The organism is Sphingomonas melonis, from assembly GCF_013409985.1.
GTDB lineage: Bacteria > Pseudomonadota > Alphaproteobacteria > Sphingomonadales > Sphingomonadaceae > Sphingomonas > Sphingomonas melonis_A.
In genome coordinates this window covers 228,234-341,929 of record NZ_JACCBY010000002.1, presented here as the reverse complement: position 1 = coordinate 341,929, position 113,696 = coordinate 228,234, and the positions used below count along the sequence as shown (strand labels likewise).

106 protein-coding genes and 2 tRNA genes (2 of these 108 cut by a window edge) are annotated in these 113,696 nt (G+C 67.8%); 67 read left to right on the top strand and 41 right to left on the bottom strand.

The window, feature by feature from the left end:
- Together HD841_RS08255 and HD841_RS08250 are read right to left on the bottom strand one after the other, a co-directional pair.
- On the bottom strand, positions 1 to 586 hold the start of the coding sequence (locus tag HD841_RS08255; RefSeq protein ID WP_179508409.1) for a 3-hydroxyacyl-CoA dehydrogenase NAD-binding domain-containing protein. 1,427 nt of this gene lie to the left of the window's left edge; only the first 586 of its 2,013 coding nucleotides appear in the window; its start codon is at positions 584 to 586; the stop codon falls past the left edge of the window.
- Between the two features lie 21 nt (positions 587 to 607).
- On the bottom strand, positions 608 to 1,828 hold the full coding sequence (locus HD841_RS08250; protein WP_179508408.1) for a serine hydrolase domain-containing protein: 1,221 nt from the start codon (positions 1,826 to 1,828) through the stop codon (positions 608 to 610).
- A gap of 127 nt (positions 1,829 to 1,955) precedes the next feature.
- Between HD841_RS08250 and HD841_RS08245 the strand changes: the two genes are divergently transcribed.
- The 4 genes from HD841_RS08245 (at position 1,956) to HD841_RS08230 (ending at position 5,532) form a co-directional block, all read left to right on the top strand.
- The gene (locus HD841_RS08245; RefSeq protein ID WP_179508407.1) at positions 1,956 to 3,719 is read left to right on the top strand and encodes a class I adenylate-forming enzyme family protein; all 1,764 of its coding nucleotides are present in this window, start codon (positions 1,956 to 1,958) and stop codon (positions 3,717 to 3,719) included.
- Positions 3,720 to 3,998: 279 nt separating this feature from the next.
- On the top strand, positions 3,999 to 5,234 hold the full coding sequence (locus HD841_RS08240) for an AI-2E family transporter (protein ID WP_179508406.1): 1,236 nt from the start codon (positions 3,999 to 4,001) through the stop codon (positions 5,232 to 5,234).
- A 52-nt stretch (positions 5,235 to 5,286) separates the two neighbouring features.
- Positions 5,287 to 5,363 (top strand) — tRNA-Asp (locus HD841_RS08235).
- A 92-nt stretch (positions 5,364 to 5,455) separates the two neighbouring features.
- Positions 5,456 to 5,532 (top strand) — tRNA-Asp (locus HD841_RS08230).
- Positions 5,533 to 5,618: 86 nt separating this feature from the next.
- Here HD841_RS08230 and HD841_RS08225 read toward each other — a convergent pair.
- The 4 genes from HD841_RS08225 to HD841_RS08210 all read right to left on the bottom strand — a co-directional run bounded on the left by HD841_RS08225 (position 5,619) and on the right by HD841_RS08210 (position 7,258).
- Positions 5,619 to 5,825, bottom strand: coding sequence for a DUF2842 domain-containing protein (locus HD841_RS08225; RefSeq protein WP_179508405.1), 207 nt, complete (start codon positions 5,823 to 5,825; stop codon positions 5,619 to 5,621).
- Complete coding sequence (locus HD841_RS08220; protein WP_179508404.1) at positions 5,822 to 6,358, bottom strand: 5-formyltetrahydrofolate cyclo-ligase; 537 nt, start codon at positions 6,356 to 6,358, stop codon at positions 5,822 to 5,824. The genes HD841_RS08225 and HD841_RS08220 overlap by 4 nt, the downstream gene beginning before the upstream one ends.
- A 376-nt stretch (positions 6,359 to 6,734) precedes the next feature.
- Complete coding sequence (locus HD841_RS08215) at positions 6,735 to 7,040, bottom strand: cell division protein ZapA (RefSeq protein ID WP_179508403.1); 306 nt, start codon at positions 7,038 to 7,040, stop codon at positions 6,735 to 6,737.
- The gene (locus HD841_RS08210; protein WP_257015359.1) at positions 7,040 to 7,258 is read right to left on the bottom strand and encodes a hypothetical protein; all 219 of its coding nucleotides are present in this window, start codon (positions 7,256 to 7,258) and stop codon (positions 7,040 to 7,042) included. Before HD841_RS08210 ends, HD841_RS08215 begins: the two co-directional genes overlap by 1 nt.
- A 139-nt stretch (positions 7,259 to 7,397) precedes the next feature.
- Between HD841_RS08210 and gap the strand changes: the two genes are divergently transcribed.
- The 3 genes from gap (at position 7,398) to HD841_RS08195 (ending at position 10,195) form a co-directional block, all read left to right on the top strand.
- Positions 7,398 to 8,408: a type I glyceraldehyde-3-phosphate dehydrogenase gene (gene gap, locus HD841_RS08205; RefSeq protein WP_179508402.1), complete on the top strand. Its 1,011-nt coding sequence runs from the start codon at positions 7,398 to 7,400 to the stop codon at positions 8,406 to 8,408.
- Between the two features lie 4 nt (positions 8,409 to 8,412).
- Positions 8,413 to 8,889 carry an MOSC domain-containing protein gene (locus HD841_RS08200; protein WP_179508401.1) on the top strand — a complete coding sequence of 159 codons (477 nt, stop codon included), beginning with the start codon at positions 8,413 to 8,415 and terminating at the stop codon, positions 8,887 to 8,889.
- A gap of 112 nt (positions 8,890 to 9,001) precedes the next feature.
- Positions 9,002 to 10,195 carry a phosphoglycerate kinase gene (locus HD841_RS08195; protein WP_179508400.1) on the top strand — a complete coding sequence of 398 codons (1,194 nt, stop codon included), beginning with the start codon at positions 9,002 to 9,004 and terminating at the stop codon, positions 10,193 to 10,195.
- Between the two features lie 94 nt (positions 10,196 to 10,289).
- Here the strand turns inward: HD841_RS08195 and HD841_RS08190 are convergent, their stop codons facing one another.
- Entirely contained in the window at positions 10,290 to 10,796 is a 507-nt protein-coding gene (locus HD841_RS08190; RefSeq protein WP_179508399.1) for a TlpA family protein disulfide reductase, read from the bottom strand.
- A gap of 120 nt (positions 10,797 to 10,916) precedes the next feature.
- On the opposite strand from HD841_RS08190, the gene HD841_RS08185 reads away from it, so the two are divergent.
- From HD841_RS08185 to HD841_RS08050, 28 genes are all read left to right on the top strand, one after another.
- A complete protein-coding gene (locus tag HD841_RS08185) occupies positions 10,917 to 11,141 on the top strand; it encodes a ribbon-helix-helix protein, CopG family (protein WP_179508398.1) in 225 nt (74 codons plus the stop codon).
- Positions 11,132 to 11,458: a type II toxin-antitoxin system PemK/MazF family toxin gene (locus HD841_RS08180; protein WP_373562964.1), complete on the top strand. Its 327-nt coding sequence runs from the start codon at positions 11,132 to 11,134 to the stop codon at positions 11,456 to 11,458. The genes HD841_RS08185 and HD841_RS08180 overlap by 10 nt, the downstream gene beginning before the upstream one ends.
- Before the next feature lie 26 nt (positions 11,459 to 11,484).
- Positions 11,485 to 12,408 carry a class I fructose-bisphosphate aldolase gene (locus HD841_RS08175; RefSeq protein ID WP_179508397.1) on the top strand — a complete coding sequence of 308 codons (924 nt, stop codon included), beginning with the start codon at positions 11,485 to 11,487 and terminating at the stop codon, positions 12,406 to 12,408.
- 1 nt (position 12,409) lies between these two features.
- Complete coding sequence (locus HD841_RS08170) at positions 12,410 to 12,943, top strand: hypothetical protein (protein WP_179508396.1); 534 nt, start codon at positions 12,410 to 12,412, stop codon at positions 12,941 to 12,943.
- Entirely contained in the window at positions 12,940 to 13,620 is a 681-nt protein-coding gene (thiE, locus tag HD841_RS08165; protein ID WP_179508395.1) for a thiamine phosphate synthase, read from the top strand. The genes HD841_RS08170 and thiE overlap by 4 nt, the downstream gene beginning before the upstream one ends.
- A gap of 214 nt (positions 13,621 to 13,834) precedes the next feature.
- A complete protein-coding gene (locus tag HD841_RS08160) occupies positions 13,835 to 14,845 on the top strand; it encodes a L,D-transpeptidase family protein (RefSeq protein ID WP_179508394.1) in 1,011 nt (336 codons plus the stop codon).
- A gap of 256 nt (positions 14,846 to 15,101) precedes the next feature.
- Complete coding sequence (locus HD841_RS08155; RefSeq protein ID WP_179508393.1) at positions 15,102 to 15,689, top strand: M23 family metallopeptidase; 588 nt, start codon at positions 15,102 to 15,104, stop codon at positions 15,687 to 15,689.
- 64 nt (positions 15,690 to 15,753) lie between these two features.
- Positions 15,754 to 16,317 carry an elongation factor P gene (gene efp / locus HD841_RS08150; protein WP_037530700.1) on the top strand — a complete coding sequence of 188 codons (564 nt, stop codon included), beginning with the start codon at positions 15,754 to 15,756 and terminating at the stop codon, positions 16,315 to 16,317.
- Positions 16,318 to 16,447: 130 nt separating this feature from the next.
- Positions 16,448 to 17,260 (top strand): inositol monophosphatase family protein, encoded by an 813-nt coding sequence (locus HD841_RS08145; RefSeq protein ID WP_179508392.1) that lies wholly within the window; start codon positions 16,448 to 16,450, stop codon positions 17,258 to 17,260.
- A 407-nt stretch (positions 17,261 to 17,667) separates the two neighbouring features.
- Complete coding sequence (locus HD841_RS08140) at positions 17,668 to 18,042, top strand: NADH-quinone oxidoreductase subunit A (RefSeq protein ID WP_038660330.1); 375 nt, start codon at positions 17,668 to 17,670, stop codon at positions 18,040 to 18,042.
- A gap of 5 nt (positions 18,043 to 18,047) precedes the next feature.
- On the top strand, positions 18,048 to 18,599 hold the full coding sequence (locus HD841_RS08135; RefSeq protein ID WP_179508391.1) for a NuoB/complex I 20 kDa subunit family protein: 552 nt from the start codon (positions 18,048 to 18,050) through the stop codon (positions 18,597 to 18,599).
- The gene (locus HD841_RS08130) at positions 18,596 to 19,450 is read left to right on the top strand and encodes an NADH-quinone oxidoreductase subunit C (protein ID WP_179508390.1); all 855 of its coding nucleotides are present in this window, start codon (positions 18,596 to 18,598) and stop codon (positions 19,448 to 19,450) included. The genes HD841_RS08135 and HD841_RS08130 overlap by 4 nt, the downstream gene beginning before the upstream one ends.
- A gap of 59 nt (positions 19,451 to 19,509) precedes the next feature.
- Positions 19,510 to 20,721: an NADH-quinone oxidoreductase subunit D gene (locus HD841_RS08125; RefSeq protein WP_179508817.1), complete on the top strand. Its 1,212-nt coding sequence runs from the start codon at positions 19,510 to 19,512 to the stop codon at positions 20,719 to 20,721.
- A complete protein-coding gene (locus HD841_RS08120) occupies positions 20,718 to 20,945 on the top strand; it encodes a hypothetical protein (protein WP_179508389.1) in 228 nt (75 codons plus the stop codon). Before HD841_RS08125 ends, HD841_RS08120 begins: the two co-directional genes overlap by 4 nt.
- Positions 20,945 to 21,613: a complex I 24 kDa subunit family protein gene (locus HD841_RS08115; protein WP_179508388.1), complete on the top strand. Its 669-nt coding sequence runs from the start codon at positions 20,945 to 20,947 to the stop codon at positions 21,611 to 21,613. The genes HD841_RS08120 and HD841_RS08115 overlap by 1 nt, the downstream gene beginning before the upstream one ends.
- Positions 21,613 to 22,917, top strand: coding sequence for an NADH-quinone oxidoreductase subunit NuoF (gene nuoF / locus HD841_RS08110; protein ID WP_179508387.1), 1,305 nt, complete (start codon positions 21,613 to 21,615; stop codon positions 22,915 to 22,917). The genes HD841_RS08115 and nuoF overlap by 1 nt, the downstream gene beginning before the upstream one ends.
- Positions 22,917 to 24,920, top strand: coding sequence for an NADH-quinone oxidoreductase subunit NuoG (nuoG, locus tag HD841_RS08105; RefSeq protein WP_179508386.1), 2,004 nt, complete (start codon positions 22,917 to 22,919; stop codon positions 24,918 to 24,920). Before nuoF ends, nuoG begins: the two co-directional genes overlap by 1 nt.
- A gap of 26 nt (positions 24,921 to 24,946) precedes the next feature.
- Positions 24,947 to 25,972 carry an NADH-quinone oxidoreductase subunit NuoH gene (gene nuoH, locus HD841_RS08100; RefSeq protein WP_179508816.1) on the top strand — a complete coding sequence of 342 codons (1,026 nt, stop codon included), beginning with the start codon at positions 24,947 to 24,949 and terminating at the stop codon, positions 25,970 to 25,972.
- A 124-nt stretch (positions 25,973 to 26,096) separates the two neighbouring features.
- Complete coding sequence (gene nuoI, locus HD841_RS08095; protein ID WP_179508385.1) at positions 26,097 to 26,582, top strand: NADH-quinone oxidoreductase subunit NuoI; 486 nt, start codon at positions 26,097 to 26,099, stop codon at positions 26,580 to 26,582.
- 43 nt (positions 26,583 to 26,625) lie between these two features.
- Positions 26,626 to 27,237, top strand: coding sequence for an NADH-quinone oxidoreductase subunit J (locus HD841_RS08090; RefSeq protein WP_179508384.1), 612 nt, complete (start codon positions 26,626 to 26,628; stop codon positions 27,235 to 27,237).
- Entirely contained in the window at positions 27,234 to 27,539 is a 306-nt protein-coding gene (gene nuoK / locus HD841_RS08085; protein ID WP_179508383.1) for an NADH-quinone oxidoreductase subunit NuoK, read from the top strand. Before HD841_RS08090 ends, nuoK begins: the two co-directional genes overlap by 4 nt.
- 6 nt (positions 27,540 to 27,545) lie before the next feature.
- Positions 27,546 to 29,687: an NADH-quinone oxidoreductase subunit L gene (nuoL, locus tag HD841_RS08080; protein WP_179508382.1), complete on the top strand. Its 2,142-nt coding sequence runs from the start codon at positions 27,546 to 27,548 to the stop codon at positions 29,685 to 29,687.
- Entirely contained in the window at positions 29,684 to 31,216 is a 1,533-nt protein-coding gene (locus HD841_RS08075; protein ID WP_179508381.1) for an NADH-quinone oxidoreductase subunit M, read from the top strand. Before nuoL ends, HD841_RS08075 begins: the two co-directional genes overlap by 4 nt.
- A complete protein-coding gene (gene nuoN, locus HD841_RS08070; RefSeq protein ID WP_179508380.1) occupies positions 31,216 to 32,670 on the top strand; it encodes an NADH-quinone oxidoreductase subunit NuoN in 1,455 nt (484 codons plus the stop codon). The genes HD841_RS08075 and nuoN overlap by 1 nt, the downstream gene beginning before the upstream one ends.
- Positions 32,667 to 33,380 (top strand): biotin--[acetyl-CoA-carboxylase] ligase, encoded by a 714-nt coding sequence (locus HD841_RS08065; RefSeq protein WP_179508379.1) that lies wholly within the window; start codon positions 32,667 to 32,669, stop codon positions 33,378 to 33,380. Before nuoN ends, HD841_RS08065 begins: the two co-directional genes overlap by 4 nt.
- A 2-nt stretch (positions 33,381 to 33,382) precedes the next feature.
- Positions 33,383 to 34,165: a type III pantothenate kinase gene (locus HD841_RS08060; protein WP_179508378.1), complete on the top strand. Its 783-nt coding sequence runs from the start codon at positions 33,383 to 33,385 to the stop codon at positions 34,163 to 34,165.
- 57 nt (positions 34,166 to 34,222) lie between these two features.
- Positions 34,223 to 35,878, top strand: a complete 1,656-nt coding sequence (locus HD841_RS08055; protein WP_179508377.1) for a ribonuclease J — start codon at positions 34,223 to 34,225, stop codon at positions 35,876 to 35,878.
- 6 nt (positions 35,879 to 35,884) lie between these two features.
- Positions 35,885 to 36,169, top strand: a complete 285-nt coding sequence (locus tag HD841_RS08050) for a DUF1467 family protein (protein ID WP_179508376.1) — start codon at positions 35,885 to 35,887, stop codon at positions 36,167 to 36,169.
- 45 nt (positions 36,170 to 36,214) lie between these two features.
- On the opposite strand, the gene HD841_RS08045 is transcribed toward HD841_RS08050, so the two are convergent.
- Entirely contained in the window at positions 36,215 to 38,503 is a 2,289-nt protein-coding gene (locus tag HD841_RS08045; protein WP_179508375.1) for a hypothetical protein, read from the bottom strand.
- 111 nt (positions 38,504 to 38,614) lie between these two features.
- Between HD841_RS08045 and HD841_RS08040 the strand changes: the two genes are divergently transcribed.
- The 4 genes from HD841_RS08040 (at position 38,615) to HD841_RS08025 (ending at position 42,636) form a co-directional block, all read left to right on the top strand.
- On the top strand, positions 38,615 to 38,905 hold the full coding sequence (locus HD841_RS08040; RefSeq protein WP_179508374.1) for an Hpt domain-containing protein: 291 nt from the start codon (positions 38,615 to 38,617) through the stop codon (positions 38,903 to 38,905).
- 116 nt (positions 38,906 to 39,021) lie between these two features.
- Positions 39,022 to 40,152: a hypothetical protein gene (locus tag HD841_RS08035; RefSeq protein ID WP_257015357.1), complete on the top strand. Its 1,131-nt coding sequence runs from the start codon at positions 39,022 to 39,024 to the stop codon at positions 40,150 to 40,152.
- A 34-nt stretch (positions 40,153 to 40,186) separates the two neighbouring features.
- Positions 40,187 to 41,284, top strand: coding sequence for a DUF2336 domain-containing protein (locus tag HD841_RS08030; protein ID WP_179508372.1), 1,098 nt, complete (start codon positions 40,187 to 40,189; stop codon positions 41,282 to 41,284).
- Positions 41,281 to 42,636 carry a sensor histidine kinase gene (locus HD841_RS08025; protein ID WP_179508371.1) on the top strand — a complete coding sequence of 452 codons (1,356 nt, stop codon included), beginning with the start codon at positions 41,281 to 41,283 and terminating at the stop codon, positions 42,634 to 42,636. The genes HD841_RS08030 and HD841_RS08025 overlap by 4 nt, the downstream gene beginning before the upstream one ends.
- Positions 42,637 to 42,729: 93 nt before the next feature.
- On the opposite strand, the gene HD841_RS08020 is transcribed toward HD841_RS08025, so the two are convergent.
- Genes HD841_RS08020 through gltX form a run of 3 tightly spaced genes read right to left on the bottom strand, consistent with a single transcriptional unit; the run spans position 42,730 to position 45,639 of the window.
- Positions 42,730 to 42,933: a hypothetical protein gene (locus tag HD841_RS08020; RefSeq protein WP_179508370.1), complete on the bottom strand. Its 204-nt coding sequence runs from the start codon at positions 42,931 to 42,933 to the stop codon at positions 42,730 to 42,732.
- Complete coding sequence (locus tag HD841_RS08015) at positions 42,933 to 44,216, bottom strand: citrate synthase (RefSeq protein WP_179508369.1); 1,284 nt, start codon at positions 44,214 to 44,216, stop codon at positions 42,933 to 42,935. Before HD841_RS08015 ends, HD841_RS08020 begins: the two co-directional genes overlap by 1 nt.
- A 16-nt stretch (positions 44,217 to 44,232) precedes the next feature.
- Positions 44,233 to 45,639: a glutamate--tRNA ligase gene (gltX, locus tag HD841_RS08010; protein ID WP_179508368.1), complete on the bottom strand. Its 1,407-nt coding sequence runs from the start codon at positions 45,637 to 45,639 to the stop codon at positions 44,233 to 44,235.
- Between the two features lie 80 nt (positions 45,640 to 45,719).
- Here gltX and HD841_RS08005 point away from each other — a divergent pair, with 80 nt between their 5' ends.
- Both HD841_RS08005 and bla read left to right on the top strand, forming a co-directional pair.
- On the top strand, positions 45,720 to 47,816 hold the full coding sequence (locus tag HD841_RS08005) for a ComEC/Rec2 family competence protein (RefSeq protein WP_179508367.1): 2,097 nt from the start codon (positions 45,720 to 45,722) through the stop codon (positions 47,814 to 47,816).
- 135 nt (positions 47,817 to 47,951) lie between these two features.
- Complete coding sequence (gene bla / locus HD841_RS08000; protein ID WP_179508366.1) at positions 47,952 to 48,824, top strand: subclass B3 metallo-beta-lactamase; 873 nt, start codon at positions 47,952 to 47,954, stop codon at positions 48,822 to 48,824.
- Here the strand turns inward: bla and lexA are convergent.
- Genes lexA through HD841_RS07970 form a run of 6 tightly spaced genes read right to left on the bottom strand, consistent with a single transcriptional unit; the run spans position 48,815 to position 53,556 of the window.
- Positions 48,815 to 49,498 carry a transcriptional repressor LexA gene (lexA, locus tag HD841_RS07995; RefSeq protein WP_179508365.1) on the bottom strand — a complete coding sequence of 228 codons (684 nt, stop codon included), beginning with the start codon at positions 49,496 to 49,498 and terminating at the stop codon, positions 48,815 to 48,817. The two genes, bla and lexA, sit on opposite strands and share 10 nt — an antisense overlap.
- Before the next feature lie 58 nt (positions 49,499 to 49,556).
- Positions 49,557 to 50,738: a molybdopterin molybdotransferase MoeA gene (locus HD841_RS07990; RefSeq protein ID WP_179508364.1), complete on the bottom strand. Its 1,182-nt coding sequence runs from the start codon at positions 50,736 to 50,738 to the stop codon at positions 49,557 to 49,559.
- 4 nt (positions 50,739 to 50,742) lie between these two features.
- On the bottom strand, positions 50,743 to 51,210 hold the full coding sequence (gene moaC / locus HD841_RS07985) for a cyclic pyranopterin monophosphate synthase MoaC (protein WP_179508363.1): 468 nt from the start codon (positions 51,208 to 51,210) through the stop codon (positions 50,743 to 50,745).
- The gene (gene trpC, locus HD841_RS07980; RefSeq protein ID WP_179508362.1) at positions 51,207 to 51,983 is read right to left on the bottom strand and encodes an indole-3-glycerol phosphate synthase TrpC; all 777 of its coding nucleotides are present in this window, start codon (positions 51,981 to 51,983) and stop codon (positions 51,207 to 51,209) included. The genes moaC and trpC overlap by 4 nt, the downstream gene beginning before the upstream one ends.
- The gene (trpD, locus tag HD841_RS07975) at positions 51,980 to 52,975 is read right to left on the bottom strand and encodes an anthranilate phosphoribosyltransferase (protein WP_179508361.1); all 996 of its coding nucleotides are present in this window, start codon (positions 52,973 to 52,975) and stop codon (positions 51,980 to 51,982) included. The genes trpC and trpD overlap by 4 nt, the downstream gene beginning before the upstream one ends.
- Positions 52,972 to 53,556, bottom strand: coding sequence for an anthranilate synthase component II (locus HD841_RS07970; RefSeq protein WP_179508360.1), 585 nt, complete (start codon positions 53,554 to 53,556; stop codon positions 52,972 to 52,974). The genes trpD and HD841_RS07970 overlap by 4 nt, the downstream gene beginning before the upstream one ends.
- A gap of 152 nt (positions 53,557 to 53,708) precedes the next feature.
- Between HD841_RS07970 and HD841_RS07965 the strand changes: the two genes are divergently transcribed.
- A complete protein-coding gene (locus HD841_RS07965; RefSeq protein WP_179508359.1) occupies positions 53,709 to 54,131 on the top strand; it encodes a hypothetical protein in 423 nt (140 codons plus the stop codon).
- A 39-nt stretch (positions 54,132 to 54,170) separates the two neighbouring features.
- On the opposite strand, the gene trpE is transcribed toward HD841_RS07965, so the two are convergent.
- Both trpE and HD841_RS07955 read right to left on the bottom strand, forming a co-directional pair.
- A complete protein-coding gene (gene trpE, locus HD841_RS07960) occupies positions 54,171 to 55,661 on the bottom strand; it encodes an anthranilate synthase component I (RefSeq protein WP_257015355.1) in 1,491 nt (496 codons plus the stop codon).
- Positions 55,662 to 55,674: 13 nt separating this feature from the next.
- Positions 55,675 to 57,636: a peptidylprolyl isomerase gene (locus HD841_RS07955; RefSeq protein WP_179508357.1), complete on the bottom strand. Its 1,962-nt coding sequence runs from the start codon at positions 57,634 to 57,636 to the stop codon at positions 55,675 to 55,677.
- 110 nt (positions 57,637 to 57,746) lie between these two features.
- Between HD841_RS07955 and tpiA the strand changes: the two genes are divergently transcribed.
- Both tpiA and HD841_RS07945 read left to right on the top strand, forming a co-directional pair.
- Complete coding sequence (gene tpiA / locus HD841_RS07950; protein WP_179508356.1) at positions 57,747 to 58,493, top strand: triose-phosphate isomerase; 747 nt, start codon at positions 57,747 to 57,749, stop codon at positions 58,491 to 58,493.
- Positions 58,494 to 58,542: 49 nt separating this feature from the next.
- Entirely contained in the window at positions 58,543 to 59,307 is a 765-nt protein-coding gene (locus HD841_RS07945) for an energy transducer TonB (RefSeq protein WP_257015354.1), read from the top strand.
- A 6-nt stretch (positions 59,308 to 59,313) separates the two neighbouring features.
- Here HD841_RS07945 and HD841_RS07940 read toward each other — a convergent pair whose 3' ends face one another.
- From HD841_RS07940 to rimO, 5 genes are read right to left on the bottom strand one after another with little or no spacing between them, the layout of a single operon-like run.
- Positions 59,314 to 59,823, bottom strand: a complete 510-nt coding sequence (locus HD841_RS07940; RefSeq protein WP_179508355.1) for a DUF2867 domain-containing protein — start codon at positions 59,821 to 59,823, stop codon at positions 59,314 to 59,316.
- Entirely contained in the window at positions 59,820 to 61,205 is a 1,386-nt protein-coding gene (locus tag HD841_RS07935) for a leucyl aminopeptidase family protein (protein ID WP_179508354.1), read from the bottom strand. The genes HD841_RS07940 and HD841_RS07935 overlap by 4 nt, the downstream gene beginning before the upstream one ends.
- 1 nt (position 61,206) lies before the next feature.
- Positions 61,207 to 62,595 (bottom strand): serine hydrolase domain-containing protein, encoded by a 1,389-nt coding sequence (locus tag HD841_RS07930; protein WP_179508353.1) that lies wholly within the window; start codon positions 62,593 to 62,595, stop codon positions 61,207 to 61,209.
- A gap of 45 nt (positions 62,596 to 62,640) precedes the next feature.
- Positions 62,641 to 63,825: an AAA family ATPase gene (locus HD841_RS07925; RefSeq protein WP_218845463.1), complete on the bottom strand. Its 1,185-nt coding sequence runs from the start codon at positions 63,823 to 63,825 to the stop codon at positions 62,641 to 62,643.
- 53 nt (positions 63,826 to 63,878) lie between these two features.
- A complete protein-coding gene (rimO, locus tag HD841_RS07920) occupies positions 63,879 to 65,204 on the bottom strand; it encodes a 30S ribosomal protein S12 methylthiotransferase RimO (RefSeq protein ID WP_179508352.1) in 1,326 nt (441 codons plus the stop codon).
- Positions 65,205 to 65,344: 140 nt separating this feature from the next.
- Between rimO and HD841_RS07915 the strand changes: the two genes are divergently transcribed.
- Positions 65,345 to 66,430 carry an anhydro-N-acetylmuramic acid kinase gene (locus HD841_RS07915; protein ID WP_179508351.1) on the top strand — a complete coding sequence of 362 codons (1,086 nt, stop codon included), beginning with the start codon at positions 65,345 to 65,347 and terminating at the stop codon, positions 66,428 to 66,430.
- A 447-nt stretch (positions 66,431 to 66,877) separates the two neighbouring features.
- On the opposite strand, the gene HD841_RS07910 is transcribed toward HD841_RS07915, so the two are convergent.
- The 5 genes from HD841_RS07910 to HD841_RS07890 form a co-directional block, all read right to left on the bottom strand.
- Positions 66,878 to 67,108, bottom strand: a complete 231-nt coding sequence (locus HD841_RS07910; protein WP_179508350.1) for a hypothetical protein — start codon at positions 67,106 to 67,108, stop codon at positions 66,878 to 66,880.
- Positions 67,109 to 67,159: 51 nt separating this feature from the next.
- Entirely contained in the window at positions 67,160 to 68,338 is a 1,179-nt protein-coding gene (locus tag HD841_RS07905; protein WP_179508349.1) for a vWA domain-containing protein, read from the bottom strand.
- A gap of 31 nt (positions 68,339 to 68,369) precedes the next feature.
- Positions 68,370 to 68,933 carry a CHAP domain-containing protein gene (locus tag HD841_RS07900; protein ID WP_179508348.1) on the bottom strand — a complete coding sequence of 188 codons (564 nt, stop codon included), beginning with the start codon at positions 68,931 to 68,933 and terminating at the stop codon, positions 68,370 to 68,372.
- Positions 68,934 to 69,153: 220 nt separating this feature from the next.
- Positions 69,154 to 69,999 carry an AAA family ATPase gene (locus HD841_RS07895; RefSeq protein ID WP_179508347.1) on the bottom strand — a complete coding sequence of 282 codons (846 nt, stop codon included), beginning with the start codon at positions 69,997 to 69,999 and terminating at the stop codon, positions 69,154 to 69,156.
- An 81-nt stretch (positions 70,000 to 70,080) separates the two neighbouring features.
- Complete coding sequence (locus tag HD841_RS07890) at positions 70,081 to 70,737, bottom strand: DUF6975 family protein (RefSeq protein WP_218845462.1); 657 nt, start codon at positions 70,735 to 70,737, stop codon at positions 70,081 to 70,083.
- Between the two features lie 227 nt (positions 70,738 to 70,964).
- Between HD841_RS07890 and HD841_RS07885 the strand changes: the two genes are divergently transcribed.
- The 3 genes from HD841_RS07885 (at position 70,965) to HD841_RS07875 (ending at position 75,241) form a co-directional block, all read left to right on the top strand.
- Positions 70,965 to 73,181, top strand: coding sequence for a S9 family peptidase (locus HD841_RS07885; protein WP_373562963.1), 2,217 nt, complete (start codon positions 70,965 to 70,967; stop codon positions 73,179 to 73,181).
- Positions 73,182 to 73,432: 251 nt separating this feature from the next.
- A complete protein-coding gene (locus HD841_RS07880; RefSeq protein WP_179508345.1) occupies positions 73,433 to 74,149 on the top strand; it encodes an MgtC/SapB family protein in 717 nt (238 codons plus the stop codon).
- A gap of 63 nt (positions 74,150 to 74,212) precedes the next feature.
- Positions 74,213 to 75,241, top strand: a complete 1,029-nt coding sequence (locus tag HD841_RS07875) for an aspartate-semialdehyde dehydrogenase (RefSeq protein ID WP_179508344.1) — start codon at positions 74,213 to 74,215, stop codon at positions 75,239 to 75,241.
- A 63-nt stretch (positions 75,242 to 75,304) separates the two neighbouring features.
- Here HD841_RS07875 and HD841_RS07870 read toward each other — a convergent pair whose 3' ends face one another.
- Both HD841_RS07870 and HD841_RS07865 read right to left on the bottom strand, forming a co-directional pair.
- A complete protein-coding gene (locus HD841_RS07870; protein ID WP_179508343.1) occupies positions 75,305 to 75,928 on the bottom strand; it encodes a YitT family protein in 624 nt (207 codons plus the stop codon).
- 108 nt (positions 75,929 to 76,036) lie between these two features.
- Positions 76,037 to 76,315 carry a hypothetical protein gene (locus HD841_RS07865; RefSeq protein WP_179508342.1) on the bottom strand — a complete coding sequence of 93 codons (279 nt, stop codon included), beginning with the start codon at positions 76,313 to 76,315 and terminating at the stop codon, positions 76,037 to 76,039.
- 191 nt (positions 76,316 to 76,506) lie between these two features.
- On the opposite strand from HD841_RS07865, the gene HD841_RS07860 reads away from it, so the two are divergent.
- Both HD841_RS07860 and HD841_RS07855 read left to right on the top strand, forming a co-directional pair.
- On the top strand, positions 76,507 to 77,268 hold the full coding sequence (locus HD841_RS07860) for an alpha/beta fold hydrolase (protein WP_179508341.1): 762 nt from the start codon (positions 76,507 to 76,509) through the stop codon (positions 77,266 to 77,268).
- A gap of 74 nt (positions 77,269 to 77,342) precedes the next feature.
- Positions 77,343 to 79,166, top strand: a complete 1,824-nt coding sequence (locus HD841_RS07855) for a M2 family metallopeptidase (RefSeq protein ID WP_179508340.1) — start codon at positions 77,343 to 77,345, stop codon at positions 79,164 to 79,166.
- A 340-nt stretch (positions 79,167 to 79,506) separates the two neighbouring features.
- On the opposite strand, the gene HD841_RS07850 is transcribed toward HD841_RS07855, so the two are convergent.
- The 3 genes from HD841_RS07850 to HD841_RS07840 all read right to left on the bottom strand — a co-directional run bounded on the left by HD841_RS07850 (position 79,507) and on the right by HD841_RS07840 (position 82,363).
- A complete protein-coding gene (locus HD841_RS07850) occupies positions 79,507 to 80,058 on the bottom strand; it encodes a hypothetical protein (protein ID WP_179508339.1) in 552 nt (183 codons plus the stop codon).
- Positions 80,059 to 80,140: 82 nt separating this feature from the next.
- Entirely contained in the window at positions 80,141 to 81,577 is a 1,437-nt protein-coding gene (locus HD841_RS07845) for an AMP nucleosidase (protein WP_179508338.1), read from the bottom strand.
- Between the two features lie 306 nt (positions 81,578 to 81,883).
- Positions 81,884 to 82,363, bottom strand: a complete 480-nt coding sequence (locus HD841_RS07840) for a peroxiredoxin (protein ID WP_179508337.1) — start codon at positions 82,361 to 82,363, stop codon at positions 81,884 to 81,886.
- Positions 82,364 to 82,485: 122 nt separating this feature from the next.
- On the opposite strand from HD841_RS07840, the gene HD841_RS07835 reads away from it, so the two are divergent.
- From HD841_RS07835 to trxA, 9 genes are all read left to right on the top strand, one after another.
- Positions 82,486 to 83,046 (top strand): YqgE/AlgH family protein, encoded by a 561-nt coding sequence (locus HD841_RS07835; RefSeq protein WP_179508336.1) that lies wholly within the window; start codon positions 82,486 to 82,488, stop codon positions 83,044 to 83,046.
- 100 nt (positions 83,047 to 83,146) lie between these two features.
- Positions 83,147 to 84,583: an adenosylhomocysteinase gene (ahcY, locus tag HD841_RS07830; RefSeq protein ID WP_179508335.1), complete on the top strand. Its 1,437-nt coding sequence runs from the start codon at positions 83,147 to 83,149 to the stop codon at positions 84,581 to 84,583.
- Positions 84,584 to 84,790: 207 nt separating this feature from the next.
- Positions 84,791 to 87,142, top strand: coding sequence for a sensor histidine kinase (locus HD841_RS07825; RefSeq protein WP_257015351.1), 2,352 nt, complete (start codon positions 84,791 to 84,793; stop codon positions 87,140 to 87,142).
- A 28-nt stretch (positions 87,143 to 87,170) separates the two neighbouring features.
- Complete coding sequence (gene tsaE, locus HD841_RS07820) at positions 87,171 to 87,617, top strand: tRNA (adenosine(37)-N6)-threonylcarbamoyltransferase complex ATPase subunit type 1 TsaE (protein ID WP_179508334.1); 447 nt, start codon at positions 87,171 to 87,173, stop codon at positions 87,615 to 87,617.
- Positions 87,614 to 88,579: an aminoglycoside phosphotransferase family protein gene (locus HD841_RS07815; RefSeq protein WP_179508811.1), complete on the top strand. Its 966-nt coding sequence runs from the start codon at positions 87,614 to 87,616 to the stop codon at positions 88,577 to 88,579. Before tsaE ends, HD841_RS07815 begins: the two co-directional genes overlap by 4 nt.
- Positions 88,576 to 89,331 carry a nucleotidyltransferase family protein gene (locus HD841_RS07810; protein WP_179508333.1) on the top strand — a complete coding sequence of 252 codons (756 nt, stop codon included), beginning with the start codon at positions 88,576 to 88,578 and terminating at the stop codon, positions 89,329 to 89,331. Before HD841_RS07815 ends, HD841_RS07810 begins: the two co-directional genes overlap by 4 nt.
- Positions 89,324 to 92,290 (top strand): double-strand break repair protein AddB, encoded by a 2,967-nt coding sequence (addB, locus tag HD841_RS07805; RefSeq protein WP_179508332.1) that lies wholly within the window; start codon positions 89,324 to 89,326, stop codon positions 92,288 to 92,290. The genes HD841_RS07810 and addB overlap by 8 nt, the downstream gene beginning before the upstream one ends.
- Complete coding sequence (addA, locus tag HD841_RS07800) at positions 92,277 to 95,699, top strand: double-strand break repair helicase AddA (RefSeq protein WP_179508331.1); 3,423 nt, start codon at positions 92,277 to 92,279, stop codon at positions 95,697 to 95,699. The genes addB and addA overlap by 14 nt, the downstream gene beginning before the upstream one ends.
- A gap of 59 nt (positions 95,700 to 95,758) precedes the next feature.
- The gene (gene trxA, locus HD841_RS07795) at positions 95,759 to 96,082 is read left to right on the top strand and encodes a thioredoxin TrxA (protein WP_179508330.1); all 324 of its coding nucleotides are present in this window, start codon (positions 95,759 to 95,761) and stop codon (positions 96,080 to 96,082) included.
- A 945-nt stretch (positions 96,083 to 97,027) separates the two neighbouring features.
- On the opposite strand, the gene HD841_RS07790 is transcribed toward trxA, so the two are convergent.
- On the bottom strand, positions 97,028 to 97,825 hold the full coding sequence (locus tag HD841_RS07790; protein WP_179508329.1) for an inositol monophosphatase family protein: 798 nt from the start codon (positions 97,823 to 97,825) through the stop codon (positions 97,028 to 97,030).
- Between the two features lies 1 nt (position 97,826).
- Entirely contained in the window at positions 97,827 to 99,053 is a 1,227-nt protein-coding gene (gene argJ, locus HD841_RS07785) for a bifunctional glutamate N-acetyltransferase/amino-acid acetyltransferase ArgJ (protein WP_179508328.1), read from the bottom strand.
- A gap of 40 nt (positions 99,054 to 99,093) precedes the next feature.
- Here argJ and HD841_RS07780 point away from each other — a divergent pair, with 40 nt between their 5' ends.
- The 3 genes from HD841_RS07780 to secA all read left to right on the top strand — a co-directional run bounded on the left by HD841_RS07780 (position 99,094) and on the right by secA (position 102,830).
- Positions 99,094 to 99,654, top strand: a complete 561-nt coding sequence (locus HD841_RS07780; protein WP_179508327.1) for an energy transducer TonB — start codon at positions 99,094 to 99,096, stop codon at positions 99,652 to 99,654.
- A gap of 72 nt (positions 99,655 to 99,726) precedes the next feature.
- Entirely contained in the window at positions 99,727 to 99,981 is a 255-nt protein-coding gene (locus HD841_RS07775) for a hypothetical protein (RefSeq protein ID WP_179508326.1), read from the top strand.
- A 101-nt stretch (positions 99,982 to 100,082) separates the two neighbouring features.
- Positions 100,083 to 102,830: a preprotein translocase subunit SecA gene (secA, locus tag HD841_RS07770; RefSeq protein WP_179508325.1), complete on the top strand. Its 2,748-nt coding sequence runs from the start codon at positions 100,083 to 100,085 to the stop codon at positions 102,828 to 102,830.
- Positions 102,831 to 103,628: 798 nt separating this feature from the next.
- Here secA and HD841_RS07765 read toward each other — a convergent pair.
- Together HD841_RS07765 and HD841_RS07760 are read right to left on the bottom strand one after the other, a co-directional pair.
- Complete coding sequence (locus HD841_RS07765; RefSeq protein WP_179508324.1) at positions 103,629 to 104,219, bottom strand: CC0125/CC1285 family lipoprotein; 591 nt, start codon at positions 104,217 to 104,219, stop codon at positions 103,629 to 103,631.
- Positions 104,220 to 104,329: 110 nt separating this feature from the next.
- Entirely contained in the window at positions 104,330 to 104,746 is a 417-nt protein-coding gene (locus HD841_RS07760) for a secondary thiamine-phosphate synthase enzyme YjbQ (RefSeq protein WP_179508323.1), read from the bottom strand.
- 85 nt (positions 104,747 to 104,831) lie between these two features.
- Here HD841_RS07760 and HD841_RS20720 point away from each other — a divergent pair, with 85 nt between their 5' ends.
- Positions 104,832 to 104,957, top strand: coding sequence for a hypothetical protein (locus HD841_RS20720; protein ID WP_257015348.1), 126 nt, complete (start codon positions 104,832 to 104,834; stop codon positions 104,955 to 104,957).
- Between the two features lie 25 nt (positions 104,958 to 104,982).
- On the opposite strand, the gene HD841_RS07755 is transcribed toward HD841_RS20720, so the two are convergent.
- Positions 104,983 to 105,183 (bottom strand): hypothetical protein, encoded by a 201-nt coding sequence (locus tag HD841_RS07755; RefSeq protein ID WP_179508322.1) that lies wholly within the window; start codon positions 105,181 to 105,183, stop codon positions 104,983 to 104,985.
- 452 nt (positions 105,184 to 105,635) lie between these two features.
- On the opposite strand from HD841_RS07755, the gene HD841_RS07750 reads away from it, so the two are divergent.
- Complete coding sequence (locus HD841_RS07750) at positions 105,636 to 107,114, top strand: acetyl-CoA hydrolase/transferase family protein (RefSeq protein ID WP_179508321.1); 1,479 nt, start codon at positions 105,636 to 105,638, stop codon at positions 107,112 to 107,114.
- A gap of 96 nt (positions 107,115 to 107,210) precedes the next feature.
- Here HD841_RS07750 and HD841_RS07745 read toward each other — a convergent pair whose 3' ends face one another.
- Both HD841_RS07745 and HD841_RS20715 read right to left on the bottom strand, forming a co-directional pair.
- Positions 107,211 to 109,442, bottom strand: coding sequence for a TonB-dependent receptor (locus HD841_RS07745; protein WP_373562962.1), 2,232 nt, complete (start codon positions 109,440 to 109,442; stop codon positions 107,211 to 107,213).
- On the bottom strand, positions 109,411 to 110,001 hold the full coding sequence (locus tag HD841_RS20715; protein ID WP_257015347.1) for a TonB-dependent receptor plug domain-containing protein: 591 nt from the start codon (positions 109,999 to 110,001) through the stop codon (positions 109,411 to 109,413). The genes HD841_RS07745 and HD841_RS20715 overlap by 32 nt, the downstream gene beginning before the upstream one ends.
- 530 nt (positions 110,002 to 110,531) lie before the next feature.
- Between HD841_RS20715 and cyoA the strand changes: the two genes are divergently transcribed.
- The 3 genes in view from cyoA to cyoC are tightly spaced (each overlapping or abutting the next) and all read left to right on the top strand, a layout consistent with a single transcriptional unit that may run on beyond the window.
- Positions 110,532 to 111,425: a ubiquinol oxidase subunit II gene (gene cyoA / locus HD841_RS07740; RefSeq protein WP_373562961.1), complete on the top strand. Its 894-nt coding sequence runs from the start codon at positions 110,532 to 110,534 to the stop codon at positions 111,423 to 111,425.
- Positions 111,422 to 113,434 carry a cytochrome o ubiquinol oxidase subunit I gene (gene cyoB, locus HD841_RS07735; RefSeq protein WP_218845459.1) on the top strand — a complete coding sequence of 671 codons (2,013 nt, stop codon included), beginning with the start codon at positions 111,422 to 111,424 and terminating at the stop codon, positions 113,432 to 113,434. The genes cyoA and cyoB overlap by 4 nt, the downstream gene beginning before the upstream one ends.
- Positions 113,431 to 113,696: the 5' end (the start) of a cytochrome o ubiquinol oxidase subunit III gene (cyoC, locus tag HD841_RS07730; RefSeq protein ID WP_179508319.1), read on the top strand. The gene runs 358 nt beyond the window's last position; the window shows 266 of its 624 coding nt (coding positions 1-266); it begins with the start codon at positions 113,431 to 113,433; its stop codon lies beyond the right edge, outside the window. Before cyoB ends, cyoC begins: the two co-directional genes overlap by 4 nt.

Genomic DNA, 113,696 nt, shown 5'->3' with positions numbered 1-113,696 from the left:
TCGGGCGCTTGGCCTTGATCTCGCGCGCGAAGGCGATCGCATCGGCTTCGAGTCTGTCCTCGCCGACGATCCGGTCGATCAGCCCGGCCTCGTGCGCCTGTTTCGCCGAGATCGGGTCGCCCTTGGCGGTCAGTTCGAGCGCGACACGGACGCCCGCGATCCGCGGCAGCCGCTGCGTGCCGCCCGCCCCGGGCAGCAGGCCGAGCTTCACCTCGGGCGTGCCGATCTTGGCCGAGGGCACCGCGACGCGATAATGGCAGCCGAGCGCCACCTCGCAGCCGCCGCCGAGCGCGGTGCCGTGGATCGCCGCGACCACCGGCTTGGTCGATGCCTCGATCATGTCGACCACCGCGGGCAGGCCCGGCTCGATCATCGGCTTGCCGAATTCGGTGATATCGGCGCCGGCGAAGAAGGTGCGACCGTCGCAACGGATCACCATCGCCTCGATCATGTCGTCGGCGACGCCCTCCTTGATCGCCCATTCGAGCCCCTGCCGCACCGCCGCGCCCAGTGCGTTGACCGGCGGATTGTCGGCGATGATGACGAGCACGTCGCCATGGCGTTCGAGGCGGATCGGTGAAGTCATAGGATTGTCCTTCGCTAATCGTCAGTTGAGCGCGGCGTAGATCATCGTCTTCAACTCGCGGCGGATCGGATAGAGGCTTGATGGCGTGAACTGCGTCATGAACACCATGTGCAGCCGCTCGACGGGATCGATGAAGAAGGCGGTCGAGAACATGCCGCCCCAATAATATTCGCCGCGCGAGCCCGGGATCATCGTCTTCGCTACGTCCTGCGTCACCGCAAAGCCGAGCCCGAAGCCGGTGCCGGCATTCTGCGCCTCGCTGAACAGCGATCGCGACAGGCCGGCGAGGTCCTGACCACCGGGCAGATGGTTCATCGTCATCAACTCGATCGTCTTGCGCCCGACGATCCGCGCGCCTTCCAGCGTGCCGCCATTCTCGCACATCCGGCAGAAGCGGTGATAATCGCGCGCGGTCGAGACCAGCCCGCCGCCCCCCGACAACAGCTTGGGCGGCCGGCTCCACGCGCTCGCCTCGCCGCGGTCATAGATCACGCGCGTCCCGTCCTGGTCGAGCGCGTAGCAGTCGGTCAGCCGGTCGATCCTGTCCGGCGGCACGTGGAACAGGGTGTCGGTCATGCCGAGCGGCGTGAAGATCCGGCTCGTGAAGAAGTCGTCGAGCCGCTGGCCCGACACCCGCTCGATCACCGCGCCGAGCACGTCGGTGGCGACCGAATAGATCCAGCCTTCGCCCGGCGCATATTCGAGCGGCAGCTCGGCCAGCGCCGCGACGAACCCGTCGAGGTCGCGATCGCCATGCCAGCGCTCGATCTTCGATTCGCGATAGGCGGCGTCGATGTTCGAGCGGTTCTGAAAGCCATAGGTCAGCCCGGCCGTGTGGCGCAGCAGGTCGAGCATCCGCATCGGCGCCGCGGTCGGCCGGGTGACGAACGGCACCCCGCCACCGCCGCTATGATAGACTCCGAGACCCTCGAATTCGGGAAGCACGTGATGGACCGGCGTATCAAGGGCGACCAGCCCGGCCTCGACCAGCATCATGAACGCGATCGAGGTGATCGGCTTGGTCATCGAGGCGATGCGGAACAGCGACCCTTCGTCCAGCGTGGCGCCGCCCTCGCGCGCCGGCCCCTGATGCGAGAAATGGACGATGTCGCCGTCGCGCGCGATCAGCAATTGCGCGTGCGGCAACCGGCCGGTGTCGAGATAGCGCGCCTTCACAAAGGCATCGATCGCCGCCAGCCGTTCGGGGGCAAAGCCGTGCGTGCCTGGGGTCGTGCCTGTCATCGTTCTGCCATACCCCAACCTCTAACTTCTACTCCATATCGCCTTGAGTGGCGCCGGAATCAACAGTAACCTTTCATCGAAACCGAAGGTCGGCGGCCGGTGGCGGCGATCAAGGAAGGACCTTTCCATGGCAAGTGATCCGCTGATGACGCCCATTGTGCCGCTGCCCGCGGGATGGCCGGCGCTGTCGATGGCAGAGGTGCGGGAGCGGCTCACCGCGCCGGGCGCCCGTTTCGAGATGGAAGAGGCCGTGATCGACGGCGTACCGACGCGGGTGTGGAAGAACGCGCCGCCGACGATGCGCCACCTGATCGAGGCGAGCCGCGGCCATGGCGACCGCCTGTTCGTGATCCACGAGGACGAGCGGGTCAGCTATGCCGCGCATCATCGGGCGGTCGCGGCGCTGGCGGCGCATCTGGTCGCGCTCGGCGTCGGCCGCGGCGACCGGGTCGCGCTGGCGATGCGCAACCTGCCGGAATGGCCGGTCGCCTTCTTCGCCGCTGCATCGATCGGTGCGATCATCGTGCCGCTCAACGCGTGGTGGACGGGCGCCGAGCTGACCTATGGGCTGCGCGATTCGGGCACCAGCGTGCTGATCGCCGATGGCGAGCGCCACGCCCGGCTCGAGCCGTCCTACGACGCGCTGCCCGACCTGCGCCACGTCATCGTCGCGCGGGCGACGACGCCGCTCGCCGCATCGACGGTGCGATGGGACACGCTGGTCGGCACGCCGCACGACTGGGCTGCGCTGCCGGAGCGCGACCTGCCTGATGCTGCCATTGCGCCCGACGACCTCGCCGCGATCTTCTACACCAGCGGCACCACCGGTTCGCCCAAGGGCGCGGTCGGCACGCATCGCAACTTCATGACCAACATCATGTCGAGCGGCTATGCCGCGGCGCGCACCTGCCTGCGGCGTGGCGAGACGCCGCCCGAGCCGGCGCCGCGCGTCTCGCTGACCGTGATCCCTTTGTTCCACGTCACCGGCTGTTCGGCGGGGATGATGGGGACGATCGCGACCGGATCGGCGATGGTGCTGCTGCGCAAATGGGATGCGACGCGCGCGCTCGAACTGATCGAGCGCGAGAAGGTCAACATGACCGGCGGCGTGCCGACGATCGCCTGGCAGCTGCTCGAGCATCCTGACCGCGACCGCTACGATTTGTCGTCGCTCGATACGATCGCTTATGGCGGCGCGCCCTCCGCGCCGGAGCTGGTCCGCCGTATCCATGCCGAATTCGGCGCGCTGCCCGGCAACGGCTGGGGGATGACCGAGACGACCGCGACGCTGACCTTCCACAGCGGCGAGGATTACCTCAACCGCCCCGACAGCGCCGGTGCGCCGGTCGCCACTGCCGATATCGCGATCCGCGGCGAGGACGGCGTCACCGTCCTGCCGCCGAACACAATCGGCGAATTGTGGGCGCGCGGGCCGATGGTGGTGAGGCGCTATTGGAACCGCCCCGAGGACAGCGCGGCGACCTTCGTCGACGGCTGGGTGCGCACCGGCGACATCGCGCGCATCGATGAGGAGGGCTTCCTGTTCATCGCCGACCGCGCCAAGGACATCATCATCCGCGGCGGCGAGAACATCTATTCGATCGAGGTCGAGAACGTCCTCTACGCGCATCCATCCGTCACCGACGCCGCCCTGGTCGGCATTCCGCACCGCACGCTCGGCGAGGAGCCGGCCGCGGTCGTCCATCTCTGCCCCGGCTGCGAGGCTACGGAGGCGGAGTTGCAGGCCTTCGTCCGGGCGCGACTCGCGGGGTTCAAGGTGCCGGTCGCGATCCGCTTCCTGCCCGATCCGCTGCCGCGCAACGCCAATGGCAAGATCCTCAAGCGCGACCTCAAGGCGCTGTTCGCCGAGCGGGTCGCAACCGCCGCTTGACGTGCCTGATAGACGCTAGGCGACCGCAGGTGCGCGTCTTTATGGGTGTGTCGTGGCCCAAACCCAGCCGTCACCCCGGACTCGTTCCGGGGTCGACTCTGCGGCGAGGAGAAAGGCTTGAGCCTACACCGTTCTCTTGCGGCCCGGTGGACTCCGGAACGGGTCCGGGGTGACGAATTGGATGGGGAAATCCACCGAGCCCCATCGCCTCGGCCCCATGCGACAATCCCGCTGCAAGAAGCAGGATGGCGGCGGCTGAAAATGCGCTAGAGCAGTCGGATGGCCGACGCTCCTGACCTTGTCCCGACCCCGATCACGCCCGAGGAACAGGTCGCGCTCGGCGCCCCCCTGCTGCCCAGTTCGCGCACCGAGATCGGGCGGATCGCGCAGCGTCGCGACCGCCTGCTCGCCGCGCTGACGCTGATCGCCGGCATCGGCCTGACGCTGGGCACGCCGTTCGCGCTGAAATCGGGCGCGGAATTCTTCATGCCGCTGACCGTCGCGCTGGTCATTGCGATCGCGTTGGTGCCGGTGCTCGAATGGCTGGAGCGGCGGCGCATCCCGTCGGCGATCGCGGCGCTGTTCTGCGTCCTCGTCTTCCTGATCATCGCCAATGTCGTGATCGCGGCGATCGTCGTTCCGGCCACCGATTTCTTCCAGCTGCTGCCGAGTCGGATCAGCCGCATCCAGCACAATCTGTCGCCGCTGCTCGACCTGTATTCGACGCTCGAAAAGTCGGTGAACAAGATGTTCCGGCAGATCGCCTCGACCCCGGTCCGCCAGCCGCAGACCGCGGCGGTCGCGCCGCCTAGCTCGATCCTCGAACTCGCCGCCACCTCGGCACCGACGGTGATCGTCCAGTTCTTCTTCGGCATCCTGATCGTCTTCTTTTTCCTCGCCGGCTGGACGGGCATGCGCAAGAAGACGATCACCGGCCGCACCAGCTTCGACGGTGCGATGGCGACCGCGCGGGTGATCCAGGATGTGGTCGACGACGTCTCGGCCTATCTCGGCACGATCACGCTCATCAACCTGACGCTCGGCGGTATCGTCGCGGCGGTGCTGTACTTCATCGGCATGCCGTCGCCGTTGATGTGGGGCGGGATCGTCGCGCTGCTCAACTACATTCCCTATTTCGGGCCGATCATCGCCGCCTTCCTGCTCGCGATCGGCGGGATGATGACCTTCACCGACATCTGGGTGGCGATGCTGCCGCCCGCGGTGATGATCGGCTGCCACCTCGTCGAGGCGAATGCGATCACGCCGCTCATCGTCGGGCATCGGCTGACGATCAGCCCGCTGATGATCCTCGTCTCGATCAGCTTCTGGGGATGGGTGTGGGGGACGGCGGGGGCGCTGCTCGCGGTGCCGCTGCTGATCATCATCCAGACCGTCCTCGGCGCTGCGGGCAAGCCGGACATCGCCGGATTCCTGTTTGAACATGGCACGCTGGTGCAGCAGGAACGGGCGCGGCGCCGGCGCAATGAGGACGACAGCGACCGGACGAACGATTAGGCCGTTGACACCCCGGAACGGCTCGCCTAGTTGGCGCGCCTCAACGCTTTCAGCGGGTGTAGCTCAGTTGGTTAGAGCGCCGGCCTGTCACGCCGGAGGTCGCGGGTTCGAGCCCCGTCACTCGCGCCACTTCCCTTCCAGGAAGCGGGAAAGTCTATCGGAACATGCGGGAGTATGTCGCGTCGCCATCGGGCGGACGATCTGCTCCGACCGCGTTATACGCGGGTGTAGCTCAGTTGGTTAGAGCGCCGGCCTGTCACGCCGGAGGTCGCGGGTTCGAGCCCCGTCACTCGCGCCATCCGGCATACGGATGATGCATCCCCTTTGAACGTCCGGCCCCGCCGGCCCCTCGGTCTTACCGAAAGCGAGCGGCGCAGCGCGCGGCTATCGCCAGCGCCCGGTCTCCATCCAGAGCAGCAGCGGCTTCATCGGCATGATCCACACGATGCCGGTCACCAGGTAGAAGGGCAATTGCAGCCACCACGGCCAATTGCCGACGAGTCCCGACGCGCTGACGATGATCGCGCACCACAGGCCGATCAGCATGAGGATGAGCAGCACGCCTGCCGGTTTGCGCCAACTGGGGGTCATGGGACGATCCAATCCGATTCGGTAGCGATGGCGTGCAGCGGCACGTCCCACGGGTCGGCAGGGCAGGCGTCGACCTCCTGCACCGACCAGGCGATGCCGACGCGCCATGCGTCCGGCAATGACGCGAAGGCGCGATCGTAATAGCCCGCACCTTGCCCAAGACGGTGGCCGGCGCGGTCGAAGCCGACGAGCGGCGTCAGTACGATGTCCGGACGTAGCGCGGCGGCGTCGTCAGCGGGTTGCAGCAGGCCGTAGGGCCCGGCGACGAGCGGCGCCTTCCCGTCCCAGGCGAGGAAGCGCATCGGCGCGCTGCGGCTGGTGACATGGGGCAGGGCGAGGCGGCATCCCGCCTCGCTGGCGGCGGCGGCCAGCGGCGCGGGGTCGGCCTCGCTGCCGAACGGCATATAGGTCGCGACGATCGGCCCCGCGTGCAGCCGAGCGCGAAACGCGTCGGCCACCACGATGCGGCCATCCCGCGCGAAACCGTCGCGGGCGGCACGCAGGCGGGCGCGGAGGGCGAGCTTGTCGGTCATCGCTCCGGTTCGCGGGATCGGGAGGGAAGGGGCGGGTGGCGGGACCGCCGTGGCCGTGTGCCAAAATATCCACCGACGCCCAGTAACGTCAGGTGGGGACCATGTGCGTCGGACCAGGGTCCGGGCAGGGACAGCCCCCTTGGATGATGAATAGCCTCAGGGATAAAGTAAGGCTCGTACCGGGCAGAACCCGCCACGGACTGATTTAGTGCGTCGCACGGACGGTGGCAATGGGTGCGGCCTCGCATCCCTGCCTTATTCGTCATCCCGGCGAACGCCGGGACCCATGGTCACGGTGTCTCTGATGGTTGTGCGCGACCTCTGGCACCATCGTATCCCTGGGTCCCGACTTACGTCGGGATGATGAAAGGGGCGATCACCCCGCCGGATCGCGCTCCAAAGCGTTGGCCAGCGCTTCCAGCCGGTCGGCGATGCGCGCCAGCGCCGGCTCGCTCACCGCCGCGCCCTCGGGCGGACGGTGCTGGATCTCGTCGAGGTCGTCCGCCAGCATCAGCGCGACGAACAGCATCGCGCGCTCGCCCGGGATATTCGCCGCCGCCCGCAGCGCCGTCGGCCAGCGTTCGTCGAGCATCCGCCCGAGCTGTTGCAGCCGGGCTTCCTCGCCGTCGCGACAGGCGACGGTGAACGGCCGGGTGCCGATCGTCAGCGTGACGTTGGCCATCAGGACGCCGAGCCGCGCGCGATGACGTCATCCAGCGCCGCCACCGCCTCGGCCATCCGCGCCTTCAGGGCAGCATGACGGCGGGCGAGCGCATCCCCGGCCCGGGCGCGGGCGTCGATGGCGGATTCGATTCGGGCGATCGCGGCATCGATGCGATCGACCGCACTGGGAGTGTCGGGCATGGCAGGGGACGTAGGCGCGGCCGTGGCGAGCGGCAAGCCGGCAAAACCTGTCCCGCAATCGGCCGGGCGCATGCCGCGCGCGGTTGACAGACCGGGGCGTGGCCTCGCAAAGGCTGGCGCGCCCGGCGCGGCCCGATGTCGTCGCGCAGCTCATGCACACGCGAGGAGAGACCAGATGACGGTGAAGGTTGCGATCAACGGTTTCGGACGCATCGGACGCCTGGTGGCGCGCGCGATCATCGAGCGGAACGCCGGCGCGCTCGAACTGGTGGCGATCAACGACCTGGCCGACGCCAAGTCGAACGCCTGGCTGTTCAGCCGCGACAGCGTCCACGGCAAATATCCCGGCACCGTCACCGCCGAGGGCAACGACCTCGTCATCGACGGCAAGCGCATCCGCGTCACCGCCGAGCGCGATCCCGCCAACCTGCCGCACAAGGAATTGGGCGTCGATCTGGTGCTCGAATGCACCGGCTTCTTCACCGACAAGGCCGCCTGCCAGAAACATATCGACGCCGGCGCCAAGAAGGTGCTGATCTCGGCGCCCGGCAAGGGCGTCGACCTGACCGTCGTCTATGGCGTCAACCATGACAAGCTGACCGCCGAGCACACGATCGTCTCGAACGCCTCGTGCACGACCAACTGCCTCGCGCCGGTCGCCAAGGTACTCAACGACGCGATCGGCATCGAGCGCGGCCTGATGACCACGGTCCACGCCTATACCAACGACCAGAAGATCCTCGACCAGATCCACCCCGACCTGCGCCGCGCCCGCGCCGCCGCCATGTCGATGATCCCGACCACCACCGGCGCTGCCCGCGCGGTCGGCGAGGTGCTGCCCGAGCTCAAGGGCAAGCTCGACGGCTCGGCGATCCGCGTGCCGGTGCCCGACGTCAGCCTGATTGACCTGACCTTCACGCCGAAGCGCGACACCACCAAGGACGAGGTCAACGCGATCCTCAAGGCGGCGTCGGAAGACGGCCCGCTCAAGGGCGTGCTGGTCTATTCGGACGAGCCGCTCGTCTCGATCGACCTGATGCACTCGCCGCAATCGTCGACCGTCGACAGCCTCGAGACCGCGGTGCTCGACGGCAAGCTGGTACGCGTCGTCAGCTGGTACGACAATGAATGGGGCTTCTCCAATCGCATGGTCGACACCGCGACCGTGATGGCGAGCTTCCTCTAAGCCGATGGCGACGGTGGGCGGCGTGCTGGTCGGGATCGCCCGGCACGCGCGGCCCAAGGGGCCGATGGAGCTGCTGGAGGCGGTCGCGGTGACCGTCGAAGGCGGCCTCGACGGCGATTGCCGCGGGCGGGTCAAGCCCAATGGCCGCGGCCGGCGTCAGGTGACGATGATGGAGCGGCGCGACTGGGATGCGGCGATGGCCGAACTCGGCCAGGCGATACCGTGGCAGGAGCGGCGGGTGAACCTGCTGCTCGGCGGTATCGACATCCCGCAGGTGCCGGGAACCCGGATCCGGATCGGCGCGGTCGAGCTCGAGATCACCGTCGAATGCGATCCTTGCTTCCGGATGGAGGCGGTCGCGCCCGGCCTCGAAGCCGCGCTGACGCCCGACTGGCGGGGCGGCGCCTGTTCGCGAGTCAAGGTGGGCGGGCGGATCGCCATTGGCGATGCGGTGACGGTGATCCCGCCCAGCATCGTATAGCGCGCGTTGTTCCACCGTTCGCCCTGAGCTTGTCAAAGGGCATTGGGACTCACCGTACTTCGACAAGCTCGGTACGAACGGGTCCATAGTTCAAGAGATGAAGGAAGACGATGTGACCAAGGCCTTCAAGACGCTCGACGATATGGGTGAGATCAGCGGCAAGCGCGTGCTCGTCCGCGAGGATCTGAACGTGCCGATGGCGGATGGCGCGGTGACCGACGATACGCGGCTGCGCGCGACGCTGCCGACGGTCAGTGAACTCGCCGACCGCGGCGCGATCGTGCTGATCCTCGCCCATTACGGCCGGCCCAAGGGCGTGCCGAGCCCGGACATGTCGCTGGCGATGCTCGCCCGGCCCTATGGGAACGTCCTCGGCCGCCCGGTCCGCTACATCGATTGGGAGGGCGCCGACGAGGCGGTCGCGACGCTCCAGCCCGGTGACATCGCGATCCTGGAGAACACCCGCTTCTTCGGCGGCGAGGAGAAGAACGATCCCGCCGTCGTCGCGCGCTTCGCCAAGCTCGGCGACCTCTACGTCAACGACGCCTTCTCCGCCGCGCACCGCGCCCATGCCTCGACCGAGGGGCTGGCGCACGTCCTGCCCGCCTTCGCCGGCCGCGCAATGGAGGCCGAACTCGACGCGCTCGAAAAGGCGCTCGGCAAGCCCGAGCATCCCGTCGCGGCTGTGGTCGGCGGCGCCAAGGTCTCGACGAAGCTCGACGTGCTGAAGCATCTCGTCACCCGGGTCGATCATCTGATCATAGGCGGCGGCATGGCCAACACCTTCCTCGCCGCGCGCGGGGTCAATGTCGGCAAATCGCTGTGCGAGCACGATCTCACCGGGACGGCGGACGAGATCCTGGAGGCGGCGGACCGCGCCAACTGCACCGTTCACCTGCCGTATGACGTCGTGGTGGCAAAGGAATTCCGCGCCAATCCGCCGGTCCGCACGGTCAACGTCCACGAAGTCGCCGCCGACGAGATGATCCTCGATGTGGGGCCGAGCGCGGTCGAGGCGTTGGGCGACGTGCTCAAGAACTGCCGCACCCTGGTGTGGAACGGTCCGCTCGGCGCCTTCGAGACGCCGCCGTTCGATGTCGCCACCGTCAGCCTCGCGCGCACCGCCGCGGCACTGACGCAGGACGGCAGCCTCGTCTCTGTGGCGGGGGGCGGGGATACCGTCGCCGCGCTGAACCAGGCGCATGTCGCGGATCGCTTCACCTTCGTCTCGACCGCCGGCGGCGCCTTCCTCGAATGGATGGAAGGCAAGGACCTGCCCGGCGTCGCCGCGCTGATCGCCCGCTAGGCGGCTCCGCCCGCGCCCGGCTTATCGACCGACGAAGAGGCTCAGGCCCGTCGGCAGAATGGGCGAAGGGCGGGGCAATACGACAGGGCGCCGCTCAGGCGGGCGGCGCCTCTTTGAGCAGCGGCGTCAGGATCGTGTTGAGGTCGTCGAGATCGAACGCCGCCGCCTTGGCGTAGCGGACGATGCCCGCGCGATCGATGACGTAATTGGTCGGTACGGCGTTGCCGATCAATTCGTAATGGCCCTTGACCCGCTTGGTCGGCGTGATCGCCATCGCTGCGAACAGCGGCTTCATGAGCCTCGGCGGCACCGAATCCTCGGTCGTGACCGCGAAGACGCGCAGGCCATGCTGTTTCTGCAGCCGGTAATAACCATCGAGCAGCGGCAATTCGCGCCGGCATGGCACGCACCACGTCGCCCAGAAATTGAGCACCACCACCTGACCGCGCAGATCGGCCAGCCTGACCTTGCTGCCGTCCATCAGCGTCAGCTCGAAGTCGGGCGCCGGCTTGCCGATGATGCTCGACGGCCGCGCGGCGTCGGCTGCGACGGCCGGCGTCAGCGACAGCACCGCGGCAAGGGCGAGATGGATTAGGCGCATGATGATCGTCCCCGCCGCGGGTTGATCACGACCCGCCGGTGAGCGTCAATATCGCCCACCTAAGCGGTTGATCGCACGGCCTGTCGCCGCTATGTTTAACGCGTTTAACAGGCAGGTGGCATGCTCGGCGTACGACTCGACACGGAATTGGAAGAGCGGCTCGCCGCGGTCGCGCGCACCCAGGGGCGCAGCAAGAGCGATATCGCACGCGAGGCGGTGCGCCGCTACGTCGATCTCCACGACGAAGCCTATCGCCGCGAGGCGCGCCGCCAGTCGACCCGCGCCTCCGCCCGCGCCTCGATCGAGGACAGCGTGTTCTGGCAGGATGCCGCGGCGTGGAGATAGCGCACGGCGCCATCGTGCTGGTCGATGGACCCGCCGGTGAACCGCAGCGCCCGTGCGTCGTTGTCCAGTCCGACCTGTTCAATGCGACGCATGCGACGATCACCGTCTGCCCGCTGACCAACGTCATTGGCGGCGAGGCCTTGTTCCGGGTGGTGATGTCGCCGCGTGAGCACAACGGCCTGACCGCCGAATGCGAGGTGCAGATCGACCGTATCTCCAGTGTCGCCCGCGAGCGGATCACCACCGTGATCGGCCATGCCAGTCCCACCCGTATGGAGCAGATCGACCAGGCGCTGCGCCGCTGGCTGATGCTCTGACCCTATCCGACCCAAGGAGCCGACCCATGACCACCACCGTCACGCCCGCCGTCAAGGCGATCCTCGACAAATATGAAGCGACCAGCCCCGCGGTAAAGGCGAACCTCGCCCGCATCCTGATGCAGGGCAAGCTGGGCGGCACCGGCAAGCTGGTGATCCTGCCCGTCGACCAGGGCTTCGAGCACGGTCCGGCGCGCTCCTTCGCGGTCAACCCGCCCGCCTACGATCCCCATTACCATTATCAGATCGCGATCGACGCGGGCCTGTCCGCCTATGCCGCACCGCTCGGGCCGCTCGAGGCGGGCGCGGACACCTTCGCCGGCCAGATCCCGACGATCCTCAAGGTAAACAGCTCGAACAGCTGGGCGACCAGCATCGACCAGGCAGTGACCGCCAGCGTCTCGGACGCGCTGCGCCTCGGCTGCGCGGCGATCGGCTTCACCATCTATCCTGGCTCCGACGGCATCTTCGAGCAGATGGAAGAGATCCGCGAACTCAGCGAGGAGGCCAAGTCGGTCGGCATCGCCACCGTCATCTGGAGCTATCCGCGCGGCGGCAAGCTCAGCAAGGACGGCGAGCTGGCGCTCGACGTCGGCGCCTATGCCGCGCACATGGCGGCGTTGCTCGGCGCGCACATCATCAAGGTGAAGCTGCCGTCGGCGCATATCGAGCAGGAAGAGGCCAAGCGCGTCTATGAGGGCACCGACTGGTCCAACCAGGCCGATCGCGTCCGCCACGTCGTCCAGGCGAGCTTCGCCGGTCGCCGCATCGTCGTCTTCTCGGGTGGTGCCGCCAAGGGCGCCGACGCGGTCTACCAGGACGCGCGCGACATTCTGGCGGGCGGCGGCAACGGCTCGATCATCGGCCGCAACACCTTCCAGCGCAGCCGCGAGGACGCGCTCGACATGCTCGGCAAGCTGATCGCCATCTATCGCGGCGAAGCGGCCTGATGTGATGGACGGCGCGACGCCGCGGCCGGACATCGTTCCACCGGGCGTCGCGCCGCCGATCCTGCCGCTCCGCTTCTCCTATCATCGGGCGGTCGCGCCTCTGGTATGGGCGCTCGTGGCCGTCGGGGTGGTCGAGCTGGCGGTGACGCATCTGCTGGTCGCGCTGTGGCATCCCGCCGCGGCGGTGCTCGTGTCGCTGTTGACGCTCGGCGGTCTGCTGTGGCTGATCCGGGCGGTGCTGATGATGAAGCACCGGCCGGCGTTGCTGGACCGCGAGCGGCTGGTGATGCAGGTCGGCACGATCCGGCGTGTCGCAATCCCGCTTCGCAACATCGCCGGATTGCGGCCGTCGATCGACTCGAGCGCGATGAAGCAACGTTCGGTGCTCAACCTCGCGCTCCTCGCTTATCCCAATCTGGTCGTTGATCTCGTCACGCCCTTGCCCGGCCGGCGCAACGTCACGACGATCGCGCACCGGCTCGATGATCCGGCGGCTTTCGTCGCGGCGTGGAAGGCGCTAGGCGCTGGCGGATGACCGAAGACGATCCGCTTGGCCCCCTCGACCCCGATTTCGCTGCAAACTTCCAGCGCAACGACCGCCGGCCGCCGTGCCAGCTGTATCTGATCTCGCCGCTCGACGTGACCGGTGGCTTTCCCGACCGGCTGGCGCGCGCGCTCGACGCGGGGCCGGTTGCCGCCTTCCAGTTTCGCGTCAAGGACGTCGACCAGCATGTCGCCGCCAAGCTCGCCGAGCCGTTGCAGCGTATCTGCGCCGACCGGGAGGTCGCCTTCATCGTCAATGACAGTATCGCGCTCGCCAAGCGGCTCGGTGCCGATGGCGTGCATCTGGGCCAGGAGGACGGCGACCCACGCGAGGCACGCGACGCGCTCGGTCCGACGGTGCAGATCGGCGTGACCTGCCACGACAGCCGGCATCTCGCGATGGAAGCGGGCGAAGGCGGCGCGGACTATGTCGCCTTCGGCGCCTTCTACCCGACGACGACCAAGGCGGTCGAGCATCATCCGGACCCCTCGATCCTGTCGTGGTGGGCGTCGATGTTCGAGCTGCCGAGCGTCGCGATCGGCGGCATCACGCCGGTCAACGCGCCGCCGCTGATCGCGGCCGGCGCGGACTTTCTCGCGGTGTCCGGCGCAATATGGGCCGGCGACGAGGCGGCCGCGGTGCGCGCGTTCGCCGGAGTGCTCGGCTGACGTCGCCGATGACGCCGGAGCGTCTGCGCCGTTCGTTCGTCCCGAGCTTTTCGAAGGGCAGGTGAGCGTGCCGGTGCGTCGGCGGACGACTGACGGCAGGGCCGGTCCACAGGTTCGTCCCGCCTGCATTCCCCGCACAAAAATGCCGCCCACGAAACCACATGCGCTGCGATCCGTTTGATCCACCAGCGTAACGGTTAAAGGGAACGGCGATATGAAGATGGTTCTGGCAACGGCGCTGCTCGCGGGCGCCTCGCTCGCCGCTCCGACGATCGCGCAGCAGGCGACGGTCCAGTCGGCGGCACCGACCGTCGACCGCAACATCCTCCACGTACAGGTGATCCTCGATTCGCTCGGCTTCGGTCCGGGCGTACTCGACGGCAAGGGCGGCCAGTCGCTCACCGCCGCGCTCAAGGGCTTCCAGGAGGCGAAGGGGCTGCCGCGCACCGGCAAGCCCGATGCGGCGACGCTGCAGGCTTTGTACCCCTATCGCGCCAAGCGCCCGACGACGCGCTTCGTGCTGACCCGCGAGGCGCTCGCCGGGCCGTACTATAATCCGCTGCCGAAGGATTATGGCGAGCAGGCCAAGCTGCCCAGCCTCGGCTATGCGACGCCGATGGAGAAGCTGGCGGAGATGTTCCACACCCAGCCCGCCGTCTTGATCGCGCTCAACTCGCCCGACACGCGGCTCAAGGTCGGCAATGCGATCATCGTGCCCAACGCACTGCCCGCCAGCCGCGCCTATGATCCCAAGCTGCCCGATCACTGGCGCCAGACCCTCAACATGCTCAACGTCGATGCCAACCAGCCGGTCGCCGACCATATCGTCGTCGACAAGTCGGAGAAGGTGCTCCGCGTCCTCGACAAGGACGACAAGCTGATCGCGCAGTTCAGCGCGACGATGGGCTCCGAACACGATCCGCTGCCGCTGGGCACGTGGAAGATCTATGGTGCGGACTATAATCCCAAGTTCCACTATAATCCGGCGCTGTTCTGGGACGCCAAGAAGGGCGACCAAAAGGAGATGCTGCCGCCGGGGCCGAATGGTCCGGTCGGCGTCGTCTGGCTCGACCTGTCGAAGGAGCATTACGGCATCCACGGCACGCCGCATCCCGAGCTGATCGGCCGCACCGAGAGCCACGGCTGCATCCGCCTGACCAACTGGGACGTGGCGCGTCTGGCGCAGATGGTGAAGCCGGGGACCAAGGCGGTGTTCCAGGCGTGAAGCCGGGGAAAGAAAGCCAATTCCCTGCTCGCGCAACCGGAGAGGGGGACTGCCGGCCGATGGCCGGTGGTGGAGAGAGGGTCTACGCATACGGCCAGTTTCGCCGCATCCTCCCCCTCCGGCACGCCTTCGGCGCGCCACAGTGCCGGGCCGGTCATGCTCCCGGCATGACCTTGAACGACCGGGGGCCGTTCAACTCGGCACTCCCTGGCGGGGGAGGAATGTGGCTTCGCGCGCCGGCGATGAGCCCGCGCCTATGACCCGGCTCGGCTGGATCATCCTCGCCTTCGTCGTCCTGCTCGGCGCTGGCTTTGCGGCGCTGACCAGTTTCGGCACCGCCCCGCGCTCCGCCGCGCCGCGCGCCGACATCGCGGTCCGCGAGCCTGATAGGCGCGACGACGCGCCGCTCGCCGTGCCCGTCGCCGGCGTCCGCCGCGAGGCGATCGTCGACAGCTGGATGGACCCGCGCGGCGGTGGCAGCCGCGGGCATCACGGTACCGATATTCCCGCTGCCGCCGGTACGCCGGTGATCGCGGCCGCCGACGGTACCGTCGAGAAGCTGTTCCAGTCGAACCTCGGCGGCACCACTGCCTATATCCGCTCGCCCGACCGCCGCTGGATCTATTATTATGCGCATCTCGCCGGCTACGCGCCGGGTCTGCGCGAGGGCCAGCCGATCAGGACCGGACAGGCGATCGGCTATGTCGGCGATACCGGCGATGCCGGGGCCGGCAACTTCCATCTCCATTTCGGCCTGCAACGGATGCAGCCGGGCGAGCGCTGGTACCAGGGCGAGGACGTCAATCCCTTCCCCATGCTTGCCGCCCGCGCGCGGGGGCGGTAAAGGGGCGCCACCGGGCGTGCGTCAGCCGCGCGCCTATCTCGCTCTTTCCAGTAGGTTCAGATCCATGAAGATCAGCGGCGTGGACATCCGTCCCGGCAACATCATCGAATATGAGGGCGGCATCTGGCGCGCCGTCAAGATCCAGCACACGCAGCCCGGCAAGGGCGGTGCGTATATGCAGGTCGAGATGAAGAACCTGATCGACGGGCGCAAGAACAACGTCCGCTTCCGCTCCGCCGAGACGGTCGAGCGCGTCCGCCTCGACACCAAGGACTTCCAGTTCCTGTTCCGCGACGGCGATGCGCTGACGTTCATGGACAAGGACAATTACGAGCAGATCACGCTCGACGCCGGCATCCTCGGCGATGCCGCCGCCTTCCTGCAGGACGGCATGGACGTGGTGCTCGAACTCTATGACGAAAAGCCGATCTCGGTCGAACTGCCGAGCACGATCGAGGCGATGATCGTCGAGGCCGATGCCGTCGTGAAGGGGCAGACCGCTTCGTCGAGCTACAAGCCCGCGATCCTCGACAATGGCGTGCGCGTTATGGTCCCGCCGCATATCGGCGCGGGCACGCGCATTGTCGTCGACGTCTACGAACAGACCTACGTCCGCCGCGCGGATTGACCTGCTGAAAGCCCCTCCCCTTCAGGGGAGGGGTTGGGGTGGGACAGTGGGGCATATTCCGCCCAGGTCCTCATCCCGGATTTCCCCACCCCAACCCCTCCCCTGAAGGGGAGGGGCTAGAAAGCCTGCCATGCCCTCCCATTCCGGCCTCTTCACCGTCATCGAGCGTGCCGCCCGCAAGGCCGGCACGGCGCTGCGCCGCGACTTCAACGAGGTCCAACACCTGCAGGTCAGCCGCAAGGGGCCGGCCGACTTCGTGTCGATCGCCGACAAGCGCGCCGAACAGACGCTGTTCGACGAGCTGCGCCGCGCCCGTCCCGACTGGGGCTTCCTGATGGAAGAGGGGGGTGAGGTCGCGGGCGATCCCGACAAGCCGCGCTTCATCATCGATCCGCTCGACGGCACCTCGAACTTCCTCCACGGCATCCCGCATTTCGCCATCTCGATCGCGGTCGAGGAGCCGACCCCGTCGGGCAAGCGCGAGATCACGACCGGTCTCGTCTATCAGCCGCTGACCGACGAAAGCTTCTGGGCCGAGAAAGGCCGCGGCGCCTGGCTTACCGACCAGCGGTTGCGCGTATCGGCGCGCCGCGACCTGTCGGAGGCGCTGATCGCGACCGGCATCCCGTTCCTCGGCCACGGCGATTTCGTCCAGTGGAGCCGCATCTTCGGTGCGATCGCACCGGAAGTCGCCGGCATCCGCCGCTTCGGTGCCGCCGCGCTCGATCTCGCCTGGGTCGCGGCCGGCCGCTTCGATGGCTATTGGGAATCGGGCCTCAAGCCGTGGGATACGGCGGCCGGCATGCTGCTCGTCAAGGAGGCCGGCGGCTATGTCACCGATTTCCGCGGGGCCGACAAGGCGATGGAGCGCAACGAGTTCCTTGCTGCCAACGACGGTCTCCACGTCAAGCTGCACAAGCTGGTCGCGGGCGCGCTGCGCTAGGGCCGGCTCGTCGTTCCGTCAGCGAACTGTGAAACGTCCTCCCCTGGCGGGCAGGGCTGTCGCATATGGACGCTCCTGCGAGCCTGCATCTTCCAAGTCCACCCCGTCACCCAGGACTTGGTCCGGGGTCCACCTTGCGGCGAGGAGAAAGGCTTGATTCGTCACCATTCTCTCGCGGCCCGGTAGATCCCGCACCAAGTCCGGGGTGACGAATTCGATAGGGAAACCGATCGAGCCTCATGACCGCAGCCATATGCGATAGCCATGCCCAGGCGGGGGCGGAATGACGTGCTGACGCTGAACGCTGCCACCAATTGAGAGTGATTCTCACACCCTTCGCGGCCTTGCCCGTGCCCGTCCACGGGCCTAAAGCGACCCCCACATCCTTCGCACCTGCGAGAACCCCATTGGTCGATCTGTCGCAATATCTGCCTATCCTGCTGTTCCTGGGTGTCGCCCTGGCGCTGTCGAGCACCTTCGTGTTCCTGCCCATGGTCGTCGCCCGACTGACCGGCACCAACAAGCCCAACGAGCAGAAGCTGTCGGAATACGAATGCGGCTTCCCCGCCTTCGAGGACCCGCGCAGCCAGTTCGACGTGCGATTTTATCTGATTGCCATCCTGTTCATCATCTTCGATCTCGAAGCCGCCTTCCTATATCCTTGGGCAGTATCGGTTTTCAGCATCGGCTGGACCGCATGGATCTCCATGATGATCTTCATCGGCGAGCTTGCCCTGGGCCTCGTCTATGCCTGGAAAAAGGGAGCGTTGGATTGGGAATGACCCCTATGTCCGGACCTGTCGAACTCGAACGCCCGGCGACCGCCACGTCGCTGGTGCCGCCCGATCAGGGCTTCTTCGACAGCCTCAACGGCGAACTGAACGACAAGGGTTTCCTCGTCACCTCGACGGAGGAGCTGTTTCAGTGGGCGCGTACCGGCTCGCTGTGGTGGATGACGTTCGGCCTTGCCTGCTGCGCGGTCGAGATGATCCACGTCAACATGCCGCGCTACGATCTCGAGCGGTTCGGTGCCGCGCCCCGCGCATCGCCGCGCCAGTCGGACGTGATGATCGTCGCGGGGACGCTGTGCAACAAGATGGCGCCGGCGCTGCGCAAGGTCTACGACCAGATGTCGGAGCCGAAGTACGTCGTCTCGATGGGCAGCTGCGCCAACGGCGGCGGCTATTACCATTACAGCTATTCGGTGGTGCGCGGCTGTGACCGCGTCGTGCCGGTGGACATCTATGTCCCCGGATGCCCGCCGACCGCCGAGGCGCTGCTATACGGGATCATGCAATTGCAGCGTAAGATTCGCCGTCAGAGGAGCATCGAACGGTGAGGGCGCCTGCTCCTGCCTGGGCTGCCGACCTCAACGGCGAGACGATCGAGATCGTCCGCGCGACGCTCGGCTCTGCGCTGCTCGATGCGGTCGATCAGGTCGGCGAGGTCGCGCTCTACGTCGAACGCACCGCGATCGTCGATGCGCTGACCAAGCTGCGCGACACGCCCGGCCTGGAATATCAACAGCTGATGGAGATCGCCGGTGTCGACTATCCGGATCGCGCCGAGCGGTTCGAGGTCGTCTATTGCCTGCTGTCGCTGACCCGCAACCACCGCCTGCACGTCCATGTCGCCACCGACGACGTCAAGCCGGTGCCGTCGGTGACCGGCATCTGGCCGGTCGCGGGCTGGCTCGAGCGCGAAGTGTACGACATGTATGGCGTGCTGTTCACCGGCAACGCCGATCTGCGGCGTATCCTGACCGATTACGGCTTCCGCGGCCACCCGCAGCGCAAGGACTTCCCGCTCTCGGGCTTCGTCGAGATGCGCTATTCGGAAGAAGCCAAGCGGGTGATCTACGAGCCGGTCAAGCTGGCGCAGGATTTCCGCAACTTCGACTTCCAGAGCCCCTGGGAGGGCGCGGCCTATGTGCTGCCCGGCGACGAGAAGGGCATGCTGCCCGAGGCCAAGGGCGCACCGACGCCGCTGAAGGCGGACGACATCGCCAAGGCCGATGCCGCGCGCTCGCCGACGCAGTCGCCGAAGGCGGGCAGTGAGCCCTATGCCAAGAATGACTCGACCGGTACCGCCAACACCGGCGCTGGCGATGCCGGCCCCGGCAATGCGCGGCAGGACAAGCCCAAGGACTCGGACGTCGTGCCGACCAAGGGCGGAGGACAGAATCAGTGAGCCAGGACCCGCACCTCGCGCCCGCCACCACCACGGTCGATCCCTATGTCGACGAGCTGATGCACGCCACCAGCCCGGCGCATCCGACCGAGGGTGACGTCACGATCCAGAACTATACGATCAACTTCGGTCCCCAGCACCCCGCCGCGCACGGCGTGTTGCGGCTGGTGATGGAGCTGGACGGCGAGATCATCGAGCGGATCGATCCGCACGTCGGCCTGCTGCATCGCGGCACCGAAAAGCTGATCGAGTACAAGACCTACGCGCAGGCGATCCCCTATTTCGATCGCCTCGATTATTGCTCGCCGATGTGCATGGAGCACACGTTCGTGCTCGCGATCGAGAAGCTGCTCGATATCGAGGTGCCGCTGCGCGCCCAGTATCTGCGCGTCTTCTTCGCCGAACTGACCCGCATTTCGAACCACATGCTCAACCTCGGGTCGCACGTCATGGACGTCGGCGCGATGACGCCGAACCTGTGGATGTTCGAGATCCGCGAGGATTGCTACAACTTCCTCGAGCGTGCCTCGGGCGCGCGGATGCACCACAATTACATGCGGCCGGGCGGGGTCCACCAGGACGTGCCGCTCAAGCTGCTCACCGACATCGCCGACTGGCTCGACACGCGCCTGCCGCGCCTGTTCGAGGATGCGATCAGCCTCGTCGCCGACAACCGCATCTTCAAGCAGCGCAACGTCGATATCGCGACGGTGAGCCGCGAGGATGCCATCGCATGGGGCTTCTCGGGGCCGATGATCCGCGCCGCGGGCATCCCCTGGGATTTGCGCAAGTCGCAGCCTTACGACGTTTATGACCGGATGGAGTTCGACATCCCCGTCGGCACCCGCGGTGATTGCTACGATCGCTTCATGGTGCGCGTGGAGGAGGTCCGCCAGTCGGCGCGGATCATGAAGCAGTGCCTGCGCGACATGCCGGAGGGGCCGATCGCCTCGACCGATCGCAAGGTGGTGCCGCCCAAGCGCGCCGAGATGAAACAGTCGATGGAAGCGCTGATCCATCACTTCAAGCTGTACACCGAGGGCTATCACGTCCCCGCCGGCGAAGTGTATGTCGCGACCGAGAGCCCGAAGGGCGAGTTCGGCGTGTTCCTCGTCTCCGACGGCTCGAACAAGCCCTATCGCTGCAAGATCCGGCCGACCGCGTTCAGCCATCTCCAGGCGATGGACTTCATGAGCCGCGGCCACATGCTGGCCGACACCACCGCGATCCTTGGCGCGATGGATATCGTGTTCGGCGAGTGCGACCGGTGACCGACAATGTTGAAAACCTGATCCTCGAGCGGCTGCGCCGTATCGACGATCGTCTCGCCCATATTGAAGGCGACATGCATGACATCAAGTTGCGCATGACCGTCACCGAAGAGCATTTGGATAACATGGTATTGTCGATGTCGGGTTTGAACGCCCGCATGGATCGCTTTGACGAGCGACTGACCCGTGTGGAGCGCCGCATGGAATTGCGGGGTGGAGAATAATGGCTGAAGCACCGCAGATCCCTGACGAAGCCGAAACCCGCGCCCGCTGGGGCGGCTTCGCTTGGAACGAAGAGAACCAGAAGAAGGCGAACGAAATCCTCGCGCGCTACCCCAAGGGCCGTGAGCAGTCCGCGTCGATCCCGTTCCTCGACCTTGCGCAGCGTCAGGTCGGGGCGGAGACGCAGACGCAGGGCTGGCTGCCTGTGCCGGTGATCGAGTTCGTCGCGCGCCAGATCGGCGTGCCGTACATGCGGGTGTTCGAGGTCGCGACCTTCTACACGATGTTCAACCTCGCGCCGGTCGGCCGCTATCACGTCCAGGTCTGCGGCACGACACCGTGCATGCTGCGCGGGTCGGATGATGTGCTGGCGGCGTGCAAGAACCGCGGGCTGGTCAAGGGCGGGACGACGCCGGACGGCATGTTCACGCTGACCGAGGTCGAGTGCCTGGGCACTTGCGCCAACGCGCCGATGGTCCAGATCAACGACGACAATTACGAAGACCTCGATTACGACCGCACCGTCGCGGTGCTCGAAGCGCTCGCCAATGGCGAGACGCCCAAGGCCGGGTCGACGATCGGTCGCCAGACCAGCTGCCCCGAAGGCGGCCCGACGACGCTGACCGCGATGGTCGACGCCAACCACGATTATCGGAGCGAGTGGGCCTGATGCTGGCTGACAAGGACCGCATCTTCACCAACGTCTACGGGTTCCAGCCTTGGAACCTCGACGCGGCGCTGAAGCGTGGCGACTGGGACAACACCAAGGCGCTGATGGCGCTCGGCCAGGACGCGATCATCGACGTCATCAAGGCAAGCGGGCTGCGCGGCCGTGGCGGCGCGGGCTTCCCGACCGGCACCAAATGGTCGTTCATGCCCAAGGAGCCCAAGCCCGACCGGCCGAACTTCCTCGTCATCAACGCCGACGAATCCGAGCCCGGTTCGTGCAAGGACCGCGAGATCATCCGCCACGATCCGCACAAGCTGATCGAGGGCGCGCTGATCGCCGGCTATGCGATGCGCGCGCGTGCCGCCTACATCTACATTCGCGGCGAATATATCCGCGAGGCCGAGACGCTATTCGCGGCGGTCGCCGAGGCGTATGACAAGGGCCTGATCGGCAAGAACGCCAGCGGCTCGGGCTATGACTTCGACGTCTTCGTCCACCGCGGCGCCGGCGCCTATATCTGCGGCGAAGAGACCGCGATGCTCGAAAGCCTCGAGGGCAAGAAGGGCCAGCCGCGGCTCAAGCCGCCATTCCCGGCGGGTGCGGGCCTCTACGGCTGCCCGACGACGGTCAACAATGTCGAATCGATCGCGGTCGCACCGACGATCCTGCGTCGCGGCGCGTCGTGGTTCTCCAGCTTCGGCCGCGAGAACAACAAGGGCACCAAGCTCTACCAGATCAGCGGGCATGTGAATCGACCCTGCGTGGTTGAGGATGCGATGGGCCTGTCGTTCCGCGAACTGATCGAGACGCATTGCGGCGGTATCCGCGGCGGCTGGGACAATCTGCTGGCGGTGATCCCGGGAGGCTCGTCGGTGCCGCTGGTGCCGGCCAAGGACATCATCGATGCGCCGATGGACTTCGACGGCCTCAAGGCGGTCGGCTCGGGCCTCGGCACCGCGGCGGTGATCGTCATGGACAAGTCGACCGACATCGTCCGCGCGATCAGCCGTATCTCGTACTTCTACAAGCACGAGAGCTGCGGTCAGTGCACGCCGTGCCGCGAAGGCACCGGCTGGATGTGGCGCGTGATGGAGCGGCTGCGTACCGGCGACGCCGACGTCGCCGAGATCGATACGCTGCACCAGGTCACCAAGCAGGTCGAGGGTCACACGATCTGCGCGCTCGGCGATGCCGCGGCATGGCCGATCCAGGGTCTCATCCGTCACTTCCGCCCCGAGCTGGAGCGCCGGATCAACGAACGTAGCGGCGGCGACATGACGCCGATGCAGGAAGCTGCCGAATAATGCCGAAGCTGAAAGTAGACGGGATCGAGGTCGAGGTGCCGCAGGGCGCGACGGTCCTCCAGGCATGCGAAGCCGCGGGCAAGGAAATCCCGCGCTTCTGCTACCATGAGCGGCTGTCGATCGCCGGCAATTGCCGCATGTGCCTCGTCGAGGTGAAGCCGGGGCCGCCCAAGCCCCAGGCCTCGTGCGCATTGCCCGCCGCGGATAATCAGGAAGTGTTTACGACCACGCCGATGGTGAAGAACGCCCGCGAGGGCGTGATGGAATTCCTGCTGATCAACCATCCGCTCGACTGCCCGATCTGCGATCAGGGCGGCGAATGCGATCTGCAGGACCAGTCGGTCGCCTATGGCAAGGGCCATAGCCGCTACACCGAGAACAAGCGGGCGGTGACCGAGAAATACATGGGTCCGATCGTCAAGACGATCATGACCCGCTGCATCCAGTGCACCCGCTGCGTCCGCTTCGCCGAAGAGGTCGCCGGGGTCGAGGAGATCGGCGCGATCTATCGCGGCGAGGACATGCAGATCACCAGCTATCTCGAGCAGGCGGTCACCAGCGAGCTGAGCGGCAACGTCGTCGATCTCTGCCCGGTCGGCGCGCTGACCTCGAAGCCCTATTCGTACGAAGCGCGGCCGTGGGAGCTCAAGAAGACGCTCACCATCGACGTGCAGGATGCGGTCGGCACCAACATCCGCCTCGACAGCCGCGGCCGTCAGGTGCTGCGCTGCGTCCCGCGCATCAACGAGGACGTCAACGAGGAATGGGCGCACGACAAGACGCGTCACCATGTCGACGGCCTCGTCCGTCGGCGTCTCGACCGTCCCTATGTGCGCCGTGAGGGCAAGCTCGCCCCGGTAAGCTGGGACGAGGCGTTCGCGGTCATCAAGACCAAGGTCGAGGCCGCCGGCGCGAACGTCGCGGCGGTGGCGGGCGATCTGGTCGACTGCGAGACGATGTACGCCGCCAAGGCGCTGCTCGCGAAGCTCGGGTCGTCGCTGCTCGAAGGGCGGCAGACGGGCATGGACTATGACACGTCGAGCCTCGCCGCGGTCAATTTCAACACCACGATCGCCGGCGTCGAAGAAGCCGATGCGATCCTGCTGGTCGGCACCAATCTGCGCTGGGAAGCGCCGCTGGTGAACACCCGCATCCGCAAGGCGATCAAAAAGGGCGCGAAGGTCTTCGCGATCGGGCCGGAAACCGAGCTGACCTACAAGGTCGAATGGCTGGGTGCCGACCTGTCGCTGCTCGGCAATCTGCCCGAGGCGGTCGCCAAGCTGTTCGGTGACGCGGCCAAGCCGATGGTCATCGTCGGCGGTGGCGCGATGAAGGGCGGCCATGCCGCGGCGCTTGCGTTTGCCAAGCAGTTCAACCTGGTCCGCGACGGCTGGAACGGCTTCAACGTCGTCCATATGGCGGCGAGCCGGATGGGCGGGCTGATGCTCGGCTATGCGCAGAAGGGCGGCATCGCCGATCTCTCGCAGGCGGCGGTGACCTTCTTCCTCGGCGCGGACGAGGTGGACTACACCAGGTTCGGCGGCTTCAAGGTCTATGTCGGCCATCACGGCGACACCGGCGCGCATCATGCCGACGTCATCCTGCCGGGCGTGACCTATGCCGAGAAGTCGGGCACCTGGGTCAATCTCGAAGGGCGCGTCCAGCGTGGCGAGCGCGCGGTGTTCGCCCCCGGCGACGCGCGCGAGGATTGGACGATCTTCCGCGCGCTGTCCGAAGTGCTCGGCGTAACGCTGCCCTTCGACAGCCTTGCCGGGCTGCGCGAAGCGATGGCGACCGAAGTGCCTGCGCTGCGCAACGTCGGCCAGCTCGCCGGCTATGACTGGAACCCGCCGGCGCTCGATGGCGCCGGGCAGGGGAGCCTCACCGGCTATCCGATCAAGGATTTCTATCTGACCAACGCCATCTGCCGCGCGTCCCCGACGATGCAGCGCTGTTCGGCCGAACTGGTCCATGGCGAGACGTTCGCGGAGGCGGCGGAGTGACCGAGTTTTTCAACACCACCGTCGGCATGTCCTACGGATGGGCATGGTTCGTCGCGACGATCGTCGGCATCCTGGTCATCGCGCTGCCGCTGATGCTCGCCGTGGCGATGATCATCTATGCCGATCGCAAGATCTGGGCGGCGATGGCGCTGCGTCGCGGCCCCAACGTCGTCGGCCCGTTCGGTCTGCTCCAGTCGTTCGCCGACGGCCTCAAGGTCTTCCTGCAGGAGACGATCGTTCCGGCGGCCGCCAACCGCGGCCTGTTCCTGCTTGCGCCGATCATCACCTTCACGGTGGCGCTCATCGTCTGGGCGGTGGTGCCGTTCGGTGCCGGCGTGGTGCTCGCCGACATCAACGTCGGCCTGCTCTACGTGCTCGCCGCCTCGTCGCTCGGCGTCTATGGCGTGATCCTGTCGGGCTGGGCGTCGAACTCGAAATATCCCTTCTATTCGGCGCTGCGCGCCGCGGCGCAGATGGTCAGCTACGAAGTCGCGATCGGCTTCATCCTGATCTCGGTCGTGATGTGGGCGGGGACGTTCAACCTCAGCGGCATCGTGATGGCGCAGACCAGCACGCTCAACCTTCACATCAACGCATTCGGCATCAACCCGCTGCTGTTTCCGATGGCGGTGATGTTCTTCATCTCCAGCCTCGCCGAGACGCAGCGCGCGCCGTTCGATCTGACCGAGGCGGAGAGCGAGCTCGTCGCCGGTTACCAGACCGAATATAGCTCGATGAGCTTCGCGCTCTTCTGGCTCGGCGAATATGCCAACGTGCTGCTGATGTGCGCGCTCAACGCGACGCTGTTCTGGGGTGGCTGGCTGCCGCCGATCGACTGGGCGCCGCTCTATTACGTGCCCGGGATCATCTGGCTGTTCGCGAAGATGCTGTTCTTCTTCTTCGTCTTCAGCTGGGTCAAGGCGACCGTGCCGCGCTACCGCTACGACCAGCTGATGCGGCTGGGGTGGAAGGTGTTCCTGCCGCTGTCGCTGTTCTGGGTGTTCCTGGTGTCGGGCGTGCTGATGCTGATGCGCGTACCCGTCGGCGGATGAGCCGGGCCAGCGAATGGATGATCGCCCGCGGCCTCAGGCCGCAGGCCTTGCGTGACCGGGCGCTCGCGGGCGTCGGGATCGGATTGATGGTCGTGTTGATCGACCGAATGATGGGATTGAGCTCTTGAGCGTCGGACAGATCATCAAGTCGTTCACCTTGTGGGAGTTCGTGAAGGCGCACGCCCTCACGCTGAAGTATTTCTTCAAGCCCAAGGCGACGATCAACTACCCGTATGAGCGCAACCCGGTCAGCCCGCGGTTCCGCGGCGAGCACGTGTTGCGCCGCTACCCCAACGGCGAGGAACGCTGCATTGCGTGCAAGCTGTGCGAGGCGGTGTGCCCGGCGCAGGCGATCACGATCGAGGCCGAGCCGCGCGACGACGGCAGCCGCCGCACGACGCGCTACGACATCGACATGACCAAGTGCATCTATTGCGGCCTGTGTCAGGAAGCGTGCCCGGTCGATGCGATCGTCGAGGGGCCGAACTACGAATTCTCGACCGAGACGCGCGAGGAGCTGATCTACGACAAGGCCAAGCTGCTCGACAATGGTGACCGCTGGGAACGCGCGATTGCGGCGAACCTTGCCGCCGATGCGCCATACCGTTAATGCGCGCCGCATTCGATTCCGGGCTTAGGGGGCCGACCAACTCGTGATCCAGGCCATAGCCTTTTATCTCTTCGCGATCATCGTGATCGGTTCGGGGGCGATGACGATCTCGTCGCGCAATCCGGTCCATTCGGTGATGTGGCTGATCCTCGCCTTCTTCAACGCGGCGGGGCTGATGGTGCTCGTCGGGGCGGAGTTCATCGCGATGCTCCTCGTAATCGTCTACGTCGGGGCTGTCGCCGTGCTGTTCCTGTTCGTGGTGATGATGCTGGACATCGAGGTCGCGCAGCTGCGCGCCGGTGTCGCGCGCTATGCCGCACTCGGCTTCGCGCTCGCGGTCGCGCTGGCGGCGGAAATCCTCATCGGCATCGGTGCGTGGAGCACCGGCGGCCTGAAGATCGGGCGTCGTATCGCGCCGATCAACGAGGGCGTGCCGAACATCCAGGCGATGGGGCAGCTGCTCTACACGCGCTATCTCTTCGTGTTCGAGGCGGCGGGCTTCGTCCTGCTCGTCGCGATGATCGGCGCGATCGTGCTGACGCATCGCCAGCGCGGCGGTGTCCGCGGCCAGAACATCAGCCGTCAGAACGCGCGCCGTCCCGAGGACGCGACGCGCAACGTCCAGCCGCCGGTCGGCCAGGGGGTCCAATTGTGATCGGTCTTACGCATTACCTGGTCGTCGCGGCGATCCTGTTCACGATGGGCGTGCTCGGGATCTTCGCAAACCGGAAGAACCTGATCGTCATCCTGATGGCGATCGAGCTGATCCTGCTCGCGGTGAACCTGAACCTCGTCGCCTTTTCGGCCTATCTCCACGATCTGGTGGGGCAGGTGTTCGCGATGTTCGTGCTGACCGTCGCCGCCGGCGAGGCGGCAATCGGGCTGGCGATCCTGGTGATCTATTTCCGTGGCCGCGGCACCATCGCGGTCGACGACGTCAATCGGATGAAGGGCTAAATACCGGTGACCTCCATCCTCTTCATCGTGTTCCTGCCGCTGCTGGCGGCGCTCGTCGCCGGCCTCGGCAACAAGGCGATCGGCTTCGTGCCCGCCAAGGCGATCACGACCGGCGCGCTGTTCGTCTCGTGCCTGCTCAGCTGGCCGATCTTCCTCGGCTTCCTCGCCGGCACCAACACGGCGACCGTCGTGCCGGTGCTCAAGTGGATTGTCAGCGGCGACATGACGGTCGACTGGTCGCTGCGCGTCGACCAGCTGACCGCGATCATGCTGGTGGTGATCACCAGCGTGTCGGCGCTCGTCCACCTCTATAGCTGGGGCTATATGAGCGAGGACCCGGATCAGCCGCGCTTCTTCGCCTATCTGTCGCTGTTCACCTTCGCGATGCTGATGCTGGTGACCGCGGATACGCTGGTGCAGATGTTCTTCGGCTGGGAAGGCGTCGGCCTCGCGTCCTACCTGCTGATCGGCTTCTGGTTCCGCAAGCCGTCGGCCAATGCCGCCGCGATCAAGGCGTTCGTCGTCAACCGCGTCGGCGATCTCGGCTTCATGCTCGGCATCTTCGGCACCTTCCTGGTGTTCGGCACCGTCTCGATCCCCGCGATCCTCGCCGCCGCGCCCACCATGGCCGGCTCGACGATCGGCTTCCTCGGCATGCGGGCCGATACGATGACGGTGCTCTGCCTGCTGCTGTTCGTCGGCGCGATGGGCAAGTCGGCGCAGCTCGGCCTGCACACCTGGCTGCCGGACGCGATGGAAGGCCCGACCCCGGTGTCGGCGCTGATCCACGCGGCGACGATGGTCACCGCCGGCGTCTTCATGGTCTGCCGCCTGTCGCCGATGTTCGAGATGTCGCCGACCGCGCTGCACGTCGTGATGGTCGTCGGTGCCGCGACCTGCCTGTTCGCCGCGACGGTCGGCATGGTGCAGACCGACATCAAGCGCGTCATCGCCTATTCGACCTGTTCGCAGCTCGGCTACATGTTCTTCGCTGCGGGCGTCGGCGCCTATGGCGCGGCGATGTTCCACCTGTTCACGCACGCCTTCTTCAAGGCGCTGCTGTTCCTCGGCGCCGGCTCGGTCATCCACGCGATGCACCACGAGCAGGACATGCGCTATTACGGCGGCCTGCGTAAGAGCATCCCGCTGACCTTCTGGGGCATGATGATGGGGACGCTGGCGATCACCGGCGTCGGCCTGCCGGCGGTGTTCGGCAATCCGCTCGGCATCGGCTTCGCGGGCTTCCACTCGAAGGACGCGATCATCGAGGCGGGCTGGGCGGCGGGCGAGCCCGGCGTATGGTTCGTCGGCGTGCTCGTCGCGCTGATCACCAGCTTCTATTCGTGGCGCCTGATGTTCCTCACCTTCTGGGGGACGCCACGCTGGGCCGCGTCGGAGCATATCCAGCATGCGCTGCATGACGCCCATGGCCACGGCCATGACGATCACGCCCATGACGGGCATGCGCACGGCCATGACGCGCATCATCCCGACGAGGCGCATGGCAACCCGGCGCAGGCCGAGGACAGCGGTGATCGCCCGTCGGTGCACGGTGCGTCGCAGCAGGACCTGCCGGCCGGAACCGGCGGCTACCATCCGCATGAGAGCCCCTGGCCGATGCTGGTGCCGCTGATCATCCTGTCGATCGGTGCGATCGCGGCGGGCTTCGTCTTCCACCGCTATTTCATCGAGCCGGATGCGGGCGAGATGTTCTGGAAGGGCGATATCGCGTTCCGCGAGCATCTGATGCACGCGATGCACGAGGTGCCGGTGCCGATCAAATTGTCGGCGACGATCGCGATGCTGCTCGGGCTGTTCACGGCGTGGTACGCCTATATCAAGGCACCGCGCTTCCCGGCGCAGGTCGCGGACCAGTTCCGCATCCTGTACCGCTTCCTCGTCCACAAATATTATTTCGACGAACTCTATCACCTGATCTTCGTCCGCCCCGCCTTCGCCATCGGCCGTTTGCTGTGGCATCGCGGTGACGAACAGACGATCGACCGGTTCGGGCCGAACGGCTCGGCCTGGGTGGTGCAGCTCTCCAGCCGGCTCGCGGGCAGGCTCCAGAACGGATATGTCTATACTTATGCTTTCGTCATGCTGATCGGTCTGACCGCCGTCGTCACCTGGGCGATCGCACAGTGACCGGGCTGCCCATCCTCTCGATCATGCTGTTGATCCCCGCGCTCGCGGCGATCGCCTGCCTGTTCGTTCCCGCCGCCACCGCCCGCATGCTGGCGCTGGCCGCCACCTTCGTCGATCTGGCGCTCGGCATCCTGCTGTGGGCCAATTACGATATCGGTGGCGCGCAATGGCAGTTCGTCGAGCACGGCCCGGCGTTCGGCTTCTTCCGCTGGGACCTCGGCATCGACGGTTTCGCGCTGATGCTCATCATGCTCAGCGTGTTCCTGATGCCGATCTGCATCGGCGCGAGCTGGCGTTCGGTGACCAACCGCGTGCCCGAATATATGGCGGCGTTCCTGCTCACCGAAACGCTGATGATCGGCACCTTCGCGGCGCAGGATCTGTTCCTCTTCTACCTGTTCTTCGAGGCAGGCCTGATCCCGATGTATCTGATCATCGGCATCTGGGGCGGGGTGAACCGCATCTACGCGTCGTACAAATTCTTCCTGTACACGCTGCTCGGCTCGCTGCTGATGCTGATCGCGATGCTCTACATGGCGCAGACCGCCGGTACGTCGAGCATCCCCGCATTGCAGGCCTATGACTTCCCGGCGCATGCGCAGACCTGGCTGTGGCTCGCCTTCTTCGCCTCGTTCGCGGTGAAGATGCCGATGTGGCCGGTCCATACCTGGCTGCCCGACGCGCACGTGCAGGCGCCGACCGCCGGCTCGGTGATCCTGGCAGGCGTGCTGCTCAAGCTCGGCGGCTATGGCTTCCTGCGCTTCAGCCTGCCGATGTTCCCGGAAGCCTCGGGCCAGCTCACCTGGCTGATCTTCGGCCTGTCGGCGGTGGCGGTGATCTACACCTCGCTCGTCGCGCTGGTGCAGTCCGACATGAAGAAGCTGATCGCCTATTCGTCGGTCGCGCATATGGCGATCGTCACCATCGGTCTCTTCGCCTTCAACCGGCAGGGGATCGAGGGCGCGATGATCATGATGCTCAGCCACGGGCTGGTGTCGGGCGCGCTGTTCCTGTGCGTCGGCGTCATCTACGACCGGCTGCACACCCGAGAGATCAGCCGCTACGGCGGTCTGGCGATCAACATGCCGCGTTACGCGTTGTTCTTCCTGTTCTTCACCATGGCGTCGATCGGCCTGCCGGGGACCAGCGGCTTCGTCGCCGAGTTCCTGTCGCTGATGGGCACCTATCAGGTGTCGACCTGGATCGCGTTGCTCTGCACGACCAGCATCATCCTTGGCGCGGCCTATATGCTGTACCTCTACCGCCGCGTCGTCTTCGGTGAGATCAAGTCGGACGACGTGCGTGCGATGGAGGATCTGTCGCACCGCGAATTGTGGCTGCTCGCGCCGATCGCCGCCGTCACGCTGTGGATGGGTGTCTACCCGGAGAGCTTCATGGCGCCGATGCGCAAGGATGTCGGCGTGCTGCTCGCCCGCATCGAGCGTGCGACGCCCGCCTCCGACTCCCAGCCGACTGCCGGCAAGCCCCTTCCAGCGGCGCATGCCGCCGCCCACGGAACCGCTCACTGATGGATTACGCCGCCAATCTCGCCATGACCCTGCCCGAGGTGATCCTCGGGGCGGGAGCCATCGTCCTGATGCTGGTGTCCGCCTGGGGCGGATCGGCATCAACCCGCGCCGTATCGTGGGCCGCCGTCGCCGTCCTCGCCGGCGCGTGTCTCGCGCTGTTCGGTCCGGCCAGCTACGGCGGGTCGGCATTCGACGGCCTGTATCGCGCCGACGCGTTCGCCGCGTTTGCCAAGGTGCTGATCTTCATCGCCGCGGCGGTGAGCATCGTGATCGCGCCCGACTTCTTCCAGCGCACCCACGGCGACGATCTGCGCCCGGAATATCCGGTGCTGATCCTGCTGTCCGCGGCGGGCATGGGCCTGATGGTGTCGGCGAGCGACATGCTGACGCTCTACGTCGGCCTCGAATTGCAGAGCCTCGCCGCCTATGTGCTGGCGAGCTTCATGCGCCGCGACACGCGCTCGGCGGAAGCGGGCCTGAAGTATTTCGTGCTCGGCGCGCTGGCGAGCGGCATCCTGCTCTACGGGATCAGCCTGGTGTACGGCTTCTCGGGCACGACCTTGTTCAGCGGCATCGCGGCGGCCTATGCCGGGCCGCAGTCGCTCGGTCTGCTGTTCGGCCTGGTCTTCGTCTTCGCGGGGATCGCGTTCAAGATCGCGGCGGTGCCGTTCCACATGTGGACGCCCGACGTCTATGAGGGCTCACCGACGCCGGTCACCGCCTTCTTCGCGTCGGCGCCCAAGGTTGCGGCCATGGGTCTGGCCATCCGCGTCGCCGTCGAGGCGATGGGGCCGGCGACGGATCAGTGGCGCCAGATCGTGATCTTCGCGGCGCTCGCCTCGATCATCCTCGGCGCGGTGGCGGCGATCGGCCAGACGAACATCAAGCGCCTGCTGGCCTATTCGTCGATCAACAACGTCGGCTTCGCTTTGGTCGGCCTCGCCGCCGGAACGCCCGAGGGCGTGTCGGGCGTGATGATCTACATGACGATCTACATTGCGATGACGCTTGGTTCGTTCCTCATCGTGCTGCAGATGCGCGATGACGAGGGGCAGCCGGTCGAGAGCATCGCGGCGCTGTCCGGCATGTCGCGCACCCGCCCGGGCCTGGCCGCGGCGCTCGCGATCTTCATGTTCAGCCTTGCCGGCATCCCGCCGCTGTTCGGCTTCTACGCCAAGTTCGCGGTGTTCGACGCCGCGGTGCGCGCCGGCCTGTTCCCGCTCGCGGTGATCGGTATCGCCGCCTCGACGATCGGCGCCTATTATTACCTGCGGGTCGTCAAGACGATGTACTTCGACGAGCCGGCGCCGGCCTTCCCCAAGGGCAACAATCCGGTCGAGGGCGGGCTGATCGTGCTGACCGCGGCGTTCGTCTCGCCGCTCGGCTATCTGGCGATCCCGCTGCTCGGCGGCTGGACGATGGCCGCCGCCCGCGCGCTGTTCCCGGCGATTTGACGATCCGGACCGTCGCCGAGACGGGCTCGACCAACGCCGACATGCTCCTCCTCGCGCGCCAGGGTGCCGGGGAGGGGCTCTGGCTTCGCGCCGAGCGGCAGACCGCCGGCAAGGGGCGGTTAGGGCGATCATGGGTGTCCGAGCCGGGTAACCTCTATACGACGACGTTGGTCCGCCTCCGGCCTACCGATCCTGCGGCGGCAACGCTGGCGCTCGTTGCCGCGGTCGCGCTGCACCAGGCGGTCGGCGTCTTCATGCCCGCCGGGCGCGCGGCGGGGCTGAAATGGCCCAATGACCTGTTGCTCGACGGCGCCAAACTGTCGGGTATCCTGCTCGAGCGCAGCAAGGATGCGGTGGCGGTCGGCATCGGCGTCAATCTGGCGCACCATCCCGACCTGCCCGATCGCGCGACGACCAGCCTCGCCGCGGTCGGCGCACCGGTCGATCCGGCGACCTTTATCGAGGTATTGGCGGATGCGTTCGGACGCTGGCTCGCGGTCTGGCGGGGGCAGGGGCTGATCGCGATCCGCGATGCCTGGCTCGCCGCGGCGCACCCGGTCGGCACCGCGCTGAGCGTCCGCCTGCCCGATGGTCGCGCATGGGACGGGCTGTTCGACGGGCTCGATCCGGACGGCGCGCTCATCCTGCGCTTGGCGTCGGGCGAGCGGCATGTCATTCACGCTGCCGACGTTTTTCTCCTGAAGGATTGACGATGCTGCTCGCGGTGGATGCCGGCAATACCAATGTCGTCTTCGCGCTGGTCGAGGGGCGCACGATCAAGGCCCGCTGGCGCATCGCGACCGACCCGCGCCGCACGGCCGATGAATATGCCGTCTGGCTCAGCCAATTGTTCGCGCTCGAAGGCTATGACCGCAGCCAGGTCGACGGCGTCATCATCGCGACCGTCGTGCCGCGGGCGCTCCACAATCTGCAGGTGCTGGCGCAGAAATATTACCGCTGCGAGGCGCTGATCGCCGGGCGGGCGCCGGTCGAATGGGGAATCGAGCTCGACGTCGACGAGCCGCAGAGCCTCGGCGCCGATCGCGCGGTGAATACGATCGCCGCGCATGCGCTGCATGACGGCGACCTCATCGTCATCGATTTCGGCACCGCGACCACCTTCGACGCGAGCGACTATTCGGGCGCCTATAAGGGCGGCATCATCGCCCCCGGCATCAACCTGTCGCTCGACGCGCTGGTCAGCGCCGCGGCGAAGCTGCCGCGGATCGCGATCGAGGCGCCGCAGGGCAACGGCAGCGTGATCGGCCGCAACACGGTCGATCAGATGAACATCGGCATCTATTGGGGCTATATCGCCATGATCGAAGGGCTGGTCGCGCGGATGAAGGCGGAGATCGGCCGCCCCGTCCGGGTGATCGCCACCGGCGGCCTCGCCACTCTCTTCGAACAGCATACCGACGTGTTCGACGTCATCGAGCCGGACCTGACGATACAAGGGCTGGCGATCATGTACCAAAACGCCCATATTGGCTGAGACGCGCTCGCGCCATCCATCGGCCCGCCGGGCGCTCCATTTCTTTGAAAGACCTAAATGACTCCCAAGACCAACGAACTTCTCTTCTGTGCCCTCGGTGGCTCCGGCGAGATCGGCATGAACGTCAATCTCTATGGCCACGCCGGCAAGTGGCTGATGGTCGATTGCGGCGTGACCTTCGCCGACGCCGCCTATCCCGGCATCGATATCGTCCTGCCCGACCTCGCGTTCATCGAGGATCGCATCAACGATCTCGTCGGGATCGTGCTGACGCACGGGCATGAGGATCATATCGGCGCGCTGCCCTATCTGGCCGAGGATCTTGGCGTGCCGTTGTACGCGACGCCGTTCACCGCCGGCTTGATCCGCGGCAAGCTGGAAGAAGAAGGCAATGCCAATCGCGTCAAGCTGCGCGTGATCCAGCCGGGCAAGGACGGCGGCATCGCCGGCGTGCAGATCGGCCCGTTCGGGGTCAGCTTCATCGAATTGTCGCACTCGATCCCCGAGCCCAATGCGCTCGTCATCGAGACCAAGGCCGGCCGCGTGTTCCATACCGGCGACTGGAAGCTCGATCCCACCCCGGTGATCGGCAAGCCGACCAGCCCCGAACAGCTCAGCCGCATCGGCGACGCCGGCGTCGACGTGCTGGTGTGCGATTCGACCAACGTCTTCAACGCCGAGGCATCGGGCTCCGAAGCCTCCGTCCGCATCGGTCTGGCCGAACAGGTCGCCAAGGCGAAGGGGCGCGTGCTCGTCACCACCTTCGCGTCCAACGCGGCACGGCTGCACACCTTGGGGCAGGTCGCCAAGGAGACCGGGCGCAAGCTGTGCGTCACCGGGCGGTCGCTCGACCGGATCCTCAAGGTGGCGCGGGCGACCGGCTATCTCGGTGATTTCCCGGAGACGGTCGATCCCGACACCGCGATGCGCCTGCCGAAGAACAAGGTGCTGATCGTCGCCACCGGCGGTCAGGGCGAGCCGCGCGCCGCGCTTGCCCGCGTCGCCGATGGGTCGCATACGATCAAGCTCGACCTCGGCGACACGGTGATCTTCTCGTCGAAGCAGATCCCCGGCAACGAGGTGGCGATCGGCAAGATCCAGAATACGCTGGCCGGCAAGGGCGTGGTGATGATCACCGAGCGCCAGGCGCACGTCCACGTCTCCGGCCACCCCGGCCGCCCCGAACTCTCGCAGATGTACAAGTGGATCCGGCCGGAGGTGCTGATCCCCGTGCACGGCGAGATGCGCCACATGATGGAGCATGCGCGCTTCGCGCTGAGCGAGGGCGTGCCGCAGTCGATCGTGCAGAGCGACGGCGACATCCTGCGCCTGCTGCCCGGCAAGGTCGAGAAGATCGGCAATGCCGGTGTCGGCCGGCTGGTGCTGGACGGCGACGTGATCCTGCCGGCGGACGGATCGACGATCAACGAGCGCCGTCGTCTGGCGATCAACGGCCAGATTTCGGTGGCGGTCGCGATCGGTCGCGACGGTCGCGCGCTCGGGCGGCCGCAGATCCGCGTGCAGGGCGTGCCGGTCGAAGAGGACCGTGCGGCGTTCGTCGAGGATGCCGCCGAGGCCGCAGCCGAGGCGATGAAGGGCCAGAAGCGCGAGATCGACCGGCGTCGCGAGGATATCCGGCTTGCGGTGCGTCGTGTCGCGACGCGCTGGACGGGCAAGAAGCCGATCGTCGACGTGCTGATCGTCGAGGCCTGATCCGCGATGCGCTGGACGTCGATGCTTGCGATCTACGTCCTGTTCTGGGCGTTTTCGGTGTTCCTGGTGCTGCCTTGGGGCGTCCGCACGACGCGCGAGGTGGGCGGTGACTATGTCGCCGGCCAGGCCGAGAGCGCCCCCCACGAGTTCCGGCTCGGGCGGCTGGCGCTGCGTGTGACGATCGTCGCCACGCTGCTGTTCGGGCTGTTCGTCGCCAATTATTACTATGGCTGGGTCACGCCGCAGATGCTCGACCTGTTCGACCGCGAGGCGGTCTACAACGCCATGTGAGCGATCCGGGATGACGATCCCGTCATCCCGGAGCCGCCGTGCCGCTCACCGCAGCCGTTCGATCGCCTGCGCCAGCGCGACATACAATTTGCCCATATCCGACGACAGCAAGGTCACGCTGAGCGGCGAGCCGTCGCGCTGCGTCAGGACGTTGCGCAACATGCTTTCGAAGTCGTGGATGTAGCGGTTCACCGCCTCGCGGAAGGTCGCGTCGTCGTCGTACAGCCGGGCGATGTCGCGTGCGCCGCTGGGGTCCAGCACGCGCACCGCGCGGCGGGTGAAGACGCCGCGGTCGCCCTTCAGATACGCCGCCCAGGCGCTGTCCGACACGTCGGGCGCGAACGCCTTGGTGATGTCGATCGCCGCGGAGTGCAGCGATTCGATCAGCAGCGAGGCGCGACGGGCGAAAGTGTCGTGCTCCGCCTCCTCCCGCTCGGCGCGGGCTTCCTCGACCCGCGTCTCGACCAAGGCACTTTGTTCGAGGATCTGCCGCACCTGCGCCGACAGCCGCTCGGTCGCGCGCGTCGCCGCCTCGACCGCCTCGCCGGTGGCGTCGGCGATGGCGCGGACCTGCCGCTCGACCGTATCGCCGGTGGCACGGCGCATCGCCTCGGCGCCGGCCTGTTCCCATTGCGCCGCGGCGTCGGGGATGACGGCGGTCAGCGTCTCGCGCGCCTTGTCGGCGGCGACGGTCGCGGTCTCGCGCACCCGCAGCAGCGCATCGACCAGCCGCGGCGCCGCATCCTCGGCGAAGCGATGCGTCCGCTCGATCGTCTCGTCGACCATCATGCCGAGCGCATCCGCCTTGGCGCGTCCTTCGCCCAGCGTCTGGAGCAACGTGCCCGACAGCTGGTCGAGCGTGCTGCTCTGTTCGGAGATGACGCCGGCGATCGCCTCGATCGCCTCGTGCGTGCTCTCGGCGGCGGTGACCAAGGCGAGCAGTTCGGGTTTGGTACTGGCGACGACCTGCTTGCTGGCGACGACCTTCGCATCGAGCCGGGCGAGCGCCTCGGGCAGTGTCTCGTCGATCTCGCGGGCCGCGGCATCGAGCGCGATGAGGAGCGATTCGGTCGTGGTGATCGTGCGTGACGCCATCGCATCGCCCGTGCGCAGCGCCTCCGTCATCGCGTCGGCGGAGCCGCCGAGCGCGCTGATCGATGCCGCGAGCACCTGCGAGCGTTCGACGCCCTGCGTATGCAGCTGGTCGAGACGCGTTTCGACCTGGGCGATGCTGCCGTCGAGGCCGGCGAGCAGTTCCTCGCTCGCCAGGCGCTGATCGTGCAGGCGCAATGTAACGCGATCGATGACGTCCTCCAGGCCCGCCACGCGATCGGTCAGCGCTTCGACGCTGTCCCGCGCGGCATTGTCGAGCGCGGCCTGGTTGACGCGGAGCATCGCCAGCATTGCCTCGCCCTGGACGGCAATGCCCTTGCGCGCCTCGTCGACGGCATCGGCGGTGCGATCGAGCAGACCATCGACCGCGTCCGACATGCTGCCGGTCACCGTCTCCAGCCGGGCGCTGGCGGTTTCGCTGGTCGCTTCCATGCGGGCGATATGTGCCGCGAGCTTCTGCGCCGCGCTGCCCGCGACGCTTTCGGCTTCGCGGCCGCGCTCGACCAGGGCGGCGAGCTGCGCGGCGAGCGCGGCGGCATGCTCGCTGGCGGCGAGGCCGGTGTCGTCGAGCAGATGCTGGACATCGGCGACCTCGGCCTGCGCACGGGGCAGCGAGGCGAGCAGGACGCCGAGGCTCTGCTGCGCATCGGCCGCAGCCTGCGACAGGGCATAGGCATGGGCCTCCGCCTGGTCGATCTGCTGCGCCATGCCGCGGCTGACCGAGGTGAGCCGCTCGCTGGCATTGTCGCCCATCGTCTTCAGCGTGGCGACCTGTTCGGCGAGCTGGCGGCGGTTGCCGTCGAGCGCGTGCGACAGCATCGCGACGGTCCGCTCCAGGCTGGCGGCTTCGGCGCGCATCGCCGCGGCGGTGCTGCCGAAGCGTCGCGCCTCACGCCGGCTGGTCCGCAGCGCGAGCAGATAGACGATGCCGATCAGGACCGGCACGACGGCCAGCGCGGCGACGAACTGGGCGAGGTCGACGGGTAGCAGGAACGGGATCTGATCGCGCGCCAGCCACAGCATGCCACCGACCCAGAGCAGCGACAGCAATGCCGCCAGCGCCGGCGGCAGCCACGCGAGACGGGGCGTCTCGGGCTCGGCGGCATCCGTCCAGGGGAGCGGCTCGGCGGGCCATTCGCTGTCGTGTTCCGCCGGATAGTCAGCGGACTGCACGTAGCCGCCAGAGGCGTGAGCGTCGTTGGTGCCGCTGTCTGCCCGCATGTCGATGATCATGGAACCCCCGTTCTTCGATGGCGAACCTACCCGTCTTCGCGACTCTCATAAAGCAAAACCGCAACGCTTGGTTAAGCAGCTCGGCGTTACAGGGTGTCCATGGCTTATGATCCAGGTGCGATCGATGCGGCGCTGGCCGCGGCAGTGGGTGACGAACCGGCGTTGATCGCCGAGTTGCGGCTGGCGTTCGTCGAGAGCGCACAGCGGGGGCTGGCGGCGCTGGAAGCCGCCGGTGATGACGACGAATGGCGCGGCGCGGCGGCACGGCTGAAGGGCCTTGCGGCGAGCTTCGGCGCGGTGCGGTTGATGGCGCTCGCGTCGCAAGCGGCGGAATTGCCCAACGACACCGCCATTCTCGCCAAGCTGCAGCGGTCGATCGCCCGCCTCTGATCCCGCGCGCGACAAAGCGCGCGTGGCTCTAGGCATGAGCGGCATCACCGCCTAACAGCGGCCGGATGCTCGCCGGCTTTCTCTTCGCCATACACGACGCGGATGATCGGCCCGCGATGCTGACCGCAACGCTGCCGTTCGGCGGCGTGACGCTGATCGAATATCAGGCCCGGATGTTGATCGCGGCGGGGGCGTCGCAGATCGTGATCCTTGTCGCGCGGCTGACGCCGGAATTGCTCGGGGCGATCAGCCGCATCGGCAAGCGCGGGGTCGCGGTCGACACCGTCCGGACCGCGGCGGAGGCGGCGGAGAAGCTCCATCCGCTGGCGCGCGTGCTGATGCTCGCCGACGGCCTGACCACCACCGCAGAGACGCTGAGGGTGCTGGCGCGCGATGGCGGCGACGCCTTGCTCGTGATGCCCGAGGACCAGGCGGTGCTCGGTTATGAGCGCGTCGGCAGCGGCATGGTATGGGCGGGTGTCGCGCGGCTTGATCCGCGACGGCTGGCCGAACTCGCGGTGATGCCGCGCGATTACGACGTGCAGTCGACGCTCGTCCGGCTCGCGTCGCAGGCGCATGCGGTGCATCTGCTGCTGCCGCCGGAGGCGATCCGCGGCGGCCATGGCGTCGGCCATTCGGCGGTGGCGCTCGAAGCGCGCGGCCGCACCGTATTGGCGGCGATGATCTCGGGCCGCAGCGGCTGGTTCGAGCGATTCGTCACCGCGCCGCTGGCGCGCGCGATCATCCCGCTGCTCGTCCCGCGTGCGGTGCCCGCCGTTGCGGTGGCGGCCGGCGCCGGTGCGATCGGGGTGCTCGGGCTGACGCTGATCGCCGTATCCTATCCCGGCATGGGCTTGCTGCTGACCTTGCTCGGCACGCTGGGCCTGTCGCTCGCCGCGACGCTGGCGGACCTACGCGATGATCCCGCGGTGCAACGATGGCTGCAGATTCTGTCGGGCGTTCTTCCGGCGCTGGCGGTCCTGTTGTACGGCCGCGCGGCGGGGCAGCAGCAGGCCGACGGCGCGCCGGAGGTGCTGGCGATCGGCCTCGTCCTGCTCGGCGTGCTCGGCGAACGCGCGCTCGGCCGCCGTCCACGGCTGATGTGGTGGGGGGGCGCGCCCGCCTATCTGACGCTCGTCTGGCTGAGCGCGATCGTCTCGGCGCCACTCGCCGGGCTTGGCCTGGCAAGCATCTACGCCTGCGCGACTTTGGCTGCCGCAATCGAACGATTGCGGCTTAAGTCTTAGCGCTCTCTTAATGATAAAGACATAACATCGGGCCATGGCGGTCGGACCGGAAAAGACGGAGCGGGATGTGCTCGACACCCGTATCAATGCAGCGCGCCGGCTTGCCGCGCGGGCGGACGCGCGCCTGACAGGAGCGATCGCCGACTTTTTCCTCGCCGACGAGGCGCGGCTCGATGAGCGTACGCGGCTGACACTGAGCCGGACGCTACACGGCGTCGTCCAGGGCATCGAGATGGAAATCCGTCGCCACGCGGCGCGTGTCCTGTCCGGGCGGGGCGTTGAGGCACAGGCGGAGGCGCTGCTGAAGCGGCAGGACGACGTGGTGCGACGGCTGTCGCGCGCCGGATTGCTGCACGATCGGCTGCTGATCGACGAATTGCTCGCGCAGGTCCGCTGCGACCTGATCGCCGAGCGCCTGTCGCCGACCGCCGCATCGCCCGAACAGGCAAGCCTGTTGGTGCGACTGGCGGAAGTCGATGACGGCGTCGTCGCTGCCGCGGCGCGCGCCTTGTTGTCGGCGGAGACGCGGCGGCGCGCGGCGGCGGAGCAGGGCGGGGTGATTTCCGGGATTTTGCCGGCCGAGCGCCATCATCAACTGGTCTGGTGGGTCGCCGCATCGATCCGCGAGGCGCAGATCGCGGCGGCGGGTGAGGACGATGGCGCGGATCGGGCGATCGTCGAGGCGGCGCAGCGCAATCTCGCCGCGCATGACGAGGGGCAGCGTCCCGAAGCCGCCGCGCTGCGGCTGGCGGCGGCGATCGATGCTCGCCCGCACGAGGTGGGCGAACTGCTGGTCGAGACGTTGGGCGACCGGCGGCTGCTGCTGTTCATCGCGGTGCTCGCGCGGGCGGTGGATCTGGATTTCGAAGGGGCGCGGACGATCGTGCTCGAGCCCGAGGGTGACCGCCTGTGGCTGGCGTTGCGCGCAGCGGGGCTGGGCCGGGCTGCGATCGCCCGTATCGCGCTGGCGCTGGCCGACGCCGATCCGCGGCGCGATATCGAGGCGTTCGCGGACGATCTCGACGGGATCGTCGCCGTATCGGGAGAGGCGGCTCGGGCGGCGCTGGCGCCGCTGACGCTTCATCAGGATCTGCGGCTGGCGATCGCCGCACTGACGCGGGGATCGCGATGAGGGTCGACACCATTCCCGACATGCCGCTCAGCCATGCGACGCTCGACGGCGACGGCCGGTTGATCGCCGCCGATCCCGCGCTGCTGGCGCTCAACGATCAGGCTGGCGGGACGGTCGGGGCAGCGCTGGCGATCCCGCAACTGGCGACCGTCGTGCGGCTGGCCCGACGGCTCGGCATCCTCGTGTCACGATCCGTGACGGTGGCGGATCAGGACGCGGACCTCGAACTGTGGGTGCGGGTGCAGCCGGAGGGCGATGGCGTCCGCATGGCGGTAAGCGGCTGGCGCGGGGTGCGGCCGCGGGCGGTCGCCGAGCGGCCGCTGGCCACGGTGATCGAGGAGGGCGCGTTGTCGTGGGAAACTGACGCCGGGTTGCGCCTGACCTTCGTCGCGATCGATCCAGCGCGGCGCTTGGGCCTCGACGCGCTGGCCTTGCTCGGTCAGCCGCTGACGGCGCTCTTCACGCTGGATGCGACCGAAAGCGGTGCGCTGCCGATCCTGGAAGCGGTTGCGCGGCGACGCCCCTTCGAAGAGCAGCGCGCGCGGCTGCGTAGCGGCGACACGCGCATGCTGCTGACCGCTATGGTCAAGGAGGATGCTGCGGGGGATTTCGCCGGTCTCACGGGGGTCGCGCGGGTTGCCGAGGCGGCGCCGGCAGCGCCGGGGGCCAGCATCTCCACCGATTTCACCGAGGGGCTGGACCGGGCGCTGCGCTCGCCGCTGGCGCGGATCATCGCCCATGCCGATTCGATCCACGCCGAAGCGGAAGGGCCGGTGCAGCGCGACTATGTCGATTACGCTTCGGACATCGCCAATGCCGGTCGTCATCTGCTGGGTCTGGTCGACGATCTCGTCGACCTGCAGGCGGTGGAACAGCCTGATTTCACGCTGGAGACGGAGGCGATCGACCTCGCCGATGTCGCGCGTCGCGCGGCCGGGTTGCTGTCGGTGCGCGCCGCCAATGCCGGGGTGGCGATCGCGCGGCCGTTGCCGGACCTGCGCGTTCCGGCGTCTGGCGACTTCCGCCGGTCGCTGCAGATCATGGTCAATCTGATCGGCAATGCGCTACGCTATTCGCCCGAGGGCGGGGTGGTGAGCGTGACCGTGAGCCGGAGTGGCGAGATGGCGGAAGCGATCGTCGCCGATCAGGGCAAGGGCATCGCCGCGGAGGATCAGGCGCGCATCTTCGAGAAGTTCGAGCGGGTCGATCCGAGCGAGGCGGGGGGCAATGGCCTCGGCCTGTATATCGCGCGCCGCCTGGCGCGGGCGATGGGCGGCGACCTCACGGTGGACAGCACGCTGGGCAAGGGCGCGCGCTTCACCCTGTCGCTGCCGATCTCGGCGACGTCCTGAAACCGGTCTGAACCCGAGAAGCGAGGCGGTGCTATGCCCCTGCTTCTCCCGTCATCTGGCGCCGTACACCTGTCCCAAAGCGGGAAGTGCGGGTTATTTCCGCAAGCGGCGGGCGACCAGGATCAACAACAATCCGGCGACCGCGAGCGCGACGCCGCGATCGGCCCACGGCCGCTGGTCGAGCATGAAGCTCGATTCGGGCCAATGGATGTAGCCCAGGCCCTGGCCGATCCAGAGCATCCCCATCAGCGCCATCAGGACGCCGACGGAGAGCAGGACCGGCCGGGCGCGACGCATCAGCGCTGGTCCACCGGAACGTAGCTACGCTGCGTCGGGCCGGTGTAGAGCTGGCGCGGACGACCGATCTTCTGGTCGGGATCGGTGATCATCTCGTTCCACTGCGCGACCCAGCCCACGGTGCGGGCGAGCGCGAACAGCACGGTGAACATCGACGTCGGGAAGCCGATCGCCGACAGGATCACGCCCGAATAGAAGTCGACGTTCGGGAACAGCTTCTTCTCGATGAAATAGTCGTCGCTGAGCGCCAGTTCCTCGAGACGCAAGGCGGTTTCGAACAGCGGATCGTTGACCTTGAGCGCGTCGAACACCTCGCGCACCGTCTTCTGCATCACCGTCGCGCGCGGATCGTAGTTCTTGTACACGCGATGGCCGAAGCCCATCAGGCGGAACGGATCGTTCTTGTCCTTGGCGCGGGCGATGAACTCGGGGATGCGATCGGGCGTGCCGATCTCGCGCAGCATGTTGAGCGCCGCCTCATTGGCGCCGCCATGCGCCGGACCCCACAGGCAGGCAATACCAGCCGCCATGCAGGCGAACGGATTGGCGCCCGACGAACCGGCGAGACGCACGGTCGAGGTCGAGGCATTCTGCTCGTGATCGGCATGGAGGATGAAAATCCGGTCCATCGCCTTCTCGACCGCCGGGTTCACCTCATAGGGCTCCGCCGGCACGCCGAAGGTCATGCGCAGGAAGTTGCCGGTGTAGCTCAGCGAATTGTCCGGATACAGGAACGGCTGGCCGACGCTGTACTTGTACGCCATCGCGGCGATCGTCGGCATCTTGGCGATCAGGCGGTGGCTGGCGATCGTGCGCTGTACCGGATCGTGGATGTCGGTCGAATCGTGGTAGAAGGCGGACAGCGCGCCGACGACGCCGCACAGGATCGCCATCGGATGCGCATCGCGACGGAAGCCGCGGAAGAAGGTCGCGAGCTGCTCGTGCACCATCGTGTGCCGCGAGATCGTATGCTCGAACTGCGCCAGCTCGCCCTGCTCGGGCAGCTCGCCGTTGAGCAGCAGATAGGCGACTTCCATGAAGCTGGAATTTTCCGCCAGCTCGCCGATCGGATAGCCGCGGTGCAGCAGCACGCCTTCGTCGCCGTCGATATAGGTCAGCTTCGACTGGCACGATGCCGTCGAGGTGAAGCCCGGATCGTAGGTGAAGTCGCCGGTCTGCGCGTAGAACTTCCGGATGTCGACGACATCCGGCCCGACCGTGCCGGACATGACCGGGTAGTCGAAATCCTTACCGTCCACGGATACTTTGGCGGCGTCGGTCATGTCGTGGTCCTTCCTATCAGACTGCCATTCGGTCCGCGATCCGGCCGAGGCTTTCCTCTTTGCCGAGAAGCGCGAGCACATCGAAGATTCCGGGCGACGTCTTACGCCCGGTGAGAGCGGCGCGGAGCGGCTGGGCGACCTGCCCGAGCTTGACGCCCTGGGCCTCGGCGACCTGCCGTACCGCTGCTTCGAGAGCCTCCTGATCCCACTGCTGCACCGCGTCAAGCGCGGCGTGCAGTGCAGCGAGAAGCGCAGGCGCGCCGCCACCGAGCAGGTCCGAAGCTGCCTGATCCAGATCGAGCGGGCGACTGGCGAACAGGAAGCGTGCGCCCTCGCTCAACTCGTTGAGATTGGCGGCACGGGCCTTCAGCACCGGCATCGCGCGGGTGAGCAGGTCGATGTCGTCATAGCCGCCGATCGGCGCGATCAGCGCGGCAAGCCGGGCATCGTCGGCAGCGCGGATATAGTGGCCGTTGAGGTTCTCGAGCTTCTTGATATCGAAGCGTGACGGGCTCTTGCCGACGCCGCTGAGGTCGAACCATTCGGTGGCCTGTGCGCGGCTGATGATCTCGTCATCGCCATGGCCCCAGCCGAGGCGGAGCAGGTAATTGTCGAACGCTTCCGGCAAAATGCCGAGTTCGTCGCGATAAGCCTCGATGCCGACGGCGCCGTGGCGCTTCGACAGCTTGGCACCGTCGGTGCCGTGGATCAGCGGGATATGCGCGTAGATCGGCTCGGGCCAGTCGTTCGCCTTGTAGATCGGCAACTGCCGAAAGGCGTTGTTGAGATGGTCGTCGCCGCGGATCACGTGCGTCACGCCCATGTCATGGTCGTCGACCACCACGGCGAGCATGTACGTCGGCGTCCCGTCGGAGCGCAGGAGGATCAGATCGTCGAGCTCGGCATTCTGGACGGTCACCGACCCCTGGACACGATCCTCGATCGTCGTGGCGCCGTCGCGTGGCGCCTTGAGGCGGACGACGAACGGCTGCCCCTCGGGCGCGGTGGCCGGATCGGCGTCGCGCCACGGCGAGCGGATGCGCAGCGGCTTCTTCGCCGCCTGTGCCGCTTCGCGTTGCGCGGCGATCTCTTCCGCGGTCATGTAGCAGCGATAGGCATGACCGTTCGCCACCATCTGGTGCGCGACCTCGGCATGACGGTCGGCGCGCGCGAACTGGAAGACCGCATCGCCATCCCAGTCGATGCCGAGCCACTTCAGTCCGCCGAGGATCGCGTCGATCGCCGGCTGGGTGGAGCGTGCGCGATCGGTATCCTCGATCCGCAGCAGGAACCTGCCGCCGTGGTGGCGGGCGTAGAGCCAGTTGAACAGCGCGGTACGGGCGCCGCCGAGATGCAGATAGCCGGTCGGCGACGGCGCGAAGCGCGTGACGATGGTCGCAGGATTATCGTTCGTGGCGCTCAACCGCGCTTGCTCCCAGAATTCGAGACGTGACGGCCGGAGCGGCCGCCGCGGGCCCTAGCACGCGGTTCCAGCCCCTTCAAATGCCGCGAGCCCTGGATCGGTTGCGCATTGGTATCGAAGAATGGCTGGACGCCGAGCGTGATCAGCTGGTGCTGTGGCTGCCGGTGGCGTTCGGCGGCGGGATCACCGCCTGGTTCGTGCTCCCCGATCCGCGGGGCTGGATAGCGGTCTTGTGGCTATGCGCGGCGGTGGCGCTCGCCGCGGGTGGGGTGTCTGGTGGCGGGCGCGCGACGCGGGCGGTTGCACTGGGGGCGGTGGCGCTTGCCGGTGGCTTGGCGCTGACCTGGTGGCGGGCGGAGCGCGTTGCCGCGCCGGTGCTGGCGCGGCCGGTCGTCGCGCTGGTCCGCGGACAGGTGGAGCAGGCCGAGCCGCTGGTGGCGCGCGGGCTGGTACGGCTGACGATCCGGACGGGGGCGGGGCTGGGGTTGCCGCCGCGGTTGCGGATCAATCTTGCGGTCGCCGACGTGCCGCGCGGCACAGGCGCCGGTGCCGTGCTACAGCTGCGCGCGCGGCTGATGCCGCCGCCCGATGCCCCGGTGCCGGGCGCCTATGACTTCGCGCGGGTGGCGTGGTTTGCCGGCATCGGGGCGACGGGGCGCGGGTTCGCGCCGGTGGCGGTGATCCACCCGGCGCCGGCAGGCGGTGGCCTTCGCGCACGACTAACGGACCATATCACCGCGCGGCTGGAGGGGAGCCGCGGCGGGATCGCTGCGGCGCTCGCCACCGGGGATGAAGGGGCGATCACCAGCAGCGATTCGGACGCGATGCGCCGCGCCGGGCTTGCGCATCTGTTGTCGGTCAGCGGGCTGCACATCACCGCCGCGGTCGGTGCGACGATGCTGCTGGTGATGCGGCTGCTCGCCTTGTCGCCGTGGCTGGCGATACGGGTGCGCCTGCCGTTGGTCGCGGCGGCGGCGGGCGCGGCGGCCGCAATCGGCTATACCTGGCTCACCGGCAGTCAGGTGCCGACGATCCGCTCGTGCGTCGCGTCGCTGCTCGTGCTTGGCGCGCTGGTGCTCGGGCGCGAGGCGGTGACGCTACGGCTGGTCGCGGCGGGTGCGATGGCGGTGCTGGTCGCCTGGCCGGACGCGTTGACGGGGGCGAGCTTCCAATTGTCGTTCACCGCGATCGCAGCGATCGTCGCGTTGCACGAACACCCCCGCGTCGAGGCGTGGTTCGCGCCGCGCGACGAAGCGCGGATGGCGGGCATGCTGCGGGGGCTGGCGTCGCTGCTGCTCACCGGACTGGTCGTCGAGGCAGCCCTGATGCCGATCGCGGTCTACCATTTCCACAAGGCCGGCCTGTACGGCGCGGCAGCCAACATCGTCGCCATCCCGCTGACGACCTTCGTGGTAATGCCATTGGAGGCGGCGGCGCTGCTGCTCGATGCGTTCGGCTGGGGCGGGCCCGTCTGGTGGGCGACCGACCTGGCGCTGCGGCTGTTGCTCGCCATCGCCCATGGCGTCGCGGCAGCGCCGGGATCGTCGCTCGCATTGCCCTCGATGCCTGCGGCCGCGTTCGCATCGATGGTGGCGGGCGGCCTGTGGCTGGCGCTGTGGCGGACACGCTGGCGACGATTGGGGTTACTGCCGCTGGCCATCGGGGCAGGGTGGGCGTGGCTGACGCCCCCACCCGACATGCTGGTCACGGGGGACGGCCGTCATATGGCGGTCCGGGTCGCCGGCGGGCTGGCCCTGCTGCGCGATCGCGCCGGCGATCATACCCGCGACATGCTGGCCGAAAACGGCGGCGCGGACGCCGCTTTGCTGCTCGCCGAGCAGGCGGGCGCGCGGTGTACGCGCGACGCGTGCGCGGTCGACCTCGAGATACATGGGCGGCGCTGGCGTGTGCTGGCGACACGCAGTTTGTACCGGCTGGATCGGGCTGAACTGGCCGTGGCATGCGCGCGCGCCGATGTCGTGGTCAGTGAGCGACGGCTGCCGCGTGCCTGTCGACCGCGCTGGTTGAAGCTCGACGCGCCGATCCTGCGCCGAACCGGCGGCGTGGCGATCACGTTCGGGACGGGGCGGGTAATCACCGTGAGACGCGACGGGGATGCGCACCCGTGGCGGATGGCGGCACGGGTCAAGCCGCCTTCGCCCCTTAGACGCGGATGATCGCGCTTCGCGGCCGCGGCGGCGAGGGCGTGTATGGCACGGGCGGGCAACGGAAAGACTGATCCCGGGGTGCACCGCCCGGCTGGAGTCGTTCGCACGGTCGCGGTACGGTGCGCCATCATGATCGGAACGCCCATGTCCCTCTTCCGCACTCTTGCGACCGCGTTGGCCGCCCTGTCGCTGGCCGCTCCCGTGGGCGCACAGGATGCGGCCCAGCGGCGGCTGTGGAATGCGCCAAGCGCACCGTTCCGGATCATCGGCAACGTCTATTACGTCGGGACCGCGGGCCTCTCGGCGTTCCTGATCGCCGATCCGGCCGGGCTGGTGCTGATCGACGGTGGCCTGCCGGAGAGCGCGCCGCAGATCGCGGCCAACATCCGTCGGCTCGGCTTCCGCCTGCGTGATGTTCGCTATCTTCTCAACAATCACAGCCATGTCGATCATGCCGGCGGGCTCGCTGCACTCCAGGCCGCAACCGGTGCACCGCTGGTGTCCAGCGCCGGCGATCGAGCCGATCTTGTCGCGGGCCGGACGATCGGGCGCGAGGATCTCGATCGCTTCCCGCCGATCCGCCCCGCCCGCACGATCGGCGAGGGCGGCACGATCCGCGTTGGCCGGACGATCCTGACCGCCCATCTCACCCCCGGCCATACCGATGGCGCAACGAGCTGGACGCTCCGCACGCAGGACAAAGGCAGGCCGATGACAATCCTGTTTCTGTCGAGCCTCAGCGTCGCCGGTCGCCCGCTCGTCCGCGGCACTCCACCGCGCGAAACCAAGGCGGTGGCAGAATTCCGATCGACGTTCCGGCGCCTTGCGACGATGCACGCCGATGTAATGCTAAGCTATCATGCCGAGCAGTTCGATTTGCCGGCCAAAAGGCGCAGCCTTGCGGCGGGCAATCGTCTTGCCTTCGTCGATCCGGGTGAACTGCCGCGCTACGTCGGCGCCGCCCGTCGCGCGTTCGAAGAGGAACTCGCCCGACAGCGCCGTACGCCTCAGTCGTAGCGGCGCAGGATACCCGACAATTTGCCCTGGACGCGAACGTGCGACGGCACGTAGCGCTGCGGCTCATAGGCGCGGTTGGCCGGATCCAGCCGGACCATCGCGCCCTCCCGCCGGAAATATTTCAGCGTTGCCTCGCTGTCGTCGATCAGCGCAACGACGATCTCGCCGTCACGCGCGACTTCGGTGCGGCGGATCAGCGCATAATCGCCGTCGAGAATACCCGCTTCGACCATCGAGTCGCCCGACACTTCGAGCGCATAATGTTCGCCCGAGCCGAGCAGTGCGGCGGGCACTGCAAGCGTCGAGCTGCCTTCGAAGGCCTCGATCGGAACACCCGCGGCGATCCGGCCGTGCAGCGGAATCTCGACGACGTCGTTCGCAGGAGCCGCCGCGGCGCGGACGTTGCTCGCCTTGCTCGGCGCGGGAGCGGGCGCGGCGGGCGCAGGCTTGCGCTCGGACCGTTCCGGCATCCGCAGCACTTCGAGCGCGCGGGCCCGGTTCGGCAGACGGCGGATGAAATGCCGTTCCTCGAGCGCGCTGATCAGGCGGTGGACGCCCGATTTCGATTTCAGATCGAGCGCCTCCTTCATCTCCTCGAACGAGGGGGAGATGCCGGTTTCTTCCAGCCGATCATTGATGAAACAAACGAGCTCGTGCTGCTTGCGCGTGAGCATGGGCGGTCCTTCCCCGTCAGAACAGACGCGGAACTTCTAGGGAACAGGATGGCGCCCGTCAAGCGATGACGAGGATTTCTGCCGAGTCGCCGGCGCGGGCCGGCGGTGCGTCGATCGGACGCACGATCAGACAATGCGACCGCGCCAGTGTCAGCAGCATCGAACTGTCCTGGATCGTCGAGGCATAGGCGCGACCGTTGCGGATCTCGGCGCGGAGATAGTCCGTGCGCGGGCCGTTCGCGGGCAGATCCTCGCCGAGAATGGTGAGCGTCGTGCGGGGCAGCGGCTCGGCGGCGCCGGCGAGATGCGCGACGAGTGGTTTGACGAACAGGATCGCCGTCACGAACGCGGACACCGGATTGCCGGGCAGCCCGAGCAGTAGGGTATCGTCGATCCGACCGGCCATCATCGGCTTGCCGGGCCGCAACGCGATCCGCCAAAAGTCGATCGTGCCGCCTGCCGCGGCGATGGCCGGGCGGACGAGATCATGGTCGCCCACCGAGGCACCGCCCGTCGTGACGAGCAGATCGGCTTCGACGCGGCCGAAGGCGTCGCGTAGCGTGTCGAGATCGTCGGGCAGGATGCCAAGGTCGATCAGATCGATCGGCAGGTCGGCGAGCATCGCGGCGAGCATCGCGCGGTTCGATTCGGGCAGGGCGCCGGCATCGCCGGTGCTGCCCGGTTCGACGAGCTCGTCACCGGTCGCACAGATCGCGACGCGTACGCGGCGGTGGACCGTGATGCTCGCAACCCCGCCGGTTGCCGCGACGGCGATCCGTGCCGGGGTCAGCCGCTCGCCCTGTGCTATCAGCCGGTCGCCGGCGCTGAAGTCGAGGCCGCGACGGCGCGTGTTGCGGCCGTGCGTCGGTGGGCCCTCGCCGGTCAGCCGGATCGACGCGCCATCGGCGGCGACTTCCTCCTGGATGATCACCGTGTCCGTGCCCGCCGGCATCGCTGCGCCGGTGAAGATGCGCACCGTCTCGCCCGGTTGCACTTCGCCGGTGAAGGGGCGACCGGCGGCGCTCTCGCCAATTAATGCCCACGGTCCGGGCAGGTCGGCAAAGCGGATGGCATAGCCGTCCATCGCCGAGAGATCGGTAGCCGGTTGCGTCCGCCGCGCGACGACGTCGGCGGCTGCCCAACGGCCATGCGCCTGGGACAGCGGCACCGTCTCGGCGGCGACGGGTGTGGCAGACGCGAACAGGCGGACCTGCGCCTCGGTGATGGGCAGCAGCGCCACGGCGTCAGGCGCGCCAGTCGCCGGACTTGCCGCCAGCCTTTTCGAGCAGGCGGATGCCCGAAATGGTCATGGCGCGGTCCATCGCCTTGGCCATGTCGTAGATCGTCAGCAGTGCGACGGAGACGGCGGTGAGCGCCTCCATCTCAACGCCGGTCTTGCCGTCGGTCGCGGCGAGCGCGGTGGCGGTGACGCCGGTCTCGTCCAGAACGAGGTCGAGCGTGACGCGGGTGAGCGGCAGGGGGTGGCAGAGCGGGATCAGCTCGGCGGTCTTCTTCGCCGCCATGATGCCGGCAACCCGCGCGACGGCGAGCACGTCGCCCTTCTTCGCCGCACCGTCGCGGATCGCGGCGAGTGCATCGGCCGCGACCGCGATATGGCCCGTCGCGACGGCGTGACGGCTGGTCACGTCCTTGCTGCCGACGTCGACCATATGCGCCGCGCCGTCGGCATCGAGGTGGGTCAGGCCGCTCATCCGACCATCGCGCGCGTCGCGGACTCGACGTCGTCGGCACGCATCAGCGCCTCGCCGATCAGGAAGCAGCGGACGCCATGCTCGGCCATCGCATCGAGGTCGGCGCGTGTTTCCAGGCCGCTTTCGGCGACGAAGGTGCAGCCCGGAGGCGCCTTGTCGACCAGTTCGTACGTGCGGGCGAAATCCACGGAGAAATCGCGCAGATCGCGATTGTTGACGCCGATCAGGCGCGACTTCAGCTTCAGCGCGCGATCGAATTCGTGCGCGTCATGCACCTCGACCAGCACATCCATGCCGCAATCGAGCGCCGATGCCTCGATCTCCGCCATCTGATTGTCGTCGAGCGCGGCGACGATGATGAGGATCGCGTCTGCGCCGATCGAGCGGCTTTCGGTCGCCTGCCAGGGATCGACCATGAAGTCCTTGCGGATCACCGGCAGGTCGCAAGCAGCGCGCGCGGTGATCAGATAGTCGTCCGATCCCTGAAACCATTGTTCGTCGGTCAGCACCGACAGACAGGCTGCACCGCCCGCCTGATAGGCACGGGCATGCGCCGGCGGATCGAAGTCGGCGCGGATCAGCCCCTTCGACGGGCTCGCCTTCTTGATCTCGGCGATGAGGGCATGGCCGGGTTTGGCGTCGAGCGCCGCCCGGAACCCGCGCGGCTTCGTCACCGCGGCGATACGCGCGTCGAGATCGGCGACGCTGGTCGTCGCCTTGCGCGCGGCCACCTCGGCGCGTTTGGTTTCGATGATACGGGAGAGAATGGTCATCGGTAGGCGATCCAGCGGTCGAGCAGCGCGCCCGCACGGCCGTCGTCGAGCGCGGCCGCGGCGGCTTGCGCGCCGGCGGTGAGATGGGAGCTGTGACCGGCGACGACCAGCGCGGCGGCGGCGTTGAGCAGCACCGCGTCGCGATAGGCACCGGTCTCGCCGGCGAGCAGGCGTCGCAAGGCGGCGGCATTGTAGGCGGGGTCGCCACCGCGGATCGCGGCGAGCGGATGCCGCGGCAGGCCGGCGGCTTCCGGCGTGATCGTGCGTGGCAGCGTCGCGCTGCCGACATTCACCGCGATGCTCGGCCCGGCGGTGGAGAGTTCGTCGAGCCCTTCCTCGCCGGAGATCACCGCCGCCCTTGCGGTGCCGAGCTGTTCGAGCGCCTCGGCATAGAGGCCGGCATAATCGGGCCGGGCGATGCCGATCAGCTGGTGCGACACATGCGCCGGATTGGCGAGCGGCCCCATCAGATTGAAGATGGTGCGCTTGCCGATGCGGCGCCGGATCGGCGTGATCCGCGCCATCGCCGGATGATGGTTGGCGGCGAAGAGGAAGGCGATGCCGAGTTCGGCGAGGCTGCCCTCCGCGGTGGCGCCCGCGACATTCATGTCGAGGCCGATCGCCTCCAGCGTGTCGGCGGCGCCTGCCTTGGACGAGGCGGCGCGGTTGCCATGCTTGGCGACCGGCACGCCGCAGGCGGCGACGACCAACGCCACCGCGGTCGAGACGTTGAGCGTGTGATGGCCGTCGCCACCGGTGCCGCAGACGTCGATTGCGCCGGCGGGCGCGGCGATCGGGATGAGGCGGGCACGCAGCGCGCGGGCGGCCTCGGCGATCTCGATGCTGGTCTCGCCGCGATCGGACAGCGCGATCAGGAATGCCGCGATCGCCTCTTCCGAGACGCGCGCGTCGAGGATGTCGGCGAAGGCCTGCGCCGCGCTCTCGCGCGACAAAGGTGTCGCGGGATCGGGCAGGAGCGTGATTACGGTCACGCCGGCGCCTTCACCGTGATGCCGGCGATCCGCAGGAAATTGGCAAGCATCGCATGGCCGTGTTCGGTGGCGATGCTTTCGGGATGGAACTGGACGCCGTGGATCGGCAGCGTCGCGTGGCGGAAGCCCATCACGTTGCCGTCGTCGGCTCGCGCGTTGACGACCAGCGGCGCGGGTACGTCGTTGACGATCAGGCTGTGGTAGCGGGTCGCGGTGAACGGCGAGGGCAGGCCCTCGAACAGGCCGCTGCCGTCGTGCGCCACCGGCGAGGTCTTGCCATGCATCAGCCCGCCACGCTCCACCCGGCCACCGAAATGCTGGCCGATCGCCTGATGGCCGAGGCACACACCGAGCAGCGGCCGGCCGGCATCGGCGGCGGCGGCGACGAGGTCGAGGCTCACGCCCGCCTCGGTCGGCGTGCACGGGCCGGGCGAGATCAGGAAGGCCTCGGCACCCGAGGACAGCGCCTGTCCGGCGGAGATGGCATCGTTGCGCACCACCTCGACCTCGCTGCCCAGCTCCATGAGATAGTGGACGAGGTTCCAGGTGAAGCTGTCGTAATTGTCGACGACCAAGATCATCGCGCCGCCATAGCCGATGCCCGCGCCGGTGCAACGCCTGTTGCGTCCCGGCAATCCTGTAGCAATCTGCCGCGCGCTATAGCCAACGCGTGTCGTGCGCCGGGAGAAACTGCGTCGCCTGCACGTTGAAGACCGCAAAGGAGACGCATGCCATGTTCCGCCCATTCATGATGGCCGCCCTGATCGCCCTGCCGGCGATCGCCGGTGCGCAAAGCGCGCCGGTCGCGGATACGGCAGGGTCGGGCAAGCCGCCGCAGCGCGTCCGTGCCGTGACGCTGGGTGTCGGTCAGAAATGTCCGCAGAGCACCGAGGACGAGATCGTCGTCTGCTCGACGCTCGATCAGCCCTATCGCATTCCCAAGCAGTTCCGCGACAGCGGCCCGATCCCGGCCAAGAACCAGGCATGGGGCAACCGCGCCGCGACGATGGACCAGGTGGGACGCGCCGCCGGCGGCCTGCCGGACACCTGTTCGCCGGTCGGCAGCGGCGGGCAGAGCGGCTGCGCGCTTGCCACCAACCGCCAGTGGGCGGCCGAGCGCCGCGCCAAGCAGGATGCCGACGCCGCGGTTCCCTGATCCCTGAGCAAAGCCCGCCGCGCGCCGGCGCGGTGGCGCTTACTGGCCGAAGCCACTCTCTGCGGCGCGGCTGACCGCGTCGCGGGCGGCAGCGAGGATTGCACCGGCCTTCGCCTCGCACTCGCGCTGTTCGGACGCGGGGTCGCTGTCCGCGACGATGCCGGCGCCGGCCTGGGCGTGGATCATGCCGTCCTTCACCACGGCGGTGCGCAGCACGATACAGCTGTCCATCGAGCCGTCGGGCGAGAAATAGCCGACGCCGCCGGCATAGGCGCCACGCCGCTCCGGCTCCAGCTCGGCGATGATCTCGCAGGCGCGCACCTTGGGCGCGCCGCTGACGGTACCGGCGGGGAAGCCGGCCAGCAGCGCGTCGATCGCATCGGCAGCAGGCGACAGCACGCCAACGACGTTCGAGACGATGTGCATGACATGGCTGTACAATTCGATGCCGTAGCTGGCCGTCACCCGCACCGAACCCGGCGCCGACGAGCGGCCGACATCGTTGCGGCCGAGATCGAGCAGCATCAGATGCTCGGCGCGCTCCTTGGGATCGGCGAGCAGGCTGTCGCGGTTCACCTCATCCTCGGCGGCGGTCTTGCCGCGCGGGCGGGTGCCGGCGATCGGGCGGATCGTCACCTCGCCGTCGCGCACCCGCACGAGGATTTCCGGGCTCGACCCGATCAGCGCGAAGCCGGGCAGATCGAGATGGTAGAGGAAGGGCGAGGGATTGACCCGCCGCAGGCTGCGGTAGAGTTCGAACGGCGGCAGCGTGAACGGCGTGGAGAAGCGCTGCGCCAGCACCACCTGAAAGATGTCACCGGCGGCGATATAGTCCTGCGCGCGCTTGACCATCCGGCCATAATCTTCCGGCGCGATCGCCGGCGTGTAGGCAAGGTCGTCGTCCGCCGCGCGGACCGGGGGCGGCAGCGGCGTGCCGGCGAGGCGGGCGGCGACCGCGTCGAGCCGCTCCTCGGCCGCCGCGACCAGCGCTGCCGGTGATCGTGCGGCATCCGGCCAGACCGGGGCGACGAGATAGAGCGCGTCGGCGAGCCGGTCGAAGACGCAGATCACCGTCGGCCGCACGAACAGCATGTCGGGCAGGCCGAGCGGATCGGCCGCGGGCGCGTCGAGCCGTTCGACCAGCCGGATCGTCTCATAGCCGAAATAGCCGACGAGACAGGCGAGCGCCTTGGGCAATTCGGGGGGCACCTCGCCCTGGCATTCCGCGACCAGCGTGCGCAGCGCTGCCAGCGTCGGTGCGCCCGCGGGCTGGAAGGCGGCGCGGTCGGTCGCCCATTGCCGGTTGATCTCGGCAGCGTCGCCGTGTGCGCGGAAGACGAGGTCTGGCGCGAGGCCGATCAGGCTGTGTCGCCCGCGGGTCGCGCCGCCCTCGACCGACTCGAGCAGATAGTCGCCGCGGCCCGGCTCGATCAGCTTGAGCGCGGCGGCGACCGGCGTCTCGGTGTCGGCGACCTGCCGCCGCCAGACGAACGCCGGGCGACCGGCAGCAAGCGCATCGACCGCAGCCATCGGCGCGCTCACCTTAGTTGCCGCCGCCATTGCCGAGGAGATCGGCGCGGACCCGGGCAAGCGCCGCGGCATCGGTCTTGACGCCGACCGCGTTGCGCACCGCGCGCGCAAACTGCTCGGCATATTCACGGCCGACGAGGCGGGCGATGCTGCCGCGGGCGCCGGCGACTGCCGCGGGGGTGCCGGCGGCATTGCCGGGGACGATCGTGTCGAGCTTGACGATCAGCCAGCCGGCATTGTTCGGCGCCTCGAGCAGCTTGGCATTGCCCTTGGCCATCGAGAACAGCAGCGCGAGCGGCGGCTGGACGTTGCCTTGGGCTGCGGCGAGCTGCGCACGGCTCGCGCTGGCGGTCTGCACCGGCGGCAGCGGGCGGCCCGAGGCGGCCATCGCCTGCGCCAGCGGCGTCCCCTTGTTGACCCTGGCGAGGATATCTGTGGCGAGCTTGCGTGCGGCGGTACGCGCGCGCTCGGCAGTGACGTCGGCGACGACCTGCGCCTTCACCTGCTCCAGCGGGCGCGGCGCGGCATGGACGACCCGGCCGATCGCGACGAGCGCGAAGCCGCCGTCCTGGCCGACCGGCACCAGCTGCGCCGGGTCGCCTTCGCTCATCTGGAAGGCGGCGGAGACGATCGGCGCGATCGCAGGATCGGGCTGTGCCGCCGGCGCATCGGGGTTGGTGCCATTGGCGAGCAGCGGCGGCGTGGTCTGCGCGCTGAGCTTTTGGTCGGCGACGGCCTCGTCGAAGGTCGCGTTCTTGCCGAGCGCCGAGTCGAGCGAATCGTGCACGTCGGCGAGCGCCTGTTGCAGCTTGCGCTTCGAGAGTTCGGCGACGAGTTCGGGCTTCGCCTGGTCCAGCGTCTTGCCGGGAACCTGTTCGACCTTGTCGACGCGCGCGACGACCCAGCCGAGCGGGCCGCGGATCGGACCGACCACGCCGCCACGCGGGGCGGCAAAGGCGGCGTCGGCGATGCCGGCGCTGCTCGCCGCGGCATAAGCGGGCTTGGTGACGCCGGTCTGCACCGCGGGTTCCAGCCCGGCGGCGCGGGCGGCATCGGCGATCGAGGCGCCGCCCTTCACCTTGGCGGCAAGGGCATTGGCGCCGGCCTGATCCGCGACGACGACCTGGCTGATGTCGCGCTTCTCCGCGGCGGCGAAGCGGCTGCGCTGCTGATTGTATGCGGCGGCGACCTCCGCATCGGTCGGGACGGCGCGCGCCTTGACCTGATCGGGCGTGATCACCGCATAGCGGACGACCCGCCGTTCCGGCACGGTGTAGCGCTGGATGTTGCGACGATAGAAGGCCTGCTGCTCGGCATCGGTCGGCGCCGGGCCGCTATCGACCGCCTTGGCCGGGACGAAGGCGACCTGACCCGAGCGCTTTTCGAGCATCAGCGACGCATAGGGCAGCGCCACCTTCATCGGCACCTGGGTCGCCCCCTGCGTCGGCAGCATCAGCTGCTGCGCGATGATGTCGCGGGCGATATCGGCGCGGACCTGCGCATCGGTCAGCTTCTGGTCGGCGAGCAGCTGCTGGTAGCGTGCCGGATCGAACTGGCCATTGGGGCCGCGCAGGCCGGGGATGCTGGCGATCACGCCGTCCACCGAGCGCTTGCTGACCACCATATGCTGGCCATGGCCGAAGGCTTCGAGGGCCAGACCGTTGATCGTCCGGTCGAGCGTGCCCTGCAATCCGCCCTGATCGATCAGCTGCTGCATCGTCGGGGCCGGCTGCTGCTGGCGCGCCGCCTCCTGCGCGGCGGCCTGCAGCTCGGTCTGCACACGGCTGCGCAGCTCGGCGGCGGTGACCTTCTGGCCGTCGACGGTGGCGACCGCGTTGCCCGAGAGGCTGGTGCCGTTGCCGGCCAGCCCGGTGATGTCACCGGCCGCAAAGGCGAGTGCGATCACCCCGAGGATGATGAAGGTGACGACGACGCCGGCCTTGGAATTGATGATCCGGCGGAAGAAGCTGAGCATGAAAAGGCCGATCGTCCCTCGTGAAGTGTGAGGGTCTTTAGGGGCGCAGCGGCTTGCCATCAAGCGCGCGGGCGGGCAGTGTTTGTTGAACATGTAAAACAGGAGGTCGGATGACGCGGCGCAAGCTGGTGGCGGGCAATTGGAAGATGAACGGATCGCGTGCCGCGCTCGCCGAACTCGACGGCATCGCGGCGGCGGCGGCGAAGGCGCCCAACGTCGACGTCATGGTCGCGGTCCCGTTCACGCTGATCACGCCGGCAGCCGAACGGGCTCCGGGCTTGCTGATCGGCGCGGAGGACGTGCACGAGGCCGACAGCGGCGCGCACACCGGCTGCGTCTCCGCGGCGATGGTCGCGGAGGCCGGCGCGCGCTTCACCATCGTCGGCCACAGCGAACGGCGGATGGATCAGGGCGAGACCAGCCACGACGCCTGGGCCAAGGCGGCGGCGGCGCGGCGGCAGGGGCTGCACGTGATCTCCTGCTGCGGCGAGACCGAGGCGGAGCGCGACGCCGATCGCGCCGAGCGGGTGGTGCAGGCACAAATCGAGAAGTCGGTGCCCGACAATGCCGATGGCAGCTGGTTCACGCTGGCCTATGAGCCGCGCTGGGCGATCGGCACCGGGCGCACCCCGACGCTGGAGCAGATCGCGGCGATCCATGCGATCGCGCGGGCGAAGCTGCGGACGCTGATCGGCGATGCGGCGGACACCGTGCGCATCCTCTATGGCGGATCGGTGACCGGCGACAATGCCGCGACGATCCTCGCCTGCGACAATGTCGATGGCGCCCTGGTCGGCGGAGCGAGCCTGACCGCGGCGAAGTTCGTGCCGATCATCGAGGCGGCGGCGGGGCTGTAGGCGCCGCTGCCGCCCGACCGTGCTTCCGGTCAGCGTTGCGAAAGGCGCGTTGCGTCATCATCTCGTGATGGTGATCGCTCCTGCTCCCCTTCGCGAGCGCCTCGGCGCCGCGGTGCTGACCGCGGTGATCGTGGCGGCACTCGGCTATGCGCTGCTGCTCGGGCTCGCGTTTCGCGGCGGCGGCAGCGTGGTGGCGGAGTCGCTCGAGACGTTTACCGTCGCGCCGGAGCCGCCGCCGCCCGAACGGATCGTGCCGCCGCCCAAGAAGGTCAACCGGCCGAGCGGCAAGGCCTCGCCGCCCAACCTCCGGTCGAAGGCGACCGAGGTCACCGCACCGGTGCCGATCGTCCAGATCCCGCCACCGCCAATGCCGGCCATCGTCGCGCCGCTGCCGGATGCCGGCGTGCAGGCGACATCGGGGGCGTCGGACCGTGCCGGGCCGGGAACCGGAGCGGGCGGGATCGGCAATGGCCATGGCGCCGGCGGTGATGGTGACGGCGACGGCAGCGGCATGGAGCGGGTGCCGCGGCTGGTCAGCGGCCGGATCAAGGGTTCTGACATCCCCGAATCGATTCTGGACACGGGGTTCCGCGGCGTCGTCGGGGTGCGCTATCGCGTCGAGACCAACGGCCGCGTCACCGGCTGCACGGTCGCCCGGTCGAGCGGCAACGCGCTGATGGATCAGGTGACCTGTGCCGCGATCGAGAAGCGCTTCCGCTACGACCCCTGGCGCGATGCGGCGGGGCGGCCGGTGCGCTCGACGGTGTTGCGCGACCAGCAATGGGACATCGACCCACCGACGATCGATCGCTGACGCACCTTATTGGGGCGAAAAACCTCGGGCGACCGCCCGCCGTAGGCTCGATCGCACCACAAGGTGATGAAAGGGGGAGATGGCGGCAAGATAGAGCCGCCCAGTGTGATTGTGGCAGTGGACCGCCGTGGTGGCGAGTACCTGATGAGGACCAGAAGTCGGGCGCTCGACCAATATCGAGAGGCGGAAGTCGAGATGGCTGTCGTCCGCCCCGAGGATGATCTCATCGCCCGTCATGGATTGGATCGGGAAGAAGTTGATCCGGTCGTCCTCGGCGATCGATCGCCGGACCTCGTCGGTGGTGTGTACGCCGATGCCGCGTGCCACCCTGTCGCGGATCATCAGCAGCGATCGGAACCACCATGACGGCTGGCCGAGGATCGCCTGTGCGATCTCCCGAACCGATGCGTCATGCCCGGCGGGAAGCGCTGCGGCATAGCAGTCGAGCAGGTCGGCGCGCTCATACCAGTCCGCCATGCCGCTGTGCCGCGGCGGAGCGCGGCGGATCACGGTCACGGTACCCGCTGCCCCGTCGGTGCGGCGCCATAACGTTGCTTCAGCACCGCATAGCAGGCGCGCAGGGCATAGGCGTCGCCGCCTTTCGGACGGCCCGGCTTGGCCGCGGGACGCCAGGCGAAGACGTCCATATGCGCCCAGGCAATGTCCTTCGGTACGAAGCGGCGGAGGAACAGCGCCGCGGTGATCGCGCCGGCAAAGCCGCCGTCGGGGGCGTTGACCAGATCGGCGATGTCTGACTTGAGCATCTCGTCATAGCCGTCCCACAGCGGCAGCCGCCACAGCGGGTCGTCGAGCGCGGTGCCGGCGGCGAGCAGGTCCGCGGCAAGCGATTCGTCGTCGGTGAACAGCGGCGGCAGGTCCGGGCCGAGCGCAACGCGCGCCGCCCCGGTCAGGGTCGCGAAATCGAGGATGAGGTCGGGTTTCGCTTCGCCGGCGCGGGCGAGCGCATCGGCGAGGATCAGCCGGCCCTCCGCATCGGTGTTGGTGTTCTCGACCGTCGGGCCGAGCCGGCTGCGCAGCACGTCGCCGGGGCGGAAGGCGTTGCCCGCGATGGCATTCTCCACCGCCGGGATCAGCAGGTGCAGGCGGACCGGCAGGCGCGCCGCCATGATCAGACCGGCGAGCGCCAGCGCGTGCGCGGCGCCGCCCATGTCCTTCTTCATCAGCCGCATGCCTGCCGACGGCTTGATGTCGAGGCCGCCGGTGTCGAACACCACGCCCTTGCCGACCAGCGCGATGCGCGGATGTGCCGGATCGCCCCATTCGACCTCGATCAGGCGCGGCGCCCGTTCCTTCACCGCGGCCTGGCCGACCGCGTGGATCAGCGGATAGCCGGTGGCGAGCGCGTCGCCGCGGGTGACGGCGATGGTGGCGCCGTAGCGCTGGACGAGCTGTTCGGCAGCGGCTTCCAGCTCGGCGGGGCCGCAGTCGCTGGCACCCGTGTTGACGAGATCGCGCACCCAGCCGGTCGCCCCGGCGAGGCGCAGCGTCTCGTCGATGCCGACGACGTCCTGGGTCAGCAGGATGCGCGCGCCGGCGTCGTCCGACTTGCGGTAGCGATCGAAGCGATACTGACCGAGCAGCCAGCCGAGCGCGGCCGGGCCGATCGCCCCGGCGACGCGATAGGTGCCGGCGGGCAGCGATTCGGCGAGCTTCGCCAGCGTCCACACGTCGGGCGTCGCGGCGATGGCGACCGCCTGCACGTCGTCGTCGGCGTAGATGGCGTGGCCGCCGGGCTTGCCGGTGAAGCGCTGTGCCGCGAGCGCCGCACGGACGCGCTGCGGCTGCGCGGTCAGCCATGGCTCGTAACCGTCGGGCGTGATGAGGGCGATCGCGCGGGCAGGCTGGCCGCGGTCCGGCTGGAGCAACGTGTCGGGCATGTCAGTTCACCGGGCTCACGAGGAACTGCTCGTAGCGCTGCGCGCCATCGGGTTCGGCGAAGGTGCCGACCGAGAGCTTCCGGTCGGGATAGGTCACGGTGTAGCGGCGCTGGACGAAACCGCCGCGCAGCTGCGTCTGCCCCGTCTTCTCGAACGCCGTCGGCTCGCCGAGCGCGGACAGGCTGGTGCGATAGTCGTCGATCACCTGCGGTGTGAAATAATAGGCCGCATTGGCGGTGAGCAGCCGCCGGTCGAGCGTGCCGTTGCGGAGCGAATCGAACATCGCGCGCGCCGCCTTGGTCTTCGCCGCCTCGACCGCATCGGCATCGGCGGGGAGGACGATCTTGGCGAGCCCCTGCGCGATGCTGGTGAAGGCATTGCCGAAGTCGGCATTGGTGAGCACGACGATTGCCGCCTTCTGCTCGGGATAGACGATGTTTTCGGAAAGAAAGCCGACCGCCTCGCCACTATGCTCGACATAGGGCTGGCCGGCGCGCTTGCCGAGGCTGACGCCGAGGCCGTAATTGGTTGTGCTGCCGTCGGCGAGCAGCACCGGCTTCTCCTGCGCTGCCCAATCGTCGGCGGGGAGCAGGCTGCGGTTGAGCCGCGCCACGTCCCATTTGGCGAGGTCGCCGGCGCTCATCGACAATTCGCCCGCGGCGAACAGCCAGCCATCGGCGGGCGGCGGCGCGGGGCGCACCGGTCCCAGCGCATTGCGGTGGTAGCCGGTCGGGAAGCGCCCGCCGATCGCCTTGTCCTGATCGATCGCCTTGATGCCGAGCGGTGTGAAGATGCGCCGTTCGAGCAAGGTCATCAGCGGCTCGCCGGCGGCCTTCTCGGCGATCAGGCCGGCGACGACATAGCCGGTGTTCGAATATTGCCATTGGGTGCCGGGCGTGAAATCGAGCGGCTTCTTCGCCCAGCGATCGACGATCGCCTGCGGCGTGGTCGGCGTCTCCATCGCCTGGAAGCTGTAATCCTGCGGCCAGTAATCCTGCAGTCCGGCGGTGTGGCTCAGCAGCTGGCGGATGGTGATCCTGTCGCCGCCGCTGATCCCCGGCAGCCATTTGGCGACTGTATCGTCCATCGACAGCTTGCCGTCGTCCTCGAGCAGCAGCAGCGCGGCGGCGGTGAACTGCTTGGAGATCGAGGCGATCTGATAGGGTGAATCGGCTCGTGCCGCGTCCTTGTCGGATTGCTTGCCATAGGCCTTGACCAGCACGATCCGCCCGCCGCGGACGATCGCGATCTGTGCCGAGGGCGTGCCGGTGGTGGCGAGCGCGTCGGCGACGACCTTGTCGACGGCGGTCTGTTCGGCGGGAGTGAGCGTCTGGGCGGCGAGGGGGCTGGCGGCGAGTGCCAGCGCGACGGCGAAGGGTCGGAACAGCATCGTGCCTAGCTGCCATATCGGTCGGCCGTCACGATAGTGAAATCGTCACCGTTTGGGCCATTCCCACTTTGGTGCGACCTGCCCGGCCGTGCGGGTTTCGCCCATGTCCTTTTCCAGCGCGATCTCGTGGACCCCGTCGCCCTCGCGCAGCGCATCGACGAGCGGCTGGCTGTGCGAGACGACGATGATCTGGCAGGTCTTCGCGGCAGCGCGGAGCAGGCGGGCGAGTGCGGGGAGCAGCGCGGGGTGGAGATTGGCCTCGGGCTCGTTAAGCACCATCAGCTCGGGCGGCTGCGGCGACAACAACGCCGCGACGAGCAGGATATAGCGCAGCGTGCCGTCAGAGAGTTCGGCGGCACCCAGCGGACGGAGCATCCCGGGCTGTTCCATCGCCAGCGTCGCATGACCGCTGCCCGCTTCGGTCATCGTGATCGTCGAGCCGGGAAAGGCGTCGTCGATCGCATGCGCCAGCGCGGCGCCATCGCCGAACCGCCGGATCGTCGCGATCGCCGCGAGCAGGTCCGCACCGTCGGCCGCCATGACCGGCGTGTAGGTCTTTACCTGCGGACGCCGGGCCGGCGCGTCTTGATCGGTGCGCAACGCGTCATAAAAGCGCCAGTCGCGCATCCGTTCGCGCATCAGCAGCAATTCGAGCCCGTTGACCGGATCGGCGGCATGCGACACCATCGAGTCGAAGCGGCCGACCTCGAGCGGGCTGCGCCGCCATTCGCCGGTGTCGGTCGCGCGGAGGTTGACGATGCGACCCCGCCGTTCGGCGAAGACTGCACTGCGGCGGAGCAGCTCTCCGGTCCACATCGCCTCCACCTTGATCTCCGGATCGCCGACGAATCCATAGTCGGGCGGCGGCGGGCCGAGGTCGATCGCATAGCCGAAATCGGGTCCGGCGAAGCCGAGCCTGAGGCTGACCGGCCCCTTCCGCACCGTGGCCTGAACGGGGACGCGGCCGGCGCGCATATCGCGGCTGATCGTCTCCGGCCCGGCCCAGAGCACCGAGGGCAGGCCACCGTCGCGCGCCAGCGAAGCGATCAGCCGGCCCTGTGCAACCTCTGCGAGCAGGCGGAGCGAGCGATAGAGACTCGACTTGCCCGAACCGTTGGCGCCGGTGACGATGTTGAGCGGCCCGAGCGCCAGCGTCAGGTCGCGGATCGAGCGATAGCCGCTCACCGCCAGCCGCGTCATCATCGCCGATCGCTCCCGCTCCCGTGCCATCCGCATATCCTGCGCGGGCGGTCGTGGCCCGTCCAGCGGGTGGCGCTAAGTCCTTAAACCGGCACGCCGTACAGATCGTGTTCGTCGGCATCCTCGATCGCGACGGGCACGATGTCCCCGACCGACAGATGCGCGGCGTCGCGCAGGAAGACCTGGCCGTCGATCTCCGGGGCGTCGGCCTGGCTGCGGCCGGTGGCGCCTTCCTCACCCACTTCGTCGATGATGACAGGGAGGGTGCGGCCGATCTTGGCGGCGAGCTTGGCGGCGCTGATCGCGGCGGTCTTCGCCATGATCCGCTGGTAGCGCTCTTCCTTGACCTCTTCCGGCACATGATCGGGCAGGTCGTTGGCGGCGGCACCCTCGACCGGCTCGAAACGGAAGGCGCCGACGCGGTCGAGCTGCGCCTCGTCGAGCCAGTCGAGCAGATACTCGAAATCCGCCTCGGTCTCGCCGGGGAAGCCGACGACGAAGGTCGAGCGGATCGCGATATCCGGGCAGATGTCGCGCCACTGGTGGATGCGGCTCAGGACCTTGGCGTCGTTGCCGGGGCGCTTCATCCGCTTGAGCACCGACGGCGCGGCATGCTGGAACGGGATATCGAGATAGGGGAGCACCAGCCCCTCGGCCATCAGCGGGATGACCTGATCGACATGGGGGTAGGGGTAAACGTAATGCAGCCGCACCCACGGCGCGATCTTGCCGAGCTCGCGGGCGAGGTCGGTCATGTGCGGCACGACCTCCTGCCCCTTCCACAGCCGCGGCTCCTTGCGGATGTCGATGCCATAGGCCGACGTATCCTGGCTGATGACGAGCAGTTCGCGGGTGCCGGCGGCGACCAGCTTCTCCGCCTCGCGCAGGATCGCGTCGGGGCGGCGGCTGACGAGATCGCCGCGCAGGCTGGGGATGATGCAGAAGGAGCAGCGGTGGTTGCAGCCCTCCGAGATCTTCAGATAGCTGTAGTGGCGCGGGGTCAGCTTGAGCCCGGCGTCGGGGATCAGGTCGATATAGGGCGAGAGGTTGGCGGGCGCCGCTTCGTGCACCGCCTCGACGACCTGTTCATATTGATGCGCGCCGGTGACCGCGAGCACCTGCGGGAAGCGGGCGCGGATCACCTCGGCCTCCTTGCCCATGCAGCCGGTGACGATGACGCGGCCGTTCTCGGCGATCGCCTCGCCGATCGCCTCCAGGCTTTCTTCCTTGGCGGAGTCGAGGAAGCCGCAGGTGTTCACCAGCACGACATCCGCGCCGGCGTAATCGGCCGACATCTGATAGCCGTCGGCGCGCAGCTGGGTGAGGATGCGTTCGCTGTCGACCAGATTCTTGGGACAGCCGAGCGACACCATGCCGACGCGCGGCGGAGAAGGGAGACGAGTTGCCATGAGAGACGCACACATAGGCGTTTCAGCGCGCCTTTGCCAGATGGTGCCGCAGCCGGCGCCGTTCGTCGCATCGCGGCGGCGGCATCGCTCGACAGCAGCGGGTGCAGGCGCCACAGCGACGGCAGGGAAGTGAGGCGCTGATGCTGGCAATAGGATTGATGTCCGGAACGTCGCTGGACGGGATCGACGCGGCGCTGATCGACACCGATGGCGAGGGACAGGTGCGGCCGCTCGCGTTCCGCGGCGAGGCCTATTCGGATGCGGCGCGGACGCAGCTCGCCGCGGCGACCGCGCTGGCGCTGACCTTCGACCGACCGCGCGCGAGCCCCGATCTGGTCGCGGCGGGCGAGTTGATCGACCGGACGCATGCCTTGGCGGCCCACAAATTGCTGCGCGAGGCCGGCGTCGAGGCGGCCGATGTCGCGGTCATCGGCTATCACGGCCAGACCGTGGCGCATCGCCCCGACCGCGGCTGGACATGGCAGATCGGCGACGGCGCGGTGCTGGCGCGGGCGACCGGCATCGCGGTGGTCAGTGACTTCCGCAGCGCGGACGTCGCCGCGGGCGGGCAGGGCGCGCCGCTGTTGCCGGTCTATCATGCCGCGCTGACCGCTGGACTGGAGAAGCCGGTCGCGGTGCTCAACCTCGGCGGGGTCGGCAACATCACCTTCGTCGGCGCGGACGGCACGCTGGTCGCCTTCGATACCGGGCCGGCCAACGGGCTGATCGACAGCTGGGTCGAGGCGGAGACGGGCGCGCGCTTCGACGCGGGCGGCGCGCTGGCGGCGGCGGGGCAGGTCGACGAGGCGGTGCTGACCGGGATGCTCGACCATCCGTTCTTCGAGCTCGCGCCGCCGAAGAGCCTCGACCGCAACGATTTCACCATCCAGCCGGCGCGCGGGCTGGCGGCGGCGGACGGCGCGGCGACGCTGACCGCCTTCACCGCCGCGAGCGTGAATGAGGCGATCGACCGACTGCCGGCACGGCCGCGGCGGCTGATCGTCGCGGGCGGCGGGCGGCATAACCCGACGCTGCTGCGGATGATCGGCGAACGCACCGGACTGACGCCGGAGCCGAGCGATGCGCTCGGCTGGAACGGCGATGCTATGGAGGCGGAGGGCTTCGCCTATATGGCGGTGCGGACCCTGCGCGGGCTGCCGATCAGCTTTCCGGGGACTACGGGTGTGACGGCACCGTTGGCAGGTGGGGTGGTGAGCCGGCCGTAGCGTACGACGTGGACGAGACGGGCACTTGAACGGAAACGATCGGCTTCCATCGTTTCGATTTGTGGAGCGATGAGGCAGAGCAGCGACGTTGACGCGGATCGACGTTTACGCTTCGGGAAACTCCTGCCCGCCAGAGAGGCCTATCGCATATGGCTGCGGTTATAAAGTTCGATCGGCGTCCTCCTCTATCCGTCACCCCGGACTTGTTCCGGGGTCCACCGGGCCGCAAGAGAACGGTGTCCCATCACGCCCTTCTCCTCGCCGCAGAGTGGACCCCGGCACAGGTCCGGGGTGACGGGGTGGGTTGGGAAGGCGGCGCACCCAAACGAACCTCCATGCGCGATAGCCCTCTTTTGCGGAGGGCGTTTTCTCCGAAGCTTGGCTGTCGATCCGGCCCAGAACATACGCATGTCCGGGGGCGTAGGACAGCGCGCAGCGCCCCGGACTTCAGCGCGCGCGGACGCTGACCGGCGTCGGGCAGCCGTCGACTTCGCGCACCACCGTGTAGATCGGCTTGGCCGTCGGCAAATCGCCGAGCTTGTGGAGGCCGGGCTTGGCCGCGCCCGACACCTGACGGGCACTCGGCCGTTCGCATGTGGCGAGCGGCGGCTTCGGCTTCGTCGGCTGTGCTGCGGCGAGGGTGGGAAGCAGTGCGAGGAGCAAGGCTAAACGACGCATGATCAGTCTCCCTGAGTCGGAGATAGTGTAACATGGCGACCGAAGCCGGCGCTACCGCTTGCGGGTGAGTTCGCGCATCGCATCGTCCAGGCCGGTGAGCGTCAGCGGGTACATGCGGTCGTTCATCAGCTCACGGATCATGCGGATCGACTGGCTGTACGCCCATTGCGGTTCGGGCAGCGGATTGAGCCACACCGCCGCGGGATAGGTGTTGGTCAGCCGCTGCATCCACACCGCGCCGGCCTCCTCGTTGTTATGCTCGACCGAGCCGCCGGGATGGCTGATCTCATAGGGGCTCATCGCCGCGTCGCCGACGAACACCAGCTTGTAGTCATGGCCGAATGTGTGGAGCACGTCCCACATCGGCGTCCGTTCGGCAAAGCGGCGGCGGTTGTCCTTCCACACGCCCTCATAGGGGCAATTGTGGAAGTAGAAGAATTCGAGGTTCTTGAACTCCGCCGTCGCCGCGCTGAACAGCTCCTCGCAGAGCGTCACCCACGGGTCCATCGAGCCACCGACGTCGAGGAACAGCAGCAATTTGACCGCATTGCGCCGCTCGGGCCGCATCCGCACGTCGAGCCAGCCCTGCCGCGCGGTGCCGTCGATCGTGCCGTCGATGTCGAGTTCGTCCGCCGCGCCCTCGCGGGCGAAGCGGCGCAGCCGGCGCAGCGCGACCTTGATGTTGCGGGTGCCGAGTTCGCGGGTCGAATCGAGGTTGCGGAACGCGCGCTGGTCCCAGACCTTGATCGCGCGGCTGTGGCGGCTCTCGCCGCCGATGCGGACGCCTTCGGGATTGTAGCCGCCGTTGCCGAACGGGCTGGTGCCGCCGGTGCCGATCCATTTGCTGCCACCCTGGTGGCGTCCCTCCTGCTCGGCGAGCCGTTGCCGGAGCGTCGCCATGATCTCGTCCCACGAGCCAAGCGACTCGATGCGCGCCATCTCCTCGGGCGTGAGGTATTTTTCGGCGACCGCATTCAGCCAGTCCTCGGGCAGATCGGTCGCCTCGGTGCCGTAGCTGGTGGCGATGCCGCGGAAGACCTTGGCGAAGACCTGATCGAACCGGTCGAGCAGCCCTTCGTCCTTCACATAGGTGGCGCGGGCGAGATAGTAGAAGGCCTCCGGCGTGTGGTCGATCACCTCGGCGTCGAGCGCCTCGAGCAGCACGAGATGCTCCTTGAGGCTGGCCGGGATGCCGGCGGCGCGCACCTCGTCGAGGAAGGTGAGGAACATGGCGGCATCTTAGGGGTGCCGCCGCGCCTGTCTACCGGCCCGCGCCGGGAACGTAGGCGTCGATCAGCGCGCCGACATAATCGGGGTTGCGACTGGTCAGTTGCGGGGACGGGTGGCCGCCGTAGATGAAGCCCTTGACCGGATAGATGCCGCCGCCGAGCCCCTCGGCGTCGCGATACCAGACCTTGACCTCGCTCCAGTCGTTGTCGGGCGAGACGTCGTAGAGCGTGACGTCCTGCTCGGCGTGGCCGCGTTTGCCGTTCTGGCGCGACCAATTGGCATGGGTGAGCATCAGGACGCGGCGCTCGACGACGCGGCTGACCACCGCGACATGGCCGAGCGGCAGCCGGGCGGTCTTGGCGAAGACGATCACCGACCCCTCGCGCGGGCGGTGGCCGCGCTCGTAGCGGCCCTCGGCCTGGTTCCACCAGGTCCAGGCGTCGCCGTAAATCTCGATACCCGAAGCGGCGCGTGCGAACGGTACGCACTGCCCGACATAGTCGAGCAGCCCGGCGGACGCACCGACCGGAGCGGCAAGCATTGCCGCCTGAGCGGCAGCGACCAGCAGGCCGCATCTGAGAAGAAAGCCCCGCATTATCGTCGGATTAGGACAATGTGGATGACTGGTCGATTGGCAGAAATGGTTAACGTGTCACAAAGCCGGCAAAATGTTGCCGGTCGTTGCGGCAGCGTAATGAGGCGGCGCCGTGGTCCGCCCGGTGGGCATTCCAGACTGTCTCTTCATCCCGACCGCTGCGGTCGTCGCCCCTCGGGCCGGCCGTGCGATCCGGGCAGCAAGGGCCCGCGGCCCTGGATCAGCGCTGGCGCTTGGCCATGAAGGCGAGGCGCTCGAACAGCATGATGTCCTGCTCGTTCTTGAGCAGCGCGCCGTGGAGCGGCGGGATCGCCTTGGTCGGATCGCGGTTCTGCAGCACCTCGAGCGGCATGTCCTCGTGGAGCAGCAGCTTGAGCCAGTCGAGCAACTCGCTGGTGCTCGGCTTCTTCTTGAGGCCGGGGACATCGCGCACCTCGTAGAAGATGTCCATCGCGCGGCTGACCAGCATCTTCTGGATGCCGGGGAAGTGCACGTCGACGATCGCCTGCATCGTCTCGCGATCGGGGAACCGGATATAGTGGAAGAAGCAGCGGCGCAGGAAGGCGTCGGGCAGCTCCTTTTCGTTGTTGCTGGTGATGACGACGATCGGCCGTTCGACCGCGCGCACCGTCTCCTTCGTCTCGTAGACGTGGAATTCCATGCGATCGAGTTCCTGCAACAGGTCGTTGGGGAATTCGATGTCGGCCTTGTCGATCTCGTCGATCAGCAGCACCGGCGGGGTGGGCCGGGTGAACGCCTCCCACAATTTGCCGCGGCGGATGTAATTGGCGATGTCGTGGACGCGGGGATCGCCGAGCTGGCCGTCGCGCAACCGGGCGACCGTGTCATATTCGTAGAGCCCCTGCTGCGCCTTGGTCGTCGACTTGACGTTCCATTCGATCAGCTCCGCGCCGGTCGCCTTGGCGATCTCATAGGCGAGCACGGTCTTGCCGGTGCCGGGCTCGCCCTTGACCAGCAACGGGCGGCGTAACGTGACCGCGGCATTGACCGCGACCTTGAGGTCGTCGGTCGCGACATAGCTTTGCGTGCCTTCGAAGCGCTTCATGACCGTTCCCGACGTTGGACTGTCGGTGTGGTTGGCGCATCGCGCCGCGCGGCGCAAGCGACGGCTGGCGCGCGCGCCCGATCAGCCGTTGCGGGCGCTGGCGCGGGCTTCGAGGAGGTCCCACAAGGCGCGGTGCTGCGCGAACAGCTGCTGCGCGCCGAAGCTGACCGCGCGTTCTGTCGCGGGCGTGCTGCCGAGCATGGTGACGCTCGATGCGGTCTCGGCGAGCGAGGGAAAGCCCGCGGGCACCGGCTCGACCCCGAAGCGCTCGGCAGCATGGTCGAGCAGCAAGCGGATCGTCGTCCAGTCCTGCACGAGTGCGGCGACCGCGCCGGTGGCGCAGCCGCGCCGTTCGGAACGGGCGAGCGTTTCGAGCGCATGACGGCTGGCGATCAGCGCCGCCTCGGTTTCGGCCTGGCCGGGGGTCGAGGGGGTGGGGCCGGCGGCGGCGGCAAGCTGCGCGATATAGCTGCGCTCGCCGACGAAGGCGTCCGCCACCGCGGTCAGCCAGTCGCAGGCGTCGGGCTGGACGCAATAGGTCCGCGCCGCGACCGCGAGGCCGGGGGGATCACCATGGACCGAACAGAGGGCATGCACCGCGTCCGACAGGTCGCGCGACGCCGCCGCGGGCGAGATGAGCAACGACAGATGCGGATGCGCGACGCTGCCGTCGGCTTCGCCGAGCTGGGTCACCAGGTCCCAAGCGCTCGATTGCCAACCCTTCTGTGCCGTGTCCAAGATGCTGTCCCGTTGTTCCTGCCGTGCCGCCAAGCCGGTCCGACTTGGTCCCTTGTCTACTCACTAACTATACCGAAGCACGTAAAGACAGGGTTTATATGGCGGTAACCCTGTCTCAATCCATCTTTACGCGGGCGGGCCGTGCCGTAAGAACGCCAACTCGTTGTTTTTGGAGAAGGTGGATGCGGGGATGGATCGTGGCCTTGGCGCTCGCGTCGGTGGGGAGCATGGCAATGACCGCTGAGGCGAACGCGCAGAACGGCGCGACTCGGGCGGCGCCGGCCGCGCAGAGCGGCACGCTGACGCTGGCGCGGGTGTTCGGCAGCCCCGATCTGTCGGGGTCGCAGCCGCGCGGCGTGCGGCTGTCGCCGGACGGGACCCTGCTCACCTTCCTGCGCCCGCGTGCCGACGAGAAGGAGCGCACCGACCTGTGGGCGCGCGACACGCGCACCGGCGCCGAGCGGATGCTCGTGGACAGCAAGACGGTCGGCAGCGGTGCCGAGCTGAGCGAGGCGGAGAAGATGCAGCGCGAGCGCGCGCGGATCAGCGGTGCGAAGGGCATCGTCGCCTATGACTTCTCGCCCGACGGCAAGACGATCCTCGTGCCGCTGGACGGCGACCTGTATCTGGCGACGCTCGACGGCCAGGTGCGACGACTGACCCAGACGCCGGGCGGCGAGCTCAACCCCGTCGTGTCGCCGAAGGGCGGCTATGTCAGCTTCGTGCGCGACCAAAATGTGTTCGCGCAGCCGCTTGCCGGTGGCGCCGCGCGCGCGGTGACGCAGGGCGGCGGCGGCACGATCCACTTCGGCGAGGCGGAGTTCGTCGCGCAGGAGGAAATGCACCGCACCACTGGCTATTGGTGGTCGCCCGACGAACGCTTCATCGCGGTGGAGAAATTCGACGAGGCGCCGGTCCATGTCTTCACCCGCGCGTCGATCGGCGCGGCGGGGACCAAGACCTATGAGCAGCGCTATCCTGCGGCGGGTACGCCCAACGTGCTGGTCGAACTGTATGTGATGCGGCCCGACGGCGCGGGGCAGGTCAAGGTCGATCTTGGCAGCGATCCCGACATCTATCTGGCACGGGTCGACTGGACGCCGGACGGCAAGACCCTGCTGGTGCAGCGGCAGAGCCGCGACCAGAAGACGCTCGACATGCTGCGCGTCGATCCCGAGACGGGTAAGGCGAGCGTGCTGTTCACCGAAAAGGCCGGTGCGAAGAGCTGGCTCAACCTGTCCGACGATTACCAGCCGATGAAGGACGGCAGCCTGATCTGGCGCTCCGAGCGCGACGGCTACGGCCACCTCTATCGCTGGACGCCGGGTGGCAAGTGGGCGCAGCTCACCAAGGGGCCGTGGGTGGTCACCGGGCTGGTCGGCGTCGACGAGCAGAAGGGGCGGCTGTATTTCACCGGGCTCAAGGACGACGTGCTCGAACAGCATCTCTATGCGGTGGACATCGCCAAACCGAACGTCCTCGAGCGGCTGACCGAGCGCGGCTGGACCAACAGCGCGACGATGGACAAGGCGGCGAGCCGCTTCATCGTGTCGCGGTCCAATGCCGCGCAGCCGACGCAGGTCTATATGGCCGACACCAGCGGCAAGCGGATCGCGTGGATCAACGAGAACGCGCTGGTCGCGGGCCATCCCTATTTCCCGTTCCTCGCGCAGCATCAGCCGACCAAGTTTGGAACGATCAAGGCTGCCGACGGCACGACGCTCTATTGGGAAATGATCACCCCGCCGCTCGTCGCCGGGAAGAAGTATCCCGTGTTCTTCGAACATTATGGCGGCCCCGGCACCGGCCAGCAGGTGACGCGCGGCTGGCAGGGGGCGCTGCCGCAATATCTGGTCAGCCAGGGCTGGGTCTATTTCAAGATCGACAATCGCGGCTCGTACAATCGCGGCAAGGCGTTCGAGGACCAGATCTATCACGCGATGGGCACGGTCGAGGTCGAGGATCAGCTCGCCGGGGCCAATTATCTCAAAACGCTGCCGTTCGTCGATGGCGGCAGGATCGCCACCTATGGCTGGTCGTATGGCGGCTACATGTCGCTGAAGATGCTCGAGAAGACCCCTGGCGTCTATGCCGCGGCGGTGTCGGGTGCGCCGGTGACCGACTGGCAGCTCTACGACACGCATTATACCGAACGCTATCTCGGCGATCCCGCCAAGGACCCGCAGAGCTATGCCGGATCGGCGGCGGTTGAGGAGGCATCGAAGATCCGCGATCCGCTGCTGCTGATCCACGGCATGGCCGACGACAACGTCTTCCTCGACAATTCGACCAAGGTCGCGGCGCGGATGCAGGCGACCGCGACGCCGTTCGAGATGATGTTCTACCCCGGCTATACCCACCGCGTCGCAGGACCGGGGGTGAGCCAGCACCTCTGGGGAACGATCCTCGAGTTCCTCGACCGGAACGTGAAGAACAAGAAGTAGGGGCGATCAACCCGAGGGCATGAGGATCGCTCGGTGCTGACCGCGCGACCTCACGTCATCCGCAACGTCATGCCGGACGGGTTCCTGCATCCACCGGTCCGCAGGAGCGCCTGACGTTGCTCTCGTGGAACGGTAGACCCCGGAACACGTCCGGGTGGCGGGGTGCGCGGGAGAGGGTCCGAGGCTCTCAGCGGACACGAGCAAGCCAGGGCTGACATGATTTCGTCGTCTCGCCCCGCTACACGCCGCCGATGCGTTTCCTGACCCTGTTCCATCTCTGGCCGTTCCTCGACACGTTGGTCAGCTATGTCACCGCCTTCGTGCTCGGCACGGTGATCGGCGCGGAGCGGCAGTATCGGCAGCGGACCGCGGGGCTGCGCACCAATGCGCTCGTCGCGATCGGCGCGGCGGCGTTCGTCGATCTCGGCCAGCGGCTCGGCGGCGACGTCGAGTCGATCCGCATCATCGCCTATGTCGTCTCGGGCATCGGTTTCCTCGGCGCCGGCGTGATCATGAAGGAGGGGATGAACGTCCGCGGGCTCAACACCGCGGCGACCCTGTGGTGCTCGGCGGCGGTCGGTGCGATCGCGGGATCGGACATGGTCGCCGAGGCGGTGCTGCTCACCGTCGTCGTGCTCGCCGCCAACACGCTGCTGCGGCCGCTGGTCGACGCGATCAACCGCATCCCGCTCGCCGGCCATTCGGTCGAGGCCACCTATACGGTGACGATCACCGTCGATCCGGCGCGGGCGGGGCCGATGGGCGACATGCTCGTCGCGCATCTCGAATCGGCGCAGCTGCCGGTCGGCGAGCTGACGACCGAGCCGCGCGGCGACGATCGGGTCGAAGTGTCGGCGACGCTGGTCAGTACCAACGTGCCCGACACCGAACTCGACGCGCTGGTCGATCACCTCGCCCGGGTGCACGGGATCGCACACGCCACCTGGCAGCTCAGCACGCACGATTAGCAAAGCCGATGGACGTGGCCACGCAACCGTATTAGGCGGCGCTGCAACGCAGCGGAGGATTTCATGGGTTATCGGGTGGTGGTCGCGGGCGCGACGGGCAATGTCGGGCGCGAGATGGTCAACATCCTCGCCGAACGCGAATTCCCGCTCGACGAGATCGCCGTGCTGGCGTCGAGCCGCAGCCAGGGCGAGCAGATCGAATATGGCGACACCGGCAAGATGCTCAAGGTGCAGAATATCGAGCATTTCGATCCCGCCGGCTGGGACATGGCGCTGTTCGCGATCGGCAGCGAGGCGACCAAGGTCTATGCGCCCAAGTTCGCCGCCGCCGGCTGTACGGTGATCGACAATTCGTCGCTCTACCGCATGGACCCCGACGTGCCGCTGATCGTGCCCGAGGTGAATGCCGCGGCGATCGACGGCTACAAGGCAAAGAACATCATCGCCAATCCGAATTGCTCGACCGCGCAGATGGTGGTGGCGTTGAAGCCGCTGCACGACGCCGCGACGATCACCCGCGTCGTCGTCTCGACCTATCAATCGGTGTCGGGTGCCGGCAAGATCGGCATGGACGAGCTGTTCGAGCAGAGCCGCAACATCTTCGTCGGCGATCCCGCCGAGGCGAAGAAGTTCACCAAGCAGATCGCCTTCAACGTCATCCCGCACATCGACAGCTTCCTGGACGACGGGTCGACCAAGGAAGAGTGGAAGATGGTGGTCGAGACCAAGAAGATCCTCGATTCGAAGATCAAGGTCACCGCCACCTGCGTGCGCGTGCCGGTGTTCGTCGGCCATTCCGAATCGGTCAATATCGCGTTCGAGAACGAACTGTCTGCCGAGGACGCCAAGCGCATCCTGCGCGAGGCGCCGGGCGTCATGCTGATCGATAAGCATGAGGACGGCGGCTATATCACGCCGATCGAGGCGGCGGGCGACGACGCCACCTATGTCAGCCGCGTCCGCGAGGACCCGACGATCGAGAACGGCCTCAACCTGTGGTGCGTCAGCGACAATCTGCGCAAGGGCGCGGCGCTCAATGCGGTGCAGATCGCCGAACTGCTCGGCCGGCGGCACCTCAAGAAGGACGGTTGACCGCGTTGGGCCGGTCGATGCGCAGAGGCGTCTCGACCGGCTAAGGGCCGACGGGCCGGCCCGTCAATGCCCGATATAGCGCCCCGGGCGGTGCCACGCGATCAGGATCAGGCTCATCGCGGCGGCGCTGAGCGCCGACCAGCCGAGCTGCGCGGCGGTGATCACGGGCGCGGAGATCGCGAGGATCACCACGTCGATCGCGATCTGCGACCGGCCGGCGTTCCAGTCGCGGGTGCGTTGCAGCCACAAGGTGAGGACGCCGGTGCCGCCGACGCCGGCCTGATGGCGGGCGAGCGCCAAGATGCCCATGCCGATCACCGTGCCGCCGACGATCGCGGCGAAGGCGGGGTGGATGTCGACCACGCGGATCGACACGCGCGCCAGCGACGAAAAGGCGGCGATGCCGATGTTGACGAGCAGCGACTTCACCGCGAACCGCGCGCCCATCACCTTGTGCGCGAAGGCGAAGAAGGGGATGTTGATCAGCGTGAACAGCACGCCGGCCGGCAGCGGCACCTTGTACGAGATCAGCAGCGCAATGCCGGCGACGCCGCCGGTGACGAGGCCGGCGGCCTTCAGGAAAATGAGCCCGACGACGATCAGGATGCACCCGATCAGCAGGGCATAGGCGTCCTCGGCGACGCTGTGCGGTCGGCCGTGGGAGAAGGCAATGTCGCGGGACTGCATCGGACCTCATGCATGATGGGTCAGGCGCCTCTCCCGGGCGATGCCGCTCTCGGGGGCGGCATCGCGGCTATACAGGCTTGGGGTGCGAACGGAAGGCCCGCGGCGTACCTATCCCAGCCGGCGGTGCTTGCCGCCGTAGCGGTGGCCGACATATTCGCCGATCCGCGCCATCTCGCGCGCCGCACCTTGCGTCGCCTCGACGCAGCAGGGCAGCGGATCGCGTTCGGCCTGCGCCGCGCGCATCGCGACGCGATCGGTCAGTTCCTCGATATCGGCGCGGCTGAGCAGGTTCTTCTCGCGCAACAGGCACAACAGGCTCTGGAGGATCACCAGGCTCTCGTCGCCCGCCGGATGCACGCCGCGGGATTGCAGACCATTGTCCATCATCGCTCTCCTTCTTATGCTTTGAAAGGAGAGTATGCCTCTTTGTGTCGGTTGAAAAGGCCGATTTCGACGATTCGGCCCGATTATCCCGCTGCCGCGGACCGGCTGTCGCGGCGGATCGAGGCTGGACATATCGTCACCGGCGACCCACGGACGCGGACGCACTCCCAACGCAGCAGCAGGACCGACGACTCGTGGCCGACTCGCCCACCGAACCGCATTATTTCGAGAGCTTCGACGGCACCCGCATCGCTTGGCGCGAGCTGGGCGCGGGGCGGCCGGCGGTGCTGATCCACGGTTATTTCTCGACGGCCGAGGTCAACTGGCTGAAATATGGCCACGCCGCCAAGCTGGCGGCGCGCGGCTTCCGGGTGATCATGCCCGACCTGCGCGGCCACGGGCTGAGCGACCGGCCGCACGATGTCGCCGCCTATCCGCCCGACGCGCTGATGCGCGACGGCATGGCGCTGATCGCGCATCTCGGGCTGACCGATTACGATCTTGGCGGCTATTCGCTCGGCGGGCGGACGACGATGCGGATGCTGGTCAACGGTGCGACGCCGCGCCGGGCGGTGGTCGCGGGCATGGGGCTCGACGGCATCGTCAGCACCGGGGGGCGTGGCGACTATTTCCGCAAGGTGCTGACCAACCTCGGCAGCTTCGACCGCGGCAGCAACGAGTGGATGACCGAGGCCTTCCTCAAGACGACCAAGGGCGATCCGGTGGCCTTGCTCAACGTGCTGGAGACGTTCGTCGATACGCCCATCGAAGCGGTCGAGGCGATCCAGGTGCCCGTCGCGGTGATCACCGGCGCCGAGGACGACGACAACGGCTCGGGCGCGGCGCTTGCCGATGCCATTCCGCAGGCGGTGTATCGTGAGATCCCGGGGGGGCATATGAGCGCGGTCGCCAAGCTGGAGCTGGGGCAGGCGATCGCCGATTATCTCGCCGGCTGAGCCATGGCTTGACCCGCAGGGGGTGGCTCGCCCATCGTGACGACAATCATATGATCGTCAGGGGCTTTCCTTCCATGCGTCTCGTTTCCACCGCCGCGCTTGCCGCGGCCCTGTTCGTCATGCCCGCCGCCGCGCAGACCGGCACCAAGCCCGGCGCCAAGCCGACTGCGGCGGAGGCAGACGCCTATGTCGCCGCGGTCGAGAAGGAGGCCGCCGAGCTGTCGGTGCCGGCGCAGCAGACCGCCTGGGTCAACGCCACCTATATCACCGACGATACCGATGCGCTCGCCGCCAGGTCGGGCGCCGAGCTGACCGAGAAGGCGGTGCAATGGGCGAAGGGCGCGGCGCGCTTCAACGGCGTCGGCGGCGTGTCGGGCGATACGCGGCGCAAGCTCGACCTGCTCAAGAACGGCGTCGGCCTGCCCGCGCCGACGACGCCGGGTGCCGCCACCGAGCTGGCGACGCTGACCACGCGCATGTCGTCCAACTACGGCAAGGGCAAGGGCACGCTCGACGGCAAGCCGATCAACGGCTCCGATATCGAGGCGGCGATGGGCACCTCGCGCGATCCCGCCAAGCTCAAGGAGATGTGGGTCAGCTGGAACGACCAGGTCGGCGCGCCGATGCGCAAGGACTATACGCGGATGACCGCGATCTCCAACGCCGGCGCCAAGGAGCTGGGCTTCGCCGATGTCGGCGCGATGTGGCGCTCGGGCTATGACATGACGCCCGAACAGTTCGAGCAGCTGACCGACCAGATCTGGAAGGAGGTCGAGCCGCTCTATCTGTCGCTGCACACCTATGTGCGCTGGAAGCTCAACGAGAAGTACGGCGATGCGGTGCAGGCGAAGACGGGCCCGATCCGCAGCGATCTGCTCGGCAATATGTGGGCGCAGGAATGGGGCAATATCTACGACATCGTTGCGCCAAAGGGGGCCGGCGACGTCGGGTATGACACCGGCGAGCTGCTCAAGGCCAAGGGCTATGATCCGGTCAAGATGGTCCGCCAGGGCGAGGCCTTCTATTCGTCGCTCGGCTTCGCGCCCTTGCCCAAGACGTTCTGGGAGCGGTCGCAGATCGTCAAGCCGGCCGACCGCGAGGTGATCTGCCATGCCTCGGCCTGGGACATCGACAATGCCGACGATATCCGGATCAAGATGTGCACCAAGGTGAACGGCGACGATTTCGTCACCATCCACCACGAACTCGGCCACAATTATTACCAGCGCGCGTACAAGAACCAGCCCTACCTCTACAAGAACGGCGCCAACGACGGGTTCCACGAGGCGATCGGCGACACCGTCGCGCTGTCGATCACGCCCGATTATCTGGTGAAGATCGGCCTGCTCGCGCCGGCACAGGTGCCGAGTGCGGACAAGGACATCGGCCTGCTGCTGCGCCAGGCGATGGACAAGGTCGCGTTCCTGCCGTTCGGGCTGCTGGTCGACAAATGGCGCTGGAACGTCTTCTCGGGCAAGATCGGCAGCGGCGACTATCAGAAGGGCTGGGACGCGCTGCGCCTGCAATATCAGGGGATCACGCCGCCGGTGGTGCGCGACGAGACCAAGTTCGACGCGGGCGCCAAATATCACATCCCGGCGACGGTGCCGTACACGCGCTACTTCCTGGCGCGGGTGCTGCAGTTCCAGTTCTACAAGGCGGCGTGCGATCAGGCCGGCTGGAAAGGGCCGCTGCACCGCTGCTCGTTCTACGGCAACACGGCGGTGGGCACGAAGCTCAACGCGATGCTCGCAATGGGCCAGTCGAAGCCGTGGCCCGATGCGTTGCAGGTGATGACCGGCTCGCGGCAGATGTCCGGCAAGGCGCTGGTCGAATATTTCGCCCCGCTGAAGGCGTGGCTCGACCAGCAGAACAAGGGCAAGCCGACCGGCTGGTGAGCTGCGGGTTGCCCCGTCCAGCCGGGACGGGGCTGTCGCATATCGCTGAGGCGATGAGGCTCGATCGGCTTCCTCGTCCTACCCGTCACCCCGGACTTGTTCCGGGGTCCACCGGGCCGCGAGGAGGACGGTGTCGGATCGAGCCTTTCTCCTCGCCGCAGAGTGGACCCCGGAACAAGTCCGGGGTGACGGGGTGTACTTGGACCACGGCGGACCCATGCACCCGCGCAGGTCGTCCGGGCGGGAAGGAAAAGGCGGCGGGCTCGTTGGAGACCATCCACCTTCCTCTCCCTCCACCTCCCGGTTGCCGCCTCGCCGCCCCTCGTGGCGGGCGTAGCAATCAAGCCTCGTCGGGGATCGCGTTCTGGTCGGCAATGCCCGCTTCGAAGGACTTGGATGCGTCGCTGCCGTCGGGCGCGTGGGCCTTCTTGGCATCCTTGGGCGTGCTGCCGCGCAGGGAGAGGAGCGCCGCCGCGGCGACGGCGCCCACGGTCGCGACACCGGCACCGAGCGCGGCGATCCCCCATTTGTTGGCGCTGTCGGCCTGACGCTTCTTGCCGGCCGGCTTCTTGGCGGCGCTGCTGCGCGGGGTGGCGCGCTTGGTCGAGCGCGGCTTGACCGACTTGGCGGCGGAGGCGACGGCGCTTTCCGCCTTGGTGACCGCCGCCTTGGCGCGCCGCGTGGTCTTGGCAGCGGCGTCGGTCACGGCGGTCTCGACCTTCTCCACCGTCGACGGCTCGGCCGGCTTGGCGCGCGGCGCGCGTGGCGCGCGCGGCTTCGCGGGTGCCTTGGCGGCACTGGCGCGGGTGGTGCTGGTCTTGCGCGGCGCGCGGCGGCGCGGGGTTACCGCGGGCGTCTCGGATTTCGGCGTGTCGTCGGTGTCATCGGCCACGGCAGCAACTCCCTGATTGATTCGGAAACGTAACGCACTGCGCGACGTTGGTTTCCAAACCGTGCCATGCCGCCCTCCGCGATCAGCGGAACGGCGGCTCGTCGAAGGCGCGCAGCTTGCGGCTGTGGAGCTTCGCACCCTCCAGCCGGAGCTGTTCGCAGGTCTCGATGCCGATCCGCATATGCTCGCTGATCGCGCGTTCGTAGAAGCGGTTGGCCTGCCCGGGCAGCTTGAGTTCGCCGTGCAGCGGCTTGTCGGACACGCAGAGCAAGGTGCCGTAGGGGACGCGGAAGCGATAGCCCTGTGCCGCGATCGTCGCCGATTCCATGTCGATGCCGACCGCGCGCGACAGCGAGAAGCGCAGCGCCGAGGCGGAATAGCGCAGCTCCCAGTTGCGGTCGTCGGTGGTGACGATCGTGCCGGTGCGCAGCCGGCGCTTGAGCTCCTCGCCCGACTGGCCGCTGACGATCTCCGACGCGCGGGCGAGCGCCTGTTGCACCTCGGCGATCGCCGGAACGGGGATCTCGGGCGGCAAGACGTCGTCGAGGACATGGTCGTCGCGCAGATAGGCATGGGCGAGGACATAGTCGCCGATCCGCTGCGACGGGCGCAGGCCGCCGCAATGGCCGATCATCAACCATGCCTCGGGCCGCATCACCGCGAGATGGTCGCAGATCGTCTTGGCATTGGACGGGCCGACGCCGATGTTGACCAGGGTGATGCCGGTGCGGTCGTCCGCCATCAGGTGATAGGCGGGCATCTGGTGCCGCCGCCACGCGCTGTCGTTGACCAGTTTGTCGACGTCGCCGGGATTGTCGATGACGATATTGCCGGCGCCCGACAGCGCGGTGAAGCGGCTTTCGGGCCCAAGCTGCGACGCGCCCCAGCGGACGAATTCGTCGACGTAGCGATGGTAGTTGGTGAACAAGACGAAGCGCTGCGTGTGCTCGGACGGCGTGCCCATATAATGGCGCAGGCGCGCGAGGCTGAAGTCGGTGCGCAACGCGTCGAACAGCGCCAGCGGTCGCGTGCCGCCATCCGAAATCCACAGGCCGTCGGCGATCTCGTCGCCGATATGGGCAAGCTCGGTGGCGGGGAAATGGCGCGACAATTCCGTCGCGGAGACGGTGTCGAGGCTCAGCGCATGGCCGGGATCGAGCACATAGGGGAAGGGGATCTCCTGACGGCCGGGGACCGCCTCCACCTCTACGTCGTAATCTTCCAGCAGCAGCGTAAGCTGTTCGGTCAGGTAATCGGCGAACAGCGCCGGCTTGGTGACGCTGATCGTATAGTCACCGGGCGAGACGAGTCGGCCGAACGAGCGCAGCGGCGTCGGCCGGTCGCCGACCGTCGCGTAGCGCAGGCGGATGACGGGATAGGCGAAGGAGCCGTCGACCCGGCTCTCGGGCGAGGGCGGCGTGCCGTCGGTCAGATAGGCGTTGAGCGCGGCCTGCAGGCGCTCGACGGAAGCGCGATAGAGCTGGTCGAGGTCGGCGACGATCCGGGATGCGAGTGTCATTACGGATGGTTACGCGGCGGGGGTGACGGTGGCAAGACAGTGGCGGCGCGTACGCCCTGCCGCGTTCGGGGCAGGGCGACTGCACAGGGCTGTGGTGAGGTTCGATCGGCGTCCCCTTCCGACCCGTCACCCCGGACTCGTTCCGGGGTCCACCAAGCCGCAGGAGAACGGTATCGCCTCGGGCGTTTCTCCTGGCCGCAGGGTGGACCCCGGAACAAGTCCGGGGTGACGGTTAGACCTGAAGAGCGCCCACCTACCTCAATCGCCACGTGCAATCGCCCTCCCCACACGGGGGAGGGCAAAGAGTCACATTTCACCCAGCAAATATTCCGCGCTGCTCACCTTGAACTCGCCGGGGGCCTCGACGTGGAGCTGCTTCACGACGCCATCCTCGATCAGCATCGTGTAGCGCTGGCTGCGCTTGCCCATGCCGAACTTGCTGCCGTCCATGGTCAGGCCGACCGCCTCGGCGAAGTCGCCGTTGCCGTCGGCGAGCATCGTGATCCCCTCGGCATTGGCGGACTTGGCCCAGGCGTTCATGACGAAGGGGTCGTTGACCGAGGTGCAGGCGATTTCGTCGACGCCCTTCGCCGCGAGCTCGGCACGCTTCTCGACGAAGCCGGGCAGGTGCTTGGCGGAGCAGGTCGGCGTGAACGCGCCGGGAACCGCGAACAGCACGACGGTGCGGCCGTCGAACAATGCGTTGGTGGTGATCTGGTCGGGGCCATCGGAGGTGACCTTGGTCAGGGTGGCGGCCGGTATCTTGTCGCCGACGGTGATCGTCATCATGGGTCTCCGAAGCTGGAATGCGCATGGCCGCCGGACGGCGCCACAGCGCGGGAAGTCGGACCCGGCCGCACTGATTTCAAGCATGGCGGAACGCGCGGCACGGCTTATGTTCAGCGATGATGCAGTATCGACCCTTCCTTTCCGGCCAGTTCCTGCTCGCGATGCCGGGCATGAGCGACCCAAGCTTCGACCATGCGGTGATCGCCATGTGCGCGCATGACGCCGACGGCGCGATCGGGATCGGCGTCGGCGCGACGATCGACGGGCTGGGCCTGCACGACCTGCTCGACCAGTTCGAGATCCCGCACGGCGTCGCCCCCGATGCGCCGGTCCATTTCGGCGGCCCGGTCGATCCGCGTCGCGGCTTCGTCGTGCATTCGAGCGACTGGAGCGGGCAGGACACGATCGATGTCGCCGGCCGCTGGTCGCTGTCGAGCACCGTCGACGTCTTGCGCGCCATCGCCGAGGGCAGCGGGCCGACGCGCTATCTGGTCGCGCTCGGCTATGCCGGCTGGGGCGACGGACAGCTGGATGGCGAGCTGTCGCGACCGGGCTGGTTCCACGTCGATGGCGATGACGACCTGCTGTTCGCCACGCCCGCCGAGCGGCGGTGGATGGCGGCGTTCGAGAAAGCGGGGATCGACCCGCGGCTGCTGGTCGCCGACGCCGGCACTGCCTGACCGCCAGCGTGCCGACGACATATAAAGATATCTTTATATTTGATCCGGGGGTTGGGAGTCGCTAAGGATGCGGCATCCATCTTCTTCAGGAGCATGCCACGTGGCTACTGCGCTCGCGCCCAATGCTGGGACCGGCTCGACCAACGATTACGTCATCAAGGACATCGGCCTCGCCGATTTCGGCCGCGCCGAGATTCGCATCGCCGAGACCGAGATGCCCGGCCTGATGGCGCTGCGCGACGAGTTCGGCGCAAGCCAGCCGCTCAAGGGCGCGCGCATCACCGGTTCGCTGCACATGACGATTCAGACCGCGGTGCTGATCGAGACGCTGACCGCCCTCGGCGCCGACGTGCGCTGGGCGACCTGCAACATCTTCTCGACGCAGGACCATGCCGCCGCCGCGATCGCCGCGACCGGCGTGCCGGTGTTCGCGGTGAAGGGCGAGAGCCTGGCCGAATATTGGGATTATGTCGGCGACATCTTCTCGTGGGATCGTGATGTCGAGGGCCAGACCGCCAACATCATCCTCGACGACGGCGGCGACGCGACGATGTTCGCGCTGTGGGGCGCGAAGCTCGAGGCCGGCGCGACGCTGCCCGAGCCCGAGAATGAAGAGGAAGTTGAGTTCCAGCGCGCGCTCAAGGCGTTCATCGCCAAGAAGCCGGGCTATCTGACCGAGACGGTCAAGAACCTGAAGGGCGTGTCGGAAGAGACCACGACCGGCGTGCATCGCCTGTACGAGATCGCGAAGAAGGGCGAGCTGCCGTTCCCGGCGATCAACGTCAACGACAGCGTCACCAAGTCGAAGTTCGACAATCTCTACGGATGCAAGGAATCGCTGGTCGACGCGATCCGTCGCGCCACCGACGTGATGCTCGCCGGCAAGGTCGCCTGCGTCGCCGGCTTCGGTGACGTCGGCAAGGGCTCGGCCCAGTCGCTGCGCAACGGCGGCGCCCGCGTGATGGTCACCGAGATCGATCCGATCTGCGCGCTGCAGGCGGCGATGGAGGGCTTCGAGGTCGTGACGATGGACGAGGCGGTCAAGCGCGCCGACATCTTCGTCACCGCGACCGGCAATGCCGACGTCATCACCGCCGATCACATGAAGGCGATGAAGCCGATGTCGATCGTCTGCAACATCGGCCACTTCGACAGCGAGATCCAGATCGCCGCGCTGTCCAACTACAAGTGGAGCGAAGTGAAGCCGGGCACCGACCTGGTCGAATTCCCCGACGGCAAGCAGATCATCGTCCTCGCCAAGGGCCGCCTGGTCAACCTCGGCTGCGCGACCGGCCACCCGTCGTTCGTGATGAGCGCGAGCTTCACCAACCAGACGCTCGCGCAGATCGAGCTGTGGACCGCGGGCGAGAAGTACAAGAACGAAGTGTACGTCCTGCCGAAGCACCTCGACGAGAAGGTCGCGGCGCTCCACCTCGAGAAGCTCGGCGTGCAGCTGTCGAAGCTGTCCGAGAAGCAGGCGAGCTACATCGGCGTGCCGGTCGAGGGGCCGTTCAAGCCGGATCACTATCGCTACTGATCGTCCGCGATCGTGGTGAGGACAAGGGCGGTGCCGCGAGGCGCCGCCCTTTTTCGTTGCCGTCCTGCCCCGCCGGAGGGGCGCACCGTGTTGGCCCGGTTTTGCGCAACGATCGGGGCGCGCATCAACTATCATTGCCGCTACCGTAGGTTGCGTTCTACACTCGGGCCGTCCACGCCGTGCGGAGGACGTGACGAGGGGTAAGCGTTGATCCAGCTTTCGGTGATGGCGGCGGTCCTGTGTGGCGCGGTGCTGGCGGCACTGGTCGTCGGCGGCGGCTTCGCCCTGTTCGTCGGCTGGCGCCTGCGCGGCGAGGCGGCGTCGGTGATCGCGCGCAGCCGCGAGGCGGAGGTGCTGCGCAGCGTGTCGCCGGCGATGGCGATGCTCGTGCGTGCCGACGGCCGGGTCGAGATGCCGCCGCGGCTGGTCGAATGGCTCGGATTGTCGGTCGCGCCGCGCTTCCTGGCCGAACTGGCTGCCGAGGGCGCGGGCCTGCCCGCCGACGAGGCAGAGGCGCTCGCCGCCGATGTGCAGGCGGCGCAGCGGGCGGGGCGCGGCTTCGTGCGGGCGCTGCATCCGGTCGGCTCGGGACGGGCGATCACGATCCGCGGCAGCCGCGCGCCGGGCGAACTGGGCGCGACCGGCGCCGTCGTCATCTGGACGCTCGACGCCACCGACAGCGAGGCGGAGATCACCCATTTGCGCGACCAGGTCGAGCAATTGTCGATCGCGTTCGAGGCGCTGACCGGGCTGATCGAGGCGGCGCCGCTGCCGATGTGGTACCGCAGCGGCGACATGCGGCTGGCGATGGTCAATACCGCCTATGTCCGCGCGGTCGACGGGGCGGATGCCGGCGACGTGATCGGCCGCCAGCTCGAACTGGTTGAGGGCTCGGGCCGCGGCGGCCCGCGCGCGGGCGCGCATGCCGCCCGCGCCTCGGGCGCGCCGCAGCGGGAGGTTCTGCCGGCGACGATCGGCGGCGAGCGGCGCTCGCTCGAAGTCCATGACGTGCCCCTGCCGACCGGCGGCGTGGCGAGCTATGCGGTCGATATCGAGGATCTCGAACAATCGCGGGCCGGCGCCAAGCGCTTCGCCGATGCGCAGCGCGCGCTGCTCGATCGCCTGTCCGCAGGCGTCGCGCAATTCGGCGCCGACCGCGGCCTCGTCTTCTGCAACCAGCCGTTCCGGCGCATGTTCGCGATGCGCGCCGAATGGCTCGCCGACCGGCCCGAGTTCGATCGCGTGCTCGAACGGATGCGCGAGGCAAGCCGCGTACCCGAGGTGCGCGATTTCCCAAGCTGGAAGGCGGAGCGGCGCGGCTGGTTCGTCCCCGGCGAGGCGGCGAGCGAGGAGAATTGGCATCTGCCCGGCGGCACCCACCTGCGCGTCGTCGCCCAGCCGCTCCCCGATGGCGGGCTGCTGACGATCTTCGAGGACCGGACCGAGGAGGTGCAGCTGGCGAGTGCGCGCGACACGCTGCTGCGGGTGCGCACCGCGACCTTCGACAATCTGTTCGAGGCGTTGGCGGTGTTCGCCGCCGACGGCAAATTGCAGTTGTGGAACAACCGGCTGCGCGCCGCCTGGGGGTTCGAGGAGGAATTCCTCACCGGCCATCCGCGCGTCGACGCCTTTGCGGCGGCGGCGGCGTCGAAGCTGGCGACGCCCAATCGCGCGGCGCTGATCCCCGAACTGGTCCGCTCGGCGACGACCGACCGGCAGCAGCGCGGCGGCCGCGTCGCCTTTGCCGACGGCCGGCATTTCGCCTTCGCCGCCGTGCCGCTGCCCGACGGCAACGCGCTGCTGACCATGCTCGACATCACCGACAGCCGTCGCGCGGAGCAGGCGTTGCGCGACCGCGCCAATGCACTGGAGGCGGCGGACCGGGTCAAGACGCAGTTCGTCGCCAACATGAGCTACGAATTGCGCACGCCGCTCACCTCGATCAGCGGGTTCGCCGAGATGCTGCATGCGGGCTATGCCGGCAAGCTGACGCCCGAGGCGGACGGCTATGTCGAGGCGATCCTGCAGTCGGTGGAGCGGCTCGGGCTGCTGATCGACGACGTGCTCGATCTGACGCAGGGCGGCGACGAAGCCGAGATCGAGCGGGTCGACGTCGATCTCGCCGCGACCGCCCGCGCGGCGGCGGAGACGATCCGGCCGGCGGCGAAGCGGCGCAAGCTCGACTTTGCGGTGGAGCTGGCGCGCTCGACCGGGCGGGTGAGCGGCGATCCCAAGCGGCTGAAGGAAGTTGTCGAGCATCTGTTGCGCCACGCCGTCGCCTCGACCCCGGAGGGCGGGCGGATCCTGCTGCACGCCGACGGCAGCGCCACCACTGCACGGATCGTCGTGTCCGACAACGGCTTCGGCATGGATGCGGAGAGTATCGCGCGCGCCTTCGACCGGTTCGGCGAACCCGGCATGCAGCCGACCGGGGAGCGGGCGCTCGGGCTCGGGCTGCCGCTCGCGCGCCAGTTCGTCGAGGCGCACGGCGGGCGGATCGATCTCGTCTCGCAGCCGGGTGAGGGCACGCTGGTGACGGTGGAGTTGCCGCGGCGATGATCGGCCACGACACGCAGGGGCCGCGCGCATGACCGGCATCCGCCTCGCCGATCCCGGCGCCACCGAAGCCTTCGGCGCGTCGCTCGCGCCGCTGGTCCGCGCCGGCGACGTCATCACGCTGTCCGGCGATCTCGGCATGGGCAAGACCAGCATCGCGCGCGGGTTGCTCGCCGCGCTCGGGCTGGCCGGCGAGGCGCCGAGCCCGAGCTTCGCGATCGTCCAGCCCTATGACCCGCCCGATGTCCTGCTGCCGGTGCTGCATGTCGACCTCTACCGGATCGACGACCCGGAGGACCTCGAGGAGCTCGGCCTTGCCGAGGCGCTCGGCGATACCCTGCTGCTCGTCGAATGGCCCGAGCGCGCGCCGGGCTATTGGCCGCACGCGCTGGCGCTCACGCTGGCACCCGCCCCGGACGGCGGACGTATCTTGACAGCCGACGTGCCGGCGTCTTGGAAGCCGCGATGGCCGATATGACCCCGCCCGCCGGTGCGCCGGCGTTCCTCGCAACGCATGGCTGGACCGGTGAGATTTCCCCCGTTGCCGGCGATGCCTCGTTCCGCCGCTATTTCCGCGTCGCCAGCAACGGGCGCAGCGCGATCCTGATGGACGCGCCGCCGCCGCACGAGGACCCGCGACCCTTCATCCATATCGCGCAATGGCTGGCCGATCACGGCTTCGCCGCGCCGGCGATCCACGCCGCCGACCTGACGCAGGGCCTCGTGCTGCTGGAGGATTTCGGCGACGTCCGGCTGCGCGAGACCGCGGATGCCGGCGAGGCGGCGGCGATGCCGCATTATGCCGCGGCGATCGACCTGCTCGTGGCCTTGCGCGCGCATCCCGCCGGCGACCTGCCGCCCTATGATCGCGCGGTGCTGCATCGCGAGGCGGGGCTGTTCGTCGACTGGTATTGCCCCGCGGTCGGCCTCACCGTCGACGAGCCGGGGTATCGCGCCGCCTGGGATGCGGTGTTCGATCATGCGGTGACGGAGACGCCGGTCACCGTGCTGCGCGACTATCATGCCGAGAATCTGATGCTGGTCGGCGCGGAGCGGCGGCTCGGGCTGCTCGACTTCCAGGACGCGCTCGCCGGCCATCCCGCCTATGACCTCGTCTCGCTGTTGCAGGATGCGCGGCGCGACGTCGATCCGTCGCTGGAGGCGGCGATGCTGGCGCGCTATCGTGCCGCGACGGGTGTGGGGGACGATTTCATGGCGGCCTATCACGTGCTCGGCGCGCAGCGGAACGCCAAGATCATCGGCATCTTCACCCGGCTCTGGAAGCGCGATGGCAAGCCACGCTATGCGGCCTTGTGCCCGCGCGTCTGGAGCTATCTGGAGCGCGACCTGGCGCAGCCGGTGCTCGCGCCGGTGGCGCGCTGGTTCGAGGACAACGTCCCGCCCGAACTGCGCGGCGATCCGGCGGCGCTGAGCGCATGACGCGACAGCGGACCCTGCGCCCCGACCCCGGCGCAACCGTACCGGCAACGGCGATGGTGATGGCGGCGGGCCTCGGCAAGCGGATGCGGCCACTCACCGCGACGCGGCCCAAGCCGCTGGTCGAAGTCGCGGGCAAGCCGCTGATCGACCACGTCTTCGATCGCCTGATCGTCGCCGGGGTTCGCCGGGCGGTGGTCAACGTCCACTATCTCGCCGACACGCTCGAGGCGCATGTCACCAACCGCAACGACGGGCTCGAGGTGGTGATCAGCGACGAGCGCGCGCAATTGATGGAGACCGGCGGCGGGCTGGTGCAGGCGCGCGCGCTGCTCGGCGACGAACCGGTGCTGGTGATCAACAGCGACAATCTGTGGCTCGACGGGCCGGTTGATGCGCTGAAGCTGCTCGCGTCGCGCTGGGACGATGCGGCGATGGACGCGCTGCTGCTGGTCGTGCCCTATGCGCGCGCCAACAATCATCAGGGCCAGGGCGATTTCCGCGTCGGCGCCGATGGCCGGATCATCGCGCGGCGCAAGGCGGGGACGGTCGCGCCCTTCGTCTACACCGGCATCCAGATCCTCCACCCGCGCATCATCCGCGACTGGCCGGACGGGCCGTTCTCCACCAACCTCTTCTGGAATCGCGCGATCGAGGCGGGCCGCGCCTATGCGCAGGTGCATCAGGGCCTCTGGTTCGATGTCGGCACCCCGGCGGCGATCCCAAAGACGGAAGCGCTGATCGCCAATGGCTGAGGCGCGCACGCCGCACCTCTATTCGATCCCGTCGCACAAGGCGTTCGCCGACACGCTGGTCGCCGGATTGATGCGGCGGACCGGGGGCGACGCGATGGCGCTCGCCCGCGGGCTGGTGCTGCTGCCCAACAATCGCGCGGTGCGCGCGGTGACGAGCGCCTTCGTCCGGGCGAGCGGCGGCGGGCTGTTGCTGCCGCGGCTGGTGACGCTGGGCAGTCCCGATCTCGGCGAGGCGGTCGGCGCTGCGCTCGATCCGGCGGATGAGGGCGCGCCGCCGCCGCCCGCGGTGGCGCCGATGCAACGGCGGATGATCCTCGCGCGGCTGGTGTTCGAGGAGCGCGCCCGCGCCGGTGCGGCGATCGACGCGGCGGAGGCGGTGCGGCTGGCCGGCGAGCTCTGCCATACGCTCGACCAGTTGCTGGTCGAGGAGGTGCCGCCGACCGCGCTGCGCGACATCGATCTCGCGCCGGAACTGACCGAACATTGGCAGCGCGCGCTGTCGACCTTCACGATCGTGCTCGAACGCTGGCCGGAGGAGCTGGCGCGGCTCGGGCGGATCGATGCGGCGACGCGGCGGCGGATGCTGCTCGACCGCGTCGCCGAACGCTGGCGGCAGCAGCCGCCGCTGGGCTTCGTCTGCGCGGCGGGCGTGACCGATCCGGCGCCGGCGGTGGCGCGGCTGTTGCGCTGCGTCGCCGAGGCGCCACAGGGCATGACGGTGTTCGCAGGGCTCGACCTCGCGATGCCGCAGGAGGAATGGGACGCGCTCGGCCCGCATCAGCCCGATCCCGTTACCGGCCGCATCCGCCGCTCGCTGGAGACGCATCCGCAATTCCATCTCAAGCTGATGCTGGAGCGGATGAGTGTCGGCCGCGGCGAGGTAACCAATTGGCCCGGCACCGCGGGGCCGGATGCCGGCGCGGTGCGCGGGCGGGCGATCGCCAATGCGCTCGCGCCGGCGGCCTTTACCGGCAAATGGACCGAGCTGAAGGCGGAGGACCGGCGGCTGACCGGCGTCGCGGCGGCCGAGCTGGCGACGCCGGCCGAGGAGGCGCAGACGATCGCGCTCGCGCTGCGCGGCGCGCTGGAGGAAGAGGGGCGAACCGCGGCCCTGGTCACGCCCGACCGTGCGCTGGCGCGGCGGGTGGCGGTGCATCTGCGCCGCTGGGGGATCGAGGCGAACGATTCGGCCGGGCGGCCCTTGTCCATTCTTCCGCCGGGCACGCTGCTGCTCGCGCTCGCCGAGGCGGCGGCGCAACGCTTCGCGCCGATGGCGCTGCTCGCGCTGCTCAAACATCCGCTGGTGCGCAACGTGCCCGGCGACCGCGCCATCCGCGGCGCGTGGCTCGATGGCGTGCGCGGGCTCGACCGGGGCCTGCGCGGGCCGCGGCCGGCGGCGGGGCTCGACGGGATCATGGGGCATCTGCTCGGCAACAAGCGCGATCGCGCGGCGGCTTGGTTCGCCGAGCCGGTCGGGTTGCTCAAGCCGATCGAGCTGGTCTTCGAACAGGGTATGCAGCCGCTGCCGGCGCTGCTCGCGGTGCTGCGCGAGACGGCGCAGGCGTTGTGCGGCGACGATCTCTGGTCGGGGCCGGCGGGGCGGGCGGCGGCCGAGTTCCTCGACGCGCTCGAAGCCGATGCGGCCGCCGGGCCGCCGCGGATCGCGCCCGACGGGCTCGCGCCGCTGCTGCGCGGGTTGCTCGATGAGGTCGCGGTGCGGCCGGGGTCGGGCGTCGGCCATCCGCGTATCGCCATCTACGGCCTGATCGAGGCGCGGTTGCAGACCGCCGACCTGATGGTGCTCGGCGGGCTCAACGAGGGCGTGTGGCCGGGGCGGCCCGCTCCCGATCCGTGGCTGGCCCCACGCATCCGTGCGACGCTTGGGCTGCCCGGACTGGAGCGCGCGGTCGGCGTCGCGGCGCATGAATTCGGCCAGGCGCTCGGCGCGCCGCAGGCGATCGTGACGCGGGCGCGCCGCGATGCCGCCTCGCCGGCGCTGGCGTCGCGATTGTGGCTGCGCTTGCAGGCGATGGCGGGCGAGCGCTTCGTCCGCGCGCATGACCTCGAACGCTGGGCGCATGCGCTCGACGATCCGCGCGAGCATCTGCCCGCCGACCGGCCGGCACCGCTGCCCGACCCGTCGCGCCGCCCCAAGGCGATCTCGGTGACCGAGATCGACCGGCTCAAGGCCGATCCCTACGCCTTCTACGCGCGGCGCGTGCTCGGGCTGATGCCGCTCGACCCGGTCGATGCCGATCCGAGCGCGGCGTGGCGCGGCACCGCGGTGCACGACATCCTCGAACATTGGTGGAAGCTCGACCGCTGCGCCCCCGACGCGCTGCTGCCGCGCGCCACCGCGATGCTCGACGACGAGCGGACGCACCCGATGATGCGCGCGTTGTGGCGGCCGCGGCTGGTCGAGGCGATCGACTGGATCGCCAGGACCGTCGCCGCACAGGATGCCGAGGGCCGCACGGTCGCCTCGGCGGAGGGGCAGGGGCATATCGAGGTGGCGGGGGTGAAGCTCTCCGGCCGCTACGACCGCGTCGATCGCCTGCCCGACGGCAGTCTCGCGATCGTCGATTACAAGACCGGCAAGCCGCCATCGGCCGCCGCGGTCCGTGCCGGCTACAGCCTGCAGCTCGGGCTGCTCGGCGCGATCGCCGAGCGCGGCGGTTTCCCGGACGTTGCGGGGCGCGCGGGCGGCTTCGAATATTGGTCGCTCGGCAAGAAGCGCGACCAGTTCGGCTATATCGAAACTCCGGTCGATGCCGAGGGCAAGCGCGACAAGATCGTCACCACCGATTTCACCACGATCGCGATGAGCAATTTCATCGAGGCGGCGGGCCATTGGCTGACCGGCAGCGCGCCGTTCACCGCCAAGTTGGTGCCGGAATATGCACCCTATGCCGAATATGACCAACTGATGCGCCGGGACGAATGGTATGGCCGGGACTGAACTCGCCACCCTGCCGCGGCTGAAGGGGGCGCAGGCGGCGGCGAGCGATCCGCACGCGCACGTCTGGCTGTCCGCCTCCGCCGGCACCGGCAAGACGCAGGTGCTCGCCGCGCGCGTGTTCCGGCTGCTGCTCAAGGGCACCGAGCCTGCCGCGATCCTGTGCCTGACCTTCACCAAGGCGGGCGCGGCGGAGATGGCGCAGCGGATCAGCAACCGGCTCGCCGCCTGGGTGCGGATGCCGGGGCCGCAGCTCGCCGCCGATCTCGAGGCGCTCGGCGAGCGTGCGACGCCCGAGTTGCAGGCGCGCGCGCGCACGTTGTTCGCCGGGGTGCTCGACGCGCCGGGCGGCGGCCTGCGCATCCAGACGATCCACGGCTTCTGCCAGAGCCTGCTCGCCGCCTTCCCGGTCGAGGCCGGGCTGACCCCCGGCTTCCGCCCGCTCGAGGCGCGCGAGGAGGCGGTGCTGGCCCGCGAGACGCTGGCGACGCTGCTGGTCGAGGCGGAGCGCGACGGCCGCGTCCGTCCGATCGAGACGATCGGCGCGCTGTCGCTGCGCCTCGGCGAGGGCGGGGCGGAGAGCTTCCTGCTCGCCTGCGCGCGCGCGCTGATCGCGCTGGAGGCGCTGCCGAGCGGCATCCAGCCGTGGCTGCGCCGGGCGCTCGACCTGCCGCAGGGCGATATCGGCGAGGCGCTGGCGTCGGGGTGCGACGCGATCGACGTCGACCTCATCGAGCGGCTGGCGGCGGCGAACAAGGCGTGGGGCGCGGCGACGGGCCTCGGCCATGCCGAGACGCTCGACCGCTGGCTCGCCGCGGCGCCCGAGGCACGCGCGGCGACCTTGCAGGAGCTGGCCGGCGTCGTGCTGACCGGCAAGAACGAGCCGCGCAAGGCGTCGAAGAAGCTGGTCGATGCCGACCCCGACTATCCCGAACTCGCCGCCGCGCTCGGTGACCATTGCCTCGACCTGCTGTCGCTGACGCAACGCGCGGCCTATGCCGATCTGCTCGCCGATGCGCTCGACATCGGGCGCGATTATGCGCGCGCCTATGCCGCGGCGAAGCGGCGCAGCGGTGCGGTCGATTTCGACGATCTGATCGGCGTGACGGTGCGCCTGCTCGAACAGCCCGGCGTCGGCGAATGGGTGCGCTACAAGCTCGACCAGGCGACCGAGCATGTGCTGATCGACGAGGCGCAGGATACCAACCTCAACCAATGGCGGATCGTCACCGCGCTGGCCGGCGAGTTCTTCGTCGGCCGCGGCGTCCATGCACCGTCGACGCGGACGCTGTTCACCGTCGGTGACTTCAAACAGGCGATCTTCGGCTTCCAGGGCACCGATCCGATCAACTTCCGCTGGGCGGAGGGCCATTTCGCCACCCGCGCCGCCGAGGTCGAGGGCAAGGAGGATTGGCCCGAATCCGAACGCGGCCTGCCGTTCCAGCGCCTGTCGCTGACCCATTCCTTCCGCTCGACGCGGCCGATCCTCGAATTCGTCGATGCCGCGGTCGCGGCGGCGGGCGAGCCGGGCCTCGGCGCGATCGGCGCGCTGGAGGATCATGCCAGCGAGGTGCCCGGCCCCGGCACGGTCGAGCTATGGCCGCCGGTAATCGCCGGTGGCAGCGACGAGGACGAGGAAGCGTGGATCGACGACGCCGTCCGCGAACAGGCGGTGCGGATCGCGCGCGCGGTGCGCGACTGGATCGATGGCGGCCTGATGCTGGAGAGCAAGGGCCGGCCGCTGCGGCCCGAGGATGTGATGATCCTCGTCAAGCGCCGCGGCGATCTCGCCTCGCTGATCGTCGCGCGCCTCTATGCCGAGGGCGTGCCGGTCGCCGGCGTCGACCGGTTGCGGCTCAACGCGCCGCTGGCCGTGCAGGATCTGCTCGCCGCGGTCCGCTTCGCGCTGCAGCCGGAGGACGACCTGTCGCTGGCGTCGCTGCTGGTGTCACCGCTGATCGGCTGGACGCAGGACGAATTGATGCACGCCGCGCCGCGCGATCACGGCAGCCTGTGGCGGCATCTGACGCTCACCCAGTCCGAGGAGCGGCTGGCGCCGCTGCGCTCGATGCTGCTGCGCGCCGATATCGCCACGCCCTATCAGTTCCTCGAAGAGCTGTTGTCCGGCCCGCTCGACGGACGGCGCAAGCTGCTCCGCCGGCTCGGCGCCGAGGCGCGCGATCCGATCGAGGAATTGCTCAACGCCGCGCTGGCCTTCGAGACGACCTCGACGCCGTCCATGCAGCGCTTCCTCGACTGGTTCGATCGTGGCGACGTCGAGATCGTCCGCGACCCCTCCGCGCCGCTCGACGCGGTGCGGGTGATGACCGCGCACGGCGCCAAGGGGTTGCAGGCGCCGCTGGTGATCCTCGCCGATGCGACGGTCGATCCGACCGCCGCACCGCGCGCGCTGGTGCGCTGGTCGCCCGAGCCCGGCGCGCAGCCGATCCCGATCTTCCGCCCGCGCTCCGCCGAGCGTGGCGGCCCGCTCGACGTGGCGATCGGCGAGGTCGAGCGGCGCGAGCTGGAGGAACATTGGCGGCTGTTCTACGTCGCCGCGACGCGGGCCGAGGAACGGCTGGTGATCGGCGGCGCGCTCGGCCCCCGTGCCAAGGGTGAGCCGCCGGTAGCGAGCTGGTATGCCGCCGCCTCGCGCGCCTTCGATGCGCTCGGCGTCGCAGGGGAGGGGCCGCGCGTCTTCACCGGCCGGATCGCACAGCCGCCGGTCAAGCCGCGCGCCCCCGCCAAGGCGGAGCGGATCGAGGCGGTGGTGCTGCCCGACTGGGCACAGCGGCCCGCGCCGATCGAAAGCCGTCCGTCGCGACCGCTCGCGCCTTCGGCAGTCGGAGAGGATGAGGTCAGCGATCCGCCGCCCGGTCCGGCGATGCGCGCCGCTGCCGAGCGCGGCCGGCTGTTCCACGCGTTGTTCGAGCGTCTGCCCGCGGTCGCGCCCGCAGACCGGGCGGCGAGCGCAGAGCGCTGGCTGGCGACCGCGGGCGGCGTCGCCGATCCGGCGGTGCGCGCCGGGATCGTGACCGGGGTGCTCGCGGTGTTGAACGATGCGCGCTTCGCCGATCTGTTCGGCGGCGACGCGCTGACCGAGGCGCCGATCGCCGCGACGCTCGCCAACGGCCTCGTCGTCTCGGGCACGGTCGACCGGTTGCTGATCGCGCCCGACCATATCCGCGTGGTCGATTTCAAGACCGGACGGCGCGTACCGGACGATGTCGGCGACATCCCGCCCTATCATCTCGACCAGATGGCGGCCTATGCCGCGGCGCTGGCGACGATCTTTCCCGAGCGGCGGATCGAGGCGGCGCTGCTCTACACCGGCGGCCCCCGGCTGTTCGTGCTCGACCCCATATTGCTCGACGCGCACAAGCCGCGCTTTCGGCCGCGGGAGCAAAGCTAGGCCACTGGCGGTTGAGCCGGGGTCCGCGCCATCCTAGATGGGCTGCAAAGGAGATTGAAATGGCTACCAAGGCGATTACCGACGCGAGCTTCGACACCGACGTGCTCAAGGCCGACGGTCCCGTGCTCGTCGACTTCTGGGCGGAATGGTGTGGCCCGTGCAAGATGATCGGGCCGAGCCTTGAAGAGCTTTCGGAAGAGCTCGGCCAGCAGGTGACGATCGCCAAGCTCAACATCGACGAGAATCCCGATGCGCCGGGTCGTTACGGCGTCCGTGGCATCCCGACGATGATCCTGTTCAAGGGCGGCGCACCGGCGGCGACCAAGGTCGGCGCCGAGCCGAAGGGCCGCATCAAGGCGTGGCTCGAAGGCGCGCTGGCGTAAGGCGTGATGGTGAGCCCCTTCCCGTTGCGGGGAGGGACTCACCGCATGTGCTGGCGGCGCTGAGGTTCGAACGGTATCTTCAAGAGGTCCGTCACCCCGGACTCGTTCCGGGGTCCACCGGGCCGCACGAGAGCGATATCGTCTCAACCCCATCCCCTCGCCGCAGAGTGGCCCCCGGAACGAGTCCGGGGTGACGTGGTGGGATTGGCCAACGCCGGGCGTGCATGAACAGCCCTCTGTGATGGCTCTACCACGTCAGGAGTGTCGCACCGACAATTGTCCGTGATGTCCTCCACCCCAACCCCTCCTCTGAAGAGGAGGGGCTTCCCATTTCCGGGAGGGGCTCACCGCATGTGCTGGCGGCGCTGAGGTTCGAACGGTATCCTCAAGAGGTCCGTCACCCCGGACTCGTTCCGGGGTCCACCGGGCCGCACGAGAGCGATATCGTCTCAACCCCATCCCCTCGCCGCAGAGTGGACCCCGGAACAAGTTCGGGGTGACGTGGTGGGATTGGCCGGCCAACGCCGGGCCTGCATGAACAGCCCTCTGTGATAGCTCTGCCACGTCAGGAGTGTCGCACCGACAACGGTCCGTGACATCCTCCACCCTAACCCCTCCTCTGAAGAGGAGGGGCTTCCCCTTTCCGGGAGGGGCTCATCGCATGTGCTGGCGGCGCTGGGGTTCGAACGGTATCCACAAGAGGTCCGTCACCCCGGACTCGTTCCGGGGTCCACCGGGCCGCACGAGAGCGATATCGCCTCAACCCCATCCCCTCGCCGCAGAGTGGACCCCGGAACGAGTCCGGGGTGACGTGGTGGGATTGGCCAACGCCGGGCCTGCATGAACAGCCCTCTGTGATGGCTCTGCCACGTCAGGAGGTCGCACCGACGACCGTCGGTGATGTCCTCCACCCCCAACCCCTCCTCTGAAGAGGAGGGGCTTTCGTTACCCGAACAGCAGCTTCGCCGCCTGCTCCCACAAATCGGGCGAGGCGGCGGCGAGCATCCCGCGGCGCTGATCGCCGACGTGATAATCCCTGCCATCCGGCCACCGCACCACGCCGCCCGCCTCGCGCAGGAACAGCGAGCCCGGCGCATGATCCCAGGGCAGCGTCTTCTGGAACAGCGCGACGTCGTTCGTCCCCAGCGCCAGCCGCGGATATTGCTCCGCCGCGCAGCGCGGCATCGGCGCGACGCTGAACGCCCGCTCCGCACGCGCGTAGAGTGACGCCTTTTCCGCGTCGGTCATGAAATAGGTCGCGAGCACCACCGACGGCCGCTCCCCGTCGCTCGCCCGCGCGGTCACGCGTTCGCCGTTCACATAGGCGCCGCCGCCGAGCACCGCATGACAAAGCCGGTCGTTGACCGGATCGAGGATCCAGCCGGCCTGCGTCTCGCCATCCTCGACCAGCGCGATCATGATGCCGAAGGTGGCGATGCCGCTGGCGTAATTGTTGGTGCCGTCGATCGGGTCGATGATCCACACCCGGCCGCGTTCGATGCCGTCGACCAGCGACGCATCCGCCGCCACCGCTTCCTCGCCGACGACGCGGATGCCGGGATCGAGCGCCGCCAGCCCGGCGGTCAGCGCCGCCTCGCTCTCGCGGTCGGCGACGGTCACCATGTCGTCGGCGGCCTTCTCCTCGATCTCGTCGGCGGCGAGGTTGCGGAAGCGCGGCATGACGATCTCCGCCGCCACCCGTCGCATCAGGGTGACGACGGCGTCGTGGTGCACATGGTGCATGTCAGCTCCTGTAGTCGGCGTTGATCGAGATATAGCCGTGCGTGAGGTCGCAGGTCCAAACCGTCGCCGCGCCATCGCCGAGGCCGAGGTCGACGCCGACCTCGATCTCCTGACCCTTCAGATGCGCGGCGACCGGCGCCTCGTCATAACCCTCGACCGCCAGTCCCTCGCGCGCGACCTGCGTCTCGCCGAAGCGGATCGAGAGTTTGTCACGCTCGGCGGGTTCGCCGGCCTTGCCGACCGCCATGACGACGCGGCCCCAATTGGCGTCCTCGCCGGCGATCGCGGTCTTCACCAGCGGCGAATTGGCGATCGACATGGCGATGCGGTGCGCCGAGGCGTCGCTCTCCGCGCCGGTGACCGCGATCTCGATCAGCTTGGTCGCGCCCTCGCCGTCGCGCACCACCAGCAGCGCGAGCTGCGCGCACAGGTCGGCGAGCGCCGCGGCGAAGGCGTCCGCCCCGTCGCTGTCGGCGGAGTCGAGCGGCGCATTGCCCGCCGCGCCGGTGGCGAAGGCGAGCACCGTGTCGCTGGTCGAGGTGTCGCCGTCGACGGTGATGCACGAAAAGGTATTGCGGTTGGCGGCGTTGAGCGCCGCCTGCAGGAAGCCCGGCGTTACCGCGGCATCGGTGAAGATGAAGCCGAGCATCGTCGCCATGTCGGGCGCGATCATCCCCGAGCCCTTGATGATGCCGACCAGCGTCACCGTGCGGCCGTCGACGATCGCGGTCGTCATCGCCCCCTTGGGATAGGTGTCGGTGGTGCCGATCGTCTCTGCCGCGGCGCGCCAGTCGCAGGGCGTCGCCGTGAAGGCGGCGTCGAGGCCCGCCTCCGCCTTGTCGATCGGCAGCGGCACGCCGATCACCCCGGTCGAGGCGACGAACACGTCCGACGGCTGGCAGCCGAGATGCTGCGCGGTCCGCGCCGCGATCGCCTCGACCGCGGCGCGCCCGCGATGCCCGGTGAAGGCGTTGGAATTGCCCGCATTGACCACCAGCGCACGGGCGGTGCCGAGGGTGAGCGCCTTGCGGCACCATTCCACCTCGGGCGACGGGCATTTGCTCTGCGTGACGACGCCGGCGACGCTGGTCCCTTCGGCAAGCGTGACGAAGGTGAGATCGCAGCGGTCCCACGTCTTGTACTGCGCCCGCGCGACATGCGGCACGACGCCGGCGATCGCGGGCAAGGCGGGGAAGGGGGTGGCGAGCGGGGAGATGGACGAAGACATGCCGCTGCCATAGGCTGCTTCCAAGACGGGGCAAAGACGGATGATCGACGAACCTTCACCGGCACGAATTACCGTCCTTGATCCCGACGCCCGTCCCGGCGGGACGGGCTCGCGCTTTACGGGCGACGGACGCAATCTCAGGGTCGCGGTGCTGGTTGTGCTGGTGGTCGTTCTGGCGGCGAGCGTCGTAGCGGTCGCGTTCGCGGTGAATGCCGGTATCGGCGCGGCGCGGCAGGAGATCGCCGCGCGCCGGGCAGAAGATCAGGCACGTCGCCGGCGGGCGGTCGAAGCGGCAGTGCGTGAGGACCGCGCCCGCGCTGCCCGCCCGCCCGACTCTCCCAATCCGGCGGGCTGGATCACCCCTGACGACTATCCGATGGCCGCGCTGCGCAATAACGAGGAGGGCACCGTCACCATCACCTGGGTCGTCGATGGTGACGGACGCGTCGCTGATTGCAAGACGTTGCGCACGAGCGGCCACGACAGTCTGGACCGCGCCGCCTGCGACGCGATTACGCGCCGCGCGCGCTATCCGGCAGCTCCGTCGGGCAGCCTTCCGCGCGTCTTCACCCGTCGCGTCGCCTGGAAACTTCCCCGTTGATCGCGACGGAAGGGCAGTTTGCCGCGCGACTTACGGTGGACGCGGCGGCAGTGGCCGCTTATGGCTCGACGCGTGAATCTGCTGCTTCTCCTGTCTGCACTGCTGTCCGCCCTGACCGGCGGCACGTCGGCGATGCGCACGCCGGCAGCAGCGCATGCCGTCGCGAGCGCGGCGGCCATGGTGGAAGCGCGCGCGATCCCCGCGCGTGTTGCCAGCCGGCCTCCGCAGGCGTTGCCGTCGCTGGATGTCGTCGCGAGCGGCGTCGTGACTGCCGCGCCAGCGGTGGCCCCCACCGAACCGCTCTACGCGCGCCGCCGGCGCGAATAGCGCCCGTTGCAGCCCGGGCTGCGACCCATATCTTCGTGACAACGACGCTGCGCCGCCCCGCACCCGGGCCGTGCGCGCACCCTTATCCAGGAACCATCCCTATGTTCGGCGGCATCGCTAAATCGCTCTTCGGCTCGTCCAACGACCGCTACGTCAAGTCACTCAACCCGATCGTCCAGAAGATCGCCGGGTTCGAGCCGATGCTCCAGGCGCTCTCCGACGACCAGCTCGCCGCGCAGACCGCCAAGTTCCGCGAGCAGCTCGCCAACGGCGCCAAGCTCGACGACCTGCTGCCCGAGGCGTTCGCCACGGTGCGCGAGGCGGCGGTGCGCGTGCTCGGCATGCGCCATTTCGACGTGCAGATGATCGGCGGCATCGTCCTCCACCGCGGCGAGATCGCCGAGATGCGCACCGGCGAGGGCAAGACGCTCGTCGCGACGCTGGCGACCTATCTCAACGCGCTGCCCGGTGACGGCGTCCACGTCATTACCGTCAACGACTATCTCGCCGCGCGCGACGCCGAATGGATGGGCCAGGTCTATCGCTTCCTCGGCCTGACTGTCGGCACGATCATCCCCAACCTCACCGACGAACAGCGCCGCGCCGCCTACAACAGCGACATCACCTACGGCACCAACAACGAATTCGGCTTCGATTACCTGCGCGACAACATGAAGTACGAGCGCAGTTCGATGGTGCAGCGCGCCTTCAGCATGGCGATCGTCGACGAGGTCGACTCGGTGCTGATCGACGAGGCGCGCACGCCGCTGATCATCTCCGGCCCCACCGACGACAAGTCGGAACTGTACATGAGCGTCGACGCGATCGTGAAGCAGCTCAACGCCGACGATTACGAAAAGGACGAGAAGCAGAAGTCGATCATCCTGACCGAAAGCGGCACCGAGCGGATCGAGCGGATGCTCGAGGCGGCGGGCCTGCTCGAAGGCGCCAACCTCTACGATTTCGAGAACACGCAGGTCGTTCACCACGTCAACCAGTCGCTGCGCGCGAACATGATGTTCAAGGCGGACACCGATTACATCGTCAAGGATGGCAAGGTCATCATCATCGACGAATTCACCGGCCGCATGATGGACGGCCGCCGCTGGTCGGACGGCCTGCACCAGGCGGTCGAGGCGAAGGAGGGCGTGACGATCGAGCCCGAGAACCAGACGATGGCCTCGATCACCTTCCAGAACTATTTCCGCATGTACCCCAAGCTCGCCGGCATGACCGGCACCGCGGCGACCGAGGCGGCGGAATTCTACGACATCTACAAGATGAACGTCGTCACCATCCCGACCAACGTCGGCGTCCGCCGCGTCGACGAGGAGGACGAATTCTACAAGGACACCAACGACAAGTTCCGCGCGATCGCCAAGAAGATCCGCGAACATGCCGCGCTCGGCCAGCCGGTGCTGGTCGGCACCGTCTCGATCGAGAAGTCCGAGCTGCTCAGCGAATTCCTCCAGCAGGAGGGCGTCGCGCACAAGGTGCTCAACGCGCGCTACCACGAGATGGAGGCGCATATCGTCGCCCAGGCCGGCCGCAAGTCGGCGGTGACGATCGCCACCAACATGGCGGGCCGCGGCACCGACATCAAACTCGGCGGCAACCTCGAATTCCGCATGCTCGACGAGCATCCCGACCTGGTCGAGGGCACGCCCGAATATGAGGCGGAGGCGACGCGCATCCGTGCCGAGATCGAGGTCGAGAAGCAGGAGGTGCTCGCCGCCGGCGGGCTGTTCGTGCTCGGCACCGAGCGCCACGAGAGCCGCCGCATCGACAACCAGCTGCGCGGCCGCTCGGGCCGTCAGGGCGATCCCGGCCTGTCGCGCTTCTACCTCAGCCTCGACGACGATCTGCTCCGCATCTTCGGCCCGGACACCTTGTTCGCCAAGATGATGCGCAACAATATCGAGGACGGCGAGGCGATCGGCAGCAAGTGGTTGTCGAAGGCGATCGAGACCGCGCAGAAGAAGGTCGAGGCGCGCAACTACGATATCCGCAAGCAGGTCGTCGAATATGACGACGTGATGAACGACCAGCGCAAGGTGATCTACGAACAGCGCGCCGACATCATGGATGCCGATGCGGTCGGCGACGTCGTGGCCGACATGCGCACCGAGACGGTCAACGTCATCGTCGGCGGTGCCTGCCCGCCGAACAGCTATCCCGAACAATGGGATATCGCGGGCATGAAGGCCAATCTGGCCGAGATCCTGAACCTCGACCTGCCGATCGACGATTGGCTGACCGAAGAGGCGATCGACCCCGAGATCGTCGAGGAGCGGGTGCGCGAGGCGGCCGATGCCGCGATCGCCGCCAAGGCCGCCGAGCTGGAGCCCGAGACGTGGACGCAGGTCGAAAAGTCGATCCTGCTCCAGAACCTCGACCATCACTGGAAGGAGCATCTCGCGACGCTCGACGCCTTGCGTCAGGTCGTTCACCTGCGCGCCTATGCGCAGAAGACGCCGATCAACGAATACAAGCAGGAGGCGTTCTCGCTGTTCCAGCGCATGCTCGATTCAATCCGCGAGGATGTGACCAAGACGATCGCGCACGCGCAGTTCCAAATGCAGGAAGCGCCGCAGCTTCCCGAGCTGCCCGACTTCATCACCACCCATTTCGACCCGTTCACCGGCGAGGACGATTCGAACGATATCGATGCCGGGACGCTGGGCCGGATCACGACGCAGATCCCGCCGTTGCAAATGATGCAGCCCGACGCCGAGGCGATCCTCGGCGACAATCCCGAACATTGGGAGGGTCGCGTCAACCGCAACGCGCCGTGCCCGTGCGGCTCGGGCCGCAAGTACAAGCACTGCCACGGCGCGGTCACCGTCTGAGGTTTCCGCGCCCCCGTCACCCCGGACGTGTTCCGGGGTGACGAACCGGGCCGGATCGACATTCAGGCCAATGCCTCCCCGTAGCGGGCAGCGCGATTGCATATGGCTGGGGTAGTGAGGTTCGATCGCTTTCCTCATCATAGCCGTCACCCCGGACTCGTTCCGGGGTCCACCCAGCCGCAAGAGGATGGTATCAAATCAAGCCCTTCTCCCCGCCGCAGAGTGGACCCCGGAACAAGTCCGGGGTGACGGGGGTGAGGTTTAGGGGGACCGGCTCAAACACACGTTCCGATGTGATAGTCCTGCCCCCCAGAAAGGGAGGAGTTGCCTCCAAAACCCGAATGTCGATCCTTCCTCGGCCGGATCGGTATTCCGGCTAATTCCTCTCCCGCAAGGGCAGGGCTATCGCCTATGGCCCGGTAATGAGGTTCGTGTCGGCGTTCTCCTGGCATCCGTCACCCCGGACTCGTTCCGGGGTCCACCGGGCCACAAGAGAATGGTATCCCCTCAAGCCTTTCCCCTCGCCGCAGAGTGGACCCCGCAAACACGTCCGGAGTGACGGGGTGGGATGAGAAGGCGGCGGACTCAAGCGAACGTCCACACGATAGCCTTGCCGGGGCAGGCGTTATCTCGGAAGCCTGAATGTCGATCCCGCCTAGATGCGGCCACCGATCGACCCTCATCGCCACACCCGATGCGATAACCCGACCGCGGAGGGCGAACCCGATAGCCTCAAACACGAAAAAGGCCGGACCACCGCAGGGTGGCCCGGCCTTTTGCCGTGACGCGAACCGGACGTTACTTCGGCAGCACCACCGTCGGACCGATGCTGTCGACCACCGCGCGGGCGTTGAACGCGCGCAGATTGTCACGCGGGATCGGACCCTTGCGCATCACGATCTCCGCCGTCGCCTCATACCGGTCGATCGTGCGGATATCGAAATCGTTGCCCCACGGGCCGAAGCCGCCGCCGAACCACGGGTCCCAGCTGCGCCAGCCGAAACCGCGGCCGTAATAGCGCCACGACGGGCCCCAATAGCCGCCGAAGCCGCCATAGCCCCAGCCGCCGCCGATCCCCGGCGTGCTATAGGTGCGCGACTGCAGGTCGGTGTCGCGGTTCGCCATGACGAAATAGTCATAGCCGTTCTGCAGCGTCAGCTCTGCGGCGCGGAACAGCAGATAGCGTTCCACCGTGTCGCGCGAGGTGACGCTGTTGCCGGCGAAGCTGACGAGGTAACGATCGGGCTCGATCCGGCGGTCGCTGTAGCCGGTGCGGTTGAAGCCCTGCCCGGTGGCGGGGCGGTAGGTGGTCTCGGTCGCGCAGCCCGCGACCATCAGCGTGGAGGCGGCCAGCGCCGCGACCACGGCCTTACGGCCCAGATGAATCATGACTCCAATACTCCATTCGCTCGCGGATGCGGCGAACCGTGCCGCCTATACATCGTGGGAGTGGAACGAGCGATGAACAACTTGGCTCCCAACGGCAACGCTTCGCCGCGTCACGCGCCGATCAGATGCAGGGCAAGACTGCGATGATGCGGGCTGGTGCGATGTTCGAACAGGTAGATGCCCTGCCACGTGCCGAGCGCCGGCGTGCCGTCGATCACCGGGATCGACAGCTGCACGCCGGTCAAGGCGGTGCGCAGATGCGCGGGCATATCGTCCGGCCCCTCGTCGTCATGCTCATAGTCGCGGCTCTCCGGTGCCAGCCGGCTGAAATAGGCCTCCATGTCGCGGCGGACCGCCGGCGCGGCATTCTCCTGGATCACCAGCGACGCCGAAGTGTGGCGGCAGAAGACGGTGAGCAGCCCGGTCCCGATGCCCTGGGCCGCGACCCAGCGGACGACGTCGCCGGTCACCTCCAGCAGGCCCTGCCGTCGCGTGTCGACGCGCAGGATGGTCGTGGCTTGCCGCATGTTAGCTCCTTTTCCCGGTCCGCGGCATCAACCATCGGCGCGCACTTGCGTTCAGCTACCGGTACGACAGCAAGGACGAGACAGAATGGCCGATCAGGACAATTTCGACGACCGGCCGCAGCGCGACGCGCTGCCGCGGATGATGATGTTCGTCGCGGCGATCGTGGCGATCGCGCTGGCGATCCTCGCCTGGTACGCGCTCGGCAACTGACGGCGCGGCCGCGGCTCGCCGGCGCTCAGGCGAGCTTAGCGATCTCGGACGCGTTCAGCGTGCGGCGGAGGTTCGGCTCGGGCCCTTCCAGCACCAGATAGGCCGACTCGCGCGCCGCCGCATCCAGCCGCAACCAGCGGTCGAGACATTCGCGCACCGACGCCCGCACCGGCTGGTGGATCGAGGCGACGAGCTGGGCGGTGGCAGGGGAGGGCGGCGAATCCACGAGTCAGTCCTGTTCCAGGGTAGCGTTGAGCCCGCCACCCTAGACCTGATTCGCGCCGCGCGCATTAACGCTGACAAGCCCGCCGGGGCGGGGCGGCGTTTATTCCGGTCTGCTCATCTTGCGCCTGTCGGCCAGCGCCATCACGACGGGCACGGCCAGCAACGACAGACCCAGGGCGCCGATCGCCACTTCCAGGAAGATCATCATGCATCGCTCTCCAGCGGGAGCGTGGTCGCTCCTCGTCTAAGCCGATGATGTCGCCACTGGAAATGCTACGCAAGTCCTAAACTTGCGCACGACCGGCGTATCCATGCGCGAATATTGCTCGGGGTGGTGCTCAAGCCATGCTCGGATGAGGCAGGCGCCGCATCGATCTCGATCTCGCCGCGCGATTGTCCTAGGAGCGGGCCGACCTATCCGCCCCCTGTTATGCTTTATCCGAAGGGCCTCGAATGACCGATCGCATCGCCTGCGCCGCGCTCCGCTCCCGCATCACCGACGCCGATACCGCCGCGGCGCTGATCCAGCCCGGCGAGACCGTCGCCGCGAGCGGCTTCACCGGGTCCGGCTATCCGAAGATGGTGCCGCAGGCGCTGGCGCGACGCATGGCGATCGATCATGCGGCGGGGCGGCCGTTCCGGGTCAATCTGTGGACGGGGGCCTCAACCGGCCCGGAACTGGATGGCGCGCTCGCGGCGGTCGACGGCATCGCGCAGCGCCTGCCGTATAGCGGCGATCCCGTCGCGCGCGAGAAGATCAACCGCGGCGAGATCGACTATCTCGACATGCACCTCAGCCAGGTCGCGCCGATGGCGTGGGAAGGCGTGCTGGGCACGCTCGACACCGCGATCCTCGAGGTGACGGGCATTCGCGCCGATGGCGCGTTGATCCCGTCGTCGTCGGTCGGCAACAACAAGACCTGGGCGGACCGGGCGAAGCGCGTGATCCTCGAGGTCAACCGCTGGCAGGACCCGGCGCTGGAGGGGATGCACGATATCTATTACGGCACGCGCCTGCCGCCGGATCGCGTGCCGATCCCGCTGGTGCGGCCCGACGACCGGATCGGTACGCCCTATCTCGCCTGCGATCCCGACAAGATCGTCGCCATCGTCGAGACCGACGCCCCCGACCGCAACCAGCCGTTCGCCGCGCCAGACGATACGGCGCGGGCGATCGCCGGGCATATCATCGAGTTCCTGACGCACGAGGTCTCGCGCGGCCGCCTCCCGGCGTCGCTGCTGCCGATCCAGTCGGGCGTCGGCAATATCGCCAATGCGGTGCTGTCGGGGCTGGTCGATGCGCCGTTCGACCCGATGACCGCTTATACCGAGGTGATCCAGGACGGCATGCTCGACCTGCTCGATGCCGGCAAGCTGCGCATGGCCTCGGCGACCGCCTTCTCGCTCAGCCCGGCCGCGGCGGCGCGGTTGAACGCCGACATGATGCGCTATCGCGACCGCATGATCCTGCGCCCGCAGGAGATCAGCAACCATCCCGAACTGGTCCGCCGGCTCGGCTGTATCGCGATGAACGGGCTGATCGAGGCGGATATCTACGGCAACGTCAATTCGACGCTGGTCATGGGCTCGCGCATCCAAAACGGCATCGGCGGCTCAGGCGATTTTGCACGCAACGCCTACGTCTCCATCTTCATGACCCCCTCGACCGCGAAGGGCGGCAAGATTTCCGCCATCGTGCCGCAGGCGGCGCATGTCGATCATATCATGCAGGACGTGCAGGTGATCGTCACCGAACAGGGGCTGGCCGATCTGCGCGGCCTGTCGCCGCGGCAGCGCGCCGCGCTTGTGGTCGAACGCTGCGCGCATCCCGATTACCGCCCGCTGCTCGCGGATTATGCGGCGCGGGCACGGGGCGGCTCCTATGGTCTGCATGCGCCGTCGCTGCCGGGCGAGGCGCTGTCCTGGCACTAGCGGTTCATCGAAACGGGCACGATGATGCCGGCTTGATAGGATGCAGCCCAGTGCTCAGGAGCGGTGGGCTGCATTCCTTAGCTACAGGCCGGAAATCTATCCCTGGCCGCCTGCGTCACTACCAAACCGGAACCGAAGCCCTAGACCGAAATATCGGCCCTCGTCGCGAACGTCCTGAGCATATTCGTAACCGTAAGTGTCCGTGCTGAAGTTGTTGAACGGCTTCGCCAGCAGGTTGGTCGCATCAACGCTCAGCGTCAGCTGCTTGAGAACATCGTAGCTGAACGAAAAGTCGAGCCGGCTGATCGCCTTGGTGCGTGCTGTCGTCTGCCGGCCAAGGATGTCGGTTCCGTAGGATCGGACGTAAGCGGACCGGCGGTTGTACGAGAGGCGCGTGGTGATGCCGTCCTTCTCGTAGAAGATGGACGCATTGTAGGTCCATTTGGACAGGCCGGTGATGGGCACGAACGGCCCGTAGGTGAACTTGCCGGTGCCGATTTCGAACGTGGGCACGCGATTGCGCCCGTCGAGATAGGTGACGTTCCCCTGAACCCCAAAACCCTTCAACGCGCCTGGCATAAAGTCAAAGAAGGTTTGGAAATTGGCTTCGGCACCCTTGATTTTGCCGTCGCCGGAGTTTTCCGGACGGCTGAGTTCTAGAAAGCCGTATACCGGGTCGTTGATGTAGCGGGTATAATTATTGATGAAGCCGTTCAGGCTGCGATAGGATACCGCGGCGCTGACGAATCCGGTTTTTGAAAAATAATATTCAAGGCTCGCGTCATAATTATGTGACGTGAGCGGGCGCAGGTCCGGATTGCCGCCCGAACCGCTTGCGGTGACCCGGGAGATGGGATCGTTGGGATCCAGCGGCCGGCTTGGGTCGCGGATAACTTGCTGAATATAAACAGCCGGATTGAGCTGGCCGAAGTCCGGCTTTGTCCTGGTGAAGGTATAACCCAGGCGTAATTGCACCTTATTGGTGAACTTGATCCGCATGCTGACATTGGGCAGCAGGTCGATGTAATCCTGACGCAGTACCTGCGGTGTCTTAGTGGTAACGCCGTCGTTGATGATACGTGATGTACCCGAATATGTCCCGTGCGTGATGACGGCCCGAAAGCCAGCCACGCCGTCGATGCCGATCGATCCGACATCCACGCCGTATTTGCCCTGCACATAGGCCGCGTAGGTCTGCTCCTTGCCGCTATAGGCGCTGACCGGGTCGAATGCGACCGTTTCGGGGGCAAACGCAACCTGAGTGTCCTTGAGACTGTTGTTGGTCGGATCAAGCGCGATCAACCGGACCAGCGTCTCGCGCGACAACTGGCGTAGGGCGGCCTGGTTGCCGTCGACACCGGCGAAACTAGGAACCAGATACTGGGTGAACCCCTGCGAATTGCCGCGAAACGGATCCGCGCTAAGGCTGAGGCTGCCAATCGGTAGGCTGGCGAAGGGGATATTCAGCTTCTCGCTGTTAACGTACCGACTCCCTTGAATGTAGTTGGCATCCCGGCTCGTCACGCGATAACCGAACTGCAGCTTGTGGAAGAGCGGCCATGGATCGGTATCGAGCACAAGATCGCCGCGCCATTGCACCCCGCTACCGCTTGTCTTGTAATCGGACTCGTAATAGCCGCGCCAGATATAGTTGTTCGGGTTCGCGATATCGTAACCGGGCAGGCTGAACGCCGCGCCGCCATCCTCCATGAAGTTGACCTTGACCGTCGGGGCGCTGGTCAGGGCGGAATCGAGGCTGTGCGCACGCGTACGATACTGGCTATGACTGTATGCGACATCGGTCGACAGCGTAGCGATCCCGGTGGTCCATTTGCCGCCAAGCGCGATCTGATAGGTGTCGGTGGAAGCGCGAGAGGTCGACCGATAGGCCTGGGGACGCCAGCCGCCGCTCTTGGTCATGCTGCGCACCTGACCAGTGCCATCGACGAGCACGACATCAGACAAGGTCGCGCTTTCGCCGCTCGCGCTCTGCCCGCGCAGGTCGATGTCGAAATTGTCGGTGATGCTCTGTTCGCGATAGCCCTGATAGATGCCGTCGAGAAAAACTTCGACGTCGCTCGACGGCCGCCACTGCAACGAGAGATTGCCCGACGGCCGGTAGCGTTTGCCGCTCGGATTGTAGAGGCCGACGCTATAGGGATAGCGCAGCTTGGTATTGCCCGGGGCGGGCGTGATTACCGATGCTGGATCGGCATCGGTAATCGATGTGCTATTGTACCGAATTGCGTTGTAATACTGGCTCTGGGCATAGGTAGCGTTGACCAGCAGGCCGATTTCACCGATCCCGGTATCCCAGCGATTGGACACGAGGATATTGCCGCTCGGGTCGTATTTCCCGGCTCTGGTCGTTGTACGAGCCGCGCAGCCCCCCGGCGACCTCCAATCCCGTAAAATCGAATGGACGCCGCGTACGAACGTTCACCAGTCCAGCCAGCCCCGGCTCGATCAGATCGGCGGTTCCCGATTTGTAGATTTCGATCCCTGCGAGCGCCTGTGAGGGGAAGTCCTGCAATTGGGCACGACGCTGCTCAGCCGTGAAGAATTCCCGACCGTTATAGGACGTCGCAACATCCGGCAGACCACGGATCAGGATACTGCTAACCTCGTCATTTGAACGATTGACCTGGACGCCGGCAATCCGGGCGAGCGTTTCAGCGGCTGTATCATCCGGCAATTTGCCAATATCCTGCGCCACGACAGCATCGACAATTGCGTCCGAGTCACGCTTGATGGCGGCCGCGTCGGAGAGGCTGCGTCGTACCCCCGTGACAATGATATCTTCGTCAAGGCTCGGCGTACGGACTTGCCCATTAGCGTCTTCATCTGTCGGAGCGGACGTGGACTGTCCTAACGCTGGAACCGACATCAGCGCGGCCGGAGCGGCCGAGAGAAGCAGGACGAGCCGGCTGAGATCCGACGTCCTCCTTGCCTTGCAACTCGCCTTAGATCCACGGTTACGTGAAGGCGTGCACCAAATCCCCATATTCCGTCCCCTTCTGTTCTCGCGTCTCTAATCGGACACAATCTTGTTATCGTATGTCGTATACGATGCAAATGTTAATTGTAAGAGTGATGGGAGGATGTGAAATTGCCATGCCGCTTGCACCGCGTGCATCGCTCGCGTCTGTTCGGATGTCGCGAGTGACGCAGGTTTGCCCACGCGGTTTCGACTTGGCATGGCCCCGAGACCGGAACGCAGGCCGATCTGCCACGGGTGCTGCGGCATACGAAGGACCGGAACCCGCAGGCTAGTCTCGAAGGCCCCCGCGCTCTGCTGCCGGCACGGCAACAACGCCGCCATCGCGCGGGAACACCCAGCAATAGTTCGTCACCCGACGAAACCAGCCGCATCGCCGCTCGTTGGCCCCATCGAAGGAGAACCGTCATAGCGGCTCCGTGAAGGGACCCGATGATCTGCTCGCCGCTGACCGCATGTTGAAACCGATCGCCATCGCCGTGCCCGCGCTCAGCCTGGGCGGCTGCGCGCCGGCGCTGCTCGACCCTGCGGGGCCGGTCGCCGCGGGCGAGAAGACGCTGCTCATCAACTCGCTCGCGGTGATGCTCGGCATCGTCATCCCCGTGATCGTGGCGACGATCGTCTTCGCCTGGTGGTTCCGCGCCGGCAACGGCCGCGCCAAGCACCGGCCGGAGTTCGCTTACTCCGGCAAGCTCGAGCTGCTCGTCTGGTCGGTGCCGTTGCTCGTCATCATCTTCCTCGGCGGCATGGGCTGGATCGCCAGCCATGATCTCGATCCGCGCCGCCCGCTCGTCTCGCGGCAGAAGCCGGTCACGATCCAGGTCGTCGCGCTCGATTGGAAATGGCTGTTCGTCTATCCCGATCAGGGGATCGCCACGGTCAATCGCGTCGTCGTGCCCGCCGGTACCCCGATCGATTTCCGCATCACCTCCGCCACGGTCATGAACAGCTTCTTCGTGCCGCGGCTCGGCAGCCAGATCTATGCGATGGCGGGCATGGAGGCGAAGCTCAACCTGATGGCCGACAAGCCGGGACGCTTCCGGGGCCTGTCCGCGCATTACAGCGGCGAGGGCTTTTCGGACATGGACTTCACCGTCGATGCGGTGCCGCCGCAGCAGTTCGCCGCCTGGGCGGCGCGTACCAGGGGGCAAGGGCCGGCGCTCACCGCCGACAGCTATCACGCGCTGGCCCGCCAGCGCGGCAACCTGAAGCCGTTCGCCTACGGCAGCGTACCGCCCGGCTTCTTCGCCGCCGCCGTGCGCGAGGCGGGGGCACCGGTACATGAAACCGACAATGGCGGGCGGGAGAGTTGAGCGTGTTCGGTAAGCTCAATTGGCATTCGATCCCCTGGGACCAGCCGATCCCGCTGATCGCCGCCGCCGTGGTGGGGAGCGGCATCCTCGCCGTCCTCATCTGGACCTGGCGTGCCGGCCACATCCCGTACCTCTGGAACGAGTGGATCACCTCGGTCGATCACAAGCGGATCGGCTTCATGTACTGCATCTTCGCGCTGCTGATGCTGATGCGCGGCTTCGTCGATGCCGCGATGATGCGCAGCCAGCAGGCGATCGCTTATGGCAATCCCGGCTATCTGCCGCCCGAGCATTACGACCAGATCTTCTCGGCGCATGGCACGATCATGATCTTCTTCGTGGCGATGCCGTTCGTTATCGGCCTGATGAACTTCGTCGTGCCGTTGCAGCTTGGCGTGCGCGATGTCGCCTTCCCGACGCTCAACAACGTCAGCTTCTGGCTGACCGCAAGCGGCGCGCTGCTGATCAACCTCAGCCTCGTCATCGGCGAATTCGCAAAGACCGGCTGGCTCGCCTATCCGCCGCTGTCGGAACTGCGCTTCTCGCCCGGTGTCGGCGTCGATTATTACCTGTGGGCGCTGCAGATCTCGGGCGTCGGCACGTTGCTGTCGGGCGTCAACCTCGTCACCACGATCCTCAAGATGCGGGCGCCGGGCATGGGCTACACCCGGATGCCGATGTTCTGCTGGACCAGCCTTGCCTCCAACCTGCTGATCGTCGCCGCCTTCCCGATCCTCACCGCGACCTTCGCGATGCTGCTGCTCGACCGCTACCTCGGCTTCCACTTCTTCACCAACGACGCCGGTGGCAACCAGATGATGTTCGTCAACCTCATCTGGGCCTGGGGCCATCCCGAGGTGTATATCCTGATCCTGCCGGCGTTCGGCATCTTCAGCGAGGTGGTGTCGACCTTCTCGAGCAAGCCGCTGTTCGGCTATCGTTCCATGGTTGTCGCGACGATGGTGATCTGCATCCTGTCGTTCATCGTCTGGCTGCACCATTTCTTCACGATGGGGGCGGGGGCGGACGTCAACGGCTTCTTCGGCGTGACGACGATGATCATCGCGGTGCCGACCGGCGTGAAGGTCTTCAACTGGCTGTTCACGATGTACGGAGGCCGCATCCGCTTCCACGTGCCGATGATGTGGGCGGTGGCATTCATGATCACCTTCGTGATCGGCGGCATGACCGGCGTGCTGCTCGCCGTGCCGCCGGCCGATTTCGTGCTGCACAACTCGCTGTTCCTCGTAGCGCATTTCCACAACGTCATCATCGGCGGCGTGCTGTTCGGCGCCTTCGCCGGCTACAATTACTGGTTTCCCAAGGCGTTCGGCTTCAAGCTCGACGAACGTTGGGGCAAGCGCGCCTTCTGGTTGTGGGTGATCGGCTTCTACGTCGCCTTCATGCCGCTCTACGTGCTCGGGCTGATGGGGATGACGCGGCGGATGCAGCATTACGACGTGCCCGGCTGGCAGCCGTGGCTGATCGCGGCCGGCTTCGGCGCGCTGATGATCGCCGGCGGCATCGCATGCCAGGTGATCCAGCTCTACGTCTCGATCCGCAACCGCAAGGCGCTGGCCGATACCAGCGGCGACCCCTGGGACGGCCGCAGCCTCGAATGGATCACCACCTCGCCGCCGCCGCCGTTCAACTTCGCGGTGCTGCCCAACGTGAAGGGCGAAGAGGCCTATTGGGGCATCAAGGAGACCGCACGTGAGAACCGCGAGCTGTCCGAACGACCCAAATATGAAGCGTTCCACATGCCGCGCAATTCGCCGACCGGCTTCGTCACCGCCTTCTTCACGACGGCACTCGGCTTCGCGGCGGTATGGCATATCTGGTGGCTTTTCGGGCTGGGCTTCCTCGGCGCCTGGGCGACGTTCGTGATCTTCGCGTGGCGCGACGAGAATGAGATCGAGATCAGCGCCGAGGAGGCGGAACGGCTCGATGCCGAGCGCCGTACCGCCAAGGCCGAACTGCTCGACATCCCTGCGGATCAGCCGGCATGAGCGGCGATCCGCACAAACTCGGCCGCGGCGAAACGGCGCCAAGCGAACGTGGCCCCGCGCCCAAGCGGATCGTGGTGGCCTACGGCTTCTGGATCTTCCTGCTTACCGACTTCATCATGTTCGCCGGCTTCTTCGCCGCTTATGCGGTGCTGGCCAAGGCGACCGCCGGTGGTCCGGCGGCGCGTGACATCGTCGAACTGCCGCTCGTCGGCGCGGAGACGGCGCTGCTGCTCGCCTCCAGCTTCGCCTGCGGCATGGCGGG

What these genes read in the sequence shown, in the direction of transcription:
- addA (WP_179508331.1), top strand. Translation starts at nt 92,277, where the DNA reads ATGGCCGGGACTGAACTCGCCACCCTGCCGCGGCTGAAGGGGGCGCAG.
- HD841_RS08135 (WP_179508391.1), top strand. Translation starts at nt 18,048, where the DNA reads ATGTCCGGACCTGTCGAACTCGAACGCCCGGCGACCGCCACGTCGCTG.
- gap (WP_179508402.1), top strand. Translation starts at nt 7,398, where the DNA reads ATGACGGTGAAGGTTGCGATCAACGGTTTCGGACGCATCGGACGCCTG.
- HD841_RS08115 (WP_179508388.1), top strand. Translation starts at nt 20,945, where the DNA reads ATGGCTGAAGCACCGCAGATCCCTGACGAAGCCGAAACCCGCGCCCGC.
- HD841_RS07840 (WP_179508337.1), bottom strand. Translation starts at nt 82,363, where the DNA reads ATGACGATCACCGTCGGCGACAAGATACCGGCCGCCACCCTGACCAAG.
- HD841_RS07835 (WP_179508336.1), top strand. Translation starts at nt 82,486, where the DNA reads ATGCAGTATCGACCCTTCCTTTCCGGCCAGTTCCTGCTCGCGATGCCG.
- HD841_RS08220 (WP_179508404.1), bottom strand. Translation starts at nt 6,358, where the DNA reads ATGACCGACAAGCTCGCCCTCCGCGCCCGCCTGCGTGCCGCCCGCGAC.
- HD841_RS07870 (WP_179508343.1), bottom strand. Translation starts at nt 75,928, where the DNA reads ATGCAGTCCCGCGACATTGCCTTCTCCCACGGCCGACCGCACAGCGTC.
- HD841_RS08045 (WP_179508375.1), bottom strand. Translation starts at nt 38,503, where the DNA reads ATGCGGGCAGACAGCGGCACCAACGACGCTCACGCCTCTGGCGGCTAC.
- HD841_RS08160 (WP_179508394.1), top strand. Translation starts at nt 13,835, where the DNA reads ATGAAGATGGTTCTGGCAACGGCGCTGCTCGCGGGCGCCTCGCTCGCC.
- nuoH (WP_179508816.1), top strand. Translation starts at nt 24,947, where the DNA reads ATGTCCTACGGATGGGCATGGTTCGTCGCGACGATCGTCGGCATCCTG.
- HD841_RS07905 (WP_179508349.1), bottom strand. Translation starts at nt 68,338, where the DNA reads ATGTTCCTCACCTTCCTCGACGAGGTGCGCGCCGCCGGCATCCCGGCC.
- HD841_RS08060 (WP_179508378.1), top strand. Translation starts at nt 33,383, where the DNA reads ATGCTGCTCGCGGTGGATGCCGGCAATACCAATGTCGTCTTCGCGCTG.
- HD841_RS07910 (WP_179508350.1), bottom strand. Translation starts at nt 67,108, where the DNA reads ATGCGTCGTTTAGCCTTGCTCCTCGCACTGCTTCCCACCCTCGCCGCA.
- HD841_RS07900 (WP_179508348.1), bottom strand. Translation starts at nt 68,933, where the DNA reads ATGCGGGGCTTTCTTCTCAGATGCGGCCTGCTGGTCGCTGCCGCTCAG.
- HD841_RS08050 (WP_179508376.1), top strand. Translation starts at nt 35,885, where the DNA reads ATGCGCTGGACGTCGATGCTTGCGATCTACGTCCTGTTCTGGGCGTTT.
- HD841_RS08185 (WP_179508398.1), top strand. Translation starts at nt 10,917, where the DNA reads ATGCTCGGCGTACGACTCGACACGGAATTGGAAGAGCGGCTCGCCGCG.
- HD841_RS07790 (WP_179508329.1), bottom strand. Translation starts at nt 97,825, where the DNA reads ATGCACCATGTGCACCACGACGCCGTCGTCACCCTGATGCGACGGGTG.
- HD841_RS20715 (WP_257015347.1), bottom strand. Translation starts at nt 110,001, where the DNA reads ATGTCGGTTCCAGCGTTAGGACAGTCCACGTCCGCTCCGACAGATGAA.
- lexA (WP_179508365.1), bottom strand. Translation starts at nt 49,498, where the DNA reads ATGCTCACGCGCAAGCAGCACGAGCTCGTTTGTTTCATCAATGATCGG.
- tpiA (WP_179508356.1), top strand. Translation starts at nt 57,747, where the DNA reads ATGACGCGGCGCAAGCTGGTGGCGGGCAATTGGAAGATGAACGGATCG.
- addB (WP_179508332.1), top strand. Translation starts at nt 89,324, where the DNA reads ATGGCTGAGGCGCGCACGCCGCACCTCTATTCGATCCCGTCGCACAAG.
- HD841_RS08035 (WP_257015357.1), top strand. Translation starts at nt 39,022, where the DNA reads ATGCTGACCGCAACGCTGCCGTTCGGCGGCGTGACGCTGATCGAATAT.
- nuoF (WP_179508387.1), top strand. Translation starts at nt 21,613, where the DNA reads ATGCTGGCTGACAAGGACCGCATCTTCACCAACGTCTACGGGTTCCAG.
- trpC (WP_179508362.1), bottom strand. Translation starts at nt 51,983, where the DNA reads ATGACCATTCTCTCCCGTATCATCGAAACCAAACGCGCCGAGGTGGCC.
- HD841_RS08015 (WP_179508369.1), bottom strand. Translation starts at nt 44,216, where the DNA reads ATGACCGACGCCGCCAAAGTATCCGTGGACGGTAAGGATTTCGACTAC.
- HD841_RS08245 (WP_179508407.1), top strand. Translation starts at nt 1,956, where the DNA reads ATGGCAAGTGATCCGCTGATGACGCCCATTGTGCCGCTGCCCGCGGGA.
- rimO (WP_179508352.1), bottom strand. Translation starts at nt 65,204, where the DNA reads ATGGCAACTCGTCTCCCTTCTCCGCCGCGCGTCGGCATGGTGTCGCTC.
- HD841_RS07760 (WP_179508323.1), bottom strand. Translation starts at nt 104,746, where the DNA reads ATGCGGCAAGCCACGACCATCCTGCGCGTCGACACGCGACGGCAGGGC.
- bla (WP_179508366.1), top strand. Translation starts at nt 47,952, where the DNA reads ATGTCCCTCTTCCGCACTCTTGCGACCGCGTTGGCCGCCCTGTCGCTG.
- HD841_RS07885 (WP_373562963.1), top strand. Translation starts at nt 70,965, where the DNA reads ATGGCAATGACCGCTGAGGCGAACGCGCAGAACGGCGCGACTCGGGCG.
- nuoG (WP_179508386.1), top strand. Translation starts at nt 22,917, where the DNA reads ATGCCGAAGCTGAAAGTAGACGGGATCGAGGTCGAGGTGCCGCAGGGC.
- secA (WP_179508325.1), top strand. Translation starts at nt 100,083, where the DNA reads ATGTTCGGCGGCATCGCTAAATCGCTCTTCGGCTCGTCCAACGACCGC.
- trxA (WP_179508330.1), top strand. Translation starts at nt 95,759, where the DNA reads ATGGCTACCAAGGCGATTACCGACGCGAGCTTCGACACCGACGTGCTC.
- HD841_RS07915 (WP_179508351.1), top strand. Translation starts at nt 65,345, where the DNA reads ATGCTGGCAATAGGATTGATGTCCGGAACGTCGCTGGACGGGATCGAC.
- HD841_RS08215 (WP_179508403.1), bottom strand. Translation starts at nt 7,040, where the DNA reads ATGGCCAACGTCACGCTGACGATCGGCACCCGGCCGTTCACCGTCGCC.
- HD841_RS07875 (WP_179508344.1), top strand. Translation starts at nt 74,213, where the DNA reads ATGGGTTATCGGGTGGTGGTCGCGGGCGCGACGGGCAATGTCGGGCGC.
- HD841_RS07965 (WP_179508359.1), top strand. Translation starts at nt 53,709, where the DNA reads ATGTTCCGCCCATTCATGATGGCCGCCCTGATCGCCCTGCCGGCGATC.
- HD841_RS08225 (WP_179508405.1), bottom strand. Translation starts at nt 5,825, where the DNA reads ATGACCCCCAGTTGGCGCAAACCGGCAGGCGTGCTGCTCATCCTCATG.
- HD841_RS08030 (WP_179508372.1), top strand. Translation starts at nt 40,187, where the DNA reads ATGGCGGTCGGACCGGAAAAGACGGAGCGGGATGTGCTCGACACCCGT.
- HD841_RS08040 (WP_179508374.1), top strand. Translation starts at nt 38,615, where the DNA reads ATGGCTTATGATCCAGGTGCGATCGATGCGGCGCTGGCCGCGGCAGTG.
- HD841_RS08020 (WP_179508370.1), bottom strand. Translation starts at nt 42,933, where the DNA reads ATGCGTCGCGCCCGGCCGGTCCTGCTCTCCGTCGGCGTCCTGATGGCG.
- HD841_RS08055 (WP_179508377.1), top strand. Translation starts at nt 34,223, where the DNA reads ATGACTCCCAAGACCAACGAACTTCTCTTCTGTGCCCTCGGTGGCTCC.
- HD841_RS08175 (WP_179508397.1), top strand. Translation starts at nt 11,485, where the DNA reads ATGACCACCACCGTCACGCCCGCCGTCAAGGCGATCCTCGACAAATAT.
- HD841_RS07845 (WP_179508338.1), bottom strand. Translation starts at nt 81,577, where the DNA reads ATGACACTCGCATCCCGGATCGTCGCCGACCTCGACCAGCTCTATCGC.
- HD841_RS07930 (WP_179508353.1), bottom strand. Translation starts at nt 62,595, where the DNA reads ATGCTGTTCCGACCCTTCGCCGTCGCGCTGGCACTCGCCGCCAGCCCC.
- HD841_RS20720 (WP_257015348.1), top strand. Translation starts at nt 104,832, where the DNA reads ATGGCCGATCAGGACAATTTCGACGACCGGCCGCAGCGCGACGCGCTG.
- HD841_RS07865 (WP_179508342.1), bottom strand. Translation starts at nt 76,315, where the DNA reads ATGATGGACAATGGTCTGCAATCCCGCGGCGTGCATCCGGCGGGCGAC.
- tsaE (WP_179508334.1), top strand. Translation starts at nt 87,171, where the DNA reads ATGACCGGCATCCGCCTCGCCGATCCCGGCGCCACCGAAGCCTTCGGC.
- HD841_RS08250 (WP_179508408.1), bottom strand. Translation starts at nt 1,828, where the DNA reads ATGACAGGCACGACCCCAGGCACGCACGGCTTTGCCCCCGAACGGCTG.
- HD841_RS07780 (WP_179508327.1), top strand. Translation starts at nt 99,094, where the DNA reads ATGATCGACGAACCTTCACCGGCACGAATTACCGTCCTTGATCCCGAC.
- trpE (WP_257015355.1), bottom strand. Translation starts at nt 55,661, where the DNA reads ATGGCTGCGGTCGATGCGCTTGCTGCCGGTCGCCCGGCGTTCGTCTGG.
- HD841_RS07970 (WP_179508360.1), bottom strand. Translation starts at nt 53,556, where the DNA reads ATGATCTTGGTCGTCGACAATTACGACAGCTTCACCTGGAACCTCGTC.
- thiE (WP_179508395.1), top strand. Translation starts at nt 12,940, where the DNA reads ATGACCGAAGACGATCCGCTTGGCCCCCTCGACCCCGATTTCGCTGCA.
- nuoN (WP_179508380.1), top strand. Translation starts at nt 31,216, where the DNA reads ATGGATTACGCCGCCAATCTCGCCATGACCCTGCCCGAGGTGATCCTC.
- HD841_RS08200 (WP_179508401.1), top strand. Translation starts at nt 8,413, where the DNA reads ATGGCGACGGTGGGCGGCGTGCTGGTCGGGATCGCCCGGCACGCGCGG.
- HD841_RS08005 (WP_179508367.1), top strand. Translation starts at nt 45,720, where the DNA reads ATGCCGCGAGCCCTGGATCGGTTGCGCATTGGTATCGAAGAATGGCTG.
- HD841_RS07895 (WP_179508347.1), bottom strand. Translation starts at nt 69,999, where the DNA reads ATGAAGCGCTTCGAAGGCACGCAAAGCTATGTCGCGACCGACGACCTC.
- moaC (WP_179508363.1), bottom strand. Translation starts at nt 51,210, where the DNA reads ATGAGCGGCCTGACCCACCTCGATGCCGACGGCGCGGCGCATATGGTC.
- argJ (WP_179508328.1), bottom strand. Translation starts at nt 99,053, where the DNA reads ATGTCTTCGTCCATCTCCCCGCTCGCCACCCCCTTCCCCGCCTTGCCC.
- HD841_RS07750 (WP_179508321.1), top strand. Translation starts at nt 105,636, where the DNA reads ATGACCGATCGCATCGCCTGCGCCGCGCTCCGCTCCCGCATCACCGAC.
- HD841_RS07880 (WP_179508345.1), top strand. Translation starts at nt 73,433, where the DNA reads ATGCGTTTCCTGACCCTGTTCCATCTCTGGCCGTTCCTCGACACGTTG.
- HD841_RS07815 (WP_179508811.1), top strand. Translation starts at nt 87,614, where the DNA reads ATGACCCCGCCCGCCGGTGCGCCGGCGTTCCTCGCAACGCATGGCTGG.
- HD841_RS08190 (WP_179508399.1), bottom strand. Translation starts at nt 10,796, where the DNA reads ATGCGCCTAATCCATCTCGCCCTTGCCGCGGTGCTGTCGCTGACGCCG.
- HD841_RS07935 (WP_179508354.1), bottom strand. Translation starts at nt 61,205, where the DNA reads ATGCCCGACACGTTGCTCCAGCCGGACCGCGGCCAGCCTGCCCGCGCG.
- HD841_RS08025 (WP_179508371.1), top strand. Translation starts at nt 41,281, where the DNA reads ATGAGGGTCGACACCATTCCCGACATGCCGCTCAGCCATGCGACGCTC.
- HD841_RS07855 (WP_179508340.1), top strand. Translation starts at nt 77,343, where the DNA reads ATGCGTCTCGTTTCCACCGCCGCGCTTGCCGCGGCCCTGTTCGTCATG.
- HD841_RS07955 (WP_179508357.1), bottom strand. Translation starts at nt 57,636, where the DNA reads ATGCTCAGCTTCTTCCGCCGGATCATCAATTCCAAGGCCGGCGTCGTC.
- HD841_RS08240 (WP_179508406.1), top strand. Translation starts at nt 3,999, where the DNA reads ATGGCCGACGCTCCTGACCTTGTCCCGACCCCGATCACGCCCGAGGAA.
- HD841_RS07765 (WP_179508324.1), bottom strand. Translation starts at nt 104,219, where the DNA reads ATGATTCATCTGGGCCGTAAGGCCGTGGTCGCGGCGCTGGCCGCCTCC.
- efp (WP_037530700.1), top strand. Translation starts at nt 15,754, where the DNA reads ATGAAGATCAGCGGCGTGGACATCCGTCCCGGCAACATCATCGAATAT.
- HD841_RS08155 (WP_179508393.1), top strand. Translation starts at nt 15,102, where the DNA reads ATGACCCGGCTCGGCTGGATCATCCTCGCCTTCGTCGTCCTGCTCGGC.
- HD841_RS07925 (WP_218845463.1), bottom strand. Translation starts at nt 63,825, where the DNA reads ATGGCACGGGAGCGGGAGCGATCGGCGATGATGACGCGGCTGGCGGTG.
- HD841_RS08145 (WP_179508392.1), top strand. Translation starts at nt 16,448, where the DNA reads ATGCCCTCCCATTCCGGCCTCTTCACCGTCATCGAGCGTGCCGCCCGC.
- HD841_RS08125 (WP_179508817.1), top strand. Translation starts at nt 19,510, where the DNA reads ATGCACGCCACCAGCCCGGCGCATCCGACCGAGGGTGACGTCACGATC.
- HD841_RS07810 (WP_179508333.1), top strand. Translation starts at nt 88,576, where the DNA reads ATGACGCGACAGCGGACCCTGCGCCCCGACCCCGGCGCAACCGTACCG.